The sequence below is a fragment of the Streptomyces sp. NPDC056452 genome (assembly GCF_042796085.1).
Lineage (GTDB): Bacteria > Actinomycetota > Actinomycetes > Streptomycetales > Streptomycetaceae > Streptomyces.
The window spans coordinates 1-115343 of sequence record NZ_JBHTRI010000026.1; the positions used below are offsets into that span (position 1 = coordinate 1).

At 69.7% G+C, this 115343-nt stretch carries 85 protein-coding genes, 1 pseudogene and 1 riboswitch (1 of these 87 running past the window's edge); of the genes and pseudogenes, 40 read left to right on the forward strand and 46 right to left on the reverse strand.

From position 1 onward, the window contains the following. Window positions 1-2: 2 nt before the first annotated feature. Entirely contained in the window at window positions 3-1469 is a 1467-nt protein-coding gene (locus ACFQ6X_RS24220) for an MFS transporter (RefSeq protein ID WP_383184446.1), read from the reverse strand. Between the two features lie 162 nt (window positions 1470-1631). Here ACFQ6X_RS24220 and ACFQ6X_RS24225 point away from each other — a divergent pair, with 162 nt between their 5' ends. Continuing rightward, window positions 1632-2087, forward strand: coding sequence for a MarR family winged helix-turn-helix transcriptional regulator (locus ACFQ6X_RS24225; protein ID WP_383184447.1), 456 nt, complete (start codon window positions 1632-1634; stop codon window positions 2085-2087). A gap of 148 nt (window positions 2088-2235) precedes the next feature. Beyond that, complete coding sequence (locus tag ACFQ6X_RS24230; RefSeq protein ID WP_383184448.1) at window positions 2236-3681, forward strand: glyceraldehyde-3-phosphate dehydrogenase; 1446 nt, start codon at window positions 2236-2238, stop codon at window positions 3679-3681. 124 nt (window positions 3682-3805) lie between these two features. On the opposite strand, the gene ACFQ6X_RS24235 is transcribed toward ACFQ6X_RS24230, so the two are convergent. After that, window positions 3806-4072 (reverse strand): hypothetical protein, encoded by a 267-nt coding sequence (locus ACFQ6X_RS24235; RefSeq protein ID WP_383184449.1) that lies wholly within the window; start codon window positions 4070-4072, stop codon window positions 3806-3808. Window positions 4073-4132: 60 nt separating this feature from the next. Then, the gene (locus ACFQ6X_RS24240; RefSeq protein WP_383184450.1) at window positions 4133-4906 is read right to left on the reverse strand and encodes an SAM-dependent methyltransferase; all 774 of its coding nucleotides are present in this window, start codon (window positions 4904-4906) and stop codon (window positions 4133-4135) included. A 185-nt stretch (window positions 4907-5091) separates the two neighbouring features. Between ACFQ6X_RS24240 and ACFQ6X_RS24245 the strand changes: the two genes are divergently transcribed. Further along, window positions 5092-5667 carry an AAA family ATPase gene (locus ACFQ6X_RS24245; RefSeq protein WP_383184451.1) on the forward strand — a complete coding sequence of 192 codons (576 nt, stop codon included), beginning with the start codon at window positions 5092-5094 and terminating at the stop codon, window positions 5665-5667. A gap of 107 nt (window positions 5668-5774) precedes the next feature. Here ACFQ6X_RS24245 and manD read toward each other — a convergent pair whose 3' ends face one another. Together manD and argG are read right to left on the reverse strand one after the other, a co-directional pair. After that, window positions 5775-6989, reverse strand: coding sequence for a D-mannonate dehydratase ManD (gene manD / locus ACFQ6X_RS24250; protein WP_383184452.1), 1215 nt, complete (start codon window positions 6987-6989; stop codon window positions 5775-5777). 203 nt (window positions 6990-7192) lie between these two features. Then, complete coding sequence (gene argG, locus ACFQ6X_RS24255) at window positions 7193-8638, reverse strand: argininosuccinate synthase (protein ID WP_383184453.1); 1446 nt, start codon at window positions 8636-8638, stop codon at window positions 7193-7195. A gap of 852 nt (window positions 8639-9490) precedes the next feature. On the opposite strand from argG, the gene ACFQ6X_RS24260 reads away from it, so the two are divergent. The 8 genes from ACFQ6X_RS24260 to ACFQ6X_RS24295 all read left to right on the forward strand — a co-directional run bounded on the left by ACFQ6X_RS24260 (window position 9491) and on the right by ACFQ6X_RS24295 (window position 18952). Further along, window positions 9491-9820, forward strand: a complete 330-nt coding sequence (locus tag ACFQ6X_RS24260) for a hypothetical protein (protein ID WP_383184454.1) — start codon at window positions 9491-9493, stop codon at window positions 9818-9820. A gap of 63 nt (window positions 9821-9883) precedes the next feature. Further along, window positions 9884-11122: a sedoheptulose 7-phosphate cyclase gene (locus ACFQ6X_RS24265; protein WP_383184455.1), complete on the forward strand. Its 1239-nt coding sequence runs from the start codon at window positions 9884-9886 to the stop codon at window positions 11120-11122. Further along, window positions 11123-12238 (forward strand): sugar phosphate nucleotidyltransferase, encoded by a 1116-nt coding sequence (locus ACFQ6X_RS24270; protein ID WP_383184456.1) that lies wholly within the window; start codon window positions 11123-11125, stop codon window positions 12236-12238. Then, the gene (locus ACFQ6X_RS24275; protein ID WP_383184457.1) at window positions 12235-13308 is read left to right on the forward strand and encodes an ROK family protein; all 1074 of its coding nucleotides are present in this window, start codon (window positions 12235-12237) and stop codon (window positions 13306-13308) included. Before ACFQ6X_RS24270 ends, ACFQ6X_RS24275 begins: the two co-directional genes overlap by 4 nt. Next, entirely contained in the window at window positions 13286-14203 is a 918-nt protein-coding gene (locus ACFQ6X_RS24280; RefSeq protein WP_383184458.1) for an SDR family oxidoreductase, read from the forward strand. The genes ACFQ6X_RS24275 and ACFQ6X_RS24280 overlap by 23 nt, the downstream gene beginning before the upstream one ends. A 68-nt stretch (window positions 14204-14271) precedes the next feature. Next, window positions 14272-15429 (forward strand): VOC family protein, encoded by a 1158-nt coding sequence (locus ACFQ6X_RS24285; RefSeq protein ID WP_383184459.1) that lies wholly within the window; start codon window positions 14272-14274, stop codon window positions 15427-15429. Then, window positions 15426-17909 (forward strand): MFS transporter, encoded by a 2484-nt coding sequence (locus ACFQ6X_RS24290; RefSeq protein ID WP_383184460.1) that lies wholly within the window; start codon window positions 15426-15428, stop codon window positions 17907-17909. Before ACFQ6X_RS24285 ends, ACFQ6X_RS24290 begins: the two co-directional genes overlap by 4 nt. A gap of 68 nt (window positions 17910-17977) precedes the next feature. After that, entirely contained in the window at window positions 17978-18952 is a 975-nt protein-coding gene (locus ACFQ6X_RS24295; RefSeq protein ID WP_383184461.1) for an isopenicillin N synthase family dioxygenase, read from the forward strand. A gap of 36 nt (window positions 18953-18988) precedes the next feature. On the opposite strand, the gene ACFQ6X_RS24300 is transcribed toward ACFQ6X_RS24295, so the two are convergent. The 6 genes from ACFQ6X_RS24300 to ACFQ6X_RS24325 form a co-directional block, all read right to left on the reverse strand. Next, window positions 18989-20803, reverse strand: coding sequence for a glycosyltransferase (locus ACFQ6X_RS24300; protein WP_383184462.1), 1815 nt, complete (start codon window positions 20801-20803; stop codon window positions 18989-18991). Between the two features lie 404 nt (window positions 20804-21207). Beyond that, the gene (locus ACFQ6X_RS24305; RefSeq protein WP_383184463.1) at window positions 21208-22452 is read right to left on the reverse strand and encodes an MFS transporter; all 1245 of its coding nucleotides are present in this window, start codon (window positions 22450-22452) and stop codon (window positions 21208-21210) included. A 170-nt stretch (window positions 22453-22622) separates the two neighbouring features. Continuing rightward, entirely contained in the window at window positions 22623-22976 is a 354-nt protein-coding gene (locus ACFQ6X_RS24310) for a peptidase inhibitor family I36 protein (protein ID WP_383184464.1), read from the reverse strand. 518 nt (window positions 22977-23494) lie between these two features. Further along, window positions 23495-24277, reverse strand: a complete 783-nt coding sequence (locus tag ACFQ6X_RS24315; protein ID WP_383184465.1) for an ABC transporter permease — start codon at window positions 24275-24277, stop codon at window positions 23495-23497. A gap of 1 nt (window position 24278) precedes the next feature. Next, complete coding sequence (locus tag ACFQ6X_RS24320; protein ID WP_383184466.1) at window positions 24279-25046, reverse strand: ABC-2 family transporter protein; 768 nt, start codon at window positions 25044-25046, stop codon at window positions 24279-24281. Next, a complete protein-coding gene (locus tag ACFQ6X_RS24325; RefSeq protein WP_383184467.1) occupies window positions 25043-26035 on the reverse strand; it encodes an ATP-binding cassette domain-containing protein in 993 nt (330 codons plus the stop codon). The genes ACFQ6X_RS24320 and ACFQ6X_RS24325 overlap by 4 nt, the downstream gene beginning before the upstream one ends. A 305-nt stretch (window positions 26036-26340) precedes the next feature. On the opposite strand from ACFQ6X_RS24325, the gene ACFQ6X_RS24330 reads away from it, so the two are divergent. From ACFQ6X_RS24330 to ACFQ6X_RS24350, 5 genes are all read left to right on the forward strand, one after another. Next, on the forward strand, window positions 26341-27228 hold the full coding sequence (locus tag ACFQ6X_RS24330) for a LysR family transcriptional regulator (protein WP_383184468.1): 888 nt from the start codon (window positions 26341-26343) through the stop codon (window positions 27226-27228). Between the two features lie 393 nt (window positions 27229-27621). Beyond that, window positions 27622-28680 carry a glycosyltransferase family 2 protein gene (locus ACFQ6X_RS24335; protein WP_383184469.1) on the forward strand — a complete coding sequence of 353 codons (1059 nt, stop codon included), beginning with the start codon at window positions 27622-27624 and terminating at the stop codon, window positions 28678-28680. Window positions 28681-28724: 44 nt separating this feature from the next. Next, entirely contained in the window at window positions 28725-29780 is a 1056-nt protein-coding gene (locus ACFQ6X_RS24340; protein ID WP_383184470.1) for a glycosyltransferase family 2 protein, read from the forward strand. 65 nt (window positions 29781-29845) lie between these two features. After that, a complete protein-coding gene (locus ACFQ6X_RS24345) occupies window positions 29846-30757 on the forward strand; it encodes a phosphotransferase family protein (RefSeq protein ID WP_383184471.1) in 912 nt (303 codons plus the stop codon). 1 nt (window position 30758) lies between these two features. Beyond that, a complete protein-coding gene (locus tag ACFQ6X_RS24350; protein WP_383184472.1) occupies window positions 30759-31907 on the forward strand; it encodes a glycosyltransferase in 1149 nt (382 codons plus the stop codon). Window positions 31908-31939: 32 nt separating this feature from the next. Here the strand turns inward: ACFQ6X_RS24350 and ACFQ6X_RS24355 are convergent, their stop codons facing one another. The 5 genes from ACFQ6X_RS24355 to ACFQ6X_RS24375 all read right to left on the reverse strand — a co-directional run bounded on the left by ACFQ6X_RS24355 (window position 31940) and on the right by ACFQ6X_RS24375 (window position 36759). Next, window positions 31940-32866, reverse strand: a complete 927-nt coding sequence (locus ACFQ6X_RS24355) for an aminotransferase class IV (RefSeq protein ID WP_383184473.1) — start codon at window positions 32864-32866, stop codon at window positions 31940-31942. 10 nt (window positions 32867-32876) lie between these two features. Then, window positions 32877-33761, reverse strand: coding sequence for a glycosyltransferase family 4 protein (locus tag ACFQ6X_RS24360; protein ID WP_383184474.1), 885 nt, complete (start codon window positions 33759-33761; stop codon window positions 32877-32879). Window positions 33762-34012: 251 nt separating this feature from the next. Further along, complete coding sequence (locus ACFQ6X_RS24365) at window positions 34013-35233, reverse strand: FAD-dependent oxidoreductase (RefSeq protein WP_383184475.1); 1221 nt, start codon at window positions 35231-35233, stop codon at window positions 34013-34015. Further along, window positions 35220-35669: a hypothetical protein gene (locus ACFQ6X_RS24370; protein WP_383184476.1), complete on the reverse strand. Its 450-nt coding sequence runs from the start codon at window positions 35667-35669 to the stop codon at window positions 35220-35222. Before ACFQ6X_RS24370 ends, ACFQ6X_RS24365 begins: the two co-directional genes overlap by 14 nt. A 19-nt stretch (window positions 35670-35688) precedes the next feature. Further along, window positions 35689-36759, reverse strand: coding sequence for an NAD(P)/FAD-dependent oxidoreductase (locus tag ACFQ6X_RS24375; RefSeq protein ID WP_383184477.1), 1071 nt, complete (start codon window positions 36757-36759; stop codon window positions 35689-35691). A gap of 293 nt (window positions 36760-37052) precedes the next feature. Here ACFQ6X_RS24375 and ACFQ6X_RS24380 point away from each other — a divergent pair, with 293 nt between their 5' ends. Further along, entirely contained in the window at window positions 37053-38045 is a 993-nt protein-coding gene (locus ACFQ6X_RS24380) for a hypothetical protein (protein WP_383184478.1), read from the forward strand. A gap of 69 nt (window positions 38046-38114) precedes the next feature. On the opposite strand, the gene ACFQ6X_RS24385 is transcribed toward ACFQ6X_RS24380, so the two are convergent. The 7 genes from ACFQ6X_RS24385 to ACFQ6X_RS24415 all read right to left on the reverse strand — a co-directional run bounded on the left by ACFQ6X_RS24385 (window position 38115) and on the right by ACFQ6X_RS24415 (window position 46272). Beyond that, a complete protein-coding gene (locus ACFQ6X_RS24385) occupies window positions 38115-39275 on the reverse strand; it encodes a pyridoxal-phosphate dependent enzyme (RefSeq protein WP_383184479.1) in 1161 nt (386 codons plus the stop codon). Continuing rightward, window positions 39272-40054 (reverse strand): hypothetical protein, encoded by a 783-nt coding sequence (locus tag ACFQ6X_RS24390; RefSeq protein WP_383184480.1) that lies wholly within the window; start codon window positions 40052-40054, stop codon window positions 39272-39274. Before ACFQ6X_RS24390 ends, ACFQ6X_RS24385 begins: the two co-directional genes overlap by 4 nt. Next, the gene (locus ACFQ6X_RS24395) at window positions 40051-41334 is read right to left on the reverse strand and encodes a hypothetical protein (protein ID WP_383184481.1); all 1284 of its coding nucleotides are present in this window, start codon (window positions 41332-41334) and stop codon (window positions 40051-40053) included. Before ACFQ6X_RS24395 ends, ACFQ6X_RS24390 begins: the two co-directional genes overlap by 4 nt. A gap of 106 nt (window positions 41335-41440) precedes the next feature. After that, on the reverse strand, window positions 41441-42853 hold the full coding sequence (locus ACFQ6X_RS24400; RefSeq protein WP_383184482.1) for a class I adenylate-forming enzyme family protein: 1413 nt from the start codon (window positions 42851-42853) through the stop codon (window positions 41441-41443). An 8-nt stretch (window positions 42854-42861) separates the two neighbouring features. Then, window positions 42862-43143, reverse strand: coding sequence for a phosphopantetheine-binding protein (locus tag ACFQ6X_RS24405; protein ID WP_383184483.1), 282 nt, complete (start codon window positions 43141-43143; stop codon window positions 42862-42864). Between the two features lie 99 nt (window positions 43144-43242). Continuing rightward, window positions 43243-44730 carry a class I adenylate-forming enzyme family protein gene (locus ACFQ6X_RS24410; protein ID WP_383184484.1) on the reverse strand — a complete coding sequence of 496 codons (1488 nt, stop codon included), beginning with the start codon at window positions 44728-44730 and terminating at the stop codon, window positions 43243-43245. Between the two features lie 663 nt (window positions 44731-45393). Further along, entirely contained in the window at window positions 45394-46272 is an 879-nt protein-coding gene (locus tag ACFQ6X_RS24415) for a sigma-70 family RNA polymerase sigma factor (RefSeq protein ID WP_383184485.1), read from the reverse strand. An 83-nt stretch (window positions 46273-46355) separates the two neighbouring features. Here ACFQ6X_RS24415 and ACFQ6X_RS24420 point away from each other — a divergent pair, with 83 nt between their 5' ends. Then, window positions 46356-46805: a carboxymuconolactone decarboxylase family protein gene (locus tag ACFQ6X_RS24420; RefSeq protein WP_383184486.1), complete on the forward strand. Its 450-nt coding sequence runs from the start codon at window positions 46356-46358 to the stop codon at window positions 46803-46805. 253 nt (window positions 46806-47058) lie between these two features. Next, the gene (locus tag ACFQ6X_RS24425) at window positions 47059-47427 is read left to right on the forward strand and encodes a VOC family protein (RefSeq protein WP_383184487.1); all 369 of its coding nucleotides are present in this window, start codon (window positions 47059-47061) and stop codon (window positions 47425-47427) included. A gap of 66 nt (window positions 47428-47493) precedes the next feature. On the opposite strand, the gene ACFQ6X_RS24430 is transcribed toward ACFQ6X_RS24425, so the two are convergent. Then, window positions 47494-48231, reverse strand: a complete 738-nt coding sequence (locus ACFQ6X_RS24430) for a MerR family transcriptional regulator (RefSeq protein WP_383184488.1) — start codon at window positions 48229-48231, stop codon at window positions 47494-47496. A gap of 74 nt (window positions 48232-48305) precedes the next feature. Here ACFQ6X_RS24430 and ACFQ6X_RS24435 point away from each other — a divergent pair, with 74 nt between their 5' ends. From ACFQ6X_RS24435 to argB, 4 genes are all read left to right on the forward strand, one after another. Further along, window positions 48306-48767: a DUF6194 family protein gene (locus tag ACFQ6X_RS24435; RefSeq protein ID WP_383184489.1), complete on the forward strand. Its 462-nt coding sequence runs from the start codon at window positions 48306-48308 to the stop codon at window positions 48765-48767. Window positions 48768-48937: 170 nt separating this feature from the next. Continuing rightward, a riboswitch (cobalamin riboswitch) is annotated at window positions 48938-49156 on the forward strand. 159 nt (window positions 49157-49315) lie between these two features. After that, window positions 49316-51679, forward strand: coding sequence for a 5-methyltetrahydropteroyltriglutamate--homocysteine S-methyltransferase (gene metE, locus ACFQ6X_RS24440; RefSeq protein WP_383184490.1), 2364 nt, complete (start codon window positions 49316-49318; stop codon window positions 51677-51679). Between the two features lie 160 nt (window positions 51680-51839). Then, window positions 51840-52496 (forward strand): isochorismatase family protein, encoded by a 657-nt coding sequence (locus ACFQ6X_RS24445; RefSeq protein ID WP_383184491.1) that lies wholly within the window; start codon window positions 51840-51842, stop codon window positions 52494-52496. Between the two features lie 32 nt (window positions 52497-52528). Beyond that, window positions 52529-53434, forward strand: coding sequence for an acetylglutamate kinase (gene argB / locus ACFQ6X_RS24450; protein ID WP_383184492.1), 906 nt, complete (start codon window positions 52529-52531; stop codon window positions 53432-53434). A 145-nt stretch (window positions 53435-53579) separates the two neighbouring features. Here argB and ACFQ6X_RS24455 read toward each other — a convergent pair whose 3' ends face one another. After that, complete coding sequence (locus tag ACFQ6X_RS24455; RefSeq protein ID WP_383184493.1) at window positions 53580-54098, reverse strand: GNAT family N-acetyltransferase; 519 nt, start codon at window positions 54096-54098, stop codon at window positions 53580-53582. A 169-nt stretch (window positions 54099-54267) separates the two neighbouring features. Beyond that, window positions 54268-54480 (reverse strand): MbtH family protein, encoded by a 213-nt coding sequence (locus ACFQ6X_RS24460; RefSeq protein ID WP_383184494.1) that lies wholly within the window; start codon window positions 54478-54480, stop codon window positions 54268-54270. 203 nt (window positions 54481-54683) lie between these two features. Between ACFQ6X_RS24460 and ACFQ6X_RS24465 the strand changes: the two genes are divergently transcribed. Then, window positions 54684-55790, forward strand: coding sequence for an alpha/beta hydrolase-fold protein (locus ACFQ6X_RS24465; RefSeq protein WP_383184495.1), 1107 nt, complete (start codon window positions 54684-54686; stop codon window positions 55788-55790). Window positions 55791-55793: 3 nt separating this feature from the next. On the opposite strand, the gene ACFQ6X_RS24470 is transcribed toward ACFQ6X_RS24465, so the two are convergent. The 9 genes from ACFQ6X_RS24470 to ACFQ6X_RS24510 all read right to left on the reverse strand — a co-directional run bounded on the left by ACFQ6X_RS24470 (window position 55794) and on the right by ACFQ6X_RS24510 (window position 76781). Further along, window positions 55794-56456 (reverse strand): lysophospholipid acyltransferase family protein, encoded by a 663-nt coding sequence (locus ACFQ6X_RS24470; RefSeq protein ID WP_383184496.1) that lies wholly within the window; start codon window positions 56454-56456, stop codon window positions 55794-55796. Window positions 56457-56644: 188 nt separating this feature from the next. Next, on the reverse strand, window positions 56645-58345 hold the full coding sequence (locus ACFQ6X_RS24475) for an ABC transporter ATP-binding protein (protein ID WP_383184533.1): 1701 nt from the start codon (window positions 58343-58345) through the stop codon (window positions 56645-56647). After that, window positions 58332-69272 (reverse strand): amino acid adenylation domain-containing protein, encoded by a 10941-nt coding sequence (locus ACFQ6X_RS24480; protein ID WP_383184497.1) that lies wholly within the window; start codon window positions 69270-69272, stop codon window positions 58332-58334. Before ACFQ6X_RS24480 ends, ACFQ6X_RS24475 begins: the two co-directional genes overlap by 14 nt. 58 nt (window positions 69273-69330) lie before the next feature. Continuing rightward, entirely contained in the window at window positions 69331-71118 is a 1788-nt protein-coding gene (locus tag ACFQ6X_RS24485) for an ABC transporter ATP-binding protein (RefSeq protein WP_383184498.1), read from the reverse strand. Window positions 71119-71164: 46 nt separating this feature from the next. Continuing rightward, window positions 71165-72217, reverse strand: a complete 1053-nt coding sequence (locus ACFQ6X_RS24490) for an iron-siderophore ABC transporter substrate-binding protein (RefSeq protein WP_383184499.1) — start codon at window positions 72215-72217, stop codon at window positions 71165-71167. Between the two features lie 115 nt (window positions 72218-72332). Next, window positions 72333-73172: an ABC transporter ATP-binding protein gene (locus ACFQ6X_RS24495; RefSeq protein WP_383184500.1), complete on the reverse strand. Its 840-nt coding sequence runs from the start codon at window positions 73170-73172 to the stop codon at window positions 72333-72335. A gap of 50 nt (window positions 73173-73222) precedes the next feature. Further along, the gene (locus tag ACFQ6X_RS24500) at window positions 73223-74284 is read right to left on the reverse strand and encodes a FecCD family ABC transporter permease (protein ID WP_383184501.1); all 1062 of its coding nucleotides are present in this window, start codon (window positions 74282-74284) and stop codon (window positions 73223-73225) included. Further along, complete coding sequence (locus ACFQ6X_RS24505) at window positions 74281-75339, reverse strand: FecCD family ABC transporter permease (protein ID WP_383184502.1); 1059 nt, start codon at window positions 75337-75339, stop codon at window positions 74281-74283. The genes ACFQ6X_RS24500 and ACFQ6X_RS24505 overlap by 4 nt, the downstream gene beginning before the upstream one ends. 86 nt (window positions 75340-75425) lie before the next feature. Beyond that, window positions 75426-76781: a lysine N(6)-hydroxylase/L-ornithine N(5)-oxygenase family protein gene (locus tag ACFQ6X_RS24510; protein WP_383184503.1), complete on the reverse strand. Its 1356-nt coding sequence runs from the start codon at window positions 76779-76781 to the stop codon at window positions 75426-75428. Window positions 76782-77030: 249 nt separating this feature from the next. Between ACFQ6X_RS24510 and ACFQ6X_RS24515 the strand changes: the two genes are divergently transcribed. After that, the gene (locus tag ACFQ6X_RS24515) at window positions 77031-77978 is read left to right on the forward strand and encodes a methionyl-tRNA formyltransferase (protein WP_383184504.1); all 948 of its coding nucleotides are present in this window, start codon (window positions 77031-77033) and stop codon (window positions 77976-77978) included. Between the two features lie 18 nt (window positions 77979-77996). Here the strand turns inward: ACFQ6X_RS24515 and ACFQ6X_RS24520 are convergent, their stop codons facing one another. Further along, window positions 77997-78635, reverse strand: coding sequence for a DUF1345 domain-containing protein (locus ACFQ6X_RS24520; RefSeq protein ID WP_383184505.1), 639 nt, complete (start codon window positions 78633-78635; stop codon window positions 77997-77999). A gap of 310 nt (window positions 78636-78945) precedes the next feature. Here ACFQ6X_RS24520 and ACFQ6X_RS24525 point away from each other — a divergent pair, with 310 nt between their 5' ends. Further along, entirely contained in the window at window positions 78946-81219 is a 2274-nt protein-coding gene (locus ACFQ6X_RS24525; RefSeq protein WP_383184534.1) for an FdhF/YdeP family oxidoreductase, read from the forward strand. Between the two features lie 30 nt (window positions 81220-81249). On the opposite strand, the gene ACFQ6X_RS24530 is transcribed toward ACFQ6X_RS24525, so the two are convergent. Together ACFQ6X_RS24530 and ACFQ6X_RS24535 are read right to left on the reverse strand one after the other, a co-directional pair. Then, window positions 81250-82959: an FUSC family protein gene (locus tag ACFQ6X_RS24530; protein ID WP_383184506.1), complete on the reverse strand. Its 1710-nt coding sequence runs from the start codon at window positions 82957-82959 to the stop codon at window positions 81250-81252. A 1-nt stretch (window position 82960) separates the two neighbouring features. Beyond that, window positions 82961-83170 carry a hypothetical protein gene (locus ACFQ6X_RS24535; protein WP_383184507.1) on the reverse strand — a complete coding sequence of 70 codons (210 nt, stop codon included), beginning with the start codon at window positions 83168-83170 and terminating at the stop codon, window positions 82961-82963. Window positions 83171-83783: 613 nt separating this feature from the next. Here ACFQ6X_RS24535 and ACFQ6X_RS24540 point away from each other — a divergent pair. After that, window positions 83784-85619 carry a glycoside hydrolase family 15 protein gene (locus tag ACFQ6X_RS24540; RefSeq protein ID WP_383184508.1) on the forward strand — a complete coding sequence of 612 codons (1836 nt, stop codon included), beginning with the start codon at window positions 83784-83786 and terminating at the stop codon, window positions 85617-85619. Window positions 85620-85722: 103 nt separating this feature from the next. Here ACFQ6X_RS24540 and ACFQ6X_RS24545 read toward each other — a convergent pair whose 3' ends face one another. From ACFQ6X_RS24545 to ACFQ6X_RS24555, 3 genes and pseudogenes are all read right to left on the reverse strand, one after another. Beyond that, entirely contained in the window at window positions 85723-85884 is a 162-nt protein-coding gene (locus ACFQ6X_RS24545) for a hypothetical protein (RefSeq protein ID WP_383184509.1), read from the reverse strand. Between the two features lie 67 nt (window positions 85885-85951). After that, window positions 85952-86185: pseudogene (locus tag ACFQ6X_RS24550) on the reverse strand (hypothetical protein); the annotation flags it as partial. A gap of 177 nt (window positions 86186-86362) precedes the next feature. Further along, the gene (locus tag ACFQ6X_RS24555) at window positions 86363-87379 is read right to left on the reverse strand and encodes a LacI family DNA-binding transcriptional regulator (RefSeq protein WP_383184510.1); all 1017 of its coding nucleotides are present in this window, start codon (window positions 87377-87379) and stop codon (window positions 86363-86365) included. A gap of 316 nt (window positions 87380-87695) precedes the next feature. Between ACFQ6X_RS24555 and ACFQ6X_RS24560 the strand changes: the two genes are divergently transcribed. From ACFQ6X_RS24560 to ACFQ6X_RS24590, 7 genes are all read left to right on the forward strand, one after another. After that, window positions 87696-89015 (forward strand): extracellular solute-binding protein, encoded by a 1320-nt coding sequence (locus ACFQ6X_RS24560; RefSeq protein WP_383184511.1) that lies wholly within the window; start codon window positions 87696-87698, stop codon window positions 89013-89015. A gap of 110 nt (window positions 89016-89125) precedes the next feature. Then, window positions 89126-90034, forward strand: coding sequence for a carbohydrate ABC transporter permease (locus tag ACFQ6X_RS24565; RefSeq protein ID WP_383184512.1), 909 nt, complete (start codon window positions 89126-89128; stop codon window positions 90032-90034). A 2-nt stretch (window positions 90035-90036) separates the two neighbouring features. Next, window positions 90037-90927, forward strand: a complete 891-nt coding sequence (locus ACFQ6X_RS24570) for a carbohydrate ABC transporter permease (RefSeq protein ID WP_329213928.1) — start codon at window positions 90037-90039, stop codon at window positions 90925-90927. Window positions 90928-90989: 62 nt separating this feature from the next. Beyond that, a complete protein-coding gene (locus ACFQ6X_RS24575; protein ID WP_383184513.1) occupies window positions 90990-92189 on the forward strand; it encodes a sialidase family protein in 1200 nt (399 codons plus the stop codon). Between the two features lie 43 nt (window positions 92190-92232). Further along, window positions 92233-94080 (forward strand): glycoside hydrolase family 2 protein, encoded by a 1848-nt coding sequence (locus ACFQ6X_RS24580; RefSeq protein ID WP_383184514.1) that lies wholly within the window; start codon window positions 92233-92235, stop codon window positions 94078-94080. 200 nt (window positions 94081-94280) lie between these two features. After that, complete coding sequence (locus tag ACFQ6X_RS24585; RefSeq protein ID WP_383184535.1) at window positions 94281-95372, forward strand: glutamate--cysteine ligase; 1092 nt, start codon at window positions 94281-94283, stop codon at window positions 95370-95372. Between the two features lie 312 nt (window positions 95373-95684). Then, window positions 95685-95990 carry a hypothetical protein gene (locus ACFQ6X_RS24590; protein WP_383184515.1) on the forward strand — a complete coding sequence of 102 codons (306 nt, stop codon included), beginning with the start codon at window positions 95685-95687 and terminating at the stop codon, window positions 95988-95990. 3 nt (window positions 95991-95993) lie between these two features. Here the strand turns inward: ACFQ6X_RS24590 and ACFQ6X_RS24595 are convergent, their stop codons facing one another. From ACFQ6X_RS24595 to ACFQ6X_RS24605, 3 genes are all read right to left on the reverse strand, one after another. After that, window positions 95994-97166: a sensor histidine kinase gene (locus ACFQ6X_RS24595; RefSeq protein ID WP_383184516.1), complete on the reverse strand. Its 1173-nt coding sequence runs from the start codon at window positions 97164-97166 to the stop codon at window positions 95994-95996. Between the two features lie 80 nt (window positions 97167-97246). Then, entirely contained in the window at window positions 97247-97897 is a 651-nt protein-coding gene (locus tag ACFQ6X_RS24600) for a response regulator (RefSeq protein WP_383184517.1), read from the reverse strand. Between the two features lie 152 nt (window positions 97898-98049). After that, window positions 98050-99387 (reverse strand): BTAD domain-containing putative transcriptional regulator, encoded by a 1338-nt coding sequence (locus ACFQ6X_RS24605; RefSeq protein ID WP_383184518.1) that lies wholly within the window; start codon window positions 99385-99387, stop codon window positions 98050-98052. 120 nt (window positions 99388-99507) lie between these two features. Between ACFQ6X_RS24605 and ACFQ6X_RS24610 the strand changes: the two genes are divergently transcribed. After that, a complete protein-coding gene (locus ACFQ6X_RS24610) occupies window positions 99508-100035 on the forward strand; it encodes a hypothetical protein (protein WP_383184519.1) in 528 nt (175 codons plus the stop codon). A gap of 64 nt (window positions 100036-100099) precedes the next feature. Here the strand turns inward: ACFQ6X_RS24610 and ACFQ6X_RS24615 are convergent, their stop codons facing one another. After that, window positions 100100-100342, reverse strand: coding sequence for a DUF6411 family protein (locus ACFQ6X_RS24615; protein WP_383184520.1), 243 nt, complete (start codon window positions 100340-100342; stop codon window positions 100100-100102). 337 nt (window positions 100343-100679) lie between these two features. Between ACFQ6X_RS24615 and ACFQ6X_RS24620 the strand changes: the two genes are divergently transcribed. The 3 genes from ACFQ6X_RS24620 (at window position 100680) to ACFQ6X_RS24630 (ending at window position 105409) form a co-directional block, all read left to right on the forward strand. Beyond that, entirely contained in the window at window positions 100680-102227 is a 1548-nt protein-coding gene (locus ACFQ6X_RS24620; protein WP_383184521.1) for a DUF4331 domain-containing protein, read from the forward strand. 126 nt (window positions 102228-102353) lie between these two features. Then, a complete protein-coding gene (locus ACFQ6X_RS24625; RefSeq protein ID WP_383184522.1) occupies window positions 102354-103748 on the forward strand; it encodes a tetratricopeptide repeat protein in 1395 nt (464 codons plus the stop codon). Further along, entirely contained in the window at window positions 103745-105409 is a 1665-nt protein-coding gene (locus ACFQ6X_RS24630; protein WP_383184523.1) for a nickel transporter, read from the forward strand. The genes ACFQ6X_RS24625 and ACFQ6X_RS24630 overlap by 4 nt, the downstream gene beginning before the upstream one ends. Before the next feature lie 20 nt (window positions 105410-105429). Here ACFQ6X_RS24630 and ACFQ6X_RS24635 read toward each other — a convergent pair whose 3' ends face one another. Further along, the gene (locus ACFQ6X_RS24635; protein WP_383184524.1) at window positions 105430-106758 is read right to left on the reverse strand and encodes a S1 family peptidase; all 1329 of its coding nucleotides are present in this window, start codon (window positions 106756-106758) and stop codon (window positions 105430-105432) included. 539 nt (window positions 106759-107297) lie between these two features. Between ACFQ6X_RS24635 and ACFQ6X_RS24640 the strand changes: the two genes are divergently transcribed. After that, on the forward strand, window positions 107298-110558 hold the full coding sequence (locus tag ACFQ6X_RS24640) for an amino acid adenylation domain-containing protein (RefSeq protein WP_383184525.1): 3261 nt from the start codon (window positions 107298-107300) through the stop codon (window positions 110556-110558). Continuing rightward, window positions 110555-115343: the 5' portion of an amino acid adenylation domain-containing protein gene (locus tag ACFQ6X_RS24645; protein ID WP_383184526.1), read on the forward strand. Its footprint extends 767 nt past the window's final position; the window shows 4789 of its 5556 coding nt (coding positions 1-4789); the start codon lies at window positions 110555-110557; its stop codon lies beyond the right edge, outside the window. Before ACFQ6X_RS24640 ends, ACFQ6X_RS24645 begins: the two co-directional genes overlap by 4 nt.

Below are 115343 nucleotides of genomic sequence, written 5' to 3' on the forward strand. Positions count from 1 at the left end.
GATCAGGCCGACGCGGCCTTCACCGTGGCCTGCTCCTCGACGGCGGCCCCCTCGGCCTTCTTGTCGAGAACGCCGGCGGCGCGGGCGGCCGGGATGACCGCCGCGATCAGTGCGGCCACCAGAGCGACGCCGCCTCCGATGACCAGGCCGGCGCGGAAGCCGTTCTCCGAGGTGAGGCTGAAGCCGCCCATGGTGATGTTCATCTGGGACAGGACCACTCCGACCACCGCGGCACCGATCGAGGTTCCGAGGGATCGCATGAGTGTGTTGAAGCCGTTCGCGGCGGCGGTCTCGGAGAGCGGTACCGAGCTCATGATCAGCGCGGGCATCGAACCGTAGGCGAGGCCCACACCGCCGTTGATGACCAGACAGACGAGCATCAGCCCCCATGCGGAGCCCATCAGGACCAGCGACAGGCCGTAGCCCGCGGCGATCACGAGCGAGCCGCAGATCAGGGTGAACTTCGGGCCCCGGGCGTCGGTGAGCTTTCCGCCGAACGGCGAGACGAGCATCATCATGATGCCGCCGGGCGCCATCCACAGACCTGCGGCGAGCATCGACTGCCCCAGGCCGTAACCGGTCGCATCGGGGAACTGCAGCAGCTGAGGGATGATCAGCATGCTGGCGTACATGCCGAACCCGATGAACACGGACGCGAGGTTGGTGAGCAGGACCCGGGGGCGGGCCGTGGTGCGCAGGTCGACCAGCGGATCCCGGGTGCGGGTCTCCCAGAAGCCCCAGGCCAGCAGGACCACGACGGCGGTGGTGAACAGGCCGAGCGTCTGCGTCGAGCCCCATCCCCACTCGGCGCCCTTGGAGACGGCGAGCAGGAGGCTGACCAGTCCCACACCGAGACCGATCGCGCCGGGTGCGTCGAAACGCTGGCCCTTGGCGCCCGCCGGGATGTCCGGGATCATGAACCAGATCAGTGCGGCGATCGTCACGGCGAGCACGGCCGAACCCCAGAAGAGCACCCGCCAGCTCGTGTACTGGGCGACGGCTGCGGAGATCGGCAGGCCGAGACCGCCGCCGATGCCCATGGAGGCGCTGACCAGCGCGATGGAGGAGCTCAGCTTCTCCGCGGGGACCACGTCACGCAGCAGGGCGATACCGAGCGGCACCATGCCCATCCCCATGCCCTGCAGACCGCGCCCGACGATCATGGGGACGACGGAGGACGCGAGCGCGCACACCACCGAACCCACGATGAGGGGCACGGAGCACGCGAGAAGCATCCTGCGCTTGCCCAGCAGGTCACCGAGCCGTCCGGTGACGGGCACGCACACGGCCGCCACCAGCAGGGTGACCGTGATCACCCAGGCGCTGTTCGCGGACGAGGTGTGCAGGATCCGGGGCAGCTCCCCGATCAGGGGCGTGACCAGCGTCTGCATGATGGCCGCCGTGGTGCCGGCGAAGGCCAGCGTGGCGACCACGGCGCCTGCGCGGGCCGAGGGCTGGGGGGCTTCCATAGAGGGATTCCTCGCATATCTGTCGGGTGCAATGTGCATCGTACACATCGAATGTATCAAGCACGTTATATGTGTGATGCACATGGTCGTGCGACACTTGAGCCCCGGCCGAGGCGAACCGCAACGTGCCGGCGAGGCGGAAGTGCAGGAGGCAGCGCGCGCATGAGCAGGCCGACGTACGAGGTCGAGTACGAGCAGATGCTGCTCAGCCGCCACGGACTCCTGCAGCACAGAGACGGGCGCACCAAGGACGGCGGGCTGGAGCGCAGCGCCTACATCCTGCTCAGCCGCCTCCGCGTCCAGGGGCCGATGTCGATCGGCGAACTGAGCGACGCCTTCGGGCTCGACGCCTCCACCCTCAACCGGCAGACCGCCGCCGTGATGCACACGGGCCTGGCCGAGCGCATCCCCGACCCCGCGGGCGGCATGGCCCGCAAGTTCCGCATCACCGACGAGGGCGTCCGCCTGCTGGACGAGGAACGCGAGCGCACCGTCCGCTCGCTGCGACGGGTCATGGCCGACTGGCCGGAGCAGGACATCGCCGCCTTCGCCGCCTACCTCAAGCGGTTCAACACCGGCATCGAGCGGCTCGGCGGACGGCCTTGGCCGCGACCCTGACCCGTTTCACCACCGCGATGCCGGCACCCCGGCCATGGCGGCCACGAGCCCGCCCATGACCGCCGCCAGGCCCCCGAGGGCACCCCCTGCATGATCAAAAGGAGGTCGGGTTAGCATATGAGCGCCTCCTAGCTCGAAAGATAAACCTGTGACTGTCAATGACGACTCGTTCACCGACTGGAAGATCCGCGAGGAGATCGCGGAATCGATGATCCCCATCATCGGGAAGCTGCACCGTGAGGGGGACGTCACCGTTCTCCTTCACAGCCGCTCCTTGGTGAACAAGTCGGTGGTCAGCCTCCTGAAGACCCACCGCTTCGCGCGCCAGATCGCCGGTGAGGAGCTCTCGGTCACCGAGACGCTGCCCTTCCTGCGGGCTCTGACCACGCTGGACCTCGGCCCTTCCCAGGTCGACATCGGCATGCTCGCCGCGACGTACAAGGCCGACGACCGCGGCCTCTCGGTGGAGGAGTTCACCGCCGAGGCCGTCTCCGGCGCCACCGGTGCCAACAAGATCGAGCGCCGCGAGCCGCGAGACGTCGTCCTCTACGGGTTCGGCCGCATCGGCCGCCTCGTCGCGCGCCTGCTCATCGAGAAGGCCGGCTCCGGCAACGGCCTGCGGCTGCGCGCCATCGTCGTCCGCCAGGGCGGCGAGCAGGACATCGTCAAGCGCGCCTCGCTGCTGCGCCGCGACTCCATCCACGGCCAGTTCCAGGGCACGATCACCGTCGACGAGGCGAACAGCACCATCGTCGCCAACGGCAACGAGATCAAGGTGATCTACGCCGGAGACCCGTCGGAGGTCGACTACACGGCGTACGGCATCAAGAACGCCATCCTCATCGACAACACCGGCAAGTGGCGCGACCGCGAGGGCCTGTCGAAGCACCTGCGCCCCGGCATCGACAAGGTCGTCCTGACCGCGCCGGGCAAGGGCGACGTCCCCAACATCGTGCACGGCGTCAACCACGACACGATCAAGCCCGACGAGCAGATCCTGTCGTGCGCGTCCTGCACCACCAACGCGATCGTCCCGCCGCTGAAGGCGATGGCGGACGAGTACGGCGTCCTGCGCGGCCACGTGGAGACCGTCCACTCGTTCACCAACGACCAGAACCTGCTGGACAACTACCACCCGTCGGACCGCCGCGGCCGCTCGGCGCCGCTCAACATGGTCATCACCGAGACGGGCGCCGCGTCCGCCGTCGCCAAGGCGCTGCCCGACCTCGACGCGCCGATCACCGGCAGCTCGATCCGTGTCCCGGTTCCGGACGTCTCGATCGCGATCCTCAGCCTGAGGCTCGGACGCGAGACCAACCGTGAGGAGGTCCTCGACTACCTCCGCAACGTGTCGCTGACCTCCCCGCTCAAGCGTCAGATCGACTTCACCACGGCACCCGACGCGGTCTCGAGCGACTTCATCGGCTCGCGGCACGCCTCGATCGTCGACGCCGGTGCCACGAAGGTCGACGGCGACAACGCGATCCTCTACCTCTGGTACGACAACGAGTTCGGCTACTCCTGCCAGGTCATCCGCGTGGTTCAGCACGTGTCCGGGGTGGAGTACCCGACCTACCCGGCCCCGGCGGTCTGATCGCGGCGGACCGTCAGGTCCGCTCCGGTCCGCCGCCCGGCGGACGGCACTGTGGGAGAGCGACCGGTCCGGTCGCTCTCCCACAGCCGTGTCCGGCCCGGCGGAACGGCGCGTCGGACAGCCCTCAGGGGCTGTCTCCGCGCCAGTGGAACCGGCGCGGCTCCACGGCCCGCGGCGCGTAGAGGGCGCGGCCGCCCGGACCGTAGCGGCCGATCTCCGTGGGCAGGGCGACCGTTTCGTGACGGGCGGGGTCGGGCCAGTCGGTGACATCCAGGAGCAGCCCGTCCAGGGGTCCGCCGACCAGCTCCACGTACGCGCGGCCCGGAAGCGGTCCGGCATCCTCGTGATCCGCCCCGTAGACCCTGCCGCGCATGAACTCCAGCTCATCCATACGGGCAGCATCGCAGTCGGCACTGACACCCGCCCGCTACGAGCGGTGCCGGTCAGGCACTCACTCGGCGCTCACCCTGCGCGCGGTGACCAGTGCGAAGCTGAGGAACTCGCCGGCGTCCGTGGTGAGCATGTCGATCACAGGCTGACCGGACGCCCGGTCTTCCGGCCGGAACTCGGCGCACGCCCGTGTCCACAGCAGCCAGTCCTGCCAGGCGTCCGGCTGCAGCCGTGCCGACGTGACAGTCACCAGATCGGTGATCTCCCACTGGAAGCGCCACCACTCGGCCGTGTGCCAGGCGATCGCCTCCCATCCGACGACTTCCCTGATGTGCGGAGGGATCGCCCCCAAGTCCCGCACCTCACGGTTCATCGCGGGTGTCGCCATGCCCAACTGCCCACCCGGGCGCAGGAACCGAAGCAGGTACGGCAGGTAGTTGTCCGCCGTGCCGAAGTACTCGAACGCGTCGATGCTCACGATGGCGTCGAAGCTCTCGTGCTCGAACGGCAGGACGTGCGCCTCCGCGTGCACGGCCTCCACCCGGTCGCCGACACCGGCCTCGGCGAAGACGGCCGCCGCCTCCTCCGCGCCGATCCACCAGTCCGCCGCCACGACCTGGACGCCGTACTCGCGTGCCAGGAACACCGATGTCGCACCCTTGCCGGAACCGAGGTCGAGAACCCTCATGCCCGGGCGCAGATCAAGGTCCTGAGCGAGGTTCTCCAGCAGCCACAACGGGTTCGGCCCCATGTCCAGCCCGAGGAGCCAGCCCGGGTCGTAGCGGGACGAGCGCGGATAGCGGTCCGGGCGTACCAGGTCATCGAGAAAGGTCACCGCCCGACCCAAGCGGCTCACCGCTGACCGTGCAACCGGATATCGCGGAGCCGGAGTTCTCGCCCCGCCCCGAGGCCGGGTACCAGGAGATGCCGCTCAAGGCGAGGGCCTCCGCTACTCCCCTTCCTCCAGGAAGAATGCCTCCGGATGGATCCGAGCACTGCGATACAGGAGGCATGGCGGAAATGACCGGAGCGAGCGAATCCCGGACAGCGGGAGCGGGCGGAGCGGGAGCACCCGTCGTGCTGATCACGGGTGTCATGGCGGCGGGGAAGTCCACGGTCGCCCAACTGCTCGCCGAGCGGCTGCCGAAGGCCGCCCACGTCCGCGGCGACTCCTTCCGCAGGATGATGGTGTCCGGCCGTGAGGAGCTGATGCCGGAGGAGACCCCGGAAGCTCTCGCACAGTTGTGGCTGCGCTACCGGTTGTCGGCCGCCACCGCCGACGCGTACGCGGCGCAGGGCTGGACCGCGGTGGTCCAGGACGTCGTCCTCGGCAAGGACCTGGCGGACTACGCTGCCCTGATCAGAACCGAACCGCTCCACATCGTCGTCCTGTCCCCCGATCCGGACGTCGTCGCGGCACGGGAGGAAAGCCGGGCCAAGACCGGTTACGGCGCCTGGACCATTGAGGCTCTCGACGCGTCGCTGCGCGAGGACACCCCCCGTCTGGGCCTGTGGATCGACAACTCCCGGCAGACACCGGAAGAGACCGTCCAGACCATTCTCGACCGCCTCGACGACCTCGCCGCAGACCGGTGACGCGGGCGGTCGATGACGACCCCGGAGGTGGTATCCCTTCCCCTGACTGATTCGTACACGTCCATCGCGAAGGGTGTCCGATCGAGGCCGCGTGCGGTGACCGGGACTCACCAGTCGTGGACGGTGCCGTCCTGGAGTCGGTTGACCGGCAGGTAGGCAGCTTCGTACGGGTGGGCGGCCGCCGCCTTCTCGTCGAGCTCGACGCCGATGCCGGGTGCCTCGCCCGGGTGCAGGTGTCCGTCGGTGAATGTGTAGGCGTGCGGGAAGACCTCCTCGGTGAGCGGTGTGTGGCCCGAGTACTCCTGGATGCCGAAGTTGTGGACGGCGAGGTCGAGGTGGACGGCTGCCGCCATGCCGACCGGGGAGATGTCCTGCGGGCCGTGCACGGCGGTCCTGATCTGGTACAGCGCGGCGAAGTCGAAGAGCTTCCGCAGCGGGGTGACGCCGCCGAAGTGGGTGACGGCGGACCGCACGTAGTCGATCAACTGCTCGGTGATCAAGGTCTGGTAGTCGTGGACGGTGTTGAAGACCTCGCCCACGGCCAGGGGCGTGGTGGTGTGCCGGCGCACCAGGCGAAGGGCCTCCTGGTTCTCCGCAGGCGTGCAGTCCTCCAGCCAGAAGGGCCGGTACGGCTCCAGGTCCTTGCCGAGCCGCGCGGCCTGCATCGGTGTGAGCCGGTGGTGCACGTCGTGGAGCAGAGGCAGTTCGCCGCCGAACTCGGCGCGTACCGCGTCGAAGACAGCGGGCACGTGGCGGAGGTAGGCGTCACTGTCCCAGTCCTCGACCAGCGGTCGGGCCTGCTGGTGGAGGACCGGCGAGCCGTCGTCGTCCGTGCTGTGCACCCCGTACACGGCCTTCAGACCGGGGATGCCGGACTGGATGCGGACCGCCTGGTACCCCTCGTCGAGACGGGCCCTGACCGAGTCCAGGAGTTCCGGGATGTCGCCGCCGTTGGCGTGCCCGTACGTGCGGACGCGCTCCCTGCTCGCACCTCCGAGGAGCTGGTACAGCGGAAGCCCGGCCGCCTTGGCCTTGATGTCCCACAGGGCGACGTCGACGGCGGCGAGGGCGGCCATCGTCACCGGTCCGCGCCGCCAGTAGGCGCCCCGGTACAGGAACTGCCAGGTGTCTTCGATCCGGTGCGGGTCCACACCGATGAGCAGGGGCGCGATGTGGTCGGTGAGGTAGCTGACGACGGCCAGTTCCCTGCCGTTGAGCGTGGCGTCGCCCAGACCGGTGAGGCCTTCGTCGGTCGTCAGTTTCAGCGTGACGAAGTTCCGGCCGGGGCTGGTGACGACCACCGTCGCGTCGACGATCTTCATACGGATGCTCTTCTCCGATGCGGTGGGTGTGGCGAACGGGCTCGGCCTTTGCGGCACCCGGCGCCAACCCTGCACCACACGGTGCTGCGTCGGGGCGGCGGGGCGGAACGGCGCAGGCCGGCTCGACGCCGTGGGCGCCGAGCCGGCCTGTCCGGTGGTGCGACCCCCGCAGGGGTGCCGAGCCTTGTGCTCGACGGAGCGGGTCAGTCCGTGCCGAACTCCATCGCGGCGCGGTCCAGCATCTCGTCGTCGTCGGAGACCTCGCCGCGGGAGGCGATGGCCTCGGCGCCGCCCTCCGGCAGGGTGCCGATCAGACCGGTCGCGGCCGCCTGTGCGGCGCCGATGGCCGGGTTGGCGGTGCCGATCAGGCCCAGTCCGGCGTACTGCTCCAGCTTGGCGCGCGAGTCGGCGATGTCGAGGTTGCGCATCGTGAGCTGGCCGATCCGGTCGACCGGGCCGAACGCCGAGTCCTCGGTGCGCTCCATGGACAGCTTGTCCGGGTGGTAGCTGAACGCGGGGCCCGTGGTGTCGAGGAGCGAGTAGTCCTCGCCGCGCCGCAGCCGCAGTGTCACCTCGCCGGTGACGGCCGTGCCGACCCAGCGCTGGATCGACTCGCGCACCATCAGTGCCTGCGGGTCCAGCCAGCGGCCCTCGTACATCAGCCGGCCGAGGCGCCGTCCCTCGTTGTGGTACTGGGCGAGGGTGTCCTCGTTGTGGATGGCGTTGACCAGGCGCTCGTACGCGGCGTGCAGCAGGGCCATGCCCGGTGCCTCGTAGATGCCGCGGCTCTTGGCCTCGATGATCCGGTTCTCGATCTGGTCCGACATGCCCATGCCGTGCCGGCCGCCGATGGCGTTCGCCTTCATCACCAGGTCGACGGGGGAGGCGAACTTCTCACCGTTGATCGTCACCGGGCGGCCCTGGTCGAAGCCGATCGTCACGTCCTCGGTGGCGATCTCGACGGAGGGGTCCCAGAACCGCACACCCATGATGGGGTCGACCGTCTCCACGCCGGTGTTCAGGTGCTCCAGGGTCTTGGCCTCGTGGGTGGCACCCCAGATGTTGGCGTCCGTGGAGTAGGCCTTCTCGGTGCTGTCGCGGTAGGGGAGGTCGTGGGCGAGAAGCCACTCCGACATCTCCTTGCGGCCGCCGAGCTCGGTGACGAAGTCCGCGTCGAGCCACGGCTTGTAGATCCGCAGGTGCGGGTTGGCGAGCAGACCGTAGCGGTAGAACCGCTCGATGTCGTTGCCCTTGAAGGTCGAGCCGTCGCCCCAGATCTGGACGTCGTCCTCGAGCATCGCCCGGACCAGGAGGGTGCCGGTGACGGCACGGCCGAGGGGCGTCGTGTTGAAGTAGGCGCGCCCGCCCGAGCGGATGTGGAACGCGCCGCACGTGAGTGCGGCCAGGCCCTCCTCGACCAGCGCCGCACGGCAGTCGACCAGGCGCGCGATCTCGGCACCGTAAGCCTTCGCACGGCCGGGAACGGAGCCGATGTCGGGCTCGTCGTACTGGCCGATGTCGGCGGTGTAGGTGCACGGGACGGCGCCCTTGTCGCGCATCCACGCGACCGCGACCGAGGTATCGAGACCGCCCGAGAAGGCGATGCCGACACGCTCGCCGGCGGGAAGGGAGGTGAGGACCTTAGACATAGGAAGATTATGCATCATCGCGCATGCCCATGCAAAACGCCGGGTCGCGCGCCCGCCCGGGCAGGCACGGACACACGGCCTACGAGGCCTGCCGCGACAGCCCGGAGCGGCCACGGGTATCGAAGGACGAACACCCGTCCGGTTTCAGACATCGCCGATGAGTCGTTTCAGCAGAGGCGGCGGGGGCGGGTATGACCGCTGAGCAAACACGGGAGGCGCGCGACCCGACCCGGCTGCCGGGACCGCACACCCGCGCCACACCGGAACCCGGGACGCCCGCGACGCACCTCAGAGGTTTCCCCCGGGCGGACGGGGCTCGTTCCCGACTGTCGCGACCGGACCGCCGACGCCATGGCCACGGGCGGAGCCCTCCCACGGCGCACCCCCCCGAGGGGACGACGTTTGTGCAGGCGGGAGAGCGCACCCGCATCAATTCACTTGACAATGCGGGATCGAAATCGGACGCGACGATCGCCTATTTGCACGAGAGAACCAGCATCCTGAACACATGCGAGCCGTGGCCTGAACTCGCCTCCAGCGCCCTTGACTTGAACTGGAGCACCGGTCTTGAATGATCGCACCATTGCTCGAACTTAAAACAATTGATCGATAACTGCCGCTGGGAAGATCCATCCGACCATCCACCCGGACAGTAACGGCATTGCCACCCGATGATCCGTTTTGCCACGCCCTGTTCCCGGCTCGACCCGGCGGTCCGAATCGCCCCGGAAAGCCAGGGGAACGTCCGGCAATTCCTCCCGGCCGGCCCGGCATCAGCCGCTCAGCGGTACTTTCCTGCCGATAAACGAACAACGCCGCCGGTGACATTCCTGTCCGTTCAAGGAGAGAAAAGTGGGCAAGTTCGTCCTGGCCGTGCGCACGCGCCCGGTTCCCGGCTCCGAAGAGGATTATCACGAGTGGTACGACACATACCATCTGGACGAAGTGCTGGCGATTCCCGATTTCGTCACCGCCGAGCGTTTTGAGTGGTGGGACGGAGACGACCGAGCGGGCGCCGGGCAGGGAGACCACCTCGCACTGTTCACCGTCGAGTCCGGTGACATCGATGTCACCATCGGGACATTCCGGAAAGCCCAGAAGTCGATGAAGGTTCCGCCCTGTCTGGATCCCGACAGCGTTTCGCTCCAGTGGTGGCGGTCCCTGGGACCGCACACTCCGTGACCGAGCCCGGACGTCCGGGGACCACGCTCCGCATCCTTGGCAACTGAGGAGATGCTCGCCGCAATGACAGCAGAGTCGATACCGAGGCCGGACAGCCTGCACGGCGCCGAGCAACCTCAAAACCGCACATGGCACATGAGGGCCAGCAAGGTCGTCAGCTATGAAGTCGTCTTGTTGACCGGCCTGTTGGACCCGTCCCAGCCGGCGCTGGCCGCGGCGTGCTCACCGGACGGCGGCGGACCGGGCCGTCAGCTCATCGTGATCGACTCGACCGTGTACGCGCTGTACGGACGCCGGATCGGCGCCTACTTCGCCGCGCGGGGGGTCGAGCACGAGTTCTGCGTCGTCGAGGCGCACGAATCCGTGAAGAGCATGGACACGGTCTTCGGGATCGTCGCGTCCATGGACGCCTTCGGCGTGCCACGGCGGCGGGAGCCGGTCCTGGCCGTGGGGGGCGGTGTACTCACCGACCTGGTCGGTCTCGCGACCAGCCTGTACCGGCGGTCGACCCCCTACATACGGGTGCCCACCACCCTCATCGGCATGGTCGACGCAGCCGTGGGCGCCAAGACCGGGGTCAACTTCCATGGGCACAAGAACCGTCTGGGCACCTACCACCCTTCGGCCGTGACGCTGATCGACCCGGGGTTCCTGACCACGCTCGACCCCCAGCACATCCGCAACGGGCTGGCAGAGATCCTGAAGATAGCCCTGGTGAAGGATGCTTCCCTCTTCACGCTCCTCGCCGAACACGGCCAACGGCTGGTCGAGGAACGGATGCAGTCGGTCGGCAGCGAGGACCGGGGAGCCGCCGGGGCCGAGGTGATACGGCTGGCGATCCAGGGCATGCTCGAGGAGCTGCAGCCCAACCTCTGGGAGCACCAGTTACAGCGGCTCGTCGACTTCGGTCACTCCTTCTCCCCCAGGATCGAGATGGAGGCGCTCCCCGAGCTGCTGCACGGCGAAGCCGTCTGCGTGGACATGGCGTTCAGCGCGGTGCTCGCGTACCGCAGGGGGCTGCTCGACGACAACGACCTGTCGCGGATCCTCCGTGTGATGAACGACTTGGGGCTGCCGACCTGGCACCCCGTCTGCACGCCGGAGCTCATGGCCGAGGCGCTCGAGGAGACCGTCAAGCACCGGGACGGCCGGCAGTTGCTGCCGCTGCCCGAGTCGATCGGCGGTGCTCGCTTCGTCGACGACGTCACGCGGGCCGAGCTGGACGGGGCGCTGGCGGAGCTCCGGCGGATCGGCGGGAGTGCCGGTGCACTCGCCGCGATGTCGGGAAGCAGGGGTGCCTGAGTGGACGGGGTGAGCGCGGTACTGCTGGCGGGCGGTGAGGGGCGGCGCATGGGCCCCCTGGGGACCGGCCGGTCGAAGCCGCTGGTCCCGTTCGGCGGGACCAGCCGCCTGATCGACTTCAGTCTGGACAACGCCCGCCGTTCGGGCTTCCGCGAGGTGCTGCTCCTGTCGCAGTACGAGGAGCGGCGGCTCATGGACGACCTGCACACCGTGTGGAACCGGACACCCGGTTTCCGGGTGCACTTCGGACCGTACGACGAGGCCTACCGCGGTGCACCCTCCGGACTGCCCGGCACCTTGCCGGACCGGACCGGACCTCACGAACGCGGCACCGCCGACGCGCTCGTGAGCAAGGAGAAGCACATCTTCGGGGACGGCGTGTCCGAGGTCCTGGTGCTGCACGCCGACCACGTCTACCGGTTCGACTACGGCGAGATGATCCGGCAGCACCGGGCGGACAGGGCCGCCCTGACCGTGTCGTTCCAGCGCATCGAGCGGCGCTACGTCCACCTCTTCGGCATGGTGGAGTTCGACGCGTCGGGCAACCTGACCGGCTTCGTCGAGAAGCCGCCGCAGCCGACCAGCGACCTGGTCTTCGCGGCCTTCTGCGTATTCGACGCCACCGTCGTACGCCGCTATCTGAAGCAGCTCGAGGGAACTTCCTGGCAGCACGACATCAGCCGGGACGTCATTCCCGCGATGCTGGCCGGCGGGGAGCGGATCCGCGGCTTCGAAGTGCGCGACTACTGGGAGGACATCGGCACCGTCGACCGCTATCACCGCGCGCACCGCGGGCTGTTGCGCGGGAAGCCGACCCTGCCTCTCTCCGATCTGCCGCTCACCGTCCGGCCCGAGGTGGCACGGCGGTTGGTGACGGAGGAACCAGGCGTCCGGCACAGCATGGTCCCGGCCGATCTGGTCAACCGGGGGCTGCTGGAGGGCAGCGTCGCCTACCCCGGGGTACGGATCGGAGCGGGCGCCCGGGTGCGCGACTGCGTCCTGCTGCCCGGAGCCGAGGTGGCGGCCGGCGCGGAGCTGGAGTCGGCGATCGTCCTGGAGGACGGGACGGTTCAGTACTGCGGCGACGACGCACCGGCAGGGGGTGCCGGGTCATGACGGCGGAGAGCATCACGGTGGGCGGTCCTCAGGTCCATGTCGTGGCCGACCTCGGCGGGACGACACTGCGGATCGGCCGCGTCACCGGGGGCGGCTCCCGGGTGGAGGACATCCGCCGGATCGCCACCGAAGGGCTGGGGCGCTACGGGACGTTGTCGGCGCAGGCCCTGCAGGACCGGGTGATGGAGCAGCTGGGAGCCGAGCTCGCGGCGTACCTCGACTCGCCGTCCGGAGCCGGCGCGAGCGCGGTGGGGGTCTCGTTCGCGGGGCCGATGAGCCGCGACGGAGTCGTGCTCGCGGGCCCCACGCTGTGGGGCGGCGACGCGGAGCCGCTGCCGGTCGGGCGCCTGCTGACTCAGCGTCTGGGGCTGCCGGTCCTGGCCGCGAACGACATCACCGCAGCCGCGTGGCGGTACGCGGCCGTCGAAGCGGCACCGTTCTGCCTCATCACGGTCAGTTCGGGCATCGGCAGCAAGGTGTTCCGCCACGGGGAGGTGCTGATCGACGAGGCCGGCCACGGTGGCGAGATAGGCCACTGGCGCGTCGACCCGAGCGACAGCGCCCCGCCGTGCGAGTGCGGCGGCCGGGGCCACCTGGGGGCGATCGCGTCCGGGCGCGGCGTCCTGCTGGGGGCGCGCCGGGCAGCGGCCGAGGATCCCGGCGGGTTCGCCCGCTCGGCGCTCGCCGGGCCTGCGGGGAACCGGCCCGAGGGTGTGACGAACGAGGCGCTCGCCGCGGCGATCCGGGAGGGCGACCCCTTCGCGACCGCGGTCCTGCGTACCGCACTCGTCCCGCTCGCATCCGCGGTCAACTGCATCTTCACCGCGATCGGCATCCGCAGGTACCTGTTCATCGGAGGCTTCGCCATCGCGGTGGGGCAGCGTTTCCTCACCTTGCTGGGCGACGAGCTGACGAGGCTCGGGTGCTTCGGGCTCAGCAACGGCGAGACACGCGACATGCTCGCCCTCGGCGCCGCGGACGACGACCACTGCCTGATCGGGATCGGGCAGATGCTGGCCCGGACCCTCCCCGCATCGGAGGTGACGGGTGCGCACACTCATCGTCGGTAGCGGATTCGTGGGGCGTGCCCTGGCCCATGACGCCGTGCGCTCGGGCGGGACGGCCCTGCTCGCCTCGCGCAACCCGCCGGAGGCGAGGGACGACGGCCTGCCGCCTCCTGACTGGACCCGTCTGGACATCACCGAACCCGGTGCTTTCCGAAGCGTTCTCGGCCGCTCGGGCGCCGACGCCGTCGTGCTGGTGCACGGGCCGTCGGACGTCACCTGGTGCACACAGCATCCGGATGCCGCGATGGCGGGGCACGCCGACGCCGCCACGGAGGTGGTCGAGGCCGCCGGGGACCGGCGCGTCGTGCTGATCTCCACCGACAACGTCTTCGACGGCGCCTCCGGGACGCCTGACGAGACGACACCCACCAGGCCCGGAAACACCTACGGGCGGGCGAAGCTGGCGGCGGAGAAGATCGTGTCCGACGCCGCGGACGCCACCGTGCTGAGGGTGAGTCTGATCTACGGCTGGGAGCCGGCCACGGTGCCGAAGTGGCTGAACTTCTTCGCGTCCTGCGTGCACAAGTTGCGGGCGGGCCTGCCCGTGGAGGCGCCCTTCGACCAGTGGACCACTCCGGTGCTGCTCGACGACGTGGTGACGGTGACGGCCGCCCTCACCCTGGCGGACTCCGTTCCGCCCCTGCTGCATCTCGGCGGTCCCGAGGAGATCTCACGGGCGGACTGGGCGGCCGTCATCGCCGCGGGACTCGGGGTCCCCGGGGATCTCGTGGTGCCCGTTCCCCGGGCGGGCGGCCGGTACGCGGACCGTCCGGCCCGCTCCTGCCTGGCGAGCGGTCTGCTGTCCGTCCATCCCAGCACTGCGGGGTTGACGGTGCGGGGCGTGCGTGAGGGCACCCGTGTCCTCCTGGAACAGGCCGCGCGGACGGCGGGCCGGTGACGCGCGGACGCACAGGTCCGGCGCGACCGGGAACCGGGCATGACATCGATCCACGACGAGGAGTGCGTGTGGTGGCGGAGACGGGTTCGGGCGACGGTACGCGGGCGGACGGCGCCGCGGTGGGGAAGGGGCCCGCCGTGCCGGGCGCGCGCCGCGTCGACCACATGGCACTGACCGTGCCGGATCTGGACAGCGCGGTCGACTTCGCGGTCCGGGCACTGGGCGGTGAGCTTGTCTACCGGCTTCCCCCGCTGGCCCATGACGACGACTGGATGCGCGAGCACCTCGACACCCACCCCAGGGCAAGTACGGAGATCGCGCTGGTACGGCTGGGGCCGACGACCAACCTGGAGCTGTTCGCCTATCGGTCGCCCGACCACCGGGCGACCCCACCGCGCCCCCACGATGTCGGCAGCACCCGTCTCGCCCTGCGGGTCGACGACGTCGACGTGGCGTCAGCCGCGCTGCGGGAGCGGGCGGGGTCGCTGCCCCTGGGTCCCGTACGCACCGTCCCCGACGGGCTGCCCGACGCGGGCGTCCGGTGGGTTCTGCTGAGCACGCCCTGGGGCCAGCCGGTCGAGCTGCGCTCGGTCCCGGACCCACTGCCGTACGAGAAGGACACCTCGGCACGCCGGTTCGGCCCCTGCCCGGTCTGGAGCAACCGCGACGACGGCGTGACCGCCCCGTCCGCCCTTCCCGGAGCCCGCAACCTCGACCATCTCGCGTACACCGTCGCCGACCTGGACGAAGCCGAGACGTTCTTCGTCGACGTCCTGGGCGCGGAACCGCTGTACCGCCGCACCGTCGCACTCGACGACCCCGAACTGGCGGCGGCCCTGGGCGTGCCGGCCGGAGGACGCCTGGACCAGGCGGCGCTGCGCATGGGGCCGACCGACACCATCGAGCTCCACTGCTACCGGGACACCTCCGGCGGGCGGCGCCGTCCGCCGCGCAACAGCGACGTGGGCGGCAGCCATCTCGCCCTGTACGTCGACGACGTCGACGCCGCCGCCTCGTACCTGGGCAGCCGGCCCGGCTGCACCGTGCTGGCAGAACCCGAGACCATCGAGGAGGGTCCCCTGGCCGGGGACCGGTGGGTGTACGTGCGCACCGGGCTCGGCCTGTACATCGAGATGGTGCGCATGCCCGACGGTTCGCTGCCCTACGAACTCGCCACCGAGGCGCGGCGCCGGGCGACCGGCAGGGCCCGGTGGTGGGACCGTTGAGGGTCGCCCCGCCGGACGAGGTGCGAAGAGCCCGGGTCGCGACCTCCGCCGTCTTCCTGGTGGTCGGCAGCGTGTTCGGCGGGTGGGTGTCACGGGTGCCCGACATCAAGGCGCACGTACACGCGGACAGCGGGCCGTTCGGTCTGGCGCTGCTGGGCATCGCCGTGGGCGCGGTGGCCGCCCGTCCGTTCGCCGCGGTGTTCGTGGCCCGCCACGGCAGCCTGACCGTCACCCGGCTGACCTCCGTGGTCTGCTGCGTCTCGCTGATCGCGCCGTCGCTCGCCGTCGACGCGGTGACGCTGGGCTGCGCACTGGCCCTGATGGGGGCGGCCCTCGGCTCCGTGGACATCGCCATGAACGCCCAGGCGGTGGCGGTGGAACGACTGTACGGACGGCCGGTGATGTCGTCCTTCCACGGTCTGTACAGCATCGGTGGACTTCTCGGGGCGCTGGCGGGGGGCGGTGCGGCCGCTTCGGGTCTGTCGCCGACGGCCCACTTCACCACGGCCGCCGTGCTGACCGGCGGAACGGCCCTGCTCGTCTCCAGGTGGCTGCTGCCGTCCCCGCCCGACGGTCCCGCGGTCGGGTACCGCCGCCGGAAGGGCCTCACCCTGCCCCGCCCGGAACGCCTTCCCCTGATCCTGCTCGGGATCATCGGCTTCTGCAGCCTGGCGGCGGAGGGGGCCGTGGGTGACTGGGGATCGATCTACCTGCACGAGGACCTCGGTTCGTCCGTCGGGCACGCTTCCCTCGGCTTCGTGGTCTACTCGCTGGCCATGGTGGCGGGCCGGCTGCTCGGGGGCCGTGTGCTGGCGCGCTGGGGCGAGTGGCGGGTCATCACCTGGATGACCGCCCTGGCGGGCACCGGTTTCCTGCTGGCCCTGCTGGCCGCGCACACCCTGGCCGCCCTGGCCGGTTTCCTCGTCATGGGTCTGGGCCTGTCGCTGGTTCTGCCCGTGGTCCTCTCCAGGGCCGGCGAACTGGGCCGTGAGAGCGAGGGGCTGGGCATCGCGGTGGTCTCCAGCATCAGTGGCATGGGCCCCATCGTGGTGCCGCCGGTGATCGGGTTCCTCGCCGAAGGGGTCGGCCTGCCCGCCTCGCTGGGCACTCTCAGTGCGCTCGCCCTCGTCGCAGTCGTCCTCATGCGGGTCGTCCGGCGCCTCGGTCCGCCGCCCCCTCATCAGCACGACAGTCCCGTATCCGACGCCCGACCCGAAGGACCCGCAGTGTCTTCTCTGATCCCCGTCGACCCCGTCGTCCTGTCGACCGCCGTGGTCACCACACTCGCAGTGGAATTCGATCCGCAGGCCCGTGAGGCCAGCATCTTCTACTGGGAACGCAGCCTGCCGCACCGCCGGGCCGTCGTCGAGGCGGCCGAGCGGATCGAGGACACCGCCGTCGGCGGCCTCGTCCGCGCACTGAGGGACACGCCTGCCGATCCGGCCGTGCACCGCTCCCTGCGCGAGCGGCTCGCCGAACTCTCGCGGGCGGGCGGTGAGCCGGGCATCGACGAGCTCTTCACGCACGCCTGGCGGGCGGAGTCGAATTCCCGCCTGGGGTACCACCTGGGACCGGGCTACGACGGATCGCGTCCCGGCGGCGACATCTCCGCGGACATGCTCCGCGGCCGCCCCGGCGGTGCCGTCGCCGACGGAGGGGATGCGGAGATCCTCGTCGTCGTGCCCTTCCGCGACCGGGGGGCGGGCCGGCGGCTGAGGAATCTGCTGGCCTGTCTGATGTCCCTGCGCGACCAGTCCGCGCCCAGGGCGTCCTACCGGGTGATGGTGGTCGAGACCGACGAGACCCCGCGCAGCCGCGCCGTCATCACCCCGTACACCGATCACTATCTGTTCGCGCACAAGACCGGCCACTTCAACAAGTCCTGGGCGGTCAACGTCGGGGTGGTGAACGCGCCGGTCCGCCCCGAGGCCGTCTGCATCCTGGACGCGGACGTCCTGGCCGACCGCGACTTCATCGCGCGCAACGCCGAGCGCTTCCGGCACACCGGCACGATGGGCCATCTCAGTTACCGGGACATGTGGTGCCTCGACGAGGCCTCGACGTCCCGGGCCATCACCGAGCGTCTGTGGGAGGGGGCCCCGGAGGCGGACGCCGGTCACCTGCGCGCGTTCGTCCTGCGGCGGCCGCCCGGCTGCTGCGTCTGGGTGCGCACGAGCGCCTTCCACCGCATCGGGGGCATGGACGAACGCTTCGAGGGCTGGGGCGGCGAGGACAACGACTTCGCCTACCGGATGGACACGCACTCGGCGTTCGACCACTACGACGACCCGCTCCTGCACATGTACCACCCGTCGTCGGCCGTGCTGCGCGAGGACGGCGAACTCCTCAACGCCCACATCCCCGCGCTCACCTGGAAGGCGTCGTCGACCATCGGCGACCGGAACCGCTTCGCCGTGCCGAAGGACGCCGGACCGGTCGCCGACGCGGAGGAACAGCCGGCCGGGACCCCCGCCGGCTGAGCGGAACCCGCCTGGTCGCGAAGACCGCACCCGAACCGAACCAGAGTCGAATCGAAGGGCAGAGAGCCATGGTGAGCAGCGTCCCCGTTCTGGACCTGGACGAATGGAACAAGGCGGGCCGCAAGCGCCGCGCGGAGATCGCCGAGGAGCTGGATGCCGCTCTGCGGCAGACCGGGCTCTTCCTCCTGCGCGGTCACGGGGTCCCGGAGGAGCTGACCCGTCGGATGCGCCTCGAAGGGCGCGCGTTCTTCGGCCTGCCCGCGGAGACGAAGGGCCGGTACGCGGTGAGCCGCCCCTACGACAACGGGTACCGGGGTCTGGGCGCGCTGGAGGTGGGCGCCATCGACGGCAATCCCGGGACACCGGACCTGCACGAGGCCTACCACGTCGGCCCGTCGCACAGGACCGGCGACGAAGCGTTCGACACGCTGTACTACCCGGAGAACAAGTGGCCCGCGGAACTGCCCGAACTGCGCGACGTGGCACTGGAGTACACCGAGCACATGACGCGCATCTCCCTGGAGGTGCTGGAGGTGCTGGCGGCGGTCCTCGGACTCCCCCGTGATCACTTCACCGGGCAGTCGACCCGCGCGACCTGGACGCAGAACGTCAACTGGTACCCCTCGCTCCGCACGGTCGGCAGCGTGCGGGAGGGACAGATGCGGGTCGGCCCGCACACGGACTTCGGCACCCTGAGCCTGTTGGACCGCCAGCAGGGGGTAGGGGGTCTGGAGGTCTGGAACGAGGAGGACGGCTGGTTCGCGCCGCCGTTCGAGGCGGGCACGCTGGTGGTGAATCTCGGGGACCTGATGAACCTGTGGTCGGACGGCCGTTGGCGTTCGTTGCGGCACCGGGTGCTCGCGCCCAGCGACAAGGCGCCGGACGAGGAACTCGTCTCGCTCGTCTACTTCTTCGAAGCCGACCCCGACGCGGAGATCGTTCCGCTCGCCGCCCCTGTCGGTGGCGGCGAGCGGATGAGCCCGGTGATCGCCGGTGAGTCGATCCTGGAGAAGGTGGGGGTCACCCTCAACCTGCCGGGGTGACGGCTCTGCCGGGCGTACGGGCCGCCCGGACGGCTGTCAGGGGGCGGGGGCGTCGGTCCGCACGGGTAGCTCTCCCCAGACCGACCTTCCGTCCCGGTCCGTGACCAGCACCGCCAGCGTGCCGGCGGGAGCGGACGGCACCAGGCCGGAGAACTCGTCGGCGTCCGGCTCCAGCGCCACGGCATCGGCGCCCGGCCGCGTCGGCACGATCTCGACACGGCTGGTGTTCTTCCCGCGCCACCGCACCTCGACGCCGTCCGCGACCTGGTGTGCGGATCCCTGCGCGGCATCGAACTGCGCGCCGGTACCGTCCCGTTCCTCCCTCTCGACCACCGCGCGGACGGCCGGGGTGGCGTCGGCGGGCCGGGTTCCCGCGAGGCACGCGGCGAACACCGCCAGGAAGCGTCCTGCCGCCGCCTGCCAGGTGAAGCTCCGGCCGACCTCTGTCGCTCGGGCCCGCAGGGTGCCGATGCGGTCAGGGTCGTCCTGCCACAGCCTGAGCATGCGTACGAGCCCCAGGTGAACGGCCTCGGTGAGCAGGTCGTCGTCCACCCGGAAGGAGCGTGGCAGGGCCAGCCCGGTGGCGTACTCGGCGACCGGATCGGTCCTGTGGAGGAAGTGGCGCATGCCCCGCTGCGCGGTCGCGATCGGGATGGAGCCGCAGGCCATCGCCTCCCCCATGGCCATCAGGAAGGTGTCCATCTCGAACTTGGACGGGAAGACGCAGAAATCGCTCGCGGCGGCCCAGTCCTTCAGTTCGGGGTTGCCCATGGGGCCGGTGACGGCGCGGACCAGCTCCGGGTAGTCGCGGGCGAGTGCGTCCAGGTCCTCGTCGTTCGGGGGGCTGGGGGCGAGACAGTGGAGCAGCACGTTGCAGCGGTCTCCCCCGTCCAGGAGCCGGCGGATTCCCCGGAACAGCTCCTTCTGCCCTTTGTGCTGCACCGAATAGCGCGCGTTGTGGTAGATCGTCGGCAGTGCCGGGTCGAGGCCCAGACCGGTGAGGGTCCGCTCGCGGCGCTCGTCGGTGCGCGGCACGTCCAGCCACTCGTCGCCTATGGCGCAGCCTCCGACGACCAACTGATCGGTCCGCGACCTGAGTTCTCGCCGGACGGTCAGCTGCTGGAAGAGTTGCTCGAACGGTGTCTCCGCCTGGGTCAGGGCGTGGTCCAGCTGGCCCTCGGACAGGAAGTCCATCGCTTCCACGGAGCGGATCACCAGGCCCAGCATGGTGATGTAGTCGTGGCCCGGCCGCTCCGGACAGTCCTGGTACAGAAGGGTCTGCGGAAGGAACCCCCGCATCGCCCGGTCCAGATGCGAGTCCAGGGGAGGATCGGCGAGGCCTTCGGCCACGGAGGTGTCGGATCCCAAGTGCGCGAGGACGCTTCGCACTTCAGGACCGTAGACCTTGGTATTGACCGCCATGTTGGTCTGCACGGTGGAAACGACGTGGAATCCGTGACCGGCCAGCAGGCCGGGCAGGAGGTAGTGGTAGAAGGGCTCGTGCAGATGGATGACCGTGTCGGCGGGTATCCGGTCCCGGAGGTAGCGGGCCGCCACCACCTGGAACACCAGCGGTTTGAGGGCCGCGGCGTCCTTTCCCCGGAGTTCCTGGGGCGGGTAGAAGGATTCGGGGTACTGGTCGAGCAAGTCGCTGCTCAGCAGGACGATGTCGATGCCGTCCACGGTGATCCGGTGAGCGCGGGCCGAAATGTGCAGCGTCAGCACTTCGGGGAATCCCGGCCACTGCGACGGATCCAGGGCGATCGGGACATCGTCTTCGATCCGCCAGTCCAGATCGACGACTTCGTGCTTCTCACGGAGAACGGGGAGAAGTCCGTGCGCAGCGGTCACGGCGCCTACCTGGTGCCCGGCATCCCTGAATTGCCGGGCGAGATTCCATAGGTAGACGGATGTCCCGGCCTTGACGAGATGGTCGTCGAATCCACTGAACTCGAAATGACACTCTGTGATGCGCAACTGTCCGCCTTCGTCTCGTGCGGGTCGTCGGATGCGCCGATGCCCGGTCAACCGGTACCGGGCATCGGCTCTTCGCATTCAAGCAAACGTGGGGCGAGCTCAGTTGCCGCTTCCCTAAGGGCTGTCCCGCAATCCCTGGTGGATCAGCGCGCGGCGTCAGATGCGGTGCATCGCAAGGCGGAGGGACGCTCGCATACTGGATGTATTCGGGCGTTCCGACAACGCGGCGAGGTGCCGTAGCTGTCGTCGTGCGCCCGCCAGGGATTGCGGGACAGCCCTTAGGCCAGTCCCGAGCGGTCGGCATCGCGGAGCGGCTTCTCCTCGACGGGTGCCGGGGCAGTCGGCCCGGGGGGACGCAGGGCGGACGCGCCGAGCACCACGAACAGGATCAGGAGCGCGGGAATGCCCAGGGCCACGGGGAGTCCCGTGAAGGTGCTGACGCCGCCGATCACCAGTGGGCCGATGAGGAAGCCGACGTACCCGAGGCTGACGACGAGGGACAGCGCGGCGCCGGCACGTGCGGGATCACGTTGCCCCGCGGCCGAGTAGACCTGCGGAGCGATGCAGGACATCCCCGCACCCAGGCACGCGAACCCGATGACGCCGGCCACCGGGTGGCCGATCAGCAGGGCCGCGGTCATGCCCACCGAGGCCAGCACCCCGCAGCCACGGACGAGTTGCACCGGCCCGAACCGCTCGGCGAGCCGGTCTCCGAGCAGCCGCCCGATCGTCATGGTGACCGAGAACGCGGCGAACGCGGCTGTGGCGAAAGCCGGTGTGCTGCCGAGGCTCTCGTGCAGGTAGACGGCGCTCCAGTCCGCCGCGGTGCCCTCCCCCACCAGCGTGCACATGGCCAGCGCACCGAGGAACAGGAGGTAGAACGAGCGTGAGACGCCCCCGCCACCGGTCCCTGCCCCGGACCCGGACCCGGGCGGTGTCGCCGGTACGTCCTGCGGCAGGGCCCACACCGCGGCCCACACGGCGAGCAGCACCACACCGGCACCCACGGCGGCGAAGGTGACCTCCGGGCTCACGTCCTGATGGGCGAAGAGCCCGCCGATCGCGGCACCCAGGAAGCCGCCGATGCTGTAGACGGCGTGGAACGACGACACGATCGGGCGGCCCCAGGCCCGCTGGACCTCGATCCCGTTCGCGTTCATCGCGATGTTCAGGGTGCCGTGGACGAGGCCGAAGAGAAAGAGCGCCGCCATGAGGGTGACCAGCGTCGGCATGAATGCGGGAGGGATGAGGAGCAGCCCTTCGAGGAGGGCCGTCGGCACCATGACCCGCGTGCTCCCCCACCGGTCGACGAGTCTTCCCAGGCCCATCATTCCGGCGATGGCGCCCACGGCGAAGGCCAGCAGGGCAAGGCCGAGCAGTCCGTCGCTCAGTCCGAGGTCGCTCTTGATCGCGGGGATGCGGCTCGTCCAGCATCCGAGAGCTGTGCCGAACAGCAGGAACAGCAAGGACGTGGCAACACGCCCTCGCACCAGTGAGCCACGTGCTTCCGGCTTCGGGTTCACGCGAGGAATCTCCATCCGTTGACGCGCCTGTGCGGCTGCTGTCCTGCTCCGTGGCTCCGGTTGTCCGCCGGTGCGTCTTCCTCGCACGGAGAATTCGTCAGATCGGTTCCCATGGGTCCGAGGGGTGCCCGGTCACCGGGCACCCCTCGGTCGGTGACGGGAGTGGCCCGTCAGCCGGCCACCCAGACGCTGAGCGTCACGAAGTCGCCGAGACTGGCACGACTCGAGCTGCCCGACACCTGGTTCGGTCCGCCGGTGCAGTCCTCGTTGGCGAACAGCGCGGCGCTCGCAGTGTGGGTGTTGACGGCCGATCTCGCCGGGACGACCCATCCGGACTCGTCCAGATTGATGCAGGTCCCACCGGGGACGAGGGAACTGAGGGTGATCCTCTCGCCCGTGAAGTTCTCGCCCGAGTACAGACAGAGGGTCTTGCTGAACTCACAGTCCGCCGCACTCGCGGAGGCGGGTGCCGCGGCCAGTCCCACCAGGGTGACCATCGAGGCCGCCACGGTGAGGGTGCTCAAGTACCGCTTCCTACGGCCGACGGTCCCGGTGGCCTTCGCGGCTGCATTCTGATTACGTCGCTCGAACAAGACAATCCTCACGGTCAGGTGCCCGAACAGGCACTGATGTCGATTCTTCGGCACGTCACGGCCCCGTCCCGGGGCCCTCGCACCACGGATCCCGCGCTCACCACAACCCGCGTCCGGGCAGCGTCGGTGAGCGCGTCCTTGCCGTCCTCACCCGTATGGAAACCGCCCTGTGGAATGCGGCTCCGGGCAGCCGTGAAGGCCACGACTGCGGCGAGAGCGACGACCGCGTGTGCGGTATTCGGGCCGGCCCCGAAGAGCAGGACCGGAATCGGCGCGATCGGAAAGAGAGCGCTCTCCGCCCCGGTCACCAACCTTAGAAAGTTCTCCTACAAGTGTCAACGACCCTCAGTCGTAAGCGAGTTGTTGACACCGAAGGGCCCACCCCATCGAAAAGCCGAGACCCCTCGCCCGCCCCTACTCACATGCGGACCGAGTTGCTCGCTCGGGACTCAGGACGTGGCACCGGTATACCTTTTCACCCCCTGACTGAACATGATCATTGATAGCAGGACAAAGCACGCCGTCACCGCCAGCCCGACGGGCAGGGCCACCAGAGGATCGGGGCGAGTCAACGCCTCTGCGGGCAACGTGATCATTCCGGCGAGCGGAATCACATAGGTGACAATGCTTCGCAGATGACTTCCGTAGACACCCGCGGGATATCTTCCGACGTCCCACAGCGAGGCGGTCAGCGGGGCAAGTTCGAAGCGCCCCGCCCAGAAGCCCAGGCTGGCCACCATCACGGAGATCGCCCACGAGATGGCGACCGCGCAGCCGGTCAGGATCACGGCCACGACGGTGTTCACCGGTCCGGGGGCAGCGGGAAGGCCCCCGACGCCGGCGACGAGGATGCCGACCCCGAGGAACGCCTGCCCGAGGGCGAGCGGCGCATGCTCACGGTTCGTGGCGGTGAACCAGCTCGGCGCCGGCCGCAACAACGCCTCGTCGAGCGTGCCGTCCCGGATCGTGCCCACGAACTTCGTCAGGCTGGGGTCGATCAGGGCCGCCCTGATCCCGGAGACCAGCGCGAACACTCCGATGAGGACGAACATCTCCGGCCTCGTCCAGCCCGCAAGGGCACCTGTCCGGTCGAAGATGACCAGCGTCGTCGCCAGGACCGTGCCGATGCCGACGATCGACTGGGCAAGGTCGAAGACGAAGTTGACACGGTGCGTCAGAGTCCGCCGAAGCGACAGGGAGAACGTGGCACCCAGCAGGAGAAGAAGCTTCATATCAGCCGCCGACCGCCGCGTACCGGTTCAGACCTCGCCGCCACAGCACCAGCGAAACTGCGCCCATCACCAACAGCCAGCCCACCTGCACGATCGCCCCCATCAGCAGACGTTGGCCCGACTCCCCCGCAGCAGCGTCGGCAGGCAGGCCGATGATCGAATAGAACGGAAGCCCCCGGGCCAAGGCGCTCCAGAAGGACGGAAGAAGATCGACCGGAATCGCGTTCCCCCCGAGCATGTAGAGCAGGGTGGTACCGAACGCCGTGATGGCGTGCACGCGCTCGGTCCAGAAGGCTGTCAGCGCGAGGCACCACATGAAGAGGAACCGCAGGAATCCGGCTCCCAGCCACAGCGGTGCGGCCACCAGCAGCGCACCCGCGTCGAAGGACACCGTCAGCACCGAGGCGACCAGCGCGACGACCGGCAGGGTGATCAGAGTGATCCAGGCCCGGATCGCGATGTTCTCCCCCAACGGCAGCAGAAAGGCGGGCTGGGGTTTGACCAGCTCGCCCGCCAGGGTGCCCTTGTAAATGCCCTGCGAGAAGGTGTGATTCTCGAAGGACGCGGTGGAGGCGACGATGAAAAGGACCGCCAGGTAATACGTGGAAACGCGGCTGGAGTCCGGGAAAACGGTTCGCCACACCGCCAGCCCGATGAGTGGCGGAAGGATCTGTCCGGCAGCCAGGGCGACAGCGAACCACCACGACCCCGACCAGGTCAGGAATTGCCGTACGACGTTCAGCCATAAAAGTCTGAGCAGCCGGGTCATCGAGGCGTCGCCTCGTCGGTGCGGTAGATCTCGTCCATCAGTACGTCCAGCGGGGCTTCCTTGATGCTCAGGTCCAGAACGGTGGTCTCGGCCAGCAGCCTGCCGATGGTGTCGGCCACCTGTTCCCGGGCGACACTGAGCTCGTATCGCCCGTTGTTCCGCGTCGCTCGGATTCCCGGAGGCAATTCGACGCCCTCGGCAAGCCACACCTCGATAAGTTTGTCGTGCTTCACCCTGGCGGTCAGCCCAGGGAGCCCACCGTCATAAACCTTCCGCCCGTGATTGATCAGCACCACCCGCGGGCAGAGTTCGGCCACATCGGTCATGTAGTGGCTCGTCAGGATCATGGTGGCTCCCGTCTGAGCCACGTACCTGCGGAGAAAGGCACGGGTCTGCACGGCGGCCGACACGTCCAGACCGATCGTGGGCTCGTCGAGAAAAAGCACCTGCGGACGGTACACAAGGGCCATCGCCAGACCCGCGCGCATCCTCTCGCCCAGCGACAGGGCGCGCACCTGCCGATTGAGGAGTTCACCGATGCCCAGCAGCTGCACCAGTTCGTCGAGGTTCTCCTTCAACTGCTTCTCGGGAACGTCATAGACCAGTGCCTGATAGCTCAGCGAGTCCATGACCGTCAGCTCGGGTGCACCGCCCAGGGGCTGGCTGCCCCTCACCAACGCGATGCGACGCAGGTGTTCCGGTTTGCGGTCGAAGGGATCCCGGCCGAGGACCCGGGCTTTCCCGTGCGTGGGTTTGAGAATTCCGGCGAGTATTTTCATGAGTGTGGTCTTACCCGCCCCGTTCGGACCTATCAGTCCGACCGATTCACCCATTTCCACCCGAAGGTCGATCGAGCCGATGGCTTCGATATCTTTCGTCTGCCTCCGCCAGAGACTTCGAAAGGCCGCCCCGAGACCCGCATCGCGAACCGGAACCTGGTACGTCATCGAGAGCTCGCCGGCTTCAATGCACTGTGTAGTCTCAATCACGGTCCGATCATACGAGTCCACCCGATCACGAACAACCCACTGTACAAATAACCCACCGGCCGCACGCATTCATAATTTTCACTTCCTAATCGGGCTGACCCGTCACCGGGGCAACTCGGCAGGTTTCGTCATCCCCATTACCTCGCATAAATTCCAAAGCGTAAAATACGGAGCAAAATATTCAATTGGGGACACAGCGCATCCAAACGATGCTTGACAGTTATGCGTCGCGTGGGGTCTGATACGCAGAGAGCGCTCTCTGTGCTGATTTGCCTCGTCCTGATACAGCGACAGGGGATCAAACTGTGGAATTACGCCAGCTCACCTACTTCGTGACGGTCGCAGAGGAACTTCATTTCGGCCGCGCCGCCAAACGCCTGCATGTGGTGCAGCCGGCCGTCAGCCAGCAGATTCGCAAACTCGAAAGAACGCTGAAGGTCGCGCTGTTCGAGCGCTCGACGCGATGGGTGCACCTCACGGAGGCGGGTGAGGATCTCCTGCCGTGGGCACAGAGGGCACTCCGGTCCGTGCAGATGATCGAGCTCGTCGCCGCAGGCCGTTCCCCTCTGGCCGACACCGCCCTTCGCGTCGCCGTACCGACGGGCAGTCAGGGGAGCCTCCGGGTCGCCCTGGCCAACCTGAGGGACAGCCGTCCGGAAATCCAGGTGGACATCTTCGAGGTACCGGAGAGCGTCCGGTCCGACCTGGTCCGTGACGGAACCGTCCACGCCGCCCTGCTGGACGCCCCCACGGCGGCCCCGGGCCTGGCATTGCACCGGCTCCAATGGGGCCCTGTCACCGTGGGCATACCGAAACCCCATCCGCTGGCAGGCCGCAGCCAGCTGCTCCCGGACATGCTCGGCAGACTTCCGATGCGCCAGGCCCCGACGCAGTTCCACACGGTGCTGCAGGAGTTGGTGACCGACGCCTGCCATCGTGCGGGACTGCAGCCGGCCGCCTCCTTGCTCTCCCGCTCCATCTCCGAGGCGCTCCAGAGCATCTCCACAAAACGTGATTCGTGGACCGCCGTGCCGGATGACTGCGTGAACCGCTCGGACTACCCCGAGGTCGAGTTCCGCTCGCTGGACGTGGGAGGCCTTGCGTCCCCGCCGGTCATGCTGACGCGAAAGGTGCTCTCGGAGTCGTTGCAGGCGCTGCTGAAGGTCGCGGCTGCCGAGCCCCGGCCGGCCTGACGCCCTGACGCACACTCCGTCACCGCCCGGAACCTGACGGACCCTCCCGTCCGCAGCCACCGCTGCGCCCACCAGCAGTGATACCCCCGCCTGGGCAACCTCGACCGAACATGACTCAGAGTCAGAATTCAGAGCCATTCCTTCTGAATGCACGCAAGAGGCCGGCGGCACTCTCTCCGGTATTGACCGCCCGTCGAAACGGTGTTTACAATTTCGCCGATGTCAATGGATTCGGTGAGAAATATTCGGATTGTGCGGCATCGGACGGCGCGCTCATCACGGTAGAGAATACCGGCGCCGATCATATCGCTGTCCGTCATTCCAGTGACCGGGGCCGACAGCTCCAGCGCACTGGTTGTCTATTTGATTCCGACTTGCGGGGCGATTACATAGATGGACATCAGCGTTGTCATCCCCACACGCGACAAGGCAAGGCACCTCGAACGGACGCTGGAATCCCTGACACTGCAGGAACTACCGGACGGCACCTACGAGATCATCGTCGTCGACAACGGATCGACCGACGAGACCCCCGACGTCATCGACAGGTACCGCCGACTCGACCCCCGCGTGCGCTCCGTCACCGTCACCCAGCCCAACCGGGCCCTCGCCCGCAACTCCGGCATCGCCGAAGCGACCGGAGAAATCGTCCTGTTCATCGACGACGACTGCATCTGCCCACGCACCCTGCTCCACCAACACCTCATCCAGCACAGGAAATCCACCGACAACACCGTCGTACTCGGAGCCAGGCGCGAAGTGTTCTCCCTCCTCCCCGTCGACGACACCCTCACCGAGGCCATCAAGAACGCCAGTGCCGGACTCGACCCCAGACTCACCTCGACACCCACCTACCGGAACGTGTCCCTCTGGGACATCTGGGACATCCGCCACAGGATCGACACCATCGAAGCCGCCTCCGGCATGCACGACAAAGCGGCGCGCGCCGAGCATCTGGACCTCATAGCAGAGGGCGGCAGCGTGGCGCCCTGGCTCAGCTTCCTGACGTGCCACGTCTCCGTTCCGATCGAACTGTGCCGGTCGGTGGGATCCTTCGACGACCAGTTCCTCGGATGGGGCGAGGAGGACACCGAACTCGGATACCGCCTGTGGCTGACAGGCGCCTCGTTCGTCGCCCTGCCCGGAACCCCGGTCTACCACCAGGTGCATTCCCGGCCTGATTCCGATGACAACCAGAGCTGGTTCGTCAACTATGTCCGTGCCACCGAAAAACATCCCAGCACCGATTGGTACCTGCGATGGCGAGTGTCCCTCCGCTACATCTCGCACATCGAATACGAGGACATCCTGCGCGAGGTCATAGCAGGTGATGTCCGCCGCAAGGCCCATATCAAGCGCCAGTACGACACGTTCGTGCGCTTCTGGCCGTCCATGAAATACGGCGGGACCCTCGGGACCGCCGGTGAATCGGCGACACCGACGCGGCGGTGAGAGCGGTTGACTATTCCATTCCGACTTGCGGGGCGATTACATAGATGGACATCAGCGTTGTCATCCCCACACGTGACAAGGCAAGGCACCTCGAACGGACGCTGGAATCCCTGACACTGCAGGAACTACCGGACGGCACCTACGAGATCATCGTCGTCGACAACGGATCGACCGACGAGACCCCCGACGTCATCGACAGGTACCGCCGGCTCGACCCCCGCGTGCGCTCCGTCACCGTCACCCAGCCCAACCGGGCCCTCGCCCGCAACTCCGGCATCGCCGAAGCGACCGGAGAAATCGTCCTGTTCATCGACGACGACTGCATCTGCCCACGCACCCTGCTCCACCAACACCTCATCCAGCACCGGAAATCCACCGACAACACCGTCGTACTCGGAGCCAGGCGCGAAGTGTTCTCCCTTCTCCCCGTCGACGACACCCTCACCGAGGCCATCAAGAACGCCAGTGCCGGACTCGACCCCAGACTCACCTCGACACCCACCTACCGGAACGTGTCCCTCTGGGACATCTGGGACATCCGCCACAGGATCGACACCATCGAAGCCGCCTCCGGGAACTGGCCCACCACGCCGGCCAACGATGAGCATCTGGACGCCATCGCCCGGGGCGGCAGTGTGGCGCCCTGGATCAGCCTGACGAGCTGTCACTGCTCGGTGCCGATCGAACTGTGCCGGTCGGTGGGATCCTTCGACGAGCAGTTCCTCGGATGGGGCGAGGAGGACGCGGAGCTGGCCTACCGCCTGTGGAAAGCAGGCGCTTCATTCGTCGCTCTGCCCTCGGTGCCCGTCCTGCACCAGGCTCACCCCCGGCCCCGGAAGACGAACACCCAGAGCTGGTACCTCAACTATGTCCGGGCCTCGGAGAAGCACCCCGGAACCGACTGGTACCTGAGGTGGCGGGTGTCCGTGGGCTACCTGACACCGCTGCAGTACGAGAGCACGCTCCGCGACGTCATGGGGGGCGACACCCGACGTGAGGCCGCAATCAAACGGGCGTACGACACGTTCGTTCGGGTATGGCCGTCCATCAAATACGGTGCACTGCTGAAATCCGGAGGCAGCGGCAATTCCCCGGTGTGATCCTGCTCGAAGCAGCCTCTGGATGCGCACTCATGCGGTTTCTGTCAGGAGAAACGGACGTTCACATGCCGAATAGTTTTGTCGCGACGGTGCTGCGGAAGTTCGGGGTGATCGCCGAGGAGTCCGAGGAGCACCTCGAGTCCCGGTCGGGCGCGGGCATCCACGCGGTGCGTACGGCCGACGGGCGGTCCGCCTTTCTCAAGCTCACCCCCGCCGCACAGGGGCCGGACGCCTTGGCGGCAGCGCGGCGGGAGTTGCTCTTCTACCAGCGTCTCGCGCCGGGCGCCCCTGTCCGCTCGCCGGAGCTTCTCCTCTCCGCGGACACCGAAGACGGTCTGGCCATCCTCCTCGCGGCCACGGGTAAACCCTTGCCCGTGACCGCATGGACGCCGGGCACGTGGGCGGCTCTCGGCCTCGAACTGGCCGCCCTGCACGGCATGCCTCTCCCGGCGGATACGGGCCCGGGCCGGCCCGATGCGCTGCTGCACGCCATGGCCGAGCCCGATCTGGAGACGATCGAGGCCTTCTGGGCCCCGGCCCTTCCGCTGCTTGCCGAGATCGTCTCCCGGCGCGCCGAGCTGGAGCGGCACATGGAGGCGCTCCCCCAGGTGTTCATCCACGGCGACTGCCACACCGACAACATCACGCACTCCGGCGAGTCACTGGTCCTTCTCGACTGGCAGGTATCAGGCTCCGGCCGCCCCGTGTCCGACCTGGCCTTCCTCAACGTCCGCGCCGTGCCTGCCGGGGTGACCGCCCCGCCGGAGCTGCTCGATGCGTACCTCAGTGGCTGTCCACACGATCGCCGGACGCTGGAGCTCGCCCTGCTGGCCGAAGAGCTCGCCGTCTTCGTCTTCCAGTGGCCGCCCTTCGCTGCCTACAACAGTCCGACGGGAATCGATCGCGTCCGGCAGCGGACGCGTGACCTCTCCGAGCGGTGGTTCGCCGCTCGGAACGAGGCGGGAGGAAACCGCTGACATGAAGCTCCTCTTTATGCCCTATGCCTCGACGTCCGGAACCTGGGGATCCACCGTCTACCTGCTCGCGATCGCGCGAGCGGCCCGGCAGCGCGGCCACGAGGTCCTGTTCCACGCATGCGCCCCGAGTTCACGGCTGCTCGTCGAGAACGGATTCGAGGTCCGCGACTTCGAGGGCGCCACCGGGCCCGACGCGGACGCCCGCGGTGCCATCCGCGACATCTACGACGTCTTCACCACTCTCGGCCTCGACCGGCCCGACTACTGGCGCCATCTCCTCGAGATCGAACACGAGGTGATCCAGGACGTACAACCTGACGTCGTCATCGCTGACATGCGTCCCACCGCGGCCATTTCGGCCCGACGCTGTGGTGTCCCCACCGTGGGGCTTGCCTCGATCGGAACCGATCCGCGCCTGCAGAAGCGGCCGGAGGACCAGGCTCTCGACGAACTCGCAAGAGAGTCGGCCCGTCCCTACCTGGGCGACGCGGTCGAATCCCTGCCTGATCTCCTGTTCTGGTCGGCCGACCGGAAAATAGCCACGAGCTTCACCCAGTTCGAGCCCGAGCTGAGCGACGTGCCGGGCATCCGGTACATCGGGTACCTCGACGGTACGAACCGCCGAGGGCTCGGCGACCTGCCACCCCGGCCCGAGCGTCTGGTACTCGCCTACCTGAGCACCGTGGGGTGGAACTCGGACACCATGGTGCGTTCTCTCGCGCGCAGCGCCGAACTCGCCGGCGTACACGTCTGGTGTGTCACCAACGCCAACGGCCGGATGGTGGAAGTCGGCGGTCATCTGCGCCTCTTCGACTACCTTCCGCTGGACGAACTGCTCCCCGAATCCGCCGGGCTGCTGTTCCACGGCGGGCAGGGGACGGCGCTGGCCTCCCTCTTCCACGGTATCCCGGCCATTGCCTGCCCCGGCCAGAACTACGAGCGCCAGTACAACGCCGATCGCATCGAAGGCCTGGGGTGTGGTGTGCACGCCTCCGTCATGGACCTGCGACCGCGGACGCTCTCCGGACTGTTCTCCCGGATAGTCGATGACCCGGGAGTCCGGACAGCTGCCCGGTCGGCGCAGGTGCTGCTGCGGGCACTGCCCGGAAGCTCGGGCGCGGTCGACGTCATCGAGAGCGGGCGGCCCTGAGGGCTGTCCCGCAATCCCTGGCGGAGCAGCCCTCAGCCGTCTCCGCGGGTGCCGACGGCCGGGAAACTCGTGAAGTCCAGCAGGGGGGCGAACTCCCCGCCGGACATCGCTTCCCTGTAGTGGCGCCGCAGTGTCGCGATGCCCGGACCTGCGGGTAGCGCGAGATCGTCCAGGCACGTCGCATCCACCAGATCGGCCAGTGTTCCGGCGAGCGCGATCCCGTCGGCGGAGCAGAGCGTGCTGAGGGGGACGGGCTCACGGGTGAACGGCACGTTCACCTCAGCCGCGATGCGCTCGATGACATCGACCGTGATCGAGCTCAGAGCTCCTTCCCAGTCGGGCGGCGTGAACACTCGGCCCTGTCGTTCGACGAGCACAGCGGCGCCGGCCGCCTCGGCCAGGCGGCCTTCGTGGTTGAGGAAGACGGCGTCGTCGTAGCCCGCGGCCTGTGCGGTGATCCGCGCCAGCCGCGTGAGCTGGTAGTTGGCGACGGCTTTGACCTGGGGCGGCAGTGAGTCCGGTGCCGGCCGCCGCAGCGAGGAGATCTGCATCCGTACCGTCCCGGGCGCCCGGTTCTCCTGCGCGAAGGCGGCAATACTCAGACTGCACGGACCCGAGTCCTCCGTCAGGGCGGCGCCGAGCGCCATGGGCCGGACATAGGCGACGCGCTTGCCGGTGCTTTCGAGCTCCGCGCGGGCGACCGTCGCCGCCCCTTCCAGGATCTCGCCGACCCCGTACCGCAGGGGGATCCGCAGGACACGCGCGCTGTGCAGCAGGCGTTCCACGTGTGCCCTGCCGCTCAGCAACCGGACCCGGCCGTCCTCGGTCATGTCCGCCCGCATACCTTCGAAGACGGCAACGGCACGCAGCACGGCGTCCGACATGAGGGGGACGGACACCGACTGCCATGCACGCAGGGCTCCGTCGACCCAGACCGTTCCGTTCTGCTTCGCACTCACGATGGTCTCCTCACAGTCCGGTGGATCGGTTCGCGTCATAGCGCCAGGAGGCCCTGACCGCCTCGAGACGTGTCTCCATCCGGGAGATGGTCTGCGGCAGGGAGAAGTGCGTCTCCACCCGGGCACGCGCCCCACGGCCGATGTGCAGGCGCAGGGCTGCCCCGTCGAGCAGGTAGTCCAGCTTGTCGACCCACTCGTCGCGGTTCCCCGCCCGGGCGAGCATGCCGTTGCGGGCCGTGCCGACCACGTCCTGGATGGCCAGGCTGTCGGCGGCGACGACTGCTCGTCCCGCGGCCATGGCCCGCAGGACCGGCGCCGTCTCGTCGATGGTGGCGCAGGGGACCAGCACGACGTCGCTTCCCCCGTAGACCTTCGGAACGTCCCGTGGGGAAGGAAGATCCGTAACGGTGAGGTCGGGCCTGCTCCGCCAGAGACCTTTCAGGTCCGGCGAACGGTCACCGTTGTCGTCCCTGCCCGAGAGCACAATCGTGTGGAAGTCCTTTCCGCGCTCCGTCTTCAGCCTGATGAGGACCTCCTCCAGGAACTGTTGGTCGTCACGCGGGGTCCGGGAGGCATCGAACATGAGGCGAAGGCGTTCGTCGGACGGAACTCCGGGGCCGGGGTCCCTCCTGCTTCCCGGCGGCACTTCGAATGCGTCCAGGGCCACACCGGGCCGCACGACGCAGGTCTTGTGAGGGTCGGCTCCGAGCCGCTCGGCCGCGGCCGCGTGGCGGTCGGACTCCACGAACAGCAGCGCGCAGGGCAGGTACCGGCAGAGGAGCCGGCCGTATCCGTTCCGCGCCGCGTCGACGGTGAACAGCTCCGGCGGCAGGCAGACGACGAGCGGGATTCCCAGAGATTCGGCGAGGACGACGCCTGTGGCCGGGGAGGACATTCCGAGTGAAATGACGACTTCCGGTCCGACCGTGAACAGGGAAACGCCACGTTGCGCCTCGGCCGGGAATGACGAAAGGTACCCGTCCGGCTCGGGCCGGTCCCGGACCGGAGGGTGCGGCGCCGACTCGGCCCCCGCGACACGTAACAGGGTCACTTGATGTCCCCGCGCGCGGAGCCCTTCCGCCAGCACGTGAGGATCCTTGGACCAGCCCTCGACGGGTATCGACTCGTCGGCAACGACAGCGATTCTCATGGCTGATGTCTCCCACTCTCGCGGTAGAGGGTCGATCGCCGGACCAGCGGGGTGACTTCCCATTCCTCCGGTCCCCACCGCGCTGCCGGGAGATGCTCGAGAAGGCCGTCGGCTGCTGCTTCCCGGTGCCGGGTGTGCGGGGCGACGGCATCCGCCAGCCGCTCGGCCAGCAACGGCGCGAGCGTGAGCTTTCCCGGGACACCCGCCACGACGTTGCCGTACGGGGACGGCAGCAGAGCCATGTCGGAGACGCCGAGCGCGACCTGCCGGGTCGGTTCGGCCTTCACGGCGGAGTAGACGCCCCACAGCGCGTCCTTCGCCTGCCACAGGTCCGGCAGGAACCGTTGGACGGTCGGCCGGATGCCGGCCAGCCAGTTGTCCCGGCTGTGTCTCAGCTCCGCGGTGGGGGCGTAGCTGATGAAGTTGGACAACAGGACGTAGCGATGCCCGTCGGACACCCGGGGTACGGCGAACAGCCCGAGCGCTTCCTGCTCAGGTATGGCGACGCCGAGGTTCATTGCCGCATCCGTACGCGTCACCAGCATGAACGAGAGTCTGCGGACCACGGCAGAGGAGAGCTGTCCCTCCGGGAGGAGGGCCGTGATGCCGGCGCCGTTCGCGAGCACGAAAGCATCGGCGGTGAGCCGGAACGATCGCTGTCCCGCTCTTACCAGCAGCGATTCGACGGTGCTTCCGCTGCGTCCGGGCAGGAGCTTTACCGCTTCGGCACGCCGCAGAGCGACGCCCGAGTCACCAAGGGCGGCCCGGAGTGCCTGGACCGGGACGATGGCCGATTCCGGCGCCCTGATCATCCAGTCGCAGGCGCCCGTCGTGGTAGCCGTGTGCTCGTAGGGCAACTGGAGATGTCCCCAGGCCGCAGTCACCGCGGCGAACGTACTCTGCGTCACGCCACCTATGCGGCAGCCGGTGAATGCGCCGGAGTTCCCGGTGCGCTCGACGAGTTCGGTCCATCGCCGCGCGCCCTCGTCGAGCTGCTCGAAGTCCTCGGCACGGGCGTCCGGGAAGACACCCCCGCGGTGGAGCCAGCCGTGCGACTGTCCGGTCTGGCGGGAGCACAGACTCCCCTCTTCGACGACGAGTGCGGCAAAGCCTTGGCCGTCGAGCTCCAGTGCCGTCAGCAGCCCGGTGGCCCCGCCCCCTACGACAACGACGCCAGGCCAGCGGATCTCCGTGGAAACCGCACTAGATTCCGTCATAGTCCCCCACCTGGATCCGGGTGATGTAGGTGATCTGATGGCGCTGCCGGGCGAGGCCGGCCTGGAACCACGGGAGGTGCCCCAGCGGGATGCTGCAGCACCAGTTGGTGGAGTTCACGCACACACCGACCTCCAGCCAGTGGGGTACCTCCTCCAGCGGCTCGGGAAGTATGGCTTCGACGGCCAGGCACCAGCCGGGCTTGGCCAGTGTGCCGATCGCGGCGGACGCGCCCGGCTCGACCGAGAGGTCCAGCGCTGCCGACGCACCCACGCTTGCGACGATCGCACTGGTCTCCCCCGCGACGAGATAACTCGACGGGTCGAGTCCGGCGAGGAGGGTCCGGGTTCTGTTCAGCCCGCCGAATCTGACGGTGCCGGACAACGGGTCCGCCCACACGGCAGCCGTGTCGAACCTCAGTGGGGTGCGAATCAGCAAAGCGTGGCACCGCCCCCGGCTACCAGCATTCGACACGCAGCCCTGCCACCGCGTTCCCGCTCCCGTTGAAGAGGGCCACGACACGGTCGGTGATCGCCGGCGCAAATTTGAAGCCGACCCCGGAACAGGCCACCAGGGTGGCAGCTCTCGCCGACACCCTGCGCAGCACGAACGATCCGTCCGGCGGCATGGTGTACGAAGCCCGGATCGTGGTGTGTTCCTGTGTCTCCCCCAGCCCCGGGACGTAGCGGCGCAGCGCGGCCATGTCGCGGCGGCGGATCGCCTCGGGCTGATGCACGGCGTCCGGCGGCACCGAGAAGTGGCCGAACTGCAGCCCCTTCCCCGAAGGGAGCGGCATCACGCAGAACCGGTCGTCGCCATCGCCGAAGACGTAGAACGCCTCCTTGCCAAGGATCTCCGAGTGACCGGCGAAGCCGGCGGTCTGCATGGGGGCGGGCTCTGCCCGGAGACCGGGTATGCGAGCCCACTCGGGCAGCTGCACGGTCCAGGCTCCTGTACAGAACAACAGTTGACCGGCCATGACGGTTTCTCCGCCCACCCATATCGGCATCGGAGCATCCCCCTTCGGGGGCACCTTCGTCGGCTCGGCCGCGCGCCCGAACACCAACTCGGCGCCGAGCTCCCGGGCCTGCTTGCGCAGAGCCAGTACCGCCGCACGGGCTTCCAGCAGGCCGCACCCGTTGTTCCTGGTGACCGCCCAGCCGGGGGGCACGACCGTGCCGGCGAGCAGGGGGTCGTCCTCAGTGATACGCAGATGCTGGTCCGTGCGGGCGGTGGAGCCGTCCTTCGGCCCGGCGAAGATCCCGGGAACGCCTCGGAACAAGGGCTCCGGACCGGCATGGGACAGCGCCTGCCATTGCGCGGCGGACTCGATCGCCAATGAGGCGGTCCCCCGGCCGTCCGGATCATCGGTGCGGACCATACGGACAGGCCCGTGCGAAGCCCCCGGCACCTCGTCGGCCGGAGCCTGCTCCACTGCCAGCACCCGCCAGCCGTTCGCGGCGAACGCGCGCGCGGCTGCGCTCCCGTACACGCCCAACCCGATGACTGCTATATCAACTGATTTCATGGTTAGTTACTCTCTGAGATTCATAGCGCTTATTGCAATACTTAGCTACGATTCGACGGTTGCCTATTCGCCGAGGCTCGCCTTTTCGAGAGGGGATCGAAGTGAACGAGGTCGTGGACGCGTCTCACCGGAAGTACATACAGACCCTCACTGCGCCATCTGTCAAAAAGGAGGGATTGCAAGCCTCTTCTGCCACTCTCAGCTATTTCGGTGTCAATGTCGCTCGCCGGGTCGGGATGACGCCCGTAGCGATGCGTCAGTACTTCGACAACTCGCCTTTCGTTTCCGCCCTCATGGCCACATCTCTCGGCAACGCGACCGTCATCACTCTCCCGTTGACCTACTTGGACATGGTTCGCGACAAGAAGGAAGCCGTCCGGTACGCGCAGATGGGGCTGGAGCTGGCGCGAACGATGGGGGTGGAACACGTCTCCCTGGCTGGACTGCTCGCCTCCGCCTTGGATTACGGACATCTCCTCGACGCGCCTCCCGGACTTCTGACGACCGGTCATGCCACGACCGCCTCCTCGGTCCTCAAGACCATCGAGGCGGTGCTCACCTCCACCCGTCGGGAGTGGGCCTCCGAGACGGTCGCCGTTCTCGGACTGGGGTCGATCGGCCGGACGACGGTCACCACGGCGCTCGCAACGTTCGGGAGGCCCGGCCGGCTGATCCTGGCCGACCTGGCCTCCAAGGAGCCGGAGGTCCGGGCGCTCGGCGAACAATTGCAGTCCGAACACCCGAATCTCGACTGGTCGTTCGTGAACCCCGCGCAGCTGGACCGGAGCCCGCTGTACGACTCCGGCGTCGTCGTCGGGTGCACCAGCACTCCCAATGTCCTGCAGGTGGACAGGCTCCGGCCCGGCTGCATAGTCGTCGACGATTCGGTGCCCCACTGCTTCGATGTGGGTCGAGCCATCGCCCGGGCCGACGAGACGATGGACCTGATACTCGCCAACGGCGGTCTGCTGCAGTTGCCGGAGCGCTTTCCTGTGCTGTCGTACGCGCCGCGGCTTCTTCACGACAGCCTCGGCTGGCCGGCCGGGCTCGACGACGGTGACACCATGACCAGTTGCTTCCTGTCTCCGCTTCTCATGAAGGTCGACCCGAGCCTGCCGCCCACGCTCGGCCAGGGGGTTCCCACGCCTGCGGTCCTGGCGAACCTCGATGCACTGGAACGACTCGGCATCACCGCTCCGCCGATCCGTTGCTCCGGGAAGTCCCCGTCCGACGCGTACCTGGCACAGTTCGCGGATCGATTCGGTACGGTCTCGTCCCGGTCCTGAGGATCCGGGCCCGGCTCTCGACGACGTACGAGGTTCCCGTCCGGCGCCCCGTACGTCGTCGTGGAGATCTCAGGGCAGCCGGTCATGCGGAGCCGACCCGCTCACGATCATGACGACCCTGTCACTTGCGGCCAGGTCCCCGCTGAGCGCTGCCTGCCGCAGGCCGGCCCAGCAGATGTACGCGGACTTCTCCGTCGCGTAGTCCAGCGGGATGTCCAGCTCCTCGCAGGCTTCGGAGAGCAGGTGCGCCTCCGCCTCCACCGTCCCGGAACTCACCGCGGCCACCCGGGATCCGGTCTTCGCCACCAGCTGACGGACCAGGGGCAGGGTCCGGTTGGGGTTCGTCGACTGCAGCGTCGGCTCGAAGGCGATCTCCGGCGGCACCATGTCCTCGAGGTCGATCTCCTCGATGCCGTCCCGGAGGGCCGAGGCCATGAGCCCCGCATCCTCCGCCTGGAACAGCATGAAGGAGTGGTCGCCGACCGAGGTGAGCCCGGCCGACCGGGCCCGCAGGATCCCGCGCTCGATTCCCAGCGGGCCGTAGCCGCTCGCGATGGTGACAGCGATACGGGTGGCGTCCGCACAACGCTCCGCCAGGGCCAGCCCCAAGGGGGCTTTCCCCTCGATCTTCCACTGGCTCGGCGTCAGCCGCAGAGCGCCGTCCTCCTTGCTGTGGGCGATCGCCGCGGCGGCCGCGTCGGCCATGTTGCCCGGCACCGGAACCACGGAGGACTTGCCCATGGCCGTCGTCGGGCACTTGTAGGCAGATGCCTGCGGGACGAAGCCCGTACACACGATGCCCGCTCGTTCCATGTAGTACTGGTAGGCGCGGACGGTGTTGCCGGAGCTGTGCAGGCAGACGGAGGGAAGTTCCCATTCCTTGCACTTCGCGGCGAGCAGAACCCCCTCGTTGTCCTTGAAAGTGCCCGTTTCGTTTCTCGACTGCGGCAGGAACCGGAAGGAGGCGACCCCCAGGAGTTCCGCCATCCGCGGACTCTCCACCGGGCTCAACGCGGTCTCGCTGCTGCGCAGGTCCTCCGGCTCGGCCACCGGGAGCAGCGAGGCGTACCGGCCGACTCCGGGAACGTCGGTGATGGCGTCGGCCCAGCTCCTGAAGTCGTCGAGGTACGGCGTGAGCCCACCCCCGCAGTGCAGGCACAGCCACTCGTTGGGGCCGTCCTCGGTCCTGCCGCCGGATTCACCGGTACAGCTTGAGCAAGTGAGTCTCACTTCACCTTCTCCTCTGTTCGGGGCGAACCGGACCGGCGAGCCGGTACCTCTTCGCAGAGCCGCATGATGTCGGCGACCCGTCGGCTGACCGACTCAGGGTCGCCGTGCCGTTCGGCAAGCGCCGCGCCGCCCATGGTGAAACCCCAGCCGCCCGCGCCGGCTATGTCGTCGATCTGTTCGGCGTCCCGGACTCCTCCGGCAACCAGGACCGGAACGGTGGCCGCGGCCGATGCGCGCTCCAGGAGGGCGACGGCGTCGTACGCGGACTGGCGGTACGGCATCAGGACGAAACCTCCTACTCCGCCAGCTCTGCTCAACTCATCTGCCTGTGCGGCGAGTTCGTCGGGCGTACTGTCCAGAACCAGGGGGCTGCCGGAGAGCGATCCGAGGAAGGGCCAGTACTCCGGCGCTCCCTCCGTCGCCAGGGCATCGGCGAAGTCCGCCCGCCAGCGCGCAACCACCTGGTCCACTCCCAGGTCCACGCCGAGTTGGAGACCCTGTTCCTGGCCGCGGTCGCTCATGTCCGCGAGTTCGAGGAGGACCGACCGGCCGTCGGCGTGCGCGGCGTCGGTGAGGTCCTGCACCATCTGCCGGTCCGCACCGACGTCCTTGAATGCGATGTTCCGGAGGGAGTCCACTGCGAGTTTCTCGTACACCTCGAGCGCGTCCGGAATGGTGACATCCTTCTCCGTGAGCATCAGGACGAAATTCACCGCCACGTCGTCATCACTTCCTCGTAGTGTCGTAGAGCGGTACCGGCCGTGCGCGCGTGTCGTCATGGCATCGGTCCCGTCGGCACCGCGGATGCCATCGGCAGGGCCGAGACGCGCCAGGTGGTCCCGTCGGCGAAGCGAACGGTTTCCTTGGGGCTGATGCCGGCTGCCAGGTGTACGAAGCAGAGCTGCCGCCCTTCCCTCGGCGAGAAGCCGGCCGACGTCACGTACCCGCAGGGCTGGTCGGATCCCGCGTCGAGGACGACCTCGCCTATCTGCCGCTCGGGCGCGTCCGGGCTGCTCGCGGCGAGTCCACCGACCCACATGCGTCCGCCCCACCGGTCCGGGTGCTCGAGCGCTTCCCGCCCGACGAACGGACCCTTCTTCCCCCGGGAGACCACATGCCCCAGTCCGGCGTCCAGCAGATAGGTGTCGCGATGGATGTCGAGCGGGCACAGGTAGAAGGCGAACTCCTGGCACTCGAGGCGGTAGCTGGCGAGCAGGTCCCACCCGCAGGGTGTGTAGCTGTCGGGTTGCGCCACCATCTCCCGCCAGGCCTCGCGGATCACCTCGGCCGTCGCCCACATCTCGATGCCGATCACCGTGCGGACGACCCAGGCGTTCCCGCCCCGGCGAGTACGGACCGGCATCCCGTGGAAGGCTCGAAGAGTGTCCAGGCCGGACGCGTACTCGTCCTGGAGCAGCCCTGCCATCGCCTTCGTCCGGTTCGGGCCCTTGATGTTGAAGGAGCTCATGTTCGTTTCGTGGGCGTGGGTATCGGGATACGTGTCCATGGCGTCGTGCAGCCACTTCGGCGGACACGCCTCGCCGCCGATCGAGACCAGGAACGACTGCTCGCCGTCTCGCAGGACGACACCTTCGGTGTCGACCGTCCCCTCCGGTGTCGTGAAGATCGCAAATGCCGCCTGCCCTATCGCGAGGTCGTCGATCCGGCGGGGCGTGAGCAGATCGAGGACGTCCGACGCGTGGGGGCCGACGACGGACAGGTAGTACATTCCCCCGCAGGGGAATACACCGGCACCGCTGGTCACCGCTCGATACTGTTCCGTAAAGGTGACGCCCTCCCAGTTGCTGACCGAGGCGACACTTCCTCCCAGTACGCAATACGATTTCGGCTGGCCGTACTTCTCGGCGATCACCGCGAGGGCGTCTCCGGGATCGCTGCGGCGGAGCACGGTCGGACGTCCGACGAGGGCGGGGTGCCCTGGTGGAAGAGTCCGCCACACCCACTCGTCCTTCGCCAGCGGGCTCCGGAGGCCCACTTCGAAGCGCGGTCCTGGATCCCACGAGCATGTCACCGGGGCACTGGGCATGTGGCGTGTCATGCTTACATCCTTCTTCCCTGAAGAACCGTCTCGAGAAAATCGTCCGACCGCGGCGCTGGTGCTGATTTCTTCCTCTGCGTCGTTTCGGCTCCTCCCCGGTCCGAACTCATGGCGCACTCGGCCCGGCCAACCGCACTTTTCCGGTGGGCGTTCGCGGAATCCTCTCCACCACCCGCACCTCCCGCGGCACCTCGATGTCTCTCAATTCGCCCCGGCAGAAAGCAATCACCTCGCGCGGTGAGACAGTCAGGGTTTTCGCTTCGGCGAGCAGAATGGGAACCGGGCCGAGGTTCTCGTGCCGGTCGATCGCGACATCGAAGTCGCCGAGGCCGGGGCACCGGCTCACGACCCGCCGCACATGGGCGAGATCCACGTTCTGTCCGGCCACCTGGATCACTTCGTCGACCCTGCCGGTGACCGTCAGGGAGCCGCCCTCCAGGAACCCGAGGTCGTTCGTGAGGACTCGCCCACCGGCGAAGGGCTCGATCACTCCCTGGCGTCGATAGCCTGCTCCGCAGCTCGTGCCGCCGATGGCCAGCCGGCCCGCCCTGTGCTCCGCGCCTGTCGGCTCCACCGAGATCTCGACGCCTTCCAGGGGCTCGCCGACCGAGCGCCGCAGGTTGTCGGGGTCGCTGGACGTGTTGAGCGTGACGGTGGCTGCCTCGGCCAGACAGTACGAGCTGCGCGGCGGTACGCCCAGGGAGTCCCACACGCGGTCGAAGGTGTTCTCCGGGAGGGGGGCCGAGCTGCAGATCGCCCACCTCAGCTGGTCACCGGGTCGCTCCGCCCGCTGCCGCGCCAGGAAGTCGAAGACGTAAGGCACCCCGTAGAGCAGCGTGGGTTTCGCCGCGCGCAACTGTGTCTGTGCACGTGCGAGCCCGGCACCCTCGAGGCGGCCGATGTGGGTCGTCGCCCCGGCCACCAGGCCCGGCAGGAGGACCATTCCGAGCACCCCGGCAAGGGACAACGGAAGCGGGGAGTAGAGGACATCGCGCCCGGTGAGCCCCAACCGGGCCGCGTACGCGCGGACATTGGAGCCCAGCGCGGCGTGCGTGTAGCTCACGCACTTCGGCCGGCCTGTGGTGCCGGAGGACGCCACGTCCAGCGCGAAGTCCTCCGGCACGCAGACCTCGCTCCCGTCCTTCGCGGGGTCACCGGCCAGGAGGTCGGCGAAGGTGACCGCATCGCGCGCCGGTGGCCCCTCTCTCCGAACGATCAGCCCCGCACCTGTCTGTTCCCTGATCGACTCCGTTCGGGCGGTGTCATCCGTTCCGGGCACGACGACTGCCCGGGCACCGACCCACCAGGCTCCCAGCAGTGCTGCCAGGAGGTCGATGCCGGCGCTGTCGTCCACCAGCAGCACTCCGTCGCCCTGCTGCACGTTGCGGGACCGGAAACCGCCGGCCGACCTGCTCGCCCCGGCGATGATGTCGGCGGATCGCCACGCGCGGCCGTCGACCACGACGGTGCCACCGCTGGAACGCACCAGGTCCAGGAGCGTCTCTGTCTTGACGGCCATGAGGCTGCCTATCCCTGCTTCGATTCCTCGGGTTGGGTCTCTGCCTTGAGTGCGCTGATGGAGGCGACGAGTGTGCCGAGGGAAGCCCACCAGTCCGGCTGGGACTCGATGATCCGGTCGGAATCGATGTCGAACTCCTCCTCCAACGAGACGAGCAGCTCCAGCACTTGGAGAGAGTCAAGATCGGTGAGGTGCTCAGTTGCTGGATCGAGCCGATATCCGAGGATCCGCTCGAGTACGGCCAGGACCCGCTCGCGAACGGCGAGCTGCTCCACGGGTGTTGTCGACATGGTCGAGCACTCCAATCTCGTACACACACGGTCCACCTGAGGTGGAATTTCTTCCGCTCGCCGGCGCGTCGGCCCTGGGCGCTCGCGCGAGTGCTTCGGTCAGTCGAACCGGACGTACTTGGGCCGGACCGGCTGCCCCTTGAAGTCCTTTGTGATCTTGTCGACGAACTCGATGCGCTGCGGGACTTTGGTGGCGCTGATCTGCTCACGGCAATAGGCCAGCAGCTCCGTAGCCTCCGTTTCCCGGGAGGTGACCACCTGCGCGACCGGGATCTGTCCGAGCCGGACGTGCGCCTCACCCACGACGAGCGCGTCATCGACCGCGGGATGGCTCAGCAGGATGTCCTCGAGCTCCTGCGGATCAAGTTTCGCGGCCCCGAAATGGATTTTGTGGTCGTCGCGGCCGGTCAGATAGAGGAATCCCTGCGCGTCCAGATATCCGACATCCGTACTGACCACCCAGTCCCCCTGGAATACTGCCGCGGTGGAATCCGGATCGTTCCTGTATCCCGTTGCGGTGTAGGGACTCTTGATGCAGATTCGGCCCGACTGCCCCACGGGCAGCACCTTTCCGGCGTCGTCACGTACTTCGACGGTCACTCCAGGAAGTGTCCTGCCCACGGACGTGGCAAGCAGTTCTACGTCCGTGGAGCTGTTGTAGGCGATGTGTCCGGACTCGCTGCTGCACATGATGTTCCGGATACTCACCCCCGTGTCCTCCATGAAGCGGCGCGCTGTGTCCGGGCGGAGACGGGCAGACGTGGTCAGCGCCGTCCGGACGTTCTTCAGCTGCCCCGGTTCGGGCTTCTTCCGGCCGGCGAACTCGTACGCGTACGGAGTTCCGGAGATCACTGTGATCGACGTGTCGCTGATCGCTTTCCAGAACTGGCGGGCGGTCTGCAAGGGAATGGTGACCACGGTCGACCCGGCCAGGAGCGCCGGAAGCACCGACGTGGTGGACAGCGCGGTGGTCATGGCCGTGACTTTGTCGTCGGCGTTCAGCCCCATGGCCGACGCCAGTTGCTCGATATCGTCGCTGAGGCGGCTGACCCTGCGGTCGACGCACTTGGAATGCCCGGTCGTCCCGCTCGTGAACGTCTCCAGCCAGGCGTCCGAGGCCGAAGAGCCCAGGTCGCTCGCCGGGGCATCGAGCAGGGTACGGAACGCGACCGAGCCCGCCGAATCCGGTGTCTGATCCGACACGGTCACCACCGGACTGCACTGATCCAGGGCGTACTCCAGCTCCCGTGACGTGAGATAGGGAGGAAGAACCGCAACCCGGTGCCCCAGTGACCAACCCGCCAACGTGAGCGCCAGCGACTCCTCGAGGCCCGGGTGGGAAACGACCAGACAGACGTCCTCATCGTTTCGGAATCGCTGCCGCAGCCCTCCCGTGAGGCGCCGCGCCAGGTCGACCAGATCCCGGTACGAGGTCGTACGCGTCTCCCCGATGATGGCGGGGCGATCATCCGCTTCGTGCTCGAGTACCGCATCTACGATGTTCGCCATGTCAGGCTCCTCGATTTGCTCGTACTTGGTAGCGCACGCACTTTTCAACGGAGAAACCAGTAACGACTGCGTGCACATTCGTGATCCCGGGCACACCTGATCACGAGCGCAGCCGATCGGAATCGATGCGAATCAGAAGTAGAAACAGGGGGGTCGGAGCCCGAGAGGGCATACCTGTCTCACCGAGACGCAACTCGTCACGACGTCGGTGATCTTTCAACCAGGAAGGGACAAAGGGCCCGATGCGAGGAGGACGGCCGACAGCGGAACCGGATCATTCCGCCGATGGACCGCACATTTGAGTCAGGGACATCGACATTCCGAGCGTGACGATGAACCCGCTCGCATCACCATCTCCCCACCGTTCGAGACCGGCCACGTCCACTCGCTGGCGACCGACGTTACCTGTTCCGGCACCGCCGTGTCAGCGCCCGGACGTGCATTCAGCAGCAATGGCTCTGAATTCTGACGCTGTGTAATGTCGCCTGGTCAGGTGGGTGGGACACATCCTCAACGGACTCAGCTGCAACAGGGGCTGCGCCTGTCCGATTGACTCGGAGGAGGTGAAGGCCTTCTACGATGACGGCTCCCCTGCGCTCCGTTCGCCTCCCGCGTGACATTCCCTCGCGGCGGAAATCAGCCGCGGAGCGCCTGGAAAGCGGCGGGCGCTTTCCAGCCCGATGGGAGCTGCCGTCGCCTGCCGCCCTTCAACCACTCCGGTGCACGCAACCGGCAGGGAACTCACTCCTGATCCGGCAGGTCCATCGACGCAAGCCTGGCCGGATCGGTCACGACCGCGATCGCGGTGATCCGGCCGTCGACGACGGTGAACGCCATGACCGAGAGGCGTGTGCCGTCCTCGCGCCAGGACACCACCCCGGGAAGCCCGCTGACGAGCACCTCGCGACCCCGGCCCGCTGCTGCTGCGGACAGCCGCGCCCCGGCGGCTACCTGGGTGGCGCCGAGAACGACGACCGCACCGTCAGGAGTGTCGACGGTCAGCCTCACCTCGGGGTCGAGCACGCGCAGCAGCCCCTCGAAGTCGCCGCCGCGAGCAGCCGCCAGGAAGGCCTGGACCACCTCTCGCTGCTCCCGGCCGACGGCCTTCGGCCTCTCCGTCATCTGTACCTTCCTGCGGGCGCGGCTGGCGAGCATCTTGGCGGCATCCGTGGACTTGCCGAGGATCTGGCCGATCTCGTCGAACGGCACCGCGAACAGGTCGTGCAGGACGAACGCGAGCCGCTCGCTCGGCCGGAGTGAATCGAGGACGACGAGGAGCGCGGTCCCCACCGAGTCGGCGAGCTCCACGTCGTCCTCCGGCGCCGGGCCGTCGTCGACCGCGACGACCAGCTCGGGCAGCCGGTCGTCGTAGGACGCCTCGGGGCGGGCCCGTCGCGAGCGCAGGACGTCGAGGCTGAGCCTGCCGACGACCGTGGTCAGCCAGCCGGCGAGGTTGTGGATGCCTGCCGTGTCCTGGCGGGAGAGCCGGAGCCAGGCGTCCTGGACCACGTCCTCGGCGTCGGCGTGCGATCCGAGCATCCGGTGGGCGACCGCGCGGAGCCGGTCGCGCTGGGCCTCGAACGCCTCGGCCAGCGGGTCGGTGGGGCTGATCTCGGGCATGTGGTTACCTTCCTCGGAGCTGCTCCGTCGTAGGTGATGACGGGCCCGGACGGGCTCGGGTAACCGACGAAGGAGCAGGACAGATGGAAGCACGCATCAAGAGCCCGGCGAATCCCGATGTGATCACAGCGATCCAGCACCTCAGCAAGGCGGTTCACACCGGTGGCGTCGACCCGCTCGTGCTCGAGCTGGTCCATCTGCGGACCAGCCAGGTCAACGGCTGCAGCCCGTGCGTGTTCGCCGGTGTCGACTCGGCGAAGAAGCAGGGTGAGACGGAGGAGCGGCTGCACAACGTGGTCACATGGCGGGAGACGCCCTTCTTCACGGAGGAGGAGCGGGCGGCGCTCGCGCTGGCCGAGGCCGCCACCCGGATCCAGGACGGCGCACCGGGCGTGACCGACGAGATCTGGGATGCCGCCGCCGCCCACTTCGACGAGAAGCAGTTGTCGGCGATCGTCCTGAGCATCGCGATGACCAACTTCTTCAACCGGATCAACCGCACGACACGGGAACAGGCCGGGAAGACCTGGTGAGCGGGGCGCTGTGTACGTCTTCCGACGGGCCACGCGGAGACGGGCGATCCGATGGATCCCCCCGGACGCGCGATCGAGGTGATCACCCACCGGCACCCGTGGCCTGAGGGTGCCTGGCCGGGGACCGCAATGCGGGACCCGGCCGGGCGCCCTGCGGGCGGCAGAAATCGGTTCGCGCGGCGTGGGCCTGATCAATACCGTGTGACACCCGACGAGTTCGAGTCCACGCCCTCCCGGCTGTCACGGAGTTGCCATGCCCCCGCAGATGAAGCTGACGGCGATCACACTCGACTGCGCCGATCCCGAGGTGATGGCCGCCTTCTACCGGGAGGCCACCGGGTTCGAGCTCCACCCGAAATCCGATGCCGACTTCGCCGGCGTCACCCGTGCGGACGGACTCGTCATCGGCTTCCAGCGGGTCGACGGCTACCGCGCTCCGCGCTGGCCCGGCCAGGCAGTGCCGCAACAGAGCCACCTCGACTTCACGGTCGAGGACCTGGACGAGGCGGAGTCCCTGCTGCTGGAGTTGGGCGCGACCAAGCCGGAGCACCAGCCGGGCGGGGACAGGTGGCGGGTCCTCACCGACCCGGCCGGGCATCCCTTCTGCCTGACCAGAACCTGACGCGGGAAGAACGAACGGCCGGCCCCGCGGTGCGCCTGTCAGTGCCTGCCGGTCCCGCCCCCTGGTTCAGAGGCCGGGACCGGATGTCCGGTGTGCGGCACCGAGGACGGCGCCGAGTGCGGCGGCAGCGTCGAGAAGGGCGCGGGAGCGAAGCGTGATGCTCGCGTCCCGGGCCGCCAGCCCGGCTCGGACGTCTTGCGACCGGTCTCCGCGCCTCAGCCCGGGCATCAGGTTCCGGAGCGGCCCGATGCGGTACCCGGCACTGCGGAGCTGGTGGACGATCCGGGCGTCCCGGGCCTGGGCCGGCGAGTACCGTCGGGTTCCTCGCGGGGGCACCCGGTCCGGGACGACGAGCCCCTCGGCGTCCCAGTGCCGCAATGCCGAAGGGCGCACTCCGAGCGCGGCGGCCAGTTCGGAGACATTCATGGAGTCCGAAGGGCGCACGTCTTCGACGGGCTCGGCAGAGATCGCTTCCGCGGCCTCCCTGGCGAGCCTGAGTTGCGCCCGTTCCCGGTCGAGTCGCGCGTGTGCCGCGTCGAGGAGTGCGAGTACCTCCGAGATCGGGCACCGGTGCAGGGCGCGAACGATTCGCTTGGCCTCGACCGGGCCTGTGCCGACGGCGAGGGCCCGGTAGGCCAGCGCGGAGTGCAGGTGGACCTCTTCGTAGATCCGGTAACCCGCGGTGGTGCGCGTCGCGGGCGGCAGGACACCGTCGCGCTCGAGATTGCGCACCTGCTGAACCGAGCATCCGGCACGACGCGCGACATCGACGGTGCGCATGACCGGCGATTTGAGAGTTCCCACCAGCAGTGCTCCTGCCTTCCGACCGTCGTTCGCCTCAAAGTCTCCACGAGCACATTAATGAAACGCTTGAAGACATGAACATCGACGAGATCATCGGCTTTCTGGGAAACCTCGACGGGGTCCTGGCCATCAGTCCGGGCCCCGACGACGGCTCACCGGAGATCAGCTGGGGAGACACGTTCTTCTACTACTCTCCTGGCGGTGTCGCGCCGGGAGCGACCCAGCCGTTCGCGACGATCGTGACGAAGAACTATCCGGGCGACGCGAGTTCGCGCCTGGACCGCCCGGACACCTTCCGCGTCAATATCGCGGCGGGGAAGGAAGCCTTCGTCGCCCGGACCGGCCACGCGCCGCGCGAACCAGGCGTCGACGACGACCCCGGCGTCACCGATACCGTGATCGCACATCCCGTCTACGGCTCCGCCGGCTGGCTCGCGGTGGTGAACCCGGGCCCCCGGACCGGCACGGCGACCCGCGAGCTGCTCCACGCCGCCTATCGACTCGCACGTTCACGCCACGAGCGACGCACCGGGTAGCGCCGATCCGGTCGGCCGGATGCCGGCCGGACGAGCGTGCCGTCAGCCGCCCGGGGCCGGGCCCGGATCCGCCTGCTGCGCCCAGGGCGACGGCTCGCCGAACGGATCCCGGTGGCTCACGTCACGTTCCGGAGTGTGAACAATGGCGGCCGAGGGGCGGCTCGCCCTCTAGCCTTGCCCGTGCAACTGGTTCGCCCTGTCCGCCAGGCAGGCGCGTCGCAAGAGGGAACCCGGTGGGAATCCGGGACTGCCCCGCAGCGGTGAGTGGGAACGACCTCCGTCATACGCACTGGATTCCGAATGGAGTCCGGGAAGCGACGGCCAGTAGGAATCTGCCCCGGCAGATGCGCCCGCGAGTCCGAAGACCTGCCAGTTGCCCGTACGTGACCTACCACGTGCGGATATCCCGGTGACCTCGTGGGCGGGTCGGCGTACATACCGGACGGAACCTCACGCCGTGGCGTGCCCAGGATCCGTCCGGTTCGTCCTCCCTTCGCGTCCGTGTCCCGTCCCGGGATCTCAGGAGTCGTCTCGCGAAGGAGATTTCCGTGACAACGAAGTCCGCAGCAGCGGCATCGGCGGCGCACGCCACCGTGTACGGCTACCCCCGCCAGGGCCCGGACCGGGAGCTGAAGAAGGCCGTCGAGGGTTACTGGAAGGGCCGCGTCACCGCCGACGCCCTCCGCCGGACCGCGGCGGACCTGCGCCGCTCCACCTGGCGGCAGCTGGCCGGGGCCGGCGTCCACGAAGTGCCGACCGGCGACTTCTCGTACTACGACCACGTCCTGGACACGAGCGTCATGGTCGGCGCTGTCCCCCCGCGGCACCGTGCGGCCGTCGGATCCGACGCTTCCCCGAGCTCTCGGCTTCGCTCGAGCAGGGGATGCCCCATGGACGTCTACTTCGCGATGGCCCGCGGCACTCAGGATGTCGCGCCGCTCGAGATGACCAAGTGGTTCGACACCAACTACCACTACCTCGTACCGGAGCTCGGACCGGACACCGTCTTCACCACCGACTCCACCAAGCAGGTCACCGAGCTCAAGGAGGCCCTCGCGCTGGGTCTCGCCGCCCGCCCTGTGCTGGTCGGTCCGGTCACCTACCTCCTGCTGGCCAAACCCGCTCCCGGGGTGGCCGCGGACTTCCGACCGCTGACTCTCCTGGACCGGCTGCTGCCGGTCTACGCCGAGGTGCTCGCCGACCTCCGCGCCGCCGGTGCCCAGTGGGTGCAGCTCGACGAGCCCGCCCTGGTCCAGGACCGCACGCCGGCCGAACTCGACGCCGCTGCCCGCGCCTACCGTGAACTCGGCGGTCTCGCCGACCGCCCCAAGGTGCTCGTCGCCTCCTACTTCGACCGGCTCGGCGACGCCCTCCCCGTGCTGGCGAAGGCCCCGGTCGAGGGCCTCGCCCTCGACTTCACCGGCGCCGCCGCCGCGAACCTCGACGCGCTGGCCTCGGTGGGCGGGCTCCCCGGCAAGCGGCTCATCGCCGGAGTGGTCGACGGGCGCAACATCTGGATCAACGACCTCGAGCGGTCGCTGTCCACCCTGGGTACGCTCCTGGGTCTCGCCGGCCGGGTCGATGTGGCCGCCTCCTGCTCCCTCCTGCACGTTCCGGTGGACGCGGCGGCCGAGCGGGACATCGACCCGCAGATCCTGCGCTGGCTCGCCTTCGCCCGGCAGAAGACGACGGAGATCGTCACCCTGTCCAAGGGCCTCTCCCAGGGCACCGGCGCCATCGCCGCGGAGCTCGCGGCCAACCGGGCCGACCTCGCCTCGCGGGCGAACTCCCCGATCACCCGCGACCCTGCCGTACGGGCCAGGGCCGCGGCCGTCACCGACACGGACGGCCGCCGCTCCCAGCCCTACGAGGAGCGGGCAGCCGCGCAGCGCGCCCACCTCGGCCTGCCTCTGCTGCCCACCACGACGATCGGCTCCTTCCCGCAGACCGCCGAACTGCGCACGGCCCGCGCCGATCTGCGGTCCGGCCGTATCGACTCCGCCGCTTACGAGCAGCGCATCGAGAGCGAGATCCGCGACGTCCTCTCCTTCCAGGAGAAGGCGGGCATCGACGTCCTCGTGCACGGCGAGCCCGAACGCAACGACATGGTGCAGTACTTCGCCGAGCAGCTCACCGGCTACCTCGCCACCCAGCAGGGCTGGGTCCAGTCCTACGGAACCCGCTACGTCCGCCCGCCGGTGCTGGCGGGCGACATCTCCCGGCCGCATCCGATGACGGTGCGCTGGACCTCGTACGCCAACTCGCTCACCGACCGTCCGGTCAAGGGCATGCTGACCGGGCCGGTGACCATGCTCGCCTGGTCCTTCGTCCGGGACGACCAGCCGCTCGGCGACACTGCGCGCCAGGTTGCGCTCGCCCTGCGCGACGAGGTGAACGACCTCGAATCGGCGGGCACTTCGGTCATCCAGGTGGACGAACCCGCCCTGCGCGAGACCCTTCCCCTGCGCGCCGCCGACCGTCGCGCCTACCTGGAGTGGGCCACCGAGTCCTTCCGTCTCACCACCGGGGGCGTACGCCCGGACACCCAGATCCACACCCACATGTGCTACGCGGAGTTCGGCGACATCGTCCAGGCGATCGATGATCTCGACGCCGACGTCATCAGCCTGGAGGCCGCCCGCTCCCATATGCAGGTGGCCCGCGAGCTGGCCGCTCACGGCTACCCGCGCGAGGCCGGGCCGGGCATCTACGACATCCACTCCCCTCGGGTGCCGAGTGCCGAGGAGGCAGCCGCCCTCCTGCGCAAGGGGCTCGAAGCCATCCCGGCGGAGCGTCTGTGGGTCAATCCCGACTGCGGCCTGAAGACCCGCGGCTGGCCCGAGACCCGTGCGTCGCTGGAGAACCTGGTCGCGGCCGCCCGCACGGTGCGGGCCGAACTGCCGCAGTCCTGATGTGAGTCGAGGGCCGGAAGCCGGGTGCGGAAGCACCTGCCTCCCGGCCCTCGACGCCGGACAACCTGAACCAGCCCACCGAAAGTTAGGTTAGGCTAATCTAAGGAGCTACGGAGTTCGCACGCAGTCGTGCACGCGTCATCAGGGAGGGGAAACGCCCATGGGCCTGCCCGACGTCGACTCCTACCCGATGCCGGCCGCCACCGCCCTTCCCCGCTCGCGTGCCGCGTGGCGAATCGATCCCGCACGGGCCGCACTGCTGGTCCACACCATGCAGAACCACTTCGTCGACATGTTCCCGGCAGGGCGTTCCCCCGTGGTGGAGCTCGTGGACAACATCGCGGCACTCCGGGAACTCGCGGGGAGGCTGGGCATACCGGTCGTCTTCACCGCCGAACCGGCCGGACAACTGCCGGGACAACGTGGGCTCGTCGGCGAACTGTGGGGCCCCGGCATCGGGGGCGAACCGGAGGCCGCCGCAGTCGTCGCGCCCCTCGCACCTCGCGCCGGCGAGCATCTGCTGGCCAACGTGCGCCCCAACGCCTTCCTGCGCAGCCATCTCGGCAGACTGCTGCGTGCACAGGCCCGCGACCAGCTCATCGTCTGCGGGCTGCACGCACACCGTGGCGTCCTGCTGACGGCCACGGACGCCTTCATGAACGACATCCAGCCGTTCGTCGTCGCCGACGCGGTGGCCGACTTCTCCGCCGAGCAGCATGCCAGGGCCCTCGACTGGGCCGCGGACAGCGGCGTGGTCTGCACGACGGACCGTCTACTGCGTGATCTTCTCCCGCACCGGGAGCCGAAGAACGCGTGACCACTCGTGAATTCAAGAAAGCAGGAGCAGCGATGAGACCGGTCGTCACGGACCGCGCGGACGCGGACCAGTCCGGTGGGCTGCTTCTCCGGCCGGAACGGCGGGGCACCGCCGTCGTCATCAAGTTCGGCGGCAACGCCATGGTCGACGCGAGCCTGCAGCGGACATTCGCCCAGGACGTCGTGGAGTTGTGGCGTGCGGGCCTGCGCCCGGTCGTCGTGCACGGCGGCGGGCCGCAGATCAGCTCGATGCTCGACCGACTTGGCCTGGAGACCCGCTTCGAGGCGGGCCTGCGGGTGACCACGCCGGAGACCATGGAGGTGGTCCGCATGGTGCTGACCGGCCGGGTCCAGCGGGAACTGGTCGGGCACATCAACGACCACGGGCCGTACGCCGTGGGCATGACGGGCGAGGACGCGCACACGATGACGGCCGTGCGCCGGCCCGCCTGGGTGGACGGCCGGCCGGTGGACATCGGTCTCGTCGGCGACGTCGTGGACGTGAACCCGGGCATGGTGCGGGCGCTCCTCGACCAGGGGCACATCCCGGTGGTCTCCCCCGTGGCCCGCGGTGAGGACGGGCAGGTCTACAACGTCAACGCCGATCTCGCGGCGTCGGCCCTGGCCGTTGCCCTCGGAGCCGAACGGCTGGTGGTCCTCACCGACGTGGAGGGACTGTACGCGAACTGGCCGTACAGCACCGAGGTGATCGAACGTCTGACAGCCGACGCACTCGACAAGATGCTGCCGGGGCTGGCGAGCGGCATGCTGCCGAAGATGGAGGGCTGCCTTCAGGCCGTGCGCGGCGGCGTGCGCACGGCTCATGTGCTCGACGGCCGCGTTCCGCACGCGGTGCTGCGTGGCGTGCTCGGCGAGAACGGCCCCGGCACCACCGTGGTCCCTGACGACAGCCCGGACCACGACGAACAGACCGGCTGACCGCAGGCGCCCGTCCCTGAAGCCGAGCCGGGGGCGGGATCAACACCACCCGTGCCGAATGCGAGCATGCGCGAAAGGACTTCACCGGCGCCATCGCGCGGTGAGGTCCGGCGGCGGAAACCGCCGGACGCGGACGTGCCGACGGTCACAGGGCCCTGGCGAGGATCCTTGCGTTGCGCCGGGGATCCAGGGACTCAGCCCAGGACCGGGGCGCCGGGCCCGCCGTCGAGGGCGCGAAGCCGTAGCGGAGGAACAGAGCCCCGTCGCCGGTCGTCGCCGTGAACAGGGAACCGAGCGACTGGGCGCGCGCCATGGCCAGCACCGCACGCAGGAGCGCGGCGCCCACTCCCTGCCCCTGACTGTGCGCGGCCACGCAGAAGTTGTACAGAACGCCCGTGGATCCGCGGCACTCCCCCGGCTCGGCAGGGTGCACGCGCAGGCCCACGCAGCCGTCGAGGCGGCCTGCGGCCTCCGACACGAAGAAGTCGGTCGCACGGGTGGCGTAGAGCGAGGCGGGACGCTCCCGCAGTGCCCCCGAGCGCATGAAGGGCCGGGACAGTCCGGCGAGTGCGGCAGCGTCCCCCGCACGGGCCGAACGCACGGAGGGCGTCGGCGCGAGGAGCGCAGGCGACAGGGGGGCGGGACGCGGCGTAGCCGTGATCAAGGCTTTCCCTTCCTCGGTTCCGTTTCGAAGAACGGCTCGTCGCCGTACGACTCCGACGAACCAAGCGAGATTAGGTTAGCCTTACCTTAGTTACGAGTTCAAATCCCGGGCCGCCGTGGCTGTCCGCCCACCGCGGACGGACGGCCCGGCAGCTCCGCGCCGGAAGTGGTCAGGCCTCCATGGACGCCGCGAGGGACTTGGGCCGCAGGTCCGTCCAGTGGCCCTCGATGAACTCCAGGCACGCCTCACGGGTGTTCTCCTCGAAGGCCATCGTCCACCCTCCGGGCACCTCGGCGAAGGACGGCCAGAGCGAGTGCTGGCCCTCGTCGTTCACCAGGACCAGGAAGCGGCCTTCGGGGTCGTCAAAGGGGTTGGTGCTCATGTGTCATTGCCTCCTCGGGGCCGACGGGCCTGTGGCAGCCGCGTCGAGAGTGTGAACCAGGTCCGCGTGTGGTGCTCCCGCAACGCGATCACCAGCCCGTGCAGGAGGTGGATCGGGAATGGAAGGGGAGGTCACTATTAGGTTAGGCTCACCTAATCGAGTCGAGCTTAGCCTTTCAATATCCCTCTCACAAGGAGACGTTCATGCGCCCGGTGATCGAACGGGTCCCTGCGGAGGACACCTTCGCCGCGTACGGACTGCCCGGCAGGCCCGGCAGCGACGAGTTCTGGGCGGCGGCGCGGACACCCGCGTCGGTCCCCGCCGGCGACGGCGGCTGGGTGACCTTGTTCCTCTGGCGCGGGACCCGGGCGAGCATCGGCTTCGAGAGCTGGTCGGACTCGACACCCCTGAGCCGATGGGGCGACACGGACTGCTGGTACGCCGAGGTTCCTATGCCCGCGCGGCTGCGGGTGACCTACCAGTTCCTGGCCGACGACGCGGCGTACGCCGACCCGTTCAACCCGGTCGGTGCCGGCGGCGACCGTTCCGTCGTCGCGACCCCGGACGCCCCGGCCCAGCCTCACTGGCCCCTGATCGGCTCTGACGACGTCCTGCCCGTCCCCCGCACCCGGCTCCGCTGGGCGAGCGAACGGCTCGGCGGGCGGCGCACCGTGCGGGTCCACCCGGTGGGCGGCGGCGGACCGGTGGTCCTGCTCCTCGACGGGGACGACTGGCTGTATCTGCACCCGGCCATGACCGCGTTCGACGCGGCCGTCGCCAGTGGTGACATGCCTCCCGTCACCCTCGTGTTCCTGCCGGCCAAGGACAGGAGGGCCGAGTTCGGGTGCAGGCCCGAACTGTGGGAGGCGGTCCGCGACGAACTGCTGCCGCTGGTGGCGGAGTCCGGCGTGCCCGCCGACCTGGACCGGCTCGTGGTCGCCGGGCAGAGCCTCGGCGGACTGAGCGCGATGTACGCGGCACTGGAGTTCCCGGAGCTGGTGTCCCGCGTCGCCTGCCAGTCGGCGTCGTTCTGGTGGACACCCGACGCCTTGGACCTGCCGGACCCGTTCGGTGGCCCCAAGGGCGGTGCCATCGCGGCACGCCTGCGGGAGCGCCCCGACCTGTCCGGTCTGCGGGTCGCGTTCGACGTCGGGGAACACGAGACGCGGATGCTGCCCCACTGCGAGCTCGCCGAGACCCTGGCCGGACAGGCCGGTGCGACCGTACGGATTTCCCGGTCGCCGTCCGGGCACGACCGGGCGGGCTGGCGGCACGCACTGCTCAGAGATGTCGCCTGGGCGCTCGCCTAGTTCTCACACGGCCAGGACGACCGGTTCGCCGAGACGTTCGGCGGCCTCCCGCCACGCGTCGGTCACCGCCGCACGGGCATGTGCGGTGCGGTTCGGCAGGTCGCCCGCCAGCATGACCGGCGCCCCGATGTGGACGTGGAGACCCGGCCTGCGCAGCGGCGCGGTGCCCAGGCCCGCGAGCTGCTTGAGCCGGCTTCCCGACACGATTCGGCGGGACCCGGCCTGTCCCAGGGGGATCACGGGGGCTCCTGTCCGGTGGACGAGCCGGGCCAGCCCGCTGCGGAAGGCTTCCGGGGCCGCTTCTCCCGCGTCCTCGCGGCTCGGGATGCCGCCCTCGCCGTAGATCAGGACGAGACGTCCCCGGCCGAGCGCCTCGGCGGCACCTTCGAGGGCGTCGGCGGCGCGGGCGTCGTGCCGGTGGACGGGGATGTGCCCCTCGCGGGCCAGCGCACGGCCGAGCGTGGGGATGCGCCAGAGGCCGGCCGCCGCCAGGACGACCGGCTCGACGCCGACACGGCGCAGAGCGGCGAGGACCACGGCCGGGTCGGCCAGGGAGCTGTGGTTGGCGGCGATGATGCTGCCCGGGGCGAAGCGGGCGTCGCTGTCGGTGGTGACCGTCAGTCTGCCGACGGCAGGCACCAGGACGCCGGCGAGGCGACTGAGCATGAGCGGGTCCTCCCGGACTCGGACGATGGTGATCTCCATCGTGGTCCGGAGGCATCCCGCGGACCTGAGTACCGGTGCTCAATCGGCGGCCCGCCGGATACCCAGTTCCTCGGCGGCGGGGTTCCCGCCGGACGACGCGCGGGACCCGTGCGGCCCGGGTCTCCCGTCCGTACGGGAGACCCGGCCGCTCAACGCGCCACGGCCAGGCAGTAGTCCTCGTCCGTGGCGAGCAGGTTGCGATGGGTGTCCTCGGCGGTGACGACCCCGTCGTCCAGGACGAGGACGCGGTCGGCGGCGTCCAGGAGCGCCGGGCTGCTGGTGAACACGACGGTGGTGCGGCCCCGGCGCATCTTCGCGATGTTCCGTGCGATGAGCTGTTCGGTGACCGCGTCGACGGCTGTCGTCGGATCGTGCAGAACCAGGATGTCGGAGTCCGCGGCCAGGGCGCGGGCCAGGGACAGCCGTTGGCGTTGCCCGCCGGAGAGGTTCGCGCCGCGGTCGCGGACGCCGTGGTCGAGTCCTTCGCGGTGGAGGGCGACCACATCGGTCAGCATGGACGCCTCGACCGCCTCGGGGACCATCGGGCTGGTGCCCGACGGGTCGATGTTCGTACGGAGGGTGCCCGCGAAGATCTCCCCGTCGTACGGGTTCACCAGCATGTGCTCACGGACCGCCTCGACCGACAGGTCCGCGATCTCGTGCCCGCTGACCCGTACGGCTCCCTCGTACGCGTGGGGCGGGACGTTCACGGCGAGGATCGACGCGAAGTCGGCCGCCGCGCGCGGCTGGTAGGCGGCGATGGCCACGAACTCGCCTGCCGAGACCCGGAACTTCAGCTTGCGCAGCGCCCCGTACCGGACGCAGTCGATCTCGAGGTCACCGCCCGCGGCCGGGCGCTCCGGACCCGGCGTCGTCACCGGCGGTGCGGCCAGTACCAGGGCCATCCGCTCGGCCGACGCGCGCGCCATCATCACGTACTTAGGCATCTCCGAGAACATCTTGAGCGGTTCCATGATGAACTGCGCAAGCCCCACGGCCATGACGAGCTCCCCGATGCTGATCTGCCCTTCGAACGCCAGCCATCCCGACGTCAGGGTCACAGCGGCGGCGAGGACCGCGTTGAGGGCCAGCGCGGTGCCGGCGTACGCACCGTTCACCTTGGCGACGGTGATCGCCTGGCGCTTCGCCTCCGTGCTGACCTTCCGGTAGGACAGGAACGCGGCGTGGTTGCCTCCGAAGCCGTGCAGCGGGCGCAGGCCGGTGATGAGGTCGGCGACCTTCGCCCCCGCCCGCGCCACCCGGGCCTGCTGTTCCTGGGTACTGGCGCCGATCCGCTTGGACATCACGCTCAGGACCGACAGGATCGCGACGGTTCCCACGATCACGAGAAGCCCGAGCCGGATGTCGGCCAGGCCCAGCGCGATCGCCGCGACCACCACCGCGACCAGCGAGCTGATCAGCAGGGGCACCACCTCGATGATGTCGGCGGTCTGGTCGGCGTCCTCGGTGGCGATGGTCAGCACCTCGCCGGACTTCAGGTCGACGTCCCTGGCCACCGGCTGGAGTCCGCAGGCCGCGACCCGCACCCGCCAGCGGTGTGCCTCGGTCGTGTTCGCCTGCTGCAGGACGCGCATCCCGAACCGCCACGACAGCGACACGGTCGTGATGATCACGGCCAGCGCGGCGATGGACAGGCCGAGGGAGCCGAGGCTCCGCTCCTGCAAGGAGTGTTCGACGATCAGACCGAGTGCGATGGGGAACGCGGTCTCGCCGGCCTGGTACATGCCCATGAGGACGGTGCCCCGGGTCATGGCGCCGACGTTGCGCCGCAGGGCGGTCCGAAGGATGTCGGCCCCCTGCCGGGGCCGCTGGGTGTCAGGAGTTGTCATCAAGGTGGCTGGCTATCGCTTCCGGGGTTCGCAGTTCGAGCAGGTCACGGATCGTGATCACGGGACCGTACTCCCGGCGGAGCAGCCCGATCAGCCGCACCGCCACCATGGAGTGTCCTCCGAGGGACACGAAGTCGCTCACCGCGCTCACTTCGTCATCGTCCAGGTCCAGTGCCTCGGCGAAGAACTCGCACACCACGGTCTCCGTCCCGGTCTCCGGGCCGCGCTCCCCCGCCGTGGTCAGCACACCCAGGGGCTTGGCCTCCGGGAGCGCCTTGGTGTCGGCCTTCCCGTTCACCGTCAGGGGGATGCTGTCGACCTGGGCGTAGTGCGTCGGGCGCAGGAAGTCGGGCAGTGCGGCGCCCACTTCGGCCGCGACCGCGGCCAGGTCCGCGTCACCGAGCACGAGGTAGGCGGCCAGCCGGTACGCTCCGTCGACCTCCGGGGCGGGCTGGGCGACGGCGGCGGCGAAACGCACCGCCGGGTGCGCCGCGAACGCGGCCTCCACCTCGCCCAGCTCCACCCGGTGCCCGCGGATCTTGACCTGCTGGTCGGTGCGCCCCAGGTACATCAGGTTCCCGTCGGGCCGCCGGACCACCAGGTCCCCGGTGCGGTACATGCGCTCGCCGGGTGCGCCGAACGGGCAGGCGACGAACCGGTGCGCGGTCTGGGCGGGCTGGCCGAGGTAGCCACGCGCGATGCCGATGCCCGACACGTACAGCTCACCGGGGACTCCGTCCGGCAGGGGCCGCAGCCACGGGTCGAGCACGTACACCTCGGTGTTGTCGATCGCCACGCCGACCACCGGGTCCTGGCATTCGAAGGTGCCGACGCCGAGGGTGTTGATGGTGTACTCGGTGGGGCCGTACAGGTTGTAGCCGACGGTCCCCTCGGTCTCGGCGAGTGTCTGCCACAGCCTCGGCGTGACGGCCTCTCCGCCCAGCAGCACCAGCGCGGGCCGGCGTTCGGGGTCGGCGAGCAGTCCCTCGGCCACCAGCTGCTGTGCGTAGGTCGGGGTCACGTTGATGACGTCGATGCCGTGCTCGACGCAGTACTCGACCAGACGGGGCGCGTCGCGGCGCAGTTCCTCGTCGCAGATGTGCACCTCGTGGCCGTCGGCGAGCCACAGCAGTTCCTCCCACGACATGTCGAAGGCGAACGACACGGTGTGGGCGATCCGGAAGACCCTGTCCCCGTGCTCCGCCAGCACCGGCTCGAAGATCCGGCGCTGATGGTTGATCAGCATGTTGGTGAGCCCGGCGTACTCGGTCACCACGCCCTTGGGCTTCCCGGTCGATCCGGAGGTGAAGATCGTGTACGCGGGATGCCGCAGGCGGTTCGGGGCGTCCGGCGCGAACGTCACGAACGGTTCGGCCTCGGGCAGGGGATGGTCGAGTTCGATCAGTTCGCCGGTCAGCCTGGGCGACACGGCGCTCACGGTGAGGATCACCTTCGGGCCGGCCTCCTCGACGATCGCGGCGATCCGCTCGTCCGGGTGGTCGAGTTCCAGGGGTACGTACGCGGCACCGACGCGCAGTACGGCGAACAGTGCCACGATCGAGTCGAGGGAGCGCGGGACCGCGAGGCCCACGGCCGTCTCCGGGCCGATGCCGCGCCCGGCGAGTACGCCCGCCAGTGCACGGCTGCGGTCCCGGAGCTGGGCGAAGGTCATGGTCGAGCCGTGTGCGACGAGGGCGACCCGCTGCGGGTCACGGTCCGCCGCCCGGTCGAACCGGTCGACGACGGTGTCCGTACCGACGTCCGTGCGCTCGGCGGGCTCGGGCTCGGTACCCGGACCGGGCAGTGCGCCGACCTGGCCGGTGGAACGGGCCAGGTCCTCGAGCACGCGCAGGTAGTCGTCGAGGAGACGACGGGCGTTGTCGGTGTCGCCGTCGCGGTGCTCCAGCTTGACGGTGAGCCGGTCGCCGGGCGTGACGACCCAGGTGAACGGGTAGTGCGTCGAGTCGTCGGCCTTCACCGAGGTGATGCCGTGCCGGGCGTTCATCTCTGCGAACGCGTCCATGTCCAGGAAGTTCTGAAGCACGAACAGGTTGTCGAACAGAGTGTCGTGCCCGCTGGCCCGCTGGATCTCGCCGAGTCCCAGGTGCTCGTGCTCCATCGCCGCGACCCTCGCCGCCTGGACGGCCGACAGGTACTCACCGACCGTGTCGTCCGGCCGTGCCCGCGTCCACATGGGCACGGTGTTGAGCAGCACGCCGACGATGTCGGACAGTCCCTCGCCCTCACGGCCGGAGACGGTCACGCCGAACACGGCGTCGCTCCGGCCCGTGTGCGCGCCCAGCAGGAGGCCGAACGCGCCGGTCAGCACCGAGTTCAGCGTGACGCCGTGCGCCCTGGCCGCTTCCCGCAGCAGTTCCGACTGTTCTGCGGACAGCTTGTGCACGAGTGCGCGCGGCAGGTCGTCCGTGAGGGGCGGGTTCGGTCCGGCGAGGAGCGTCGGGCCGGTGAGGCCGGCCAGGTGCTCCGCCCAGAAGCGTTCGGATACGGCGGGGTTCCGGGCGTCGAGTGTCCGGGCGTAGTCCTCGAATCCGGGCGTGACCGGGGTCGCGTCCAGCGGTTCGCCTGCGAGGACGGCCTGATAGGCGTCGAACAGGTCCCGCAGCAGGATCTCGCGGGACCAGCCGTCCCACAGCAGCAGGTGGTAGCTGAGCAGCAGACCGTCGCGGCCGTCGGGCAGACGGACCACGGTCAGCCGGACCATCGGCGGCTCGTCCGGGTCGAATCCGGTGTCACGGTCCCGGATGCGCAGCGCTTCCACGTCCGCGTCCGTCTCCGGACGGACCGTGCGGACATCGACCCGACGGCCCGCCTTGAGGACCTGGACCGGGTTTCCGTTGTCGTCGGTGGTGAAACCGGCGCCCACGACCGGGTGCCGCGCGATCACGTACGCCATCGCCTCGGCCAGTGCGTCGGTGTCCAGGCGCCGGTCGAAGGTGAAGTAGCTCTGCGCGACGTAGTGTCCGGCGTCGCCCGCCATCTGGGCCTGGAAGAACAGGCCCCTCTGGAGCGGGGTGACCGGTGCCGTGCGCTCGGCCGTCGCGGAGGCCTCGGCGATGCGCTGCAGTGCGCCCAGCCAGTGCACGGCGATCTCGTCGGGGATGCCGTCGGCGAGGGTGAACTCCGCGTGCAGGCTTCCGGTGGCGTCGTCGGTCCACGCGTTGACCTCGACGGCGTACGGGCTGCCCTGGTCCCCGCCGGTGATGTGCAGCGCCTGGGACTCGCTGCCCCGACCGAGGTAGTTGAACAGCACCTGCGGGCGGGCGTTCAGCAGGGGGGCCGTCTGCGGGTTGAGGTACCTGAGCCGGCCGTAGGCGACGTGGCCGCGCTCGTCCGGCTGGCGTTCGGCGAGTTCGCGCGCCGCCGCGACGGGGTCGGTGTGCGCCGTGAGCCGTACCGGGGCGATGGAGGTGAACCAGCCGACCGTACGGGTGTAGTCGTGGTGCTCCAGCGCGGGGACCCGGCCGTGCCGCTCCAGTTCGATCGCGAGATCGGTGGGCGAGGGCTGGACCTGTGTCAGCGCGGTCCGCAGCGCGCCGCACAGCAACTCGGTGAGACCGACACCCAGTACGGAGGGGGCGGTCCGCGTCACCCGGTCGCTCACGTCGGGGGCGAGCACGACGGTGGTCCTGTGCAGGCCCTCGACCGCGGGCAGCAGCGCCGGTGCCTGGAGCGTGGTGATCCAGTGCCCGAGGTCGTCGGTCGCGTGGGAGGACGCGGAGTTCAGCGCTTCGGCGTACTCGGCGTAGGACGTGGTGGGCGGTGCGAGCGGGGCCCCGCCCATGGCGGCGGCCAGGTCGTCCAGCAGGACGAGCCAGGACACCGAGTCGACGGCCATGTGGTGCACGGTGACCACCAGGGTCCGGCTCGCCGCGAGCCAGGAGAACGCGATCACTTCCCCGGACTCGGGGTCGAGGCGCCCGGCGGCTTCGTTCGCCGCGGCCGTCGCGTCGTCCGTGTCCGTGCGGGCCACGGTGACCTCACGGGCGGGTTCGGTGCGCAGGGCCCACACGCCGTGCTCGACGTGCAGCCGCAGGCGGAGGGCCGGGTGCGCGGCCACGACAGCGTTCGCGGCACGCTCGGCATCGGCGAACCCGGTGCCCTCGGCCGCCACCAGCGCCCTGGCCTGGGCGAACCGGGCGAGTGAGCCGCCCAGTTCCCGCTGGCGCAGGATGATCGGCGTCGGTGACAGCGGGCCGTCCTCGCGGCGGGCGGGCTCGGGAACCGCGGCCTGCGGCGTGCGTGTCTCCAGGTGCTCGGCGAGCGCGCGCGGTGTCTTGAGGAGGAACACGTCGCGTGGCGCGATCGGGAGTCCGAGCGCTCTGGCCCGGTTGATCACGGTGATGGCGACGATGCTGTCGCCCCCCGCCATGAAGAAGTCGGTGTCACCGTCCACGTCCGCGGAACCGGGCAGCGTCTCGGCGAAGATGCCGACCAGTGCGGCGAGTGCGGAGTCGCCCGCGACCGCGGGAGCGTCGCCCTGTGCGGCGCGTACGGAATCGCCCGCGGCCACCGGCGTGTCGTCCTGTGCGGCACGCTCGGCCAGGGCCTTGCGGTCCAGCTTGCCGTTGACCGTCAGCGGGAGGGCGTCGACCGGCAGCACCCGGCCCGGCACCATGTGCGCGGGAAGTTTCGCCGACAGCAGGCCGGTGAGGTCGCCGGGCACCCGTCCCACGACGTGCGCGACGAGGTGCTCGCCGCCGTCCGCGACGGTGACGGCCACATCGATCACGCCGTCGAGTTCCCGGATCGCGGCCTCCACCTCGCCGAGCTCGATACGGAATCCCTTGAGCTGCACCTGGTCGTCGGCGCGGCCGGCGAACTCCAGCTCGCCGTCGAGCGTGCGGAGCGCGAGGTCACCGGTGTGGTACATACGGGAGCCGTCGCCCGCGAACGGGTTCGCGACGAACCGGCCCGCGGTGAGTCCGTGCCTGCCCAGGTAGCCGAGGGACACCTGGTCGCCGGCGACGTAGATGGCGCCGACACGGCCCGGCGGTACCGGCCGGAGCCGGTCGTCGAGCAGGTAGGTGACCAGGCCCGGAATCGGACCGCCGATCGGGCTGACGTCCTCGCCGAAGTCCTCGTCGGTGAGCACCCGGTGGGTGACGTGGACGGTGGTCTCGGTGATGCCGTACATGTTGACCAGCTCGGGCGCACGGGTGCCGTGGCGGTCGACCCAGCCGCGCAGTCGCACGGGGTCGAGCGCTTCGCCGCCGAAGATGATCCGGCGCAGTGCGGTGGCCGGCCCGCCGGCGTGCCGGTCGGCCTCGATGAACCGGTAGAACGCCGACGGGGTCTGGTTGAGCACGGTCACTCCGCGCTCCTGGACGAGCCGGTGGAAGTCGACCGGGGAGCGGGTCAGGGCGTACTCCGGCACCAGCAGCTCTCCGCCGTGCACCAGCGCGCCCCACAGCTCCCAGACCGCGAAGTCGAAGGAGTACGAGTGGAACTGGACCCACACGTCCTGCGGGCCGAAGTCCATGCCGGGCCGGGTGTTCGCGAGCAGTGTCACCACGCTGGAGTGCGGGACGACGACACCCTTGGGCCTGCCGGTCGATCCGGACGTGTAGATCACGTACGCCGGGTCGTACCAGCCGGCCGCGGGCGCGGCGGTGTCGTGGGGCAGCTCGTGGGCCTGCGGCTGCTCGTCCCCCTGGACGAGCACGCGGGCCGACAGGCCCTCACGGGTCAGCAGTTCGGTGAAGCGGTCCCGCTGCTCACGGTCGACGAGAACGACCTGCGGAGCGGCGTCGGAGAGGATGTACTCCAGTCGTTCGTCCGGGTACGCCAGGTCGAGCGGCACGTACGCGCCGCCCGCGGAGACGATCGCGACGAGGGCGACGACCTGCTCCAGGGAACGGGGGACGGCGACGGCCACGCGCTTGCCCGGTCCGACGCCGGCCGCTCGCAGGGCCGAGGCCAGCTCGTTCTTCGCCGCCTCCAGTTCGCCGTAGGTCAGTGACCTGGTGCTGCCGTCGAGGGCGCACTGGGTGACGGCGGTGGCGGCGGGGTCGCGGTTCGCTGCGGCGTCGAACAGTGCGCCCAGGGTCGTCGGGGTGATCCGCGCGGGGCGTCGGGCGTCGTCGGGTGCCAGGTCGTCGACCGGGGCGTCGGGACGGGTCAGGAGGCCGGTGAGGGTCCGGGTGAAGGTGCTCAGGACGGCCCGGGCGCTCGTTGCGCGGAGCAGCTCACCGTCGTAGATCAGGTTGAAGCGCGGGCGGCCGTCGAGTGCGCGCTCCACCACCAGCGTCAACGGGTAGTGCGGGGCGCCCTCGTTCACGATGTCGGCGATGACCAGTTCGTCGTCGGGTCCCCGCAGAGCGTCCACGTCGGTCGCGACGTCGAACACCACCAGGGTGTCGAACCGGGCACCGGCGCCGGCCTGCCGGCCGATCCTCGCCAGCGAGACGTGCTGGTGCGGCAGCACCGCGCTCTGGTGTTCCCGTACGGAGGCGAGCAGGTCGCCCGCGGTGGTGGTGCCCTCCCACCGGGCGCGTACGGGGATCGTGTTGATGAACAGGCCCACCATGTCCCCGATGCCGGGCACATCCGCGTCGCGCCCGGACACCGTGGAACCGAACACCACGTCCCTGCCCTGCAGGATGCCGCCCAGCGTCAGGGCCCATGCGCTGTGCACGGCCACGCTGAGGGGCACGCCGGCCGAACGGGCTGCCGCGTCGATGTCGTCCGTCGGCTCCACGGCGATGTCGGTGAAGCGGTCGGAGGGGGTGTGCCCTTCGGCGACCAGTGAGGGGCCGGGCAGATCCGCGAGCTGGTCGTGCCAGACGCGGTCGCTCTCGTCGTCGTCGCGTCCGGCGAGCCAGTGCACGTAGTCGGCGAAGCCGCCGATCTGGTGCACGGTCCCCGGCCGGTGGTACTCGGCCAGCAGCGTACGAAGCATCGGCGGCACCGACCAGCCGTCGGCGATGATGTGGTGGACGGTCTGCACCAGCACGTTCCGGCCGGAGCCCGCGCGGACGAGCGTGTACCGCATCAGCGGGCCCGTGGCCAGGTCGAATCCGGCGCGGCGGTCCCGCTCGGCGTAGTCGCGGATCTCGGCGTCGGTGATGCCGGGGCGGTCCAGCGTGGTGAACGGCGCCTGGGCACCGCTCTCCAGCACGGAGACCACACGGCCGTCGGCGAGGGCCACGAACCTGGCGGCCAGGTTCGGGTACAGGGTGAGCAGCCGGGTGGCCGCCGCCGTGAGCCGGTCGGCGTCCACCTCGCCCTCCAGAGTCAGAAGCTGCTGCTCGACGTAGCTGCCCGAAGAGTCGTCGTCGAAGACCGAGTGGAAGTACAGGCCCTCCTGCAACGGGGTCAGCGGCAGGATGTCCCGCAGCTCCGGTCCGTCCAGGGTGTCGACGTCGCTCTGCGTGAGCGGCACGAGGCCGAAGTCACTGGGCGAGTGCCCGCCCTGGTCGAGTGCGGCCAGTCCGGCCAGGGCCACCCGCAGGTACTCGCCGACGGTCGTGATGTCCTCGTCGGTGAACATCCCGTCGGGCCAGGAGATGGTGGTGACCAGTTCGTACTCGCCGGTCGAGGCGGGTTCGGCGATCGCGTTGAACTCCAGGGGGCGCGGCAGGCGCATCCTCGGGTCGCGCTTCTCGCCCAACTGGCCGGTGGTGCCCGCGGGCTGCCAGTCTCCGGACGCGCCGGAGTCGAATCGTCCCAGGTAGTTGAACAGCACCTGGGGTGCGGGCGCGTCGAACCCGGTGTCGGCCAGGTAGCGCAGGGCACCGTAGGAAACGCCGTTGCTGGGCACCCTGGCGAGGTCTTCCTTGACCGCCTTGAGTGCTGCGGCCAGGTACTCGGGTGCCGTGAGGTCGGGTGCCGTGCCCGGGTCGACGGTCACCGGGAACAGGGTGGTGAACCAGCCCACGGTCCGCGACAGTTCCGGCTCGAAGCCGGCGGCGCCCGCCACGAACCGTCCTTCGCGCCCGTGGCCCTCGAGTTCGATGTGCGCGAACGTCTGGTCCTGCCCGAGGTCGCGGCGCCACCGGGCGAGGGAGACGGCGAGCGCGGTCAGCAGGACGTCGTTGACGCCCGCGTGGAACTTCGCGGGGATCTCGCCCAGCAGCGCGGCCGTGACCTCGGGGCCGACGGAGACGGTCCGGGTGCGCTCCTGGGCGACGGTGTCGCCTTCGGACAGCGCGCGCCTGCCCACGGGTGCGTCCACTCCCGGCAGGGGGCGCTCGAAGTAGGCACGGTCCGCGTCGAACTCCGCGCGGCCGAGCAGTTCGGTCCAGCGCCGGAACGACGTGCCCACCGGGGGCAGTTCGACCGGTTCGCCGGAGGAGACCTGGCGCCACGCCGTGGCCAGGTCCTCCATCAGGACCCGCCAGGACACGCCGTCGATCACCAGGTGGTGGACGACGACGACCAACTGGCGCGACTCCTGGCGCCAGACGGCTCGCAGCATCACGCCGTTGTCCGGGTCGAGCCCGTCGGTGGCGAGTTCGACGCACGCGTCGAGCGGACGGTCGCTCTCCTGCCACACCGCGGCCGCCGGGGACGCCTCGGGGATGTCGAAGCTCCAGCGCTCACCGCGCACCAGCCGGGCGCGCAGCATGTCGTGGCGTCCGACCACGGCGGTGAGGATCTCGTCCAGGGCGTCGGCGGTCAGGTCCGCCGGGGTGTTCAGGACCATCGACTGCACGAAGCCGTCGATGGCGTCGGTGGTCTCACCGAGCCACTGCACGATGGGCGATCCGACGACGGAACCGGTCCCCACGTCGCCGTGCTGCGCCGTGGACACGTCCTCGCGGCTCGCCACCGCCGCCAGCGCGCCCACGACACTGTGGGTGAAGATCTGACGTGCCGTGACGTACAGGCCCGCCTCGCGCAGCGCGCTCAGCAGGGAGATCGCCAGGATGCTGTCTCCGCCGAGCCGGAAGAAGTCCTGGTCGACGCCGACCTCGTCCAGCCGCAGCACTGCCGCGACCGTCTCGCACACCACGCGCTCGTTCTCGGTGGCGGGCGGGACGATGGTGCCGGTACCGATCACCGGCTCGGGCAGCGCCTTGCGGTCGAGCTTGCCGTTCGCGGTGAGCGGGAACTCCTTCATCACGACGGTGTGGGCGGGCACCATGTACTCCACCATGTGCTCGACGGCCCATGCCCGGACCTCGTCGGCGCGCAGGTCCTCGCTGCCGGCGGCCGGGATCACGTACCCGACGAGGTAGGTGCCGCCCGCCGTGTTCTTCTTGGCGACGACGCAGGTGTGCCGTACGCCGGGGTGCTCGGCGAGACCCGCCTCGACGTCCTCGATCTCCAGACGCATACCGCGGATCTTGACCTGGTTGTCGGCCCGGCCGAGGAAGTCCAGCGACCCGTCGGGGGCGTAGCGCGCGAGGTCTCCGGTCCGGTACAGCCGGGACCCGTCCCCCGCGAAGGGGTTCGCCACGAACCGGGACGCCGTCAGGCCGGCCGCGTTGACATAGCCGCGCCCCAGGAGGAATCCGCCCACGTACAGTTCGCCGCCGACTCCGACGGGGACGGGGCGCAGTTCGTCGTCGAGCACGTACAGCTGGGTGTTGGGGTTGGCCTTGCCGATCGATGTCGACAGGCGTTCCGCCTCGCCCCGGTAGATGACGTGGCTGACGCCGATGGTCGTCTCGGCCGGGCCGTAGCCGTGGTACATGGGGATGTCGAGCCGGGTACGGAAGCGCTCGTACAACTCCGGGGTCAGCACCTCGCCGCCGCACCACACGTGCCGCAGGCTGTCCAGCCGCCCGGAGTCGCCCGCGATCTCCAGCAGCACGTCCAGCATGGACGACACCAGGTACGTGAAGGTGACGCGGTGTTCGGCGATCACGCTCAGCAGGTGGTGCGGGTCGCGTTCGCCGCCGGGCCGCAGGACCACGAGCCTGCCGCCGGACACCAGCGGCAGGAAGATCTCGTTGATGGAGATGTCGAAGGACAGCGGGGCCTTGAAGAGTGACGCGTCGTCATGGCCGAAGCGCAGGATCTCTTCGACCTGCCACAGCAGGCGCTCGCTGATCGCTTCGTGCCGGATCATCGCGCCCTTGGGCCGCCCGGTGGAACCGGACGTGAAGATCACGTACGCCAGGGCGTCGCCGGGGACGGTGACCTCGGGTGCCGCGACGGGGAGGGAAGCGAACGTCCAGTCGCCGAGATCGACGGCGACGGCTTCCGGTTCACCCGGGTTGTGCTCGCCCGAGTCGTTGAGCTGCAGCACGACCCGGGCGTCCTCGATGACGACGGCGCGGCGTGCGGCGGGCCACTGCGGGTCCAGCGGCACGAACGCACAGCCTGCCTGGAGCACACCGAGCAGTCCGATCACCATGTCGGCGGAGCGGCCGAGCGATATACCGACGACCTGTTCGGCGGTGAGTCCGCGTCCGATCAGATGGTGGGCCAACTGCGCCGACAGTTCGGCGACCTGACGGTAGGTCAGTGACCGGTTCCCGTCGACGACGGCAACGGCGTCGGGCCTGACCCGCGCCTGCTCGCGGAACATCTCCACCATGGTCGGGCGGACCCGCTCGGCGTCGGTGTCGTTCCACGCGGCGAGGGCTTCGATCCGTGCTGCCGCACCGGACGGGCCGATGCTGCCGATGGGCCGGTCCGGGAAGTCGGCCAGGTCGTCCAGGGCGAGCTGGGCGTCGGCCCGCAGGACGCCTTCGGGAACGGTGATGCTCCTGCCGTCCGCCCCGACCTCCCAACCGACCGGCCCGGCGCCGCCGTTGTCGACCCACCCGAGAACATCCGCGAACAGGGTTCCCGGGGTGAGGTCGATGCCGTCGGGCCCCAGGCCGGTCGCCCAGTACGAGAGACCTATGGCGCACGCTTCGGCGATGGTCCTGTCGGAGCGGTTACCGGTCCGCCGGCGCACGTCGGCCAGGCTCGCGGGAGAAAGCAGTACGAGTCGAGCGTTCGGATCCATCATCGAAGACTCAGTGTCCCTTCCAAGGTATGGAAGTTAGGCTACCCTAAGTCAGGCTTGCCTAACTACCTTCACGCCAGGCCCGCCACAGTCGGGCATAGCGGCCGCCGAGGGCCACCAACTCCTCGTGCGTTCCCTGCTCCACCACGCGCCCGGCGTCCAGCACAGCTATCCGGTCCGCCGCCATCGCCTGGGTCAGCCGGTGCGCCACGAACAACGTGGTCCGGCCCGAGCACGCGGCCAGGACGGCCCGCTCCAGCTCTGCGGCGCCCTCGCTGCCCGCCTCCGCGGTCGACTCGTCGAGCACCACCACCGGGGCACGGCCCAACACCAGCCGTGCCAGGGCCACCTGGGCGACCTTGGTCACATCCAGGCGCTCCCCGCCCTCGCCGACCATGCTGTGCAGTCCGTCGGGCAGCGCCTCGACCCACCCGTCGGCACCGACGGTGCGCAACGCGCCCATCAGTTCCGCATCGGTCGCTTCCGGCGCGGCCAGCCGCAGATCGTCGGCGAGCGGACCGGAGAACACATGCGTCTCCTGCGTCAGGATGCTCACCAGGGCACGAGCCCCTGCCTCGTCCATACCGGCCAGGTCGCTCGACCCGATACGCACCGATCCGGCCTGCGGGGTCCCGATGCCCGCGATCAGCGCGGCCAGGGTCGACTTGCCCGCGCCCGTCGCCCCCACCAGGGCGAGCGAACCGCCTGCCGGGATCGTCAGGCTGACATCCCGTAGGACGGGATCCTCCGTATCGGGATAGGTGAACGTCAGTCCCTCCACCGTCACCGGGTACGGAACGGCCTTGGCCGGTGCGACGGTGGAGTCGCCCACCAGGCGGTCCTCCGCGGCCTCCCCGAGCACCCCGACCAGCCGGGTCAGGCTGGCGCCCGACTTCTGCGCCTCGTCGAAGGTGAACATGATGGCGCCCAGCGGCGTGAACAACCGGTGGAACATCAGCGGGGCCGCCGACACCTCGCCCAGGCTGGCCATGTCGGCCTCCAGCAGGGCGTACCCCACCACGAGGATGAGGACCAGGCCGATGAACTCGGCGCGGTTCTCCCGGCCGACGAACCGGCCGAAGAACCGGAACACCTCGATGCCGAGATCGCGCACCCGCCAGGACTCACTGGTGACCTTCTCGCGGAAGGCGCCCTCGAGGCGGTACGCCCGGACGGTGTCGATCCCGTTCAGGCCACTGATCAACGCCTGCGCACGGTCCGCCTGGGCGGCCCGTTGCTTGCGGTAGAGCGGGGCGGAGCGGGGGAGGTACCAGCGCAGGGCCAGCGCGTACGCGGGCAGTGCGCCGGCACCCGCGAGGCCGAGCCGCCAGTCCAGTCCGAACATGCCGGCCGTCGCGATGGCGACCAGCACCCCGGCCGAGAACACCGTGGGGATGGCCGTTCGGATGCCCCTGGACAGCACGGCCACATCGTCACCGACCCGGGAGAGCACGTCTCCCCGGCCGACCTGCTCGATGCGCGCGCTCGGCATCCCGAGCACCGCCCGGACAGCACCTTCCCGCAGCGTCGCGAGCAGATCCGCTCCCAGCCGCCCGATCAGGTACGTCGACGCCGCGGTGGCCGCCGCGCCGAACACCGCGGCGGCCACCATCAGCGCCCCGATCGTGACCAGGACCGAGCGGGACTCGCCTTCGACGACCCCGTCGACCACTTGGCCGAGCAGCAGCACCGGGAGTACCTGGAGCGCCGCCCCCGCCACCGTGGTGAACACGGTGGCGGAGGTCAGCCATGGCAACTCGCGGCAGTGCGCCGCCACCCATCGGGTGCCCTCACGTCCGGTCGCCGTGCGCAGGGTCGCCGGTGCGACGCGTGTATCGGTGACACTCACGCGTGGACCGATTCGGGCCGGGGGCTGGACAGGATGACCACCATCTCTACTCGACCGACTTGACGAGCTCGTCGACCCCGTACGGCATGGACAGCAGGGTGCCCTGGGACAGTGCCGCACCGACCGCCGGGCCCTCGCTGTCCAGCAGGTACGAGACCTTGCCGGCCTTGACCGCGGACAGGTTGTTGAACAGCTCGAACTTCTTCAGCGCTTCCGTGTCGGCCTTGTCGTTGATGACGACGATGCGGTCGACGTCGATCAGGTCGACGCGCTCCGGGGAGAGCGCGGTGGAGAACTCGCCGCCGGCGATCTTGTCGATCTCCGTCGCACCCTTGTAGCCGATGCCCGTCAGCAGCCGGCCGCGCACGTCGGTGGTGGTGAAGGCCGAGATCGAGTCCTTGTACCAGGACACCGCGACAGCGGTCTCCTTGCCGAACTGCGGGTGCGCCTCACGGGCGGCGTCGAGCTGGCCCTGGACGCTCTTGACCATCGCGGTGCCCTCGGCCTCCTTGCCGAGCGCCTTGGCGATGTGGACCGCGTTGTCCTGCCACGGCGCGCTGAAGAGCTCCTTCTCGCCCTTGGTGCGGCCCACCGTGGGAGCGATCTTCGAGAGCTTGTCGTAGGCGGCCTGGTCGACCTCGGAGTAGACCGCGAGGATCAGGTCCGGCCGCAGGGAGGCGATCTTCTCGAAGTTGGGGCCCGCGTCGCCGTTCTTCATGACGACCTCGGGGCGGGCGTCGCCCCACTTGTCCTTGACCCAGGGCCACTGGGTGTTGATGTCGGGGGACTGGCCCGCCGGGTTCGGGTACTGGTCGACCATGCCGACCGGCTTGATGCCGAAGGCCAGGACGGTCTGATCGTCCGTGTAGCCGACGGTGACGACCCGCTTGGGTGCCTTGTCGATCTTCGTGGATCCGAACGCGTGCTCCACGGTGACCGGGAACGCGCCGGAGGCTGCGGCCGGAGCCTTGTCGGTCTCCTTGTCCGCCGTGCCGGAACCACATCCGGCGAGAAGGCCGACGCCGAGCGTCGCGGCGGACACGACGGCCGCCAACCGCCGCCAGGACTTCGTAACCGTCGTCGTTCTATGGAGGAGCATCCGGAATCCCTTGCTTTCGCGCTGTCCGCGTGCCCCCGTCTAAGGGCAGGCAAACCTTATCCTGCGTTGGTGAGGTTAGCCTAGCCTAACTTTGGCTATTTCCGTCACGCGGCCCTCAGTTGAACTGGACGTGCGTCCGGCCGATCGGAACGATGAGCGGCCGGTCACCCACCGGGTCCTCGATCACCATGGCGCGCAGCCCGAACGCCTCGTGCAGCAGCTCGGCCGTGATCACGTCGCGGGGGTGCCCCTGCGCGAGGATCGAACCCTCTTTCATCACAATGAGGTTGTCGCTGTACCGCGTGGCCAGATTGAGGTCGTGCAGCACCATGACCACCGTGCATCCCGACTCGTGCAGGTCGTCCACCAGGTCGAGCACGTCGATCGCGTGCGCCAGATCCAGGTAGGTGGTCGGCTCGTCCAGCAGCAGCAGGTCGGTGCCCTGGGCCAGCGTCATCGATATCCACACGCGCTGACGCTGTCCGCCGGACAGTGAGTCGACCGGCCGGTCCGCCAGTTCGGACACCCCGGTCATGGCCAGCGCGCGCTCCACGATGTCGGCGTCGTCCGACGACCACTGCCGCAGCCAACTCTGGTGCGGATGACGCCCCCTGGCGACCAGGTCGGACACGGTCAGCCCTTCCGGCGCGACCGGCGCCTGCGGCAGCAGACCGAGCTTCTTCGCCACGTCCCTGGACCTGAGCCGGGCGATGTCCTCGCCGTCCAGCACGACGGTCCCGCCGGTCGGCTTGAGCAGCCGTGTCAGGGTGCGCAACAGGGTCGACTTCCCGCAGCCGTTGGGGCCGATGATCGTGGTGATCACCCCGGGCGGGATCGCCACGTCGAGGCCGTCGATGACGGTCCGGCTGCCGTACCCGACCGTGACGCCCCTGGCTGCCAGCCGTGCGACGTCGTCGACGCCGGACTCGATCTCGGTGATGTACTGAGCGGCCACAAGCCCCCCTCTAGTCAAGATTGCCTGGATTGCCGAAGCTTGTGCGTGCTCTATCTGAGGTTCGCGCGCACCAGCAGGTACACGAGGAAGGGGCCGCCGATCGCGGCGGTGACCACGCCGACGGGGAGAGTGATCGGCAGTGCCGTCCGTGCGAACAGGTCGGCACCGATCAGCAACAACGCCCCCACCATGCCCGAGGCCACCATCGGCGGGGTCGGGTACCTCGCCAGACGCATCGCCACCTGCGGAGCCACCAGCGCGACGAACGGAACGGGACCGGCGGCGCTCACCGCCATGGCGGCCAGCAGCACCGCGCACAGCAGGAGGACCGCCCGCACCCACGCGTACCGGACGCCGAGACCCGCGGCGATCTCGTCGCCGAGGTGCATCGGCTTGAACTGGAACGCGACGCAGGCCACGGCGGCCATGAGGACGAGCGTGCCCCACAGCGCGACTTCGACCTCGTCCCAGGACCGGTTGTCCAGCGAGCCGACCAGCCACGTCTGGGCCCGTGCCACATCCCTGATGTCGGCCGAGACCAGCAGCCAGGTCGTGATCGCCTCCATCGCGGCGCTCACCGAGATGCCGATGAGGATGAGCCGGAAGCCGTCGATCCCGCGCCGCCATGCCAGGAAGTACACCAGCAGCCCCGTGCCGAGGCCGCCGGCGAGCGCCGCGGCGGACAGGCCAACGGAGTTGACGACCACCGCGGCGGTCCCGCCCGACACCGTCACCAGGAAGACCGCGACCGCGCTGGCGCCTCCCGTGATTCCCAGAATGTCCGGGCTGGCGAGCGGATTGCGTGCGATGGACTGCGTGATCGCCCCGGACACTCCCAGGGCGATGCCCACGACGAGCCCGGCCAGGGCCCGTGGCATCCGCAGATCCATGATGATGAACTCGTCGAACTGCTCGCCCCTGCCGAGGATCGTGGCGATCACCCGGGACAGGCCGATGGGGAAGTCCCCGATGCTGACGGACAGGCAGAACACCAGGAAGGTCGCCGTCATCAGCAGCAGCGTGACGCACAGGAGCCAGGGCCGCCATACGAACGACACATGGCCCAAGCGCACGCCCGGCGCCACCGACGGCTTCACCTCTGTCACATTCATGCGTTCCTGAACTTTCCTCGCCACACCAGGGCCGCGAAGAACGGGGCACCGAGGAGGGCGACGACGACTCCCGCGTCCAGCTCACCCGGCCGCACCACCAAACGGCCCACGATGTCACAGACCAGCAGGACGACAGCTCCGAGCAGACCCGCGTACGGCACCAGCCAGCGGTAGTCCGGGCCGGTCAGGTACCGGGCGACGTGGGCCACCATGAGCCCGAGGAACGCGATGGGTCCGCACGCCGCCGTCGCCGCGCCGGCCATCAGGGTGATCGCGACGATGCCGACGGTCCGGCTCAGCGCGATGTTCACGCCGAGCCCCCGCGCCACGTCGTCACCCAGGTTGAGCAGGTTGAGGGTGGGCAGCTGGGTCAGGGCCAGCACCAGCCCGACCGCGATGAACGCGGTCACCGGCCAGATGACGTCGAATCCGGTACCGGCCACGGAGCCGGCGTTCCAGAACCGCAGCGCGTTCAGCGACTCCTTGTCCGACAGCGCGACCGCCGTGGTCATCGCCGCCAGGAACACCGTGATCCCCTGCCCGGCCAGTGCGAGCGTCAGCGGGTTGCCCGCCCCTCGGCCGATGCTCGCCAGCCCGAACACGACGACACCGGCGAGGGCGGCCCCCAGGAAGGCGAACCAGACGTACTGGAAGGGACTTGAGAGCCCGAACAGGGCGATCGCCGTCACCACGGCGAACGAGGCTCCGGAGTTCACCCCCAGCAGGCCCGTGTCGGCGATGGGGTTGCGCGTGTATCCCTGGATCAACGCCCCGCCGACCCCCAGGGCGACGCCCGCCACGACGGCGAGCACCGTCCGGGGCACCCGCACGGTCTCCACGATGAGCCTGATCTCGGTGAGCCGCTGGTCGGAGTCCGGCGCGGCGAACAGCCCGTGCCACACCTCGCCAGGGCTCAACGCGCGCGCCCCGACGGCCAACGACACCACCCCCACGATCAGGAGGATCACCACCAGCGTGGCCAGACCCACAACCCGGCGCCGGCGGGCTTGCGTCGGTCCCCCGGTCGCGGGGCGCTCAACTGCAGTCGTGCTCATGTCGACGTACGTTATCCCTTTGATCCACTGCGGAGACGCGGCAGTCGGTCACCCCGCGCCCCGGCCCTGATCCCCGCGGCTGCGGGCTAGCGGACGGTGCTCCCGGCTCCGTCGGCGACCGGCCTGGCCTCGTCGGAAGCGGACTTGACGCCCCGGTCGAGCAGCGAGTCCAGGATCTCTCCGACCCTGATCGCGGTGTTGGACAGCAGGGACGACGTGATGCCGTGCGTGTGCTCCGTGCCGCCCTGCAGATAGATGCCGCACCGCAGGTCGGAGTCGGTCGCTATGCGGTAGTCGCGCTCGACGCGGACACGGCCCTCGTCGTCGCGGAGGCAGCGGTCCGCGACGTCGCCGAGGAGACCGAGCGGGTCGACGGGGCTGTAGCCGGTGGCGAACACCACGATGTCGGCGTCGAGCTCGCTCTCCTCACCCGTGACGAGGGACTTCACGGTGGACCGGACCTTCTCCGGCGTCTCCTCGACGCCGGTGAGCCGGGACACGTTGACGAAGCGCAGCCGCTCGGTCCCGAGGACCTTCTCCTGGTACGCCTGGCGGTACAGGTCGTCGATGAGGTCGATGTCCACCACGGCGTAGTTGGTGTTGCCGTGGTAGTCCATCAGCTTGCGCTTGGTCTCGTCGGGCGCCGTGAAGTACTGGTCGACCGCCTCGGGATCGAAGATCCGGTTGGCGAAGCTGCTGTCGTCGGCGGGGCTGTAGCCGTAGCGCGAGAAGACCGCGCAGATCTCGGCCTCGGGGAAGACGCGGTGCAGGTAGGCGACGTTCTCGGCGGCGCTCTGCCCGGCGCCGACGACGACGAAGCGGGAGGGCGACGTGCCTTCCAGCCCGGCGACCTTCGCCAGCAGATCGGAGTTGTGCCAGACGCGGTCGCCGCGCTCGACGCCCTCCGGCATGAGGGGACGCAGCCCGGTGCCGATGACGAGGTTGCGGGCCCGGTGGACCTCGAGACCCTCCCCCGACCGGACCGTCACGTCCACGTACTCCACGGTGCCGTCGCGGACGACGGGTGTGACCCCGACGACCTCGTTTCCGTAGGAGACCATGTCGTCGACCTGGGCCGCGGCCCACTCGAAGTAGTCGTGGAACTCGACCCGCAGCGGGAAGAGGTTCTTGTGGTTGATGAAGTCGACCAGCCGGCCCTTGCTCTTCAGATAGCAGAGGAAGCTGAACTCGCTGGTCGGGTTCCGGAGCGTCACCAGGTCCTTGAGGAAGGACACCTGCATGGTCGCGTCGTCGATCAGCATGCCGCGGTGCCAGCCGAAGCGTGGCTGCTGCTCGAAGAAGTGAGCGCTGACCGCCTCCTGTGAGCCGGCGCGTGCGTTGTGCTCGCTGATCGCGATCGCCATGGCCACATTGGACGGGCCGAAGCCGATCCCAATGAGGTCGTGGACCGGTGTTACGTCGCCAGGAAGAACCTGTGACATGTCACTCCCATCGTGCGGGGAAGCCGCCTGTCAGGCGTGGGGGAAGGTACGGGATGTGAGCACGCCGACGAAGCGGCCCGCTGGAATTTAGGTAAGCCTAAGCTAATCCTGAGGTGCTGTCGATAGGGCATGCCGGAGGGGCGGTCGCAGGAGCTCCCGCCAACTGCGGCTTCACACCATCGCGTTGCATACTAAGGTAAGGCTTGCTTTACTGGCCAACGACCATTCCCTACCCTGAGGAGGAACCCCATGCGGGTTGTCATGTTCGGATACCAGACCTGGGGGCACCGCACCCTGCAAGCTCTCCTGGACTCCGAGCACGACGTGGTGCTGGTCGTGACACACCCCAAGAGTGAGCACGCGTACGAGAAGATCTGGAGCGACTCGGTCGCCGACCTCGCCGAGGAGCACGGCGTTCCGGTCCTGATCCGCAACCGTCCTGACGACGAGGAACTGTTCGAGCGCCTCAAGGCAGCCGACCCGGACATCATCGTCGCCAACAACTGGCGCACCTGGATCCCCCCGCGCATCTTCGGCCTCCCCCGGCACGGCACGCTGAACGTCCACGACTCGCTGCTGCCGAAGTACGCCGGCTTCTCCCCGCTGATCTGGGCCCTCATCAACGGCGAACCCGAGGTGGGCGTCACCGCGCACATGATGGACGACGAACTGGACGCCGGGGACATCGTGCGGCAGGAGGCGGTTGCCGTCGGTCCGACGGACACCGCCACCGATCTGTTCCACAAGACCGTCGACCTCATCGCCCCGGTCACCACCGGCGCACTCGCGCTCATCGCGTCCGGGCAGACGGAGTTCACCAAGCAGGACCGCTCCCTGGCGACCTTCTTCCACAAGCGCTCCGCCGAGGACATCCGGATCGACTGGAACTGGCCGGCCGAGGACCTCGAACGCCTGGTCCGCGCCCAGTCCGAGCCGTACCCCAGCGCCTACGCCTTCCACAGGGGCAAGCGGCTCGAGGTCCTCGCCGCAGTGGTGTCCGAGGGCCGCTACGGCGGTACGCCCGGCCGCATCTTCTACCGCGAGGGCGACGGCGTGGTGATCGTCGCCGGATCCGACGCCCGCACGGGCCGCAACCACGGCCTGGCCGTGACACGCATACGGACCGAGGACGGCCGCGAGTTGCCGGCGACGGAGTACTTCACGAATATGGGCGGCTACCTGACCAGCCGCCCCTGAGCCCCCGGCCTCCACGCATCAACGCGTGACGATTCCGGCGACGAGGTTGATCGTGGTCGCCAGGATGCTGGCACCGAAGACGTAGGACAGCAGGCAGTGCCGCAGGGCCACCGCGCGGATGGTGGAACTGGACACATCGGTGTCGGAGACCTGGTAGGTCATCCCGAGGTTGTAGCTGAAGTAGAGGAAGTCGCTGTACTGCGGCGGGTCGTCGGTGTTGAAGTCGATCCCGCCCGCAGTCGGCACGTAGTAGAGGTACGCGTACCGGGTGGCGTACATCAGGTGGAGCGCCGCCCAGGCCATGAACACACCGCAGAGTGCCGTGCCGGCGGCGGCGTGGCTCAGGTCGTCGTCGTCCACCAGGAGCAGCACCACGATGCCGAGGAGCCCGCACAGGGCGGACCCGACGACGGCGAGCTCCTCGGCGACGGGCCGGAATTCCTCGCGCCGGACGTTCTGATGGGTCACGGCGGCGTTCATGGGCCACAGGACGATCCACCCCACCACGACGAAGGCCGTCAGCGCCGCGGCGATGCCCGCGAGGACGCCCAGCGGTGTGTTGGCGGTAAGCACCCCGACCACCGCGCCGACGGCCGCCCCGAGGACTGCCGCGCCGACGAGTCGGGGAACGGCGGAGAGTACTGGCCAGTGGCTCATCGGGACCTCGCCGAGAGGGCTGCCTCGGCAGCCCGGTGAAGGGTTCACCCTTCCCGTACGACCATGGCTCGGACACGTACGACTCCCCCGGGCCACGGCGTCGAAGGCCGGCCCAAGGGGCGCCCTCAGGCTATCCGCGCATCGGCCGGGCGGCAGCGCGGCGGTCCGGCGGCACCGGCAGTGCCGAGTGGCGTGCCCGGGGCGACGGACATACCTTGCCCGAAAGCGCCGTTTTGTCACCCTGCGCCCAAATGGTGGAAGGTCGGAAGTCGTGAGCGTCAACAGTGACGACCAGGAACGTCCGGAGCCCATGGTGGGCCCCACTCCCGAGGGGGACCCGGAGTTCCGCCCCTACCACCACCCGGCCGCGGGCTGGGGCGCGGCAAAGAGCGTGACCCGTTTCCTCGTACGCGAGGGCGCTCTGGTGGACGGCCCACGGGCGATCATGCGCATGAACCATGAGAACACCGGGTTCGACTGTCCCGGATGCGCGTGGCCGGACGACACCAAAGGGCTGCACCTGGACATCTGCGAGAACGGGATCAAGCACGTCACCTGGGAGATGACCCGCAAGCGGGTCGGGCGCGAGTTCTTCGCCGCCCACTCGGTGACCGAGCTGTCCGGGTGGACCGACTACGACCTCGAGAACCAGGGGCGGCTGACCGAGCCGATGGTCTACGACCCCGTGTCGGACCACTACGTCCCGATCACCTGGAAGGGCGCGTTCGAGGTGGTCGGCCGTGCGCTGCGCGACCTGGACGACCCGAATCAGGCGTCGTTCTACACCTCCGGCCGCCTCGGCAACGAGGCCACGTTCCTCTACCAGCTGATGGCCCGTGAGCTGGGCACGAACAACCTGCCGGACTGCTCCAACATGTGCCACGAGGCCAGCGGTCGCGCTCTTCAGGCAGCCCTGGGAACCGGCAAGGGCACGGTCGACCTCAAGGACTGGGAGAGCGCCGACGCGCTGTTCATCCTGGGAGTCAACGCCGCCTCCAACGCGCCCCGGATGCTCACGGCACTGGCGGAGGCCTTCCATCGCGGTGCCCAGATCGTGCACGTGAACCCGCTGGTCGAGGCCGCCGCAACCCGCACCATCGTTCCCCACGACTTCGTGGACATGGCCGTCCTCAAGACGACGCGGACCAGCACCCTGAACCTGCAGCCGCGCATCGGCGGCGACATGGCTCTGCTGCGCGGTATGGCCAAGGCGGTCCTGGAGCAGTCGGCGACCGACCCCAAGGCCCTGGACCAGGAGTTCATCGACCGCCACACCGCCGGCTTCGAGGAGTACCGCACGCTGTGCGAGGCCACGCCGTGGGAGGAGATCGAGAACCAGTCCGGGCTGAGCCGCGCCGACATCCTGAAGGCGGCGCGGGTGTACGGCGAGGCCGACCGCAGCATCATCAGCTGGTGCCTGGGCGTGAGCCAGCACGAGCACGGCGTCGACACCGTCCGGGAGATCGTCAACCTGCTCCTGCTGCGCGGCAATCTGGGCCGGGAGGGGGCGGGCCCCTCCCCCGTGCGCGGGCACAGCAACGTACAGGGCAACCGCACCTGCGGTATCGACCACCGCCCCACCGACGCGTTCCTGGACCGCCTCGCCGAGGTCTGCGAGATCCAGCCGCCCCGTGAGCACGGCCTGGACACCGTCAGGACCATCGAGGCGATGCAGCGCGGCGACGTGAAGGTGTTCGTCGGTATGGGCGGCAACTTCGCCCTCGCCGCGCCCGACACCCCGGTCACCTGTGCGGCGCTGCGCAGCTGCGACCTCACGGTGCAGGTGAGCACGAAGCTGAACCGCAGCCACCTCGTCCACGGCCGGCAGGCGTTGATCCTTCCCTGCCTCGGCCGCACCGAGAAGGACCACCAGCGCAAGGGCATCCAGAGCACGTCCGTCGAGGACTCGATGAGCATGGTCCACATGTCGATCGGCATGAAGCGGCCCGCCTCACCGCACCTGCTGTCCGAGCCGGCCATCGTCGCGGGCATGGCACGAGCGGCCCTGCCCGACAGCGCCACGCCCTGGGAGTGGTACATCGAGGACTACGACCGTATCCGGGACACCATGGCCAAGGCCCTCGACGGCTTCGAGGACTTCAACCGCCGGGTGCGTCTGCCCCTCGGCTTCCGTATCAAGCAGCCCGCCCGCGAACTGGTCTTCCTCACCCCGTCCGGTCGCGCCGAGTTCTCCACCGCCGTCCTGCCGGACGTCGTCCCCGCCCCCGGCACCCTGGCGCTGGGCACGATGCGGTCCCACGACCAGTGGAACACCACGATCTACTCCGACAACGACCGCTACCGCGGCATCAAGAACCTGCGCACCCTCGTCTTCATGAACCGGGCCGACATGCGCGAACGCGGAATCGCCGACCTCGGCCCGGTGGACATCACGAGCACCGCCAAGGACGGCAGCCGGCGGTTCCTCAACGGCTACCTCGCCATCCCGTACGACATTCCCCGTGGCTGCGCCGCCGGCTACATGCCGGAGATGAACGTGCTGTGCGCACTCGGCGACTACAGCACCCAGAGCGACCAGCCGCTCATGAAGCACGTCAAGGTCACCATCGGGCCTGCCACCTGAGGGGGAAGGGCGCGCGGGCCGAGCGTCGCGTCATCGGGGACGGACCAGCCGCTCCAGGAGAAGGTAGGCACGCTGCTCCGCGGCGGCGAGTTCGGTGGGATCGATCTCCGCCGGCCAGAGCTCGCCCGCCGCGGCGTCGTCGGCCTCGCGCAACTCCACCACGGCCGCTGCCAGGCGCGTCTGGACGACCGGGAACGACGGCTCGGTCTGTCCGTCCAGGGCCCGTTCCGCCTGCCCCGACGCCTCCGTGCACGCGGCCAGCGCGCGCTCCGCCCGTACCGCCGCGTGGTCATGGACCACCACGAGCGCGCAGCCCAGCGCGACGACGATTCCGAGAACGCTGCTGAGCGCCCGGTCCTGGACGAGGGCTCCGGGCGCCGAGGGGGCGGCCAGATCGGTCAGCAGCAGCGCCAGAGGTGTCAGGAAGACGACGCCGAGACCGTAGTTGCGGGCCACGACGTACTCCAGCAGGAACTCCAGAAGGACGATCACGAGGACGAGCACCACCGGATCGGGGCGCGCGGCGAGCACCACGAGAGCGAGCGTCAGTCCGACGACCGTGCCCAGCGTGCGCTGGATGGCGCGCTGGGCCGCCGTACGGACGTTGATCGAGTGCAGCACCGCGGCGGCGGAGATCGCGGCCCAGTAGCTGTGGCCGAGGCCCAGCAGAAGCGCGGCCCCTCCCGCGAGCCCGGTGCCCAGGACCATCCGCAGGGCGGGGACGAGCAGGACCAGGGCGTGATCAGGTCGTCCATGGAGCCGTCCCGTCACCAGTTCGGAGGCGCGCAGTTCGGCGTCCGGCCGGGTCGTGCGCCCGGCGACAGGGACCGTTCCGGTCAGGGTGTCCACCGCCGGGAGCGATGGTTCGGGCAGCAGCCGCGGTAGGCGCCGAAGGCGGCTCACCAGCAGGTGGGCCTGGCCCCGCAGATACTGCGCCAGGCCAGAGGGATCCTGCGGCGGCCGGCGGGTGGAACCGTTCAGCAGCGACCAGGAGAGGTCGGTCAGACGTACGCACGTGTCGCCCCGGCCACCGAGTTCGGCGGCTGTCGGCGGCATGAGGCCGAGCGTCCGGTACGCCTCCAGGACGGCCGCGGTCGCCCTGTGGCGGACGGGTCCGCCTCCCTCCCCTTCGCCGATGGCCTCCAGCAGCTCCGCGACCTCGCGGAGAGCCGCGGCCACGGCCAGACGGCGCGGACGGTCCGGGTGGACGAACCAGCCCGACACGGCCAGCACCCAGGCGACGGCCGCACCCGATGCGGCCAGGGCGGTCTGGGGAAGGATCTCCGCCGGAGCCGGCGAGCCGTTGGCCGCGACGGCGAAGGAGAAGAGCAGCAGCACCGCGCCGAGCCCGCTCAGGCGCGCGGCGTCGCAGGCGAGTTTCGCGATTCCTGCCACCAGCGCCATGGCCACGACCACCACGACGGATCCCGTGTCACCCGGATGAGCCCACCCGGCAAGCGCCGAACCGCAGCCCACACACGCGGTCATGGCCACCGCGACCAGGGCGAGCACGCGGGCGCGACGCGCATAGGGCAGGTTGCGGCCGAACGTGGTGGTGAAGGAGCCCAGCATGGCGTAGACAGCCTGATCGGCATGCCCGGCCAGTGCCATCGGCAGCGCCGGCAACGCCATGGCCAGAGCGGCGCGCAGCGCGAAGGACAGGGCGCCGTCCACGCGTTGCAGGGCGAGCGCGCCACGCGGAGAGAGCACGCGCCCCACCTGCCGTGCCGAACGCCTCATGTCACTCCCGATCACAGCGGGGAGCCGTAGGCGAAATCGGGTTCTCGCCCACCGGGAAGCCCGCAGCCTTGCTCGCGTTCCAGTCGGCGGCCTCCTGGGGGCTCGCGAAGCAATTCACCGCGGTGCTGCTGCCGATTCCGCGGGGGTCCCAGCTGACGGTGTCGAACGGCTCCCGCACCTCGCGGGGGAAGGACTCGTGGTTCTGCGGCATCTGAACCGTCCCGGGACCGCCGGGGCCGCCAGGTTGAAGAACAGGGTGCCGATGCGCCGTCCGGGCCGGGTTGCCCTCCGTCTGACGACCGCCGGCTCGATGGTGCGACCACCTGGGCTCCTGTAGTCCAGTGGCACCTTCACGGTCGCGCAGTCGAAGGGACTGCCTTGGATGCAGGGTCTCCAGTCCGGGCGCGGGGCGGGCACCGAAGGTGTGGGCGCACCGTCGGCCGTGACGGGGTCCTGCCCGGTCAGTACCGTCGAACAGGCCTTCACCGCGGCGATGACTGCGGCGTGACGTCGCCGACCCGCTATGAATCCGCGCAGGGGGTGTACGGGCATGCTCCGGCCTTCTCTCTTGCGTGTGAGCTTCCAAGACCACCGATGACCTGGCCCTCGGCACGCATCCGTGTCCACGACACAGCGGCCCCGTACCGCGCGCGAGGCGGCCGCAGCCGAATGGCCGATCTCCCGCCACCGATCAGGCGCAGCCGCTCGAGCCGTGCGCCGAGTCCTGTCCGCACGGCTCCACCGGACCCCACTTCGAGTAGCGGTCTAGCATGAATAGTGAGGTTTCATCCCCAGGCCCGGGCCGCAGCGGCAGGGAGGCCGGTATGGCGTTCGACACGACTGGTTTCGAGCAGCCGGACGGCTGCGGCTACCTGCCGATCTCCGATCACGGTCTGATCGGCGATCTTCGTACGACCGCCCTGGTCGGCACGAACGGCACCATCGACTGGTACTGCTGTCCGCGCTTCGATGCGCCCAGCGTCTTCGGGTCCATCCTCGATGCCGACCGCGGCGGGTCGTTCGAGTTGGCCGCCGAGGTCCCGACCCGCACCAGGCAGTTCTACTTCCCCGACACGAACGTGCTGATCACGCGGTTCTTCGCCGCGGACGGGGTGGCGGAGATCCAGGACTTCATGCCCGTGGCCGACGAGTCGGGCGAGGCGGCCCGGCACCGGCTTATCCGGCGGGTGGTCTGCGTCCGTGGAACCCTCCCGTTCAGGGCGCGGATCGCCCCCCGTTTCGGCTACGGCGCCGAGGCGCACACCACACACCTCGAAGGCCACACGGCGGTGTTCCGCTCCCCTTCACTGACGCTCGCGCTGACCGCCACCACGCCCCTGGAGAGCGACGGCCTGGACGTGTGGTCGCACTTCAAACTTCTCGAGGGCGAGTCCAACGTGTTCGCCCTCGACCAGATCGGCGACGACGTCCCGGCCCGGTCGTGCCCGCGCGCCGAGGCGCAGGAGGAGGCCGAGGCGACCGTGCGGTTCTGGCGCCACTGGCTGGCCGGTTCGCGCTACCACGGGCGGTGGCGGGAGACGGTGAACCGCTCCGCGCTGGTGCTGAAACTGCTCACGTACGCGCCGACCGGTGCGATCGTCGCCGCACCGACCACCAGCCTGCCCGAGCAGATCGGTGGCGAGCGCAACTGGGACTACCGCTACGTCTGGGTCCGCGACGCCGCCTTCTGCGTCTACGCGATGCTGCGCCTGGGGTTCACCTCGGAGGCCGAGGCGTTCATGGGGTTCATCTCGGAGCGGGGCATCCTGCGGGGCAGGGGCGAGAGCGGTCCGTTGCAGATCATGTACGGCATCGACGGGCGCACCGAGCTGCCCGAGTACGAGCTTCCGCACCTCGAGGGCTACCTCGGCTCTGCACCGGTCCGCGTGGGCAACGCCGCCACCGGCCAGCTCCAGCTGGACATCTACGGTGCGCTGATCGACTCGATCTACCTCTACGACAAGTGGGGGCAACCGATCAGCAGCGACCGCTGGGACGAGGTCGGTGCCGTGGTGGACTGGCTGTGCGAGCACTGGGACCAGCCCGACGAGGGGGTGTGGGAGACCAGGGCGGGCCGGCGGAACTTCGTGTACTCGCGGCTGATGTGCTGGGTGGCGCTGGAACGCGCGATACGCATGGCGAACCGCCGCGGTCTGCCGGCGGACCTGCCCCGCTGGCGGAAGTCCCGGGACGCGATCTACCGGCAGATCATGCGGCGCGGCTGGTCGGCCGAGCGAGAGGCGTTCGTCCAGGGGCTGGACGACAACGTGCTGGACGCCTCGCTGCTGATGATGCCGATGGCCAAGTTCGTCTCGCCCACCGACCCCAAGTGGCTCTCCACCCTGGACGCCCTCACCACGGATCTGGTCTCCGACTCGCTGGTGTACCGCTACGACCCGGCCGCCAGCCCGGACGGTCTGCAGGGCCCCGAGGGCACCTTCTCGATCTGCTCGTTCTGGTACGTGGAGGCGCTGGCCCGCGCAGGCCGGCTGGAGGAGGCCCGGCTCGCCTTCGAGAAGATGCTCACCTACGCCAACCACCTCGGTCTGTTCGCGGAGGAGATCGGCCCGACCGGAGAGCAGCTGGGCAACTTCCCCCAGGCCTTCACTCACCTCTCGCTGATCAGCGCCGCTTTCAACCTCGACCGCGCGCTGGGCTGACGCAGCGTCACCGCCGGGGCGCCGGCGCGCTCGAGGCCCCGCAGCGCCTGCTGAAGCAGATCCTCAGATCGGGATCTTCACGGGTTCATGGGACAGGGCCTAGTCAAGAGGTGCGTTCCTCGGGAGGCAGACCCGCCTCTTCCCGGTCCTCCTCGACGCGTTCGTCGAGTCGCTTCTCGTCCGGGCGCCTGGGCATGCCGCGTCCGTGCCCCTTGTCCGGGTCGCCTTCGACCTGCTTGTTGGACTTGTGGTGGTGATGCGCCATCGTTCTCTCCTTGGCGTCGGCCGGGCGGGCGCGTCTGCTACGGCGCCCGTCAGGATGCGTCGGCGGACTCGACCTGTGTGGCCGTGCACAGGAGGTGCTCGGTATCGAGGTCGGACGTGCCGTCCGCGACCCCCCGTTGCGTGGCCGGGCCGAGAAGCCGGTGCGACGACTCGGTCAGAAGCCGTCCGATCGGCACTCGCTGCACGGCCGGCGATGACGCCGGTGACATGCCGAAGAAGCTGTTCAGCATGTCACCGAACGGATCGGATGGGCCGAACCATGAATCGAACGCCATCGACATGCCTGCTCCCGGTGGGCGCGTGAGGGCTCGCTCTCCACTCAAACTCGATGCCGATCGCTCCGCAAACGGAGTGGGCCTGCCGACACAGCGGTAAAGCACGCGGGGCAGGAAAGCGCTGCGCAGTCGGCGCGGGGCCGATGCGGAGGGCATGCCCGTGACGATCACGGCCCGTGACGGTCAGAGCGCCGGGCGGGTGCTCTCCCGTACGACCAGCTCGAACCCCGCGGTGAGTCGCGAGTGCGGCGCCATCGCTCCCGCGTCGATCCTGCGCATCAGCGCGTCCACGGCCAGCTCCGCGATGCCCCGCTTGTCGGGAGCGACGGTGGTCAGGGACGGCACGCTGTAGCGGGACTCCTCCACGTCGTCGAAGCCGACCATGGCCAGGTCCTGGGGCACCCGTACGCCGTGATCGTGTGCAGCGCGCAGCGCACCCGAGGCCAGCAGGTCGTTGAAGCAGAAGACGGCGTCCGGCGGGTCGTCCAGGGCGAGCAGCGCATGCATCGCCTCCGCCCCCGCTCCGCGTGTGAACTCCCGGGTGTCGGGGACGAGTCGGGGGTCGTGCGGGACCCCTGCCGCATGCAGCGCCGTCAAGTAGCCGTGCATGCGCTGGACCGTGGTCGCATGGGCGAGTCCGGCCGGCTGCCCGATGGCGGCGACACGGCGCCGGCCGAGGGAGAGCAGGTGGTCAGTGGCCTCGCGGGCGGCGGCCGCGTTGTCGATCAGCACATGGTCGGCGGGAATCTCGTAGGACCGCTCACCCAACAGGACCAGTGGGACACGCCGTTCACGGGCGCCGAGAGCCTGCTCGTCGAGCCGGAGCGGGCTGAGCAGGACCCCGTCGATGAGCGGATCACTGAGCCCGCAGGCGATGCGCAGCTCCTCGGCGGGGTCGCCGCCGGTGTCCTCGATGAGTACGGTGCAGCTCCGCTTCTTCGCGGCGGCGATGACCTCCGCGGCCAGTTCCGCGAAGTAGGGCGACACGAGGTCCGGGACGGCGAGCGCGATGACGCCGCTGCGTCCGGTGCGCAGGTGGCGCGCGGAGGCGTTCGGCTGGTAGTCCAGCTCCGCGATGGCGTGCAGGACCCGCTCCCGGGTCCTGTCGGCCACTTTCGCCTCGCCGCGGACGACGTTCGACACCGTCTTGATCGACACCCCGGCGCGCTCCGCGACGTCCTTCAGGCGACTGCCTGCCACGTGGCCTCCCTCCTTCGGCACCTGGAGCGTACGCCATGTTCCAACGTTGCAATGCCGGATGCGGAACTCGCCGGCCCATGTCCCGCAGGAAGTTCCTGCCGGAGGTGTTGACGCCGCATTACGCGCCGGATACAACGTTGTAACCGCAGCGGACAGCCCAGCAGTACGGCTGCCGATGCCTCCTATTCCAACGTTGTACTCCACCTCTGCCGTGGAAGGACGCTCACCCATGCGGGACCGCATACCGCCCCCTCCGTCCCCTGTCCCGTCTCCCGTCCTGCCCCCCGCCCTGCCTCCCGCCCCGTCCCGTCGCCGCGTGCTGCGCGGGACGCTGGCGCTCGGCGCGACGGGCGCCACCGCGCTCGCCGCCGCCGGCTGCGGCAGCACGGTGGCGCAGGGGTTCACCGGCGGCGCACCCGAGCCGGACCGGCTGAACTTCTGGAATCCGTTCACCGGCGGCGACGGCGAGCGGATGCTGGCCATGCAGGACGTCTTCCGCACCTCACACCGCTCGGTCGACCTGAGGTCGGCGACCTTCCTGTGGGGCAACCCCTACTACACGAAGCTGACCCTCGCCACGCTCGGCGGCCGCCCGCCGCAGGTCGCGGTCACCCACCTGTCGAAGGTGCCCACGCTCGTCGAGGCGGGTCTGCTCTCGGAGTTGCCCAGCGCGGACCTGGCCCGGCACGGAATCACCCCCGACCGGTTCGACGCGCGGCCCTGGCAGAAGTCGCAGGTCGAAGGCGTGCTGCACGCCGTGCCGATAGACACGCATCCGTTCGTGCTGTACTTCCGTACGGACATCGCCGAGAAGGCCGGACTCCTCGACGGGCAGGGCCGATTGGCGGACCTGGACGGCCCCGACGCCTTCATCGACGCGATGCGGGCGGCGAAGGAGGTGACCGGCGCCTGGGGCGGTTCGATCGCCTCGGTGAAGGACGCCTCGACCCAGTTCCGCCTGTTCTGGTCGCTGTACCGGCAGCTCGGCGGCGGAGATCTCGTCACCGACCGGGGCCGGCGGGTCGTCGTCGACACGGCGGCAGCCGCCGAAGCGCTCGCCTACATGCGCCGTCTCACCCACGAGAAGGTCGTACCGCCCGCCGCCGACGGACAGGGCGGCGCCATCACCCTCCTCAACACCGGCAAGGCCGGCTTCCTGATGGACGGCGTCTGGCAGGTCCTCGCGGTGAAGTCCGCGAAGGTGAAGTTCGACATGCGGCCGCTGCCGCGGGTCTTCACGGACGCCCCCTACGCCTGCGCTGCGGACTCGCACGCCCTGGTACTGCCGAAGGCCCCCTCCGAGAAGGCCCGACGCCTGGACATGTCGCTGGAGTTCATCGCTTCGATGCTGCACTCCAGCAACCTGTGGGCCGAGGGCGGCCATGTGCCGGCCTGGCTGCCGACGCAGCGTTCGCGCACCTACCGGGAGCTGGTGCCGCAGTCGCACTACGCCGCGGCCGCGGACGGAGCGGTCTACGACCCGGCCGCCTGGTACGGCGGCGCGGGCAGCACCCTGCAGCAGGTGGTGGGTGACGCGGCGACCTCCGTGTTCACCGGAGCCACGAGCCCCACGGCGGGTGCCGAACGGATCCGCCGCGAACTGCGTGAACTGGCCGCACGGCCCGCACCGGTGTGACCGGTCCGGCCCCTCCCCCCGTCGGTACGACCGCCCGGATCGTGCCGCCGCACGTCAGCTCCGTTCCACCCGCCCCTGGATTCCGAACGCCTTGACCGAAAGGCCGACCCGTGGCCACGACAACCGCTCTTCCCCCGCCGTCCAGCCGAGGTGACCGCTGGGCGGGCCCGGGGATGCTGCTGCCCTTTGCCCTCTTCTACCTGGTGTTCCTGGTGGGACCGCTGGTCTACGCCGTGGTCGCCGGGTTCTTCGAGACGAGTCTGCTCAAGAGCGGCCTCGGAGATTTCGCCGGCTGGTCCAACTACGCCACGGTCCTCGGTGATTCCGAGTTCTGGCGGACCCTGGGCAACACCCTGTGGTTCACGGTCCTGACGACCGTGCCGCTGGTACTGCTCAGCCTGGTACTCGCGCTCCTCGCCGACCGGTTCGTGCGCGGCCGCTGGTTCTTCCGGTTCGCCTTCTTCGCTCCGTTCGTGCTGCCGTCCGCGGTGGTGTCGCTGCTGTTCATGTTCATCTACGCCGACCAGGTGGGCCTGGCCCAGTCGGTGGCCACCTCGATCGGCGTGGACTCCCCGCCGTCCTGGCTGGGCGATCCGGACTGGGCGATGGTGTCCATCACGGTGGCCACCGTGTGGTGGACCATCGGCTTCAACTTCGTGCTGTACCTGGCCGGCCTGCAGGAGGTGCCGCGCGAGGTGCACGAGGCCGCCGCGGTCGACGGGGCCGGACCCTGGCAGCGCATCCGCCTCGTCGTCGTCCCGATGCTGGGCCGTACGACGACGCTGGTCACGGTCCTGCAGGTGATCGCCTCGCTGAAGGTCTTCGACCAGATCTACATGATGACGGGCGGCGGCCCCGACGGCAGCACCCGCCCCTCCCTCCAGCTGATCTACGACACCGGATTCGTGGAAGGCCGCGTGGGCTACGCCTCGACCGTGTCGTTGCTCCTGTTCGTGGTGATCCTGTTCGTCTCCCTCGTCTGGTTCGCCCTGGTCCGCCGCGCCGAGAAGGAGAACTGACCATGACCTCGACCGCCGTCCGCCCCGTGACGGACCACCGCCCGACGGCCACCGACCCGCCGAAGCGGCGCTACGACGCGGAGCGTCTGTTCAACCGGGTGGCGCTCGGCGTGCTGATCGCTTTCGCGCTGCTGTGGCTGGTGCCGCTGGTCTGGGCGCTCGCCACCTCGATACGGCCCGCGCAGGAGGTCGTCACCGACCCGACCGGGTGGTTCACCGCGCATCCGACGCTCGCCGCGTACGGGGAGATCTTCGACGCGGGCAAGCTGCCCTACTGGTACGCGAACAGCTTCATCACCTCGGTCCTGACCACCTTGTTCACGGTCGTCCTGGCCTCGCTGGCGGCGTTCGCGCTGTCGCAGACCCGGTTCCGGGCACGCCGGGCCGCGTTCCTGCTGCTGCTCGCCGGAATCATGGTCCCGGGGCAGGTCCTGATGATCCCGCAGTTCCTCGCACTGCAGTCGGCGGGACTGCTCAACACCTACTGGGGCGTGATCCTGCCCCAGGTCCCCAACGTCGTCGCCGTCTTCGTCTTCAAGCAGTTCTTCGACGGGATCCCGCGTGAGCTGATCGACGCGGCGCGTGCGGACGGAGCGAGCTGGCTGCGCACGTACGCGCAGATCGTGATGCCGGTCTCCCGGCCCGCCGTCTCCGCCGTGACGATCTTCGTGTTCGTCGGCGTGTGGAACAACTTCCTGTGGCCGCTGCTCGTCGTCACCGACCCGGAGATGATGACGCTGCCCGTCGGACTGACCTCCGTCCAGGACGTGTTCGGCGTCCCCTACGCACAGCTCATGGCGTCCGCCGTGCTCGGCGCGATCCCGCTGCTCGCGGTGTTCGCGCTCTTCCAGCGCCGCATCGTCGAGGGCATCGCAGGCACCGGCCTCAAGTGAGCCGCCGCCACACCCGCCACCTGCCCGACCAACCGCAGCCGTCCACCCTTCAGGAGAGACCCATGTCGGCGCATCGCCCCGCACGACCGCTCTCACTCCGCACCGCCACCCTGCTGCCCCTGCTGCTCGCCCTTCTGGCCGGCCTGGTCGTCGTCCAGTCCGGCACACCGGCCGCCGCCGCGACCGGTACCCTCCTGCGCGACGGCACCGGCCTCTATCCCCGTGCCGTCCGACTCGCCCACAGCGGCGGCGCCAACGGCCGCGTGCTGGCCTCGGTCGTCACCTTCTCCGGCAACAACGGCCTCGGCGCCGTCCACGAGAGCACCGACGGCGGCGCCTCGTTCCGCGAGGTCGGCACGGTCGGTGACCCCGAGGCCGCGGCCGGCCAGGGGCTGTGCTGCTCGGCCCTGTACGAACTCCCGCAGCAGGTCGGGTCCCTGCCCGCGGGCACCTTGCTGTGGGCCGCGTCGGTCGGCCAGGACGAGCCGAACCGGCGCATGGCGCTGCGCGTCTTTCGGAGCAACGACATCGGACGCAGTTGGTCCTACCTCTCGACCATCGCCACGGCACCGGACACCAAGGGCCTGTGGGAGCCGGAATTCTCCGTCGACGCCACAGGCGCCCTGGTCGCGCACTACTCCGACGAGACCGACCCCGGCCACAGCCAGAAGCTGGTGGCCGCCCGCACGACCGACGGGCTGAACTGGACCGGGCACCACGACACCATCGCGAGCACCCTCGCCTCCGACCGCCCCGGCATGGCGGTGGTCCGCAGGATCGGCGACGGCACGTACGTGATGTCGTACGAGATCTGCGCAGCCGCGGGCCAGTACGTGTGCGTCGTGCACTACCGCACCTCCCTCGACGGCTGGAACTGGGGCGACCCCGCCTACCTGGGCATCCGCCCGGAGACCACCGACGGCAGGTACTTCAAGCACGCGCCGAACCTGGCCTGGGCGCCGGAGGCGGGCAACCCGAAGGGACGGCTCTTCCTCGTCGGTCAGGTCATGTACAACCGTGACGGCAGCCGGGCCGAAGGCAGCGGACGCACGGTCTGGGTCAACAGCGCCGGCGCCGCGGGGAGTTGGCGAGCCGTGCCCGCGCCGGTCACCGTCGAGTCGACGACCGTCGACTACTGCCCCAATTACAGCTCCAGCCTGCTGCCCTCCCTCGACGGCACCCGCCTGCTGCAGATCGCAACCGACTGGGCAGGTTCCGTCTGCAAGCCCTACTTCGCCACCGGCTCCGTTCCCGCCGCGTGAACCCTGAGCACCCCACCCGCACCACCTGTCGTGAAGGATGAACATGCACCAGATGCCCCACCCGCCCAAGCCGGAGTACCCGCGCCCGCAGTGCGTACGCCCCGACTGGCTGAACCTCAACGGTGAGTGGCAGTTCGAGATCGACCGCGGCGATTCGGGGCTGGAGCGCGGCCTGCTCACCCGGGAGCTCGCCGACCGCATCGTCGTGCCCTTCGCACCGGAGTCACGGGCTTCGGGTGTCGAGGACACCGACTTCCTGCACGCCGTGTGGTACCGCCGCGAGGTGGTCGTCCCCGAGGCCTGGGCCGGCCGCGACGTACTCCTGCACCTGGGAGCCGTGGACCATGACGCGACGGTGTGGGTGAACGGCGTCGAGGTCGCACGCCATCGCGGCGGCTTCAGCTCGTTCACCGCCTCACTCAGGGGAGTCGCGGCGGCGGGCGAGACGGCGACCGTCGTCGTCCGGGCCCGCGACACCCCGTCGGATCCGCAGGCCCGGGGCAAGCAGGCCACCTGGTACGGCAACACGGGCTGCCACTACACCCGCACCACCGGCATCTGGCAGACCGTGTGGCTGGAGCCGGTGCCCCGCGCGCACATCGGCTCGCTGAACATCGTCCCCCAACGCGCCACCGGCAGCTTCCATGTCACCGCCGAGCTCTCGCACCACACCGCGGGCCTCACCCTCGAAGCGGTACTGACCGACGAGGCCGGCGATGTGTGCGTGGCCGCCGTTCCCGCGGACGACCTCGCACCGGGCCTCACCCTGCCGGTCCCGGCCGACCGGGTCCGCCTGTGGTCGACGCAGGACCCCCACCTGTACGGGCTGCGTCTACGCCTCACCCGGGACGGCGAGGTCGTCGACGAGGTCGGCTCGTACGCGGGCCTCCGGTCGGTCGCGATCAGCGGCAACCGCGTCCTCCTCAACGGCCGGCCCGTGTTCCAGCGCCTCGTCCTCGACCAGGGCTACTGGCCGGACACCCTGATGACCTCCCCCAGCGACGACGCCCTGCGCCAGGACATCGAACTCGCCATGGCCGCCGGCTTCAACGGGGCGCGACTCCACCAGAAGGTCTTCGAGGAGCGCTTCTACTACCACGCCGACCGCCTGGGCTACCTGGTCTGGGGCGAGTTCGGGGACTGGGGCGCGTCCGGGCAGGGGCCGACGGGCAACAACCAGCAGCCCACCGCCTCCTTCGTCGCCCAGTGGCTCGAAGTGCTGCGCCGCGACCGCAGCCACCCGTCGATCATCGGCTGGTGCCCGCTCAACGAGACCCATCAGCTCCTGCACGACCGGCTCACCCAGCTCGACGACGTGACCCTCGCGATGTACCTGGCCACCAAGGCCGCCGACCCGAGCCGCCCGGTCGTCGACGCGTCCGGCTACGCCCACCGCGTGCGCGGCGCCGACGTCTACGACTCCCACTCCTACGAGCAGGACCCGGAGGCCTTCCGCCGCGAACAGTCCGGCCTTCGGGACGGCCGTCCCTTCCTCAACGAGCTGGACGGTGCGGCCATGTCCTACCCCTACGCGGGCCAGCCGTTCTTCGTGTCCGAGTACGGCGGCATCTGGTGGAACCCCCGGCGCCTCGGCGAGGACCAGGAGTCCGCGGACGACCCGGGCCGGGCCGACTCGTGGGGCTACGGCCGGCGGGTCGAGAGCGTCGAGGCGTGGCACGAGCGCTTCGCGGGCCTGACCCGCGTCCTTCTCGAAGACCCCGACATGTTCGGCTACTGCTACACGCAGCTGACCGACACCTTCCAGGAGGAGAACGGCCTCTACGACTTCGACCGGAAGCCGAAGTTCGACATCGCCCGCATCCGCACGGTCCAGACCGCCGAGGCGGCCTACGAACGCCCGGAGGGGGATCGGGGGACCGCATCCGGGTGACGGACCGGAGGAGCCCGCCCCGGAAGGAGTGGGTGCGGACCAGCACCGGGGGGTGCTGGTCCGCGCGGCAGCAACGAGGTCCGGCAGCGGACACAAGGGTCTCCTGTTCGAGTGAAGCCCGGAGCACGGGGCAGTCGGTGAGTGGCAGGACAGGCACGCCCTACGGTGGCGGCGGGCAGGACCGGGTTCGGGAGGCCACGATGGTGCGGACGGTGGGTGTCGAGGAGGAGCTCCTGCTCGTCGACGAACAGAGCGGTGAGCCCCGTGCCCTGTCGACGGCCGTGCTGGCCCTCGCGGAACGCCGCGCGGAGGGGAACTCCGTCTTCGAGCCGGAACTCCATGACCAGCAGCTGGAGTTCGCCACCGAACCGCGCACCGACATGCGCGAACTCGCGGACGAGATCCTGCGCTCGCGGGCCGAGGCGGCGAAGAGTGCCGCCCAGGCAGGGGCTGCCGTGGCGGCCCTCGCGACTACGCCTCTGCCGGTCAGCCCCTCGATCGGCACGGGCGAGAGGCACCGGTGGCTCGCCGAGAAGTTCGGACTGACCACACAGGAGCAGCTGACGTGCGGATGCCACGTGCACGTCTCGGTGGACTCGGACGAGGAGGGCGTCGGCGTACTGGACCGCATACGCCCCTGGCTGTCGGTGCTCCTTGCGCTGAGCGCCAACTCACCCTTCTGGCAGGGCCGCGACAGCGCGTACGCCAGTTACCGGAGCAGGGTCTGGGGGCGCTGGCCGTCGGCCGGACCGTTCGAGATCTTCGGTTCCGCGGACCGCTACCACGAACAGGTCGCGGCACTCGTCGACACGGGAGTCCTGCGCGACAAGGGAATGATCTACTTCGACGCACGGCTCTCGCACCGGTACCCCACGGTCGAGGTCCGCGTGGCGGACGTCTGCCTGGATCCGGCCGACACCGCGCTGCTCGCCACGCTCGTGCGCGGGCTCGTCGACACAGCGGCACGCAGCTGGTCCGAAGGGGAGCCGCCCGACCCGGTCGGGGTGGGTGTCCTGCGCATGGCCGCCTGGCAGGCCGGACGGGCCGGGTTGGAGGGGCAGCTCCTCCACCCCCTGACCATGCGTCCCGAGCCCGCCTCCGACGTCGTGGGCGCCCTGCTCGCACATGTACGCGATGCTCTGAGGGAGAGCGGCGACCTCGCCCGGACCGAGGCCGCGCTCAAGAACGTACTGGAGCGCGGGACCGGGGCACGGATCCAGCGGGAGGCACTCGATCGCACGGGCAGTCTCCGTGACGTGGTGGCCGCGTGCGTGTCCAGGACGAACAGCTGACCCCAGAGCTGCCCTCCCGGCCTGAGTCTGCCCAGGTCACAGGCCCAGCCGGAGCACGAGCACGACGAAAGTCACGTGGCCCGGTGACGTCGGGGACATCGGAGTCCGGAGGAAGGGCATACGGTTCGGCCCCTTCGGCTCCGCCACCCTGGAAGGGGAAGCAGGGGGATTCTGCTCATTCGGGCAGCTGACGACTCGGAGCCTTTCATGCACGACAGTGGCGTCGCCATCCTTTCCCGGCACCCCCGCGCAGCAAAGGAAGCACGGTACGTCCTGAAGCGCATTGCCCCTGGTGACTGCGCGGGAACGGACATGGCCGCCCTGCTCCTGTCCGAGGTCGTGTCGAACGCCGTCCGTCATGCGAAGGGCACTGCCATCGAGGTGGCCGTCGGCTTCGACCGGTCGGCCGGAATGATCACCGGTGCCGTCTTCGACACGGAGCCTCTGATGGGCGACGGTGCGCGGTCCAGCGTCGCCGACGTCGGCGACGAGGAGCAGGGGACCGGCATGGAGACGGGACGCGGGCTGGACCTGCTGGACACGGTTGCGGGTACATGGGGCGTGGCGACAGTGGGCTCCCACGGCAAGTGGGTGTGGTTCCAGGTCTCCGCGTCCTGAGGTTCAGGGCTGTTCGTCGCGTCCGGTGGGCGCCGGGTGGGCGGGAAGGCGAAGCGATACGCGGAATCCACCCGCTTCCGGACCGGCCTCCAGTTCCCCTCCGAGGAGGGAGGCGCGCTCGCGCAGCCCGATCAGGCCGTTCCCTCCACCGGGCAGGTCGTGTCCGGGCGGGCCGGCCGGTGGGCCGTTGGCCACACTGAGGTCGACCCTGTCGGGGCCGCATTCCAGATCGATCTGGACCGGAGCGCCGGGGGCGTACTTGGCGGCGTTGGTAAGTGACTCCTGCACCGTGCGGTAGAGAGCCTGTTGCAACACCGTGGGCAGCGACTCGGGTTGCCCTTGAACGCGCAGGTCGACCTGTAGTCCGGCGTGCTCCGCGGTACGTGCGAGGTCACCGAGGTTGCGGGCGTCGGCCTGCGGGGCGCGCGGCTCGGTTCGACGTGCCCGGTCGGGCGTGAGCACCCCCAGGATTTCGCGCAACTCCTCCAAGGCTTGGCGGCCTTCGTGCCGGATCTGCTCAGCCTCCTGGGCGACTCCTTTGTCCTGTGCGCCGGGACCGACCTTCAGCGCTGCGGCCATGAGGACCATGTGGCCGACACGGTGCGAGACGACGTCGTGCATGTCCCGGGCGATGCGGGCTCGTTCGTGGATCCGTGCCCGCTCCAGGACGAGTCGGTGTTCGCGTTCCCGTGTGGCGAGTTCGGCCTGGGATGCTGCGGCCAGGTCGGAGCGCAACGCCACGGCGTAGCCCACGACCAGCGGTCCGATCACCAGGGCGAGCGAGTAACCGGCCTCGCGGATGTCCCAGACGTCACCCAGGCGGAGTGCGGCAACATCGGCCAGGGTCGCAAGGACGGCGAACAGCCCGAGGATGCGTGGTCGCCGGTGGTGGACGTCTCCGACGGTGTAGAGGGCCACGGCCAGCGCGGTAGGGGTGAAGGCGAGTACGTGGCAGGCGACGACGAGGCAGGGGATCGCGATGGGCCGGCGGTGTCTCCACCACAGCAGGAGCCCGGTTCCGCCCGACACCAGTGCGATCACTGTGAGCGGGGCCCCGGTGAGAAGACCGTTCGACGGTTTGACCCAGCTGTTCGCCACACCGATCGCGGCGGCCGCAGCGGCTACCGCGGCGTCCACGCGCTGCCGCGGCCAGTGGCTGGAGCGAGCTCGTCCCACGAAAGGCACCCGACCAGATCCTTCTCTGTCGGCCCGTTCGTCGGCCTCGACGGGTCGCCGCGGGCGGGAAGTCCCGGAGATCAGCGTTCCATGCCTGCGCGGTAGGCCAGGCGGGCGGCCTGGACCCGGTTCTCCGCGCCGATCTTTGTCAGCAGTCGGCTGACCTGATTCTTGACGGTGCCTTCACTGACGTGGAGGACGGCACCGATGCCGGCGTTGGGCAGGCCTCGTCCGATGAGGCCCAGGATCTCTCGTTCCCTGCCGGTCAATGACTCCAGCGCACGCTGCTCCTGCGTGGTCAGCTGGACCGAGTGCTGAGCAAGCTGGTCCATGACCCGCCCCGTCACGGAAGGATCGAGGGTCGCTTCGCCGGCCGCGACGAGGCGGACGGAGCGCAGCAGCTCCTCCGGTGGGGTGTCCTTGAGGAGAAACCCGCTGGCTCCCGCGCGGATTGCCTCATCGACGTACTCGTCCTCCGCGAACATGGTCAGAATCAGCACCTGTGGAGGTACCCGCAGGGCCCGGAGTTCACGGGTCGCGGCCAAGCCGTCCATCCCGGGCATGCGGATGTCGACCAGCGCCACATCCGGGTTGAGCCGACTCGCCGCGTCCACGGCGCTGCGGCCGTCCCAGGCCTGGGCAACGACATGGATGTCGTCCGCGGAGGCAAGGATGTCGCCCAGCCCTCGGCGGACGATCTCGCTGTCGTCGGCGACCAGAACGTTGATCACTTGGGTGACTGCCTCTCACGCGGCCCGTTCCTGCCAGGTCTGAGCAAGACCAGAATGCGGACACATTATCCCAGAGCGGACCTTTCTCTCGTACGGCCCGCTTGTGCCCATCCGGGTTCCTGCCGCCCGGGAAGTACGCCACGGGCGCCCGCCTACTCCGCCGACACGCCCTTGCCGCAGGTGCGGAGGCTGCACCATCTGCGCCGACCGCTCTCGTCGGGAAACACCCAGCCGCAGTCCTCCCCCGGACAGACCCGGATCATGAATCTGGCCGGATCTGCCAGCAGTTCGGCCGCACTGCGGGCCACAGCGAGAAGGGGCAGACGCAGTCCGGCGGACGGCAACAGTCGCCACCGGCCCAGTCCGTCCTCGCCGAAGACGAACGCGGCGGTTCTCGCCGCGGCCTCCGCCACACCGGCTACCGCTTTGAAGGCCCGCACATCATCGGGGTCGGTCAGGACGGCGTAGAGCCGCGTACGGAACTCCCGGGCCTCCCGCAGGACGTCCGCAGCATCATGCGGTTGCTGCGCTGCCTGCTTGAGCAGCCCCGACACGACCCAGTCCTCCGCGAGATCCATATGGCCTGCCCAGACTGCCAGGGTGGAGTACGAACGCAGCCACTCCGATCCGGGCGAAGGCTGACCGCCCCAGCCGGCGTAGGTGTTGCAGAACTCGAGCGCGGGGTGACCGCTCGTGGACCAGGGCAGCCACTCCTCCCCCACACGCACCGCGTACACGGGCCCGGGCGGCCGGTCCAGCCGGGGATCACCCCGCAGCATGCGCTCGTGCAGGGTCCGCAGTCCGGCACCCGGCTCGACGCCGAGACGGCTCACGAGCGCCTCCCGGGTGAGCCGGTAGAGGTCGAGCGCCTCGGCCTGCCGGCCGCTTCGGCGCAGCCCGGTCATCTGTGCGGCGACCAGCCTCTCCCTTTCGGGGTGCCGGGGGGCGAGCGGTGAGAGATCGGCGACCACCTTGTCGTGCTCACCGAGTTCCAGGTGGGCCTCCGCTCTCTGTTCCAGCGCGGACATCCTCAGTTCGTCGAGGTGGCTGCCGAGCCGTTTGCGCAGCGCGTCGTCGGCCACGTCGGCAAGCAGCGGCCCGTGCCAGAGAGCGAGGGCCTTGTCGTAGTGGCGCACACGCTGCACGGCGTCCACGGTCGCCCGTGCCCGGCCGCACAGGGCGATGAAGTCTCCGGCATCGATGGTGTGGCCACGCGGGTCGAGGACGTATCCGCCGTGCCGGGTGTCGATGTGCAGCCCGTGCGGCCGCAGTCGGGCGCGGATGCGGCCTATGTAGGTGTGGAGGGTGCGGCGGGCGGACGCGGAGGCGTCACCGTCCCACAGCAGGTCGGCGAGGCGGTGGGAGGTGACGACCCGCCCTGCCTCGAGGAGCAGGATCGAAAGGAGGCAGCGTTCCTGTCGGCGGTCGGCGACCGGAACCCGTACACCTTCGTGTCGGGCCTCGAACGGACCCAGCAGTTGGAACTCCATGACGTCGGCGAGCGTAACCGGCCCGACGGCACGGCGGACAGGCATGGTCAGCGAGTGGTGAGAAGCCGGGGTCACGCTGCGGCCAGGACAACAGCCGAACCTCACTCACGGGAAGTCATCATGCGACGAACAGCTCTGGCCATCGGATCGATCCTGGTAACCACGCTCCTGGGCGCGACGCCGGCCCAAGCCACCGGCTCCGACCACTCCGGACTGCAACACGATCTCGGCTGGGAGCCCGCGCCTTCCGCGCCCTGGGATGTCGCCGCAGGCCTCCGGTGCGACTTCGCCATCCATGGCGAACCTGTCGTGGACGAGGTGGTGCAGCGCGTCCTGGCCCGGCACCCGGACGGGTCGCCGAAGAGCGTGGCGTACAAGGGGGACCTCGTCGTCCGGGTCACCAACAAGGTCTCGGGCGCCTTCTACGACGCGGACGCGAGCGGCTCCGCAGTCGTCGAGTACCGCACCGACGGATCGCAGTTCTGGTCGGTGCTGGGGCCCGTCCTGGTCGGCGTGGGTGAGGGCAACCTCGACCGGGGCATGTACATCGTCGACGGCGTGTACACCCTGGCCATCAGCGCGTCCGGCCACAAGACCGTGACCATGGCTCATGGCTCGACGACGGACATCTGCGAGCGGATCGCCTGAACCGCGCTCCTTGACGGGAGCACTTCCTGGAGTTCGTCGCGCCCGTGGAGCGCAAGGCATGCCGTCAGAACGGCATGCGCCAGCGGGCGCGACGACCGGCCGAACCACTGCGCCCGACAGCCTTCGAGCTGCTGCGGAAGGGCTTGCTGAAGGCACGGCCCAGGACACCGGGCGCCTTACTACCCGCCCTGGAACCCAGACCCAGCGTGCGCTGGGTTCCGCGCTCGGGATGGCGGGAGAGCCTTGGGACGAAGAAGGCGAGTACGGCCAGGACAACACAGATGGCGACTATTCCGACGATGATCATCAAATCTCCTTCTGTAGCGGTGCAAGACTCGCCTGCCCGCCGGGGGCGCCCCCAATCCGGCTGACCGTTCCGAGACTGCCTGGTGCCTGCGAGGTGGGCGCAGCAACCGACGGCGTCCCCCATGAATCGCGTTTCGCCTCCTCGCCATGGCATTCCTTCCCAGCTCGAACGGCCACTGCCGCGCTCACCCGCACTCGCGCTTTCCGCTGCTCGTCTCCTCCTCCCGTCGGCTTGCGGCCGAACTCGTGCGGTCAGGGCCGAACAAGACCGGCGCGGCGCACGTACTGGAGCTACGAGCAAGCCGGAACGGACCGATGCCGGATGAAGGATGGACGAGATGACCGCAACGACAAGAAGCGGGCGGACTTGGCGGGGGCGCGGGAGCATTGCTCTGGTCGCCTGTGGTGCGCTGGCCGCCGGAGGCCTCACGGCTGCCGGCGTGAGCGTGCTGGAGCCGGAGACCGCGACAGCCTCGAGCCACCGGGAGGCACCCCTGATCTCCGGGCAGCCCCAGTTCGACAACACGGACGTGTACGCGTTCGTCAGCCCCGATCATCCCGACTCGACGACGCTGGTGGCGAACTGGCTGCCGTTCCAGGAGCCGGCCGGTGGCCCCAACTTCTACACGTTCGCCAGCGACGCCCGCTACGACATCCACATCGACAGCGACGGTGACGCCCAGGACGACCTGCTGTACCGGTTCACCTTCAAGGACCACCGGAAGAACGAGAACACCTTCCTCTACAACACGGGCGCGGTGGAGAGCCTGACCGATCCGGACCTCAACTTCACTCAGACGTACGACCTGGAGCTGCTGCGGTTGCAGAACGGGAAGCCTGCCTCGCGCCACCCGCTGGCGAAGGGGCTGCCGGTCGCGCCGTCGAACGTCGGAAAAGCGTCGATGCCCGACTACCAGGCGCTGCGCGACCAGGCGGTGCAGAAGGTCGCCGGTGGGCTCAAGGCTTTCGCCGGTCAGGCCGATGATCCGTTCTTCCTCGACCTGCGGGTCTTCGACCTCCTGTACGGCGGTGACCTGTCGGAGGTCGGCAACGACACACTCAAGGGCTACAACGTCAACACGATCGCCCTCCAGGTGCCGAACGCGTACATCCGGGAGTCCGCCGAGCAGCCGGTGGTCGGCATCTATGCGACGACGGAACGGAAGAACGCCTACGGCGACTGGACGCGGGTGTCGCGGCTCGGCATGCCGCTGGTCAACGAGGTCGTCAATCCGGTCAAGGACAAGGACAGGTTCAACGCGTCGTCGCCCGAGAACGACGGCGACTTCCTGAAGAACGTCACCGAACCGGAGCTGCCGAAACTCATCGAAGGAATCTACAAGATCAAGGCTCCGGCGGAGCCGCGCGACGATCTTGTCTCGGTGTTCCTGACCGGGGTGAAGGACCTCAATCAGCCTCCGGGCGTCACGGCCTCGGAGATGCTGCGCCTCAACACCTCCGTCAAACCGGTCGCGGAGCCGAAGCGGCTGGGGGTGCTGGACGGCGACAACGCGGGCTTCCCCAACGGGCGGCGTCTGACGGACGACGTGCTGGACATCGCGCTGCAGGTCGTCGAGGGCGAACTCGTCGGTTCGAAGAACGACCTGGGCGACGCAGTCGACGCGAACGACAAGAAGTTCAGCACTGCCTTTCCGTACGTCGCCCTGCCCGCCGCCGGTTCCGACGTCAAGGCGGCGGAGGTGTCCACGAAGGCCGATACGACAGGACTGACGGGTGGCATGTCCTCGATCACCGCGTCGTGGGACGACGACACGGTGATGCTCGCCTCCGCGGGATCGGGGGCCGCGCTGGTGCTGCTGGTCGGCTTCGGTACGGCGTGGTTGCGTTCCCGCCGCCGAACCGAGTCCCGGTCCTGGCTCGGCTGACCTCCGGTCGTCGGGGCTGTCGGGTGCACCGGCTGCCCGACATCTCCTGACGACGACCCGTCGGCGTGTGCGCTCCCCCCGCGTCGCTGCCGAACCACCCACCGACAACGAGGAGGGCCAAGACCGATGCCCGTACGCAAGCCGCGGTTCGCGCGATGGTGTCAGCGACAGCACGGGCCGGGGCGTTGGCGGGCCTCCGCAGTCGTGGCGGTGGCTCTCGGGCTCACGGTCACCTCGGTGGCGTCCGGGGCCGGCGGTGATGCGGCGCGGTCCGAGCGGCCAGGGCGAGCGCTCACGGCGGACGTGCCCGTCGAGCAGCTGGCCGTCGGGGAGCTCGCGCAGGGCATCACCGCCTTGCAGCGGCACCTCAAGACGCAGCCCCGGGACGCCACCGGGTGGGCGACCCTCGGCGCGGCGTACATCGAACAGGCTCGGACCAGTGGTGATCCGACGCGATATCCGCAGGCCGAGGCGGCGTTCCAGCGTTCGCTGAAGCTGCGTGCGGCCGACGGGAACGACGCGGCACTCGCCGGGCAGGCGGCGCTGGCCGCCGCGCGCCACGACTTCGACACGGCGCTGATTCTGGTGGACCGGGCGCTGAGGGTGAACCCGTACAGCGAGCGGGCACTGTCCAGCCGGGTCGATGCCCTGGTCGAACTCGGGCGCTACGACGAGGCGTTGGAGGCGGTGAAGCTCGCCGACCGGCGGCGTCCCGGCATACCCGTCTTCACCCGGTACGCGTACGTCCTGGAGTTGCACGGAGACGTGAAGGGGGCACGTCGGGTGCTGCTGCGGGCACAGGCCTCGGCATTCAGTACCGCCGATGTGGCCCATGCCGCCACCTCGCTCGGCCACCTCTCCTGGTCCCAGGGTGAGTTCCGTCAGGCACTGGACCATTTCGCGACCGCTCTGCGCGCCGAACCGGAGCATCTGCCGGCGCTGGAGGGACGAGGTCGTGCCCTTGCCGCGCTGGGCGATCGAAAACGTGCGGTGAGCGATCTCGAAGAGGTCGTTCGGCGTTACCCGCTGCCCGGACAGCTCGCCGCCCTCGCCGAACTGTACGAGACGGGCGGACAGCGCCGGCAGGCCGAGGAGCAGTACGCGCTCATCCGTACCTGGACCCGTCTGGCCCGCGCCAACGGCGTCGCCACCGATCTGGAGTCCTCTCTCCTGGAGGCCGACCATGGCGACGCCGCCGAGGCGTTGAAGTCGGCGCGCGCCGAGTGGGCCCGCCGCGAGAGCGTGCATACGGCGGACGCCCTCGCCTGGGCGCTGCACGCGAACGGAAAGAACCGGGAGGCGCTGACCTACGCCAAGAAGGCGACCGCCGGGTCGCCCGGCTATCGGAACGCCTCTTTCCTCTTTCACCGGGGCATGATCGAGCGCGCCCTCGACGACGACGGGGCTGCCCGCCGCGATCTACGCGCCGCGCTCGATCTGAATCCGGGCTTCTCACCCACGGGAGCCCGCGACGCCGCTGCCGCTCTGTCGGCGCCGGCCCGGCCCCGGGGTGACTCATGATCCGCCGTACCGCCGCCTGCGCGCTCGCCACGCTGGCGACGGGCACCGTCCTGGCCGTCCTCCCGGCCCAGGCCGCGCAAGCACACCCCTTGGGCAACTTCACCGTGAACCAGTACGACGGCCTTGTCGTCGTTCCGGGGAAGCTCAGCGTGGACCATGTGGAGGACCTCGCTGAGATCCCGGCCTCGCAGGAACGGAACCGTATCGACTCCGACCGGGACAACCGGCTGGCGCCGGACGAACTGTCGGCGTGGGCCCGGGCGCGGTGCGGGGCGGCCGCCGAGGGCGCTCGGCTCACGGTCGGGGGCGCAGGAGGGGGCGGAACAGGGGTCTCCGTCTCGGTGCGGAGCACGAAGGCGCAGGTGCGTGCGGGGCAGGCGGGGTTGCAGACCCTGCGCGTGACCTGCGCGATGACGGCGCCGCTGCCGGACCACGCGCGGTTGCGGCTCTCCTACCGCCCGGCGGACGTGGCCACCGGCGTCGGGTGGCGGGAGATCACCGCTCGGGGCGACCGGATGACGGTCTCGGGTGCAGGCGTGCCCGGCGCCTCCCGGTCCCGGCGGCTGACCGCGTATCCCGACGATCTGCTCTCCTCACCGCCCGACGCGCGTTCGGCCGCCTTCACCGTTCGCCCCGGCGGGTCGGCGCTGCAGGCGGGGAACGAGGACGAGGAGACCGGTTCCCCGGCGCTGGGCGTGCTGCCGCGCGGAACGGATCGTTGGACCCAGGCGCTGACCGGACTGGTCGCCCGGCACGAACTGACCGTGGGCTTCGCCGCGCTGGCGATCGGCGCTTCCCTGCTGCTGGGTGCCATGCACGCGCTGGCCCCGGGTCACGGCAAGACCATGATGGCCGCCGCCGCGGCGGCGGGCGGCCGAAGTTCCCTGCGCGACATGCTGGCCCTCGGGGCTTCGGTGACTCTCACCCATACGCTGGGCGTCTTCGCCCTGGGTGCCCTGATCACCGCCGGCTCGGCGGCGGCCCCGACCGTGGTGTCCTGGCTGGGCATTGCGAGCGGCACCTTGGTCGCAGTCGCAGGGGTGTTTCTGCTGCGCAGGGGGTGGCGTCTGCGCCATCGCCCTCTCGACCACGGTCATCACCACGGGCATGAGCACGCCCACGCACACGAGCACAGTGAGGACACCGGAACCCGGGACGGCGATGAGCGGGTTCCCGCTCTCACGGCTGGGCGCCGGGACGAGGACGAGCACGGCGGCAGAACCGCGGCCCGTTCCCACACGCAGACGGGTCCCGGCCAGGTGCACGGCGACGATCACGGCCATGCGCATGACCATGGGCATTCCCACAGCCACGTGCCGCCCGCCCCCGGCCTGCGCGGCGTGATACTCCTCGGCCTGGCCGGCGGTTTGGTTCCGAGTCCCTCCGCCGTCGTCGTGCTCATCGGCGCGGCCGCTCTCGGCCAGGCGTGGTTCGGTTTCCTGCTGGTCCTGTCGTACGGGGGCGGGCTGGCGCTCACGCTCGCGGGAGCCGGGTTCGTGGTGGTGCGGCTACGGGAGACCACGGCGCGGAGGCTGGTGCGGCGGCCGCGAAGCCGGGTACTCGCTCTTGCCCACCGGATGGCACCGATCGCCACGGCCGCCGTCGTCCTGATGCTCGGGTGCGGACTGGTGTTCAGGGGACTGGCAACGGCGCTGAGTTGAGAAGGGACGGACGAGCCGGATCAGTTCCAGCTCCGGGAGTACCGGCGGCGGTAGCTGTTCCGCCGCTGAGCCGATCGGATCAAGCCGGTTGCCGCGAGCCCGAGAAGACTCACCGCGATGACCAGCAGCCCAGGCGTGAGGGCCTTGAGGCTGATGAATCCACCGAACATCGGAAACTCGAACTCGGATGGTCCCGGGGCAACGACTCCGGGGTCGACGACTCCCGCGGCAGCCGGGGGTGGGACCGGTCCGGTACCGCTCCCGTCAGCGGTCAGTCTCACTCCGAGGGCTGCCATCGCGGTGGTGGCCGGCTGGAAGTACGTGGTACCGCCGATCGTGCAGTCACCGTTGCCCCCGGACGTCAGGCCGAGGGCCAGCCCGTCCGCGAACAGCGGTCCCCCGCTGTCGCCGGGTTCGGCGCAGAGCGTCGTCTCGATCAGGCCGGTCACCGTGCCCTCGGGGTAGTTCACCGTCGCGTTCAGCGCAGTCACCCGGCCCGAGCGCACCCCCGTGGTGCTGCCGCTGCGGAAGGCCCGTTGGCCGACGACAGGGTCGGCGACCGCCGTGATCCTCACCGCCCGGTCACCACCGACACCGACGACGCTCCTTGCACCGGAAGCGTCACCGTTCCCGTACTCGACGAGCGAGAAGTCGCTGCCGGGAAAGCTGCCGGCCGTTGTGGTGCCGAGTTGACGGGTGCCGGTCGCGTCCTGGAACCAGGTGGTTCCGCGTGGACCGCAGTGACCGGCTGTCAGGACGAAATTCTGCCGCCCGTCGGTCACGTTGAATCCTGCGGAGCAGCGTCCGTTGCGGGCGAAGATCGGGTCGGCGCCGTTGAGTCTGGTGGAGAAGGTTCCTCCGGTCCGCCGCATGTGCACGAAGCCGCCGATCTCCTCGGCGAGGCCCGACATCCGTGACCAGTCCGTGGCGGACACGGTGCTGTCGGCATGCACGACGATCCGGTTGGACGAGTAGTCCACCGCCCACGCCGTGCCGGGCACCCGGGGGGCTTCGCTCAGCGCATCGGTGGCCGACCGGAGGCGGACCGTGCTGTGACGGACGAATTGGGCGCGTGCCCCCGCCCGCCGGACCTCCGCCGCGGCCTCCTCGTCCGTCACCGCGACAACCGGGCGGCCGTCGGAGCCGATCCAACTGCCCGCCGTACGCGCTGTGCCGAGCTGCGAGACCAGATCCGCGGCGAGCCCGGGAGGCGGAGCGGTGTCGCCGCCGGCTGCCGGTTCAGAGGATTCGCTCGCCACGGCGCTCGTCACCATCAGCCCGCCGCAGAGCAGTCCGCCGACGGCCGCCAGCCGCACGATCCGTTGCAGGCTGCGTCGTGCGTGCCTCATCCGTTGTCCCCTCGAGCCGTTCGGACACGACGTCACCGACGCCGGGGACCGTGGGATTCAGCGCCCTCTCCCCCATACGTGCCGGCTTGCAGTCCTGTTCACCCGGCCATGGCAGCCGCTCGGCGGGGGAACGGGTTTCAGCCGATCGCCCTTGCTCCGACAGCCGTGGCACTCCCTGGACGGGAACCTGCGCAGACCTCGACGCGCAACCGACGTGCCGCCTGTTCCACCCCGCCCTGCCGAACCTGTGGTGAGAGACGAGGGGGTGCCTCTCACCAAGGTCGCCGTACCGCCGTCCATGCCGGCGGCCATCGCGTTCTTCCTGGGCCGATGCATGCTCCGGCATCCCCCTCGGTGCCAATAATTTGGTCCAGACCATTGACCCACGGTTCGGTCTCTCTCTAGCATCTGCGGCATCACGACAGCCCATCAGGGCAGGTGTCCTCCTCCCTCGCGCGTCACCCTTCGCATGCGGAAAACACGTATGCGGTTCAAGCCAGTTCGGGCCGACCGCCCACGGCCCGGCCCCCAGGAGCGTCATGCGCGTACCCGACCAGCAGCCTCACTCCGCGCCGGCGAGCGCAACGGGGGCGGCGGTTGATGCCGCGGCCGTGCTCTCCGTCGGGCAGGAGCGTCTGTGGTTCCTCGACCAGTTCGAACCGGGGGACGCGTCCTACAACATTCCGCTGGTGCTCCGGTTCACGGGACCGCTCTCGCCTCCGGCCCTGGGCGCCGCCCTGGACACGGTGGCCGGTCGGCACGAGGCGCTGCGCAGCCGGTTTCCCGCCGTCGACGGACGTCCGTACGTCGTCGTCGATCCGCCGTCTCCCGTACCGCTCGACACCCGCGATCTGCGAGGCCGTTCCGACTCGGACATCGCCTCGCGCATCAGCGAGTTCACCAATCGCCCCTTCGATCTGGCAAAAGGGCCGTTGCTGCGGGCCGCGCTGTTCCGTACCGGGGAGAGCGCGTACTCGTTCTGCCTCGTGGTGCACCACATCGTCGCCGACGGCTGGTCTCTCGGCCTCCTGCGTTCCGAACTCGCCGCGCACTACTCCGCCCACCGCGTGGGCGGTGCCGCCCAGTCGGCGGAGCCGCCGTCCTATCTGGCTCACGCGGCCGCGGAGCGCGCCTGGCTGGACGGGCCCGAGGCCACCGCGGCCCTCGACCACTGGCGTGAACTTCTCAGCGGCGCAACGCCGTTGGAGCTCCCCCTCGAGCGCCCCCGCCCCGAGGTCCCGGGCAGCGGCGGCGCCTACTGCACCCGGGTGATAGGCGGTCTGGGCGCCGTGGTGGAGTCCTTCGCCCGTTCACGGCGCCTCACCCCGTTCATGGTGATCGCCGCCGCCTATCAGGCTGTTCTCCACCGCTGCACCGGCCAGGACGACTTCTGCGTGGGGGTACCCACCGCGGCGCGGACCACGGTCGACAGCGAGCGGACCGTCGGCTATTTCTCCTCCACCCTGGTCCTGCGCGCCGACCTCGCCGGCGATCCGTCCTTCGACGCCGTCCTGCTGCGGATCCGCGGTGGCTGGCTCCGTGCCCTGACGCACGGCCGCGTACCGTTCGAACGGCTCACCGAGGAGCTGCGGCAGGACCGTGACACCGGCCGCACGCCTGTCTTCCAGACACTCCTCACCGTGCACACGCAGAGCGGCGGTGCTCTCGGCGAGCACCCCTTCGCGGACCTCGTGTGCGCCGAGGGCGACGGCGGCCACACGGCCGCCAAGTTCGAACTGAGCCTGGATGTCCGCCCGGACGGTGACGACCTGCACGCCGTCTTCGGCTACCGCACCGATCTCCTCGACGCGACGCAGACCGCCCTGATCGCCGCCCGCTTCGAGGTCCTGCTGCGCGCCGCCCTGGAGGCGCCGGACACGCCCGTGCGGCTGCTGCCCGTGCTCGACGCGCACGAACTGGCCGTACAGCGGGGCGAGAGCGCGGGCCCCGCTCTTCCGGCACACCCCCCGACGGTCCTCGCCGCGATCGACCGGGCAGCACTCGTCCCCGGCGCAGCGGCGGTCATCGGTCCCGACGAAAGCCTCACACGCGGTGATCTCGCCGGCTCCTCCCGCGCCCTGGCTGCCCGGCTCCTGGCCGGCGGCGTCCGCCGGGGAGACCTCGTCGCGCTCTGTCTGCCCCGTGGTCCACAGGCAGTCGTGGCGATGCTCGCCGCCTGGCGCATCGGCGCCGGATATCTCCCGCTGGACCCGCAATACCCCTCCGCACGACTCGACTTCATGCTCCGGGACAGCGGGGCGTCCCTGCTGCTCACGACCGACGGCGGGCCCGTCGCGGGTCTCACCGTCGACCTCCCCGTCCTGTCCGTGACCCCGCCGACCGGCTCCGAGGACACCCCGGGGCCTCTCCCCGGACCCGACAGCGAAGCGGGCCCCGACGACCCCGCGTACGTCATCTACACCTCGGGCTCCACCGGCACACCCAAGGGCGTTCTCGTGCCGCACCGCGCGCTCGCCGCGCGTGTCGCCTGGATGCGCGAGGGCTACGGCCTGGCCGAGGCGGACCGCGTCCTGCACAGCGCCTCGCTCTCCTTCGACACCAGCGCCGAGGAGATCTTCCCGGCACTGGCCTCGGGCGCGGTCCTCGTCACGGCCCGCCCCGGAGCGGCTCTCTCCGACCAGCTGGCCGAACCGTACGCGGCCGGTGTCACCGTCCTGGACCTTCCGACCCCCTACTGGCACCACCTCGTCGCCGACCTGGACGAAACCCCGTGGCCGGACTCGCTGCGCCTGCTGATCCTTGGCGCGGACCAGGCACGCGCCGAGGCGGTCGCCGTCTGGCGGGGCCGTTTCGGCGACACCGTACGGCTGGTGAACTCCTACGGCCCGACGGAGACCACCGTCATCGCCACCACGGCGGAGCTGGGCGCGGCCGACGAGCTGCGCAGGCCGCCCGTCGGCCGCCCCATCGGCGCGACGACCGTCGCCGTGATGGACCGCTACGGCACGCCCGTGCCGCCCGGCACGCCCGGTGAGCTGGTGATCGGCGGGGCCGGTGTCTCCGACGGGTATCTGGGGCGCCCCGGCGCCACGGCGCGGTCCTTCGTGCCCGACCCGGACGGGCCGCCCGGGGCCCGCCGCTACCGTACGGGCGACCGGGTACGCCGTCGCGCCGACGGGCAACTGGAGTTCCTCGGCCGCCTGGACGGCCAGGTGAAGGTGCGCGGATTCCGGATCGAGCCCGGCGAGGTCGAGTCCGCGCTCGGCGCCCTGCCCGGTGTGGCCGAGGCCGTGGTGTCGGCCCGCGACGACCGGCTGATCGCGCACGTCGTGGCGGCGCCGGGAGCGACCGCGCCGGATCCGACGCGACTGCGCGCGGAGCTGTCCACGGTGCTGCCGCCGCATCTCGTCCCGAACGCCTGGGTCGTGCTCGACCGACTGCCCCTCACCCCGAACGGCAAGGTGGACCGGGCGGCACTGCCGGATCCCGAGGCCGCCACGCCCGCCCGTGCCGTGCACGTACCGCCCCGGACCGAGGCGGAGGAGCTCGTGGCCGACGTATGGCGGGAGGTGCTCGGCACCGGACCCGTCGGCGCCGACGACGACTTCTTCGACCTGGGCGGCCACTCGCTCCTGGCCACCCGGGTCGTCGCCCGCATCCGCGCCGCCGTCGACCTCGCCGTCCCCCTGCGCACCCTGTTCACCCATCGCACGGTCGCGGCCTTCGCCGAGGCCGTGGAAGCAGCCCTGACCGCCGAGATCGACGCCCTGTCGGACACGGCGGCCGAAGAACTCCTCGCCGCGCAGGACGCACTGGAAGGAAGCCGGCCCGTCTCATGAGCGCCGACACCACCAATCCGGCAGAACCCGCTGCGACCCGCCTCTCGGCCGCCAAGAAGGAGCTGCTGCGCCGCCGGCTGGCCTCGCGGGCCGCCACCCGCGCGACCGTGCCCCGGCGGGATCCCGGCACGCCCGTCCCGCTGTCGTTCGCCCAGGAACGGCTCTGGTTCATGGAGCAGTTCGCTCCGGGGACCGCCGCGTACAACATTCCGGTGGTCCGCCGGCTCCGCGGCCCGATGGACGCCGGCGCTCTCCGCGCCGCTCTGGACGCGAGCGTGGCCCGGCACGAGACGCTGCGCTCGCGGTACCCGGCCACCGAGGACGGGCGCCCGCTGCTGGTCATCGACCCGCCCGGGCCGGCCGACCTCACCCAGGCCGAAGCCGCCTGCCTGTCCGAGGCCGAGCGCCTCGTCGACGAGTCGTCGGCCGTGCCCTTCGACCTGGAGGAGGGGCCTCTGCTGCGCGCGCTCCTCATCCGGCTCGCCGACGACGACCACGTGCTGCTCCTGGTGGTCCATCACAGCGTCAGCGACGGCTGGTCAAGCGAGGTCCTGCTGGGTGAGGTGCTGCGCGGCTACGCCGCACGCGTCGCGGGAGAGCCCGACCCGCTCCCCGAACTGGTCGTGCAGTACGGGGACTTCGCCCTGTGGCAGCGCGAGCAGCTCAGCGGCGAGCGGCTCGCTGCCGAAATCGCCCACTGGACCGGTGAGCTCGCCGGGATCGAGCCGCTGGAGCTCGCCTTCTCCCGCCCCCGCCCTCCCCGTCAGACCTTCGAGGGCGCCGGGCACGCGTTCGCCGTCGACCGCGCCCTCCTCGACCGGCTCACGCTGCTCGGGCGGCAGCACGACGCGACCGTCCACATGGTCCTCCTGGCCGCCTTCCAGGTCCTCCTGTCCCGCTACAGCGGTCGGACGGACTTCGCGGTCGGCTCCCCCGTCGCCGGACGGCCCGAACCGGAACTCGAGCCTCTGGTCGGCATGTTCGTGAACGTCATCGCCCTTCCGGCCCGTCTGGAGGGCGACCCCTCGTTCGCCGAGTTCCTGCGCCGCACCCGCGAGACCTGCCTCGACGCCTACGCCCACCAGGACCTGCCGTTCGCGCAGCTGGTGAGCGAGCTCAAGGTCTCCCGGGACGTGTCGCGGCCGCCCGTCTTCCAGGCCGTCCTGGCCGTACAGAACTACGCCACCCAGCGCGACGCCCCATCGGACGGCCCCCTGACGGCCGAACCGTTCGGCGTGCGGGCCAGCGGCACCCGCTTCGACCTCGAACTCTTCCTCCAGGAGTGGCCCGACGGGCTGCACGGCTCCTTCAATTTCAACACCGACCTGTTCGACGTCGCCGACATCGCGCGCCTCGCCGACCACCTCGGCAGGCTCCTCCAGGCCGTCGCGGCAGCCCCGGAGACCCCGCTGTCCGGCCTCGCCGGACGCACCCCGGACGAACACGACTTCGAGACGCTCCGGTTCAACGACACCGCGCTGGACCGTGCGCCCACCACCCTCACCGCCCTCGTCGCCGAGCAGATCGCCCGCACTCCCGACGCGGTCGCCGTGGCCGTCGAAGGCAGGGCGGCCCTCACCTACCGGCAGCTCGACGCGCAGGCCGACCGGATCGCCGCGCGCCTGGCCGCCGAGGGGGTCGGCCCGGGCAGCCTCGTGGCCATCTGCTCCGAACGCTCACCCGAACTCGTCGCCGGTCTGCTCGGCATCCTGCGCACCGGTGCGGGCTACACCCCGCTGGAACCCGGCTACCCCGCCGAACGGCTCTCCTTCCTCCTCGCCGACAGCGACGCCCCCGTCCTGCTCACCCAGCGCGGACTGCCCACACCGCACGGCTGCACCGCGCAGGTCATGCTGCTGGACGATCCCGCGGAGCCGCCCAGGTCGCGCCGCGGGCCGGCGGGACCGTGCCCCGACGACACCGCGTACCTCATCTACACCTCCGGCTCCACCGGCCGCCCGAAGGGCGTCCCGAACACCCACCGGGCGATCGCCAACCGCATCCAGTGGATGCAGGACACCTACCGCCTCGGGCCCGACGACGCCGTCCTGCAGAAGACCCCCGTCGGCTTCGACGTATCGGTCTGGGAGTTCTTCTGGCCCCTGGCCACCGGTGCGCGCATCGTTCTCGCCAAGCCCGGCGGCCAGAAGGACAGCGGCTATCTGCGCGACCTCATCGCCTCCGCCGGCGTCACCGTCGCCCACTTCGTGCCCGCCATGCTGACGGTGTTCCTGGCCGAGGAGGGCATCGAGCGGTGTACGGCGCTGCGCCGCGTGATCAGCAGCGGAGAGGCCCTGCCGCCCGATGCCGCCCGCGAGCTGACCGGCCGGCTGCCGCACTGCTCCGTCGCCAATCTGTACGGGCCCACGGAGGCCGCCGTCGACGTCTCCTCGTGGGAGTGCTCAGGCCCCCTGGAGACGGTGCCGATCGGACTCCCGATCGACAACACGAGGCTGTACGTACTGGACGCCGCTCTGCGCCCCGTACCGCCCGGCGCTCCCGGCGAACTCCACATCGGCGGCACCGCCGTCGCCCTCGGCTACCACCGCCGGCCTGGCCTGACCGCGGCCCGCTTCGTGCCCGACCCGTACGGCCCGCCGGGCTCCCGCCTCTACCGCACCGGAGACCTGGCCCGCCGCCGCCCGGACGGCGCTCTCCAGCACCTCGGCCGCATCGACCAGCAGATCAAGCTGCGCGGGCTGCGGATCGAGCCCGGCGAGACCGAGGCCGCGCTGCGCGCCCAGCCCGGTGTCGCCGACGCGGCCGTCGTCCTGCGCGAGGACCGTCCCGGCGACAAGCGCCTGGTCGGGTACGTCGTGCCCGCCACCGGCTCCGACGAGCCCGACCCCGCACGGCTCCGTACCGCGCTCAAGAGGCTGCTTCCCGACCATCAGGTCCCCGCCGTGGTGGCCGTCGTCCCCTCCCTGCCGCTCACCCCCAACGGGAAGCTCGACCGCCGCGCGCTGCCCGCTCCCCAGATGAGGCGCGCGACCGGCGCGACCCGGCCGGCCACCACGACGGAGCTCCTGCTCGCCGAGATCTGGAACGAGGTGCTCGGCCTGACGGAAGTCGGAACGGACGAGGACTTCTTCGACCTCGGCGGTCACTCGCTCCTCGCCACCCAGGTCGTCGCCAGGGCCCGCGGCCGGCTCACCGAGGCGGGCGCGCAGCCTGTCAGCGTCATGGACCTCTTCACCCACCGCACGATCCGCGACCTGGCCGCCGTCGCCGCCAGGGACGAGCACGACGACACTCCGCGGCCGCTGCTGCACCGGCTCACCCCGCCGGTCTCCGCAGCCCGCCGTACCCGCACCTTCGTCTGCGTCCCCTACGGCGGCGGCAGCCCTGTCGTCTACCAGCCCGTCGCCGACGCACTGCCCTCCGACGTCGAACTGTGGGCCGTCGCCGTGCCGGGCCACGACGTCGGCGTCACCGAGGAGTCCGTACCGTTCGACGAACTCGCCGAACGCATCGCGGGCGAGGTGCGGGAGCGGACGGAGGGACCCGTCGTCGTCTACGGCCACTGCGCCGTCGGTACGGCGCTGGCGATCGCCGTGTCCCGGCTGCTGGAGGCGACCGGCCATCCGCTGGAGGCCGTCTACGCCGGAGCCCAGTTCCCGTTCGCCCGGCCGCGCAGCCGTGTCCTCAACGCACTCAGCCGCGTCGCCTCCCTCGAACCCCTGCTCGGCGACCGGGTGTACGCGAACTGGCTCATCGGGCTCGGCGTGAACACCTCCGACCTCGACAAGGAGCAGGCGGCTTTCATCATCGGCAACATGCGCCGTGACACCCAGGCCGCCGAGGACTACTTCACCCGCGCCATCGCCGACGTCGCCGCCGGCGCACCGCGGCTGCGCGCCCCGCTCGTCTGCCTGATCGGCGACCAGGACCCGGCCGCCGACTTCTACCAGGAGCGCTACCGCGAGTGGCTGCTGCTGGCCGAACGCTCCGCCGTGGCCGTGCTCGACCAGGGAGGTCACTTTTTCCTCAAGTACCGGGCCGTCGAGGTCGCCGACGCGGTCACCACGGTGCACCTCGCGGTCCGCGACGGGCTGACCGAAGAGCTCCCCGCCCACGATCCGCTCCACTCGTGGTGGTTCCACGGCGACACCGGCCCCGTCGCGGCGGCCGACGGCACACAGGCGGACGAACAGCCCTCCGCCCCACCCCTCGAGGGCACGGAGTCCGCCGCCGGGCCCGAACCCAGCATGCGCCGGTTCCTCCTGGTCGCGGTCGGGCAGCTCTTCTCGATCACCGGCTCGGCACTGACCGAGTTCGCCCTGCCGATCTGGATCCTCCTCAACACCGGATCCCTCACCCGGTACGCGCTGTACGCAGTCGTCGCCATGGTCCCCGGCATCCTCGTCGGCCCGCTCGCGGGAGCCCTCGTCGACCGGATGAACCGGCGCACGGTGCTCCTCGCCGGCGATATCGCGGCGTGCACCACCCAGGCCGGTCTCCTCGCTCTGCTCGTCACCGGAAACCTGCACTCCTGGGAGGTGTACGTGCTGCTCGGCGTACTCTCCGTCGCCCTGACGTTCCAACGGCTCGCCTACGCGTCCGCGGTCCCGCAGCTCGTGCCGAAGCAGTACCTCGGTCACGCCAACGGGATCGTTCAACTCGCTTTCGGAACAGCCCAGTTCGTTGTTCCGCTGGTGGCTGTGGCGCTCATGGCGGCGATCGGTCTCGGCGGCATCCTCGTCATCGACGTGGTCAGCTACGTGCTGGCGATCGGCGTGCTGCTCGCGGTGAAGTTCCCCCGGACCCTGCCGTGGACGCGGCGCG

Coding starts and splice junctions, on each gene's coding strand:
- ACFQ6X_RS24220 (WP_383184446.1), bottom strand. CDS start 1,469: ATGGAAGCCCCCCAGCCCTCGGCCCGCGCAGGCGCCGTGGTCGCCACG.
- ACFQ6X_RS24225 (WP_383184447.1), top strand. CDS start 1,632: ATGAGCAGGCCGACGTACGAGGTCGAGTACGAGCAGATGCTGCTCAGC.
- ACFQ6X_RS24235 (WP_383184449.1), bottom strand. CDS start 4,072: ATGGATGAGCTGGAGTTCATGCGCGGCAGGGTCTACGGGGCGGATCAC.
- ACFQ6X_RS24245 (WP_383184451.1), top strand. CDS start 5,092: ATGACCGGAGCGAGCGAATCCCGGACAGCGGGAGCGGGCGGAGCGGGA.
- manD (WP_383184452.1), bottom strand. CDS start 6,989: ATGAAGATCGTCGACGCGACGGTGGTCGTCACCAGCCCCGGCCGGAAC.
- argG (WP_383184453.1), bottom strand. CDS start 8,638: ATGTCTAAGGTCCTCACCTCCCTTCCCGCCGGCGAGCGTGTCGGCATC.
- ACFQ6X_RS24265 (WP_383184455.1), top strand. CDS start 9,884: ATGACAGCAGAGTCGATACCGAGGCCGGACAGCCTGCACGGCGCCGAG.
- ACFQ6X_RS24275 (WP_383184457.1), top strand. CDS start 12,235: ATGACGGCGGAGAGCATCACGGTGGGCGGTCCTCAGGTCCATGTCGTG.
- ACFQ6X_RS24295 (WP_383184461.1), top strand. CDS start 17,978: ATGGTGAGCAGCGTCCCCGTTCTGGACCTGGACGAATGGAACAAGGCG.
- ACFQ6X_RS24315 (WP_383184465.1), bottom strand. CDS start 24,277: ATGAAGCTTCTTCTCCTGCTGGGTGCCACGTTCTCCCTGTCGCTTCGG.
- ACFQ6X_RS24320 (WP_383184466.1), bottom strand. CDS start 25,046: ATGACCCGGCTGCTCAGACTTTTATGGCTGAACGTCGTACGGCAATTC.
- ACFQ6X_RS24335 (WP_383184469.1), top strand. CDS start 27,622: ATGGACATCAGCGTTGTCATCCCCACACGCGACAAGGCAAGGCACCTC.
- ACFQ6X_RS24340 (WP_383184470.1), top strand. CDS start 28,725: ATGGACATCAGCGTTGTCATCCCCACACGTGACAAGGCAAGGCACCTC.
- ACFQ6X_RS24345 (WP_383184471.1), top strand. CDS start 29,846: ATGCCGAATAGTTTTGTCGCGACGGTGCTGCGGAAGTTCGGGGTGATC.
- ACFQ6X_RS24350 (WP_383184472.1), top strand. CDS start 30,759: ATGAAGCTCCTCTTTATGCCCTATGCCTCGACGTCCGGAACCTGGGGA.
- ACFQ6X_RS24360 (WP_383184474.1), bottom strand. CDS start 33,761: ATGTCCTCCCCGGCCACAGGCGTCGTCCTCGCCGAATCTCTGGGAATC.
- ACFQ6X_RS24365 (WP_383184475.1), bottom strand. CDS start 35,233: ATGACGGAATCTAGTGCGGTTTCCACGGAGATCCGCTGGCCTGGCGTC.
- ACFQ6X_RS24375 (WP_383184477.1), bottom strand. CDS start 36,759: ATGAAATCAGTTGATATAGCAGTCATCGGGTTGGGCGTGTACGGGAGC.
- ACFQ6X_RS24380 (WP_383184478.1), top strand. CDS start 37,053: ATGGCCACATCTCTCGGCAACGCGACCGTCATCACTCTCCCGTTGACC.
- ACFQ6X_RS24390 (WP_383184480.1), bottom strand. CDS start 40,054: ATGACGACACGCGCGCACGGCCGGTACCGCTCTACGACACTACGAGGA.
- ACFQ6X_RS24395 (WP_383184481.1), bottom strand. CDS start 41,334: ATGACACGCCACATGCCCAGTGCCCCGGTGACATGCTCGTGGGATCCA.
- ACFQ6X_RS24400 (WP_383184482.1), bottom strand. CDS start 42,853: ATGGCCGTCAAGACAGAGACGCTCCTGGACCTGGTGCGTTCCAGCGGT.
- ACFQ6X_RS24405 (WP_383184483.1), bottom strand. CDS start 43,143: ATGTCGACAACACCCGTGGAGCAGCTCGCCGTTCGCGAGCGGGTCCTG.
- ACFQ6X_RS24410 (WP_383184484.1), bottom strand. CDS start 44,730: ATGTGCACGCAGTCGTTACTGGTTTCTCCGTTGAAAAGTGCGTGCGCT.
- ACFQ6X_RS24415 (WP_383184485.1), bottom strand. CDS start 46,272: ATGCCCGAGATCAGCCCCACCGACCCGCTGGCCGAGGCGTTCGAGGCC.
- ACFQ6X_RS24420 (WP_383184486.1), top strand. CDS start 46,356: ATGGAAGCACGCATCAAGAGCCCGGCGAATCCCGATGTGATCACAGCG.
- ACFQ6X_RS24425 (WP_383184487.1), top strand. CDS start 47,059: ATGCCCCCGCAGATGAAGCTGACGGCGATCACACTCGACTGCGCCGAT.
- ACFQ6X_RS24435 (WP_383184489.1), top strand. CDS start 48,306: ATGAACATCGACGAGATCATCGGCTTTCTGGGAAACCTCGACGGGGTC.
- ACFQ6X_RS24445 (WP_383184491.1), top strand. CDS start 51,840: ATGGGCCTGCCCGACGTCGACTCCTACCCGATGCCGGCCGCCACCGCC.
- argB (WP_383184492.1), top strand. CDS start 52,529: ATGAGACCGGTCGTCACGGACCGCGCGGACGCGGACCAGTCCGGTGGG.
- ACFQ6X_RS24460 (WP_383184494.1), bottom strand. CDS start 54,480: ATGAGCACCAACCCCTTTGACGACCCCGAAGGCCGCTTCCTGGTCCTG.
- ACFQ6X_RS24465 (WP_383184495.1), top strand. CDS start 54,684: ATGCGCCCGGTGATCGAACGGGTCCCTGCGGAGGACACCTTCGCCGCG.
- ACFQ6X_RS24470 (WP_383184496.1), bottom strand. CDS start 56,456: ATGCTCAGTCGCCTCGCCGGCGTCCTGGTGCCTGCCGTCGGCAGACTG.
- ACFQ6X_RS24475 (WP_383184533.1), bottom strand. CDS start 58,345: ATGACAACTCCTGACACCCAGCGGCCCCGGCAGGGGGCCGACATCCTT.
- ACFQ6X_RS24480 (WP_383184497.1), bottom strand. CDS start 69,272: ATGATGGATCCGAACGCTCGACTCGTACTGCTTTCTCCCGCGAGCCTG.
- ACFQ6X_RS24490 (WP_383184499.1), bottom strand. CDS start 72,217: ATGCTCCTCCATAGAACGACGACGGTTACGAAGTCCTGGCGGCGGTTG.
- ACFQ6X_RS24500 (WP_383184501.1), bottom strand. CDS start 74,284: ATGAATGTGACAGAGGTGAAGCCGTCGGTGGCGCCGGGCGTGCGCTTG.
- ACFQ6X_RS24505 (WP_383184502.1), bottom strand. CDS start 75,339: ATGAGCACGACTGCAGTTGAGCGCCCCGCGACCGGGGGACCGACGCAA.
- ACFQ6X_RS24510 (WP_383184503.1), bottom strand. CDS start 76,781: ATGTCACAGGTTCTTCCTGGCGACGTAACACCGGTCCACGACCTCATT.
- ACFQ6X_RS24515 (WP_383184504.1), top strand. CDS start 77,031: ATGCGGGTTGTCATGTTCGGATACCAGACCTGGGGGCACCGCACCCTG.
- ACFQ6X_RS24520 (WP_383184505.1), bottom strand. CDS start 78,635: ATGAGCCACTGGCCAGTACTCTCCGCCGTTCCCCGACTCGTCGGCGCG.
- ACFQ6X_RS24525 (WP_383184534.1), top strand. CDS start 78,946: ATGGTGGGCCCCACTCCCGAGGGGGACCCGGAGTTCCGCCCCTACCAC.
- ACFQ6X_RS24530 (WP_383184506.1), bottom strand. CDS start 82,959: ATGAGGCGTTCGGCACGGCAGGTGGGGCGCGTGCTCTCTCCGCGTGGC.
- ACFQ6X_RS24535 (WP_383184507.1), bottom strand. CDS start 83,170: ATGCCGCAGAACCACGAGTCCTTCCCCCGCGAGGTGCGGGAGCCGTTC.
- ACFQ6X_RS24540 (WP_383184508.1), top strand. CDS start 83,784: ATGGCGTTCGACACGACTGGTTTCGAGCAGCCGGACGGCTGCGGCTAC.
- ACFQ6X_RS24545 (WP_383184509.1), bottom strand. CDS start 85,884: ATGGCGCATCACCACCACAAGTCCAACAAGCAGGTCGAAGGCGACCCG.
- ACFQ6X_RS24570 (WP_329213928.1), top strand. CDS start 90,037: ATGACCTCGACCGCCGTCCGCCCCGTGACGGACCACCGCCCGACGGCC.
- ACFQ6X_RS24575 (WP_383184513.1), top strand. CDS start 90,990: ATGTCGGCGCATCGCCCCGCACGACCGCTCTCACTCCGCACCGCCACC.
- ACFQ6X_RS24580 (WP_383184514.1), top strand. CDS start 92,233: ATGCACCAGATGCCCCACCCGCCCAAGCCGGAGTACCCGCGCCCGCAG.
- ACFQ6X_RS24585 (WP_383184535.1), top strand. CDS start 94,281: ATGGTGCGGACGGTGGGTGTCGAGGAGGAGCTCCTGCTCGTCGACGAA.
- ACFQ6X_RS24590 (WP_383184515.1), top strand. CDS start 95,685: ATGGCCGCCCTGCTCCTGTCCGAGGTCGTGTCGAACGCCGTCCGTCAT.
- ACFQ6X_RS24605 (WP_383184518.1), bottom strand. CDS start 99,387: ATGGAGTTCCAACTGCTGGGTCCGTTCGAGGCCCGACACGAAGGTGTA.
- ACFQ6X_RS24610 (WP_383184519.1), top strand. CDS start 99,508: ATGCGACGAACAGCTCTGGCCATCGGATCGATCCTGGTAACCACGCTC.
- ACFQ6X_RS24615 (WP_383184520.1), bottom strand. CDS start 100,342: ATGATCATCGTCGGAATAGTCGCCATCTGTGTTGTCCTGGCCGTACTC.
- ACFQ6X_RS24620 (WP_383184521.1), top strand. CDS start 100,680: ATGACCGCAACGACAAGAAGCGGGCGGACTTGGCGGGGGCGCGGGAGC.
- ACFQ6X_RS24625 (WP_383184522.1), top strand. CDS start 102,354: ATGCCCGTACGCAAGCCGCGGTTCGCGCGATGGTGTCAGCGACAGCAC.
- ACFQ6X_RS24630 (WP_383184523.1), top strand. CDS start 103,745: ATGATCCGCCGTACCGCCGCCTGCGCGCTCGCCACGCTGGCGACGGGC.
- ACFQ6X_RS24635 (WP_383184524.1), bottom strand. CDS start 106,758: ATGAGGCACGCACGACGCAGCCTGCAACGGATCGTGCGGCTGGCGGCC.
- ACFQ6X_RS24640 (WP_383184525.1), top strand. CDS start 107,298: ATGCGCGTACCCGACCAGCAGCCTCACTCCGCGCCGGCGAGCGCAACG.